The 115,343-nt window shown below is 54.0% G+C and carries 113 protein-coding genes and 1 riboswitch; of the genes, 43 read left to right on the forward strand and 70 right to left on the reverse strand.

What is annotated here, in order from left to right:
• Both JG725_RS06405 and JG725_RS06410 read right to left on the reverse strand, forming a co-directional pair.
• A partial coding sequence (locus JG725_RS06405) for a Gfo/Idh/MocA family protein (protein WP_199377253.1) occupies positions 1–808 on the reverse strand: 808 nt, incomplete at its 3' end.
• A 594-nt stretch (positions 809–1,402) separates the two neighbouring features.
• Positions 1,403–1,858 (reverse strand): Lrp/AsnC family transcriptional regulator, encoded by a 456-nt coding sequence (locus JG725_RS06410; RefSeq protein ID WP_172290006.1) that lies wholly within the window; start codon positions 1,856–1,858, stop codon positions 1,403–1,405.
• Between the two features lie 219 nt (positions 1,859–2,077).
• Here JG725_RS06410 and JG725_RS06415 point away from each other — a divergent pair, with 219 nt between their 5' ends.
• Together JG725_RS06415 and panB are read left to right on the forward strand one after the other, a co-directional pair.
• Complete coding sequence (locus JG725_RS06415) at positions 2,078–2,695, forward strand: LysE family translocator (protein WP_199377255.1); 618 nt, start codon at positions 2,078–2,080, stop codon at positions 2,693–2,695.
• 32 nt (positions 2,696–2,727) lie between these two features.
• Entirely contained in the window at positions 2,728–3,573 is an 846-nt protein-coding gene (gene panB / locus JG725_RS06420) for a 3-methyl-2-oxobutanoate hydroxymethyltransferase (RefSeq protein WP_172290004.1), read from the forward strand.
• A gap of 116 nt (positions 3,574–3,689) precedes the next feature.
• Here the strand turns inward: panB and iolE are convergent, their stop codons facing one another.
• From iolE to ssuD, 6 genes are all read right to left on the reverse strand, one after another.
• Entirely contained in the window at positions 3,690–4,580 is an 891-nt protein-coding gene (gene iolE, locus JG725_RS06425) for a myo-inosose-2 dehydratase (protein WP_199377257.1), read from the reverse strand.
• 344 nt (positions 4,581–4,924) lie between these two features.
• Entirely contained in the window at positions 4,925–6,154 is a 1,230-nt protein-coding gene (locus JG725_RS06430; protein WP_199377260.1) for an acyl-CoA dehydrogenase family protein, read from the reverse strand.
• On the reverse strand, positions 6,151–7,605 hold the full coding sequence (locus JG725_RS06435; RefSeq protein ID WP_199377263.1) for an MFS transporter: 1,455 nt from the start codon (positions 7,603–7,605) through the stop codon (positions 6,151–6,153). The genes JG725_RS06430 and JG725_RS06435 overlap by 4 nt, the downstream gene beginning before the upstream one ends.
• A 319-nt stretch (positions 7,606–7,924) precedes the next feature.
• Positions 7,925–9,343: an LLM class flavin-dependent oxidoreductase gene (locus JG725_RS06440; RefSeq protein WP_172290000.1), complete on the reverse strand. Its 1,419-nt coding sequence runs from the start codon at positions 9,341–9,343 to the stop codon at positions 7,925–7,927.
• Between the two features lie 71 nt (positions 9,344–9,414).
• A complete protein-coding gene (locus JG725_RS06445) occupies positions 9,415–10,827 on the reverse strand; it encodes an FAD/NAD(P)-binding protein (RefSeq protein ID WP_199377265.1) in 1,413 nt (470 codons plus the stop codon).
• 25 nt (positions 10,828–10,852) lie between these two features.
• On the reverse strand, positions 10,853–12,025 hold the full coding sequence (gene ssuD / locus JG725_RS06450; protein WP_172289998.1) for an FMNH2-dependent alkanesulfonate monooxygenase: 1,173 nt from the start codon (positions 12,023–12,025) through the stop codon (positions 10,853–10,855).
• Positions 12,026–12,299: 274 nt separating this feature from the next.
• Between ssuD and JG725_RS06455 the strand changes: the two genes are divergently transcribed.
• Both JG725_RS06455 and ssuE read left to right on the forward strand, forming a co-directional pair.
• Positions 12,300–14,237 (forward strand): sigma-54-dependent Fis family transcriptional regulator, encoded by a 1,938-nt coding sequence (locus tag JG725_RS06455; RefSeq protein WP_199377267.1) that lies wholly within the window; start codon positions 12,300–12,302, stop codon positions 14,235–14,237.
• A 239-nt stretch (positions 14,238–14,476) separates the two neighbouring features.
• A complete protein-coding gene (ssuE, locus tag JG725_RS06460) occupies positions 14,477–15,073 on the forward strand; it encodes an NADPH-dependent FMN reductase (RefSeq protein WP_199377269.1) in 597 nt (198 codons plus the stop codon).
• Between the two features lie 82 nt (positions 15,074–15,155).
• On the opposite strand, the gene JG725_RS06465 is transcribed toward ssuE, so the two are convergent.
• The 5 genes from JG725_RS06465 to JG725_RS06485 all read right to left on the reverse strand — a co-directional run bounded on the left by JG725_RS06465 (position 15,156) and on the right by JG725_RS06485 (position 21,266).
• Entirely contained in the window at positions 15,156–16,097 is a 942-nt protein-coding gene (locus tag JG725_RS06465) for a glycyl-radical enzyme activating protein (protein ID WP_199377271.1), read from the reverse strand.
• A gap of 71 nt (positions 16,098–16,168) precedes the next feature.
• On the reverse strand, positions 16,169–18,649 hold the full coding sequence (locus tag JG725_RS06470; protein WP_199377272.1) for a pyruvate formate lyase family protein: 2,481 nt from the start codon (positions 18,647–18,649) through the stop codon (positions 16,169–16,171).
• Between the two features lie 40 nt (positions 18,650–18,689).
• Positions 18,690–19,490, reverse strand: a complete 801-nt coding sequence (ssuB, locus tag JG725_RS06475; protein ID WP_172289993.1) for an aliphatic sulfonates ABC transporter ATP-binding protein — start codon at positions 19,488–19,490, stop codon at positions 18,690–18,692.
• 3 nt (positions 19,491–19,493) lie between these two features.
• Positions 19,494–20,279, reverse strand: coding sequence for an aliphatic sulfonate ABC transporter permease SsuC (gene ssuC, locus JG725_RS06480; protein ID WP_172289992.1), 786 nt, complete (start codon positions 20,277–20,279; stop codon positions 19,494–19,496).
• 48 nt (positions 20,280–20,327) lie between these two features.
• Complete coding sequence (locus JG725_RS06485) at positions 20,328–21,266, reverse strand: sulfonate ABC transporter substrate-binding protein (RefSeq protein WP_199377274.1); 939 nt, start codon at positions 21,264–21,266, stop codon at positions 20,328–20,330.
• Between the two features lie 934 nt (positions 21,267–22,200).
• Here JG725_RS06485 and JG725_RS06490 point away from each other — a divergent pair.
• From JG725_RS06490 to JG725_RS06500, 3 genes are read left to right on the forward strand one after another with little or no spacing between them, the layout of a single operon-like run.
• Positions 22,201–23,199, forward strand: a complete 999-nt coding sequence (locus JG725_RS06490) for an aliphatic sulfonate ABC transporter substrate-binding protein (RefSeq protein WP_172289990.1) — start codon at positions 22,201–22,203, stop codon at positions 23,197–23,199.
• Positions 23,196–24,620 (forward strand): aldehyde dehydrogenase family protein, encoded by a 1,425-nt coding sequence (locus JG725_RS06495; RefSeq protein WP_199377276.1) that lies wholly within the window; start codon positions 23,196–23,198, stop codon positions 24,618–24,620. Before JG725_RS06490 ends, JG725_RS06495 begins: the two co-directional genes overlap by 4 nt.
• Complete coding sequence (locus JG725_RS06500; protein WP_199377278.1) at positions 24,617–26,164, forward strand: class I adenylate-forming enzyme family protein; 1,548 nt, start codon at positions 24,617–24,619, stop codon at positions 26,162–26,164. Before JG725_RS06495 ends, JG725_RS06500 begins: the two co-directional genes overlap by 4 nt.
• Before the next feature lie 40 nt (positions 26,165–26,204).
• Here JG725_RS06500 and tauC read toward each other — a convergent pair whose 3' ends face one another.
• The 4 genes from tauC to JG725_RS06520 all read right to left on the reverse strand — a co-directional run bounded on the left by tauC (position 26,205) and on the right by JG725_RS06520 (position 29,479).
• Positions 26,205–27,038, reverse strand: a complete 834-nt coding sequence (gene tauC / locus JG725_RS06505) for a taurine ABC transporter permease TauC (RefSeq protein ID WP_199377280.1) — start codon at positions 27,036–27,038, stop codon at positions 26,205–26,207.
• 2 nt (positions 27,039–27,040) lie between these two features.
• Complete coding sequence (gene tauB, locus JG725_RS06510) at positions 27,041–27,838, reverse strand: taurine ABC transporter ATP-binding subunit (protein ID WP_172289986.1); 798 nt, start codon at positions 27,836–27,838, stop codon at positions 27,041–27,043.
• A 57-nt stretch (positions 27,839–27,895) separates the two neighbouring features.
• Positions 27,896–28,873: a taurine ABC transporter substrate-binding protein gene (gene tauA, locus JG725_RS06515; protein WP_199377282.1), complete on the reverse strand. Its 978-nt coding sequence runs from the start codon at positions 28,871–28,873 to the stop codon at positions 27,896–27,898.
• A gap of 270 nt (positions 28,874–29,143) precedes the next feature.
• On the reverse strand, positions 29,144–29,479 hold the full coding sequence (locus tag JG725_RS06520) for a hypothetical protein (RefSeq protein ID WP_199377283.1): 336 nt from the start codon (positions 29,477–29,479) through the stop codon (positions 29,144–29,146).
• A 222-nt stretch (positions 29,480–29,701) separates the two neighbouring features.
• Between JG725_RS06520 and JG725_RS06525 the strand changes: the two genes are divergently transcribed.
• The 10 genes from JG725_RS06525 to JG725_RS06570 all read left to right on the forward strand — a co-directional run bounded on the left by JG725_RS06525 (position 29,702) and on the right by JG725_RS06570 (position 40,803).
• Positions 29,702–30,268: a YfaZ family outer membrane protein gene (locus JG725_RS06525; RefSeq protein ID WP_199377285.1), complete on the forward strand. Its 567-nt coding sequence runs from the start codon at positions 29,702–29,704 to the stop codon at positions 30,266–30,268.
• Positions 30,269–30,343: 75 nt separating this feature from the next.
• Positions 30,344–30,697, forward strand: coding sequence for a multidrug efflux SMR transporter (locus tag JG725_RS06530; RefSeq protein WP_172289982.1), 354 nt, complete (start codon positions 30,344–30,346; stop codon positions 30,695–30,697).
• Positions 30,694–31,023, forward strand: a complete 330-nt coding sequence (locus JG725_RS06535; protein WP_172289981.1) for a multidrug efflux SMR transporter — start codon at positions 30,694–30,696, stop codon at positions 31,021–31,023. The genes JG725_RS06530 and JG725_RS06535 overlap by 4 nt, the downstream gene beginning before the upstream one ends.
• Positions 31,020–33,410: a choline trimethylamine-lyase gene (gene cutC / locus JG725_RS06540; protein WP_233356358.1), complete on the forward strand. Its 2,391-nt coding sequence runs from the start codon at positions 31,020–31,022 to the stop codon at positions 33,408–33,410. The genes JG725_RS06535 and cutC overlap by 4 nt, the downstream gene beginning before the upstream one ends.
• Entirely contained in the window at positions 33,373–34,221 is an 849-nt protein-coding gene (locus JG725_RS06545; protein ID WP_199377287.1) for a glycyl-radical enzyme activating protein, read from the forward strand. The genes cutC and JG725_RS06545 overlap by 38 nt, the downstream gene beginning before the upstream one ends.
• A 64-nt stretch (positions 34,222–34,285) precedes the next feature.
• Positions 34,286–35,176, forward strand: coding sequence for an efflux RND transporter periplasmic adaptor subunit (locus JG725_RS06550; RefSeq protein ID WP_199377289.1), 891 nt, complete (start codon positions 34,286–34,288; stop codon positions 35,174–35,176).
• Positions 35,177–35,186: 10 nt separating this feature from the next.
• The gene (locus JG725_RS06555; protein WP_199377291.1) at positions 35,187–38,333 is read left to right on the forward strand and encodes an efflux RND transporter permease subunit; all 3,147 of its coding nucleotides are present in this window, start codon (positions 35,187–35,189) and stop codon (positions 38,331–38,333) included.
• Positions 38,320–39,360 carry an AI-2E family transporter gene (locus tag JG725_RS06560; protein ID WP_172289977.1) on the forward strand — a complete coding sequence of 347 codons (1,041 nt, stop codon included), beginning with the start codon at positions 38,320–38,322 and terminating at the stop codon, positions 39,358–39,360. Before JG725_RS06555 ends, JG725_RS06560 begins: the two co-directional genes overlap by 14 nt.
• Before the next feature lie 121 nt (positions 39,361–39,481).
• Positions 39,482–40,309 carry a winged helix-turn-helix domain-containing protein gene (locus JG725_RS06565; protein WP_172289976.1) on the forward strand — a complete coding sequence of 276 codons (828 nt, stop codon included), beginning with the start codon at positions 39,482–39,484 and terminating at the stop codon, positions 40,307–40,309.
• 2 nt (positions 40,310–40,311) lie between these two features.
• The gene (locus JG725_RS06570; RefSeq protein ID WP_216660445.1) at positions 40,312–40,803 is read left to right on the forward strand and encodes a FidL-like protein; all 492 of its coding nucleotides are present in this window, start codon (positions 40,312–40,314) and stop codon (positions 40,801–40,803) included.
• A gap of 85 nt (positions 40,804–40,888) precedes the next feature.
• Here the strand turns inward: JG725_RS06570 and JG725_RS06575 are convergent, their stop codons facing one another.
• The 27 genes from JG725_RS06575 to JG725_RS06705 form a co-directional block, all read right to left on the reverse strand.
• A complete protein-coding gene (locus JG725_RS06575; protein WP_172289975.1) occupies positions 40,889–42,040 on the reverse strand; it encodes a Xaa-Pro peptidase family protein in 1,152 nt (383 codons plus the stop codon).
• Positions 42,041–42,070: 30 nt separating this feature from the next.
• Positions 42,071–42,850, reverse strand: a complete 780-nt coding sequence (locus tag JG725_RS06580) for an ABC transporter permease (RefSeq protein ID WP_172289974.1) — start codon at positions 42,848–42,850, stop codon at positions 42,071–42,073.
• On the reverse strand, positions 42,847–43,698 hold the full coding sequence (locus JG725_RS06585; protein ID WP_199377293.1) for an ABC transporter permease: 852 nt from the start codon (positions 43,696–43,698) through the stop codon (positions 42,847–42,849). The genes JG725_RS06580 and JG725_RS06585 overlap by 4 nt, the downstream gene beginning before the upstream one ends.
• Positions 43,695–44,816 (reverse strand): ABC transporter ATP-binding protein, encoded by a 1,122-nt coding sequence (locus JG725_RS06590; protein WP_172289972.1) that lies wholly within the window; start codon positions 44,814–44,816, stop codon positions 43,695–43,697. Before JG725_RS06590 ends, JG725_RS06585 begins: the two co-directional genes overlap by 4 nt.
• A complete protein-coding gene (locus tag JG725_RS06595; protein ID WP_172289971.1) occupies positions 44,816–45,949 on the reverse strand; it encodes an ABC transporter substrate-binding protein in 1,134 nt (377 codons plus the stop codon). The genes JG725_RS06590 and JG725_RS06595 overlap by 1 nt, the downstream gene beginning before the upstream one ends.
• A 72-nt stretch (positions 45,950–46,021) precedes the next feature.
• Positions 46,022–46,912 carry a MurR/RpiR family transcriptional regulator gene (locus JG725_RS06600; protein ID WP_172289970.1) on the reverse strand — a complete coding sequence of 297 codons (891 nt, stop codon included), beginning with the start codon at positions 46,910–46,912 and terminating at the stop codon, positions 46,022–46,024.
• Between the two features lie 386 nt (positions 46,913–47,298).
• Entirely contained in the window at positions 47,299–48,363 is a 1,065-nt protein-coding gene (cobT, locus tag JG725_RS06605; RefSeq protein WP_172290032.1) for a nicotinate-nucleotide--dimethylbenzimidazole phosphoribosyltransferase, read from the reverse strand.
• A gap of 16 nt (positions 48,364–48,379) precedes the next feature.
• Entirely contained in the window at positions 48,380–48,988 is a 609-nt protein-coding gene (locus tag JG725_RS06610; RefSeq protein ID WP_199377295.1) for an adenosylcobalamin/alpha-ribazole phosphatase, read from the reverse strand.
• Between the two features lie 48 nt (positions 48,989–49,036).
• The gene (cobS, locus tag JG725_RS06615) at positions 49,037–49,783 is read right to left on the reverse strand and encodes an adenosylcobinamide-GDP ribazoletransferase (protein WP_199377297.1); all 747 of its coding nucleotides are present in this window, start codon (positions 49,781–49,783) and stop codon (positions 49,037–49,039) included.
• Complete coding sequence (gene cobU / locus JG725_RS06620) at positions 49,780–50,325, reverse strand: bifunctional adenosylcobinamide kinase/adenosylcobinamide-phosphate guanylyltransferase (RefSeq protein ID WP_199377299.1); 546 nt, start codon at positions 50,323–50,325, stop codon at positions 49,780–49,782. Before cobU ends, cobS begins: the two co-directional genes overlap by 4 nt.
• Positions 50,326–50,327: 2 nt before the next feature.
• Positions 50,328–51,878, reverse strand: a complete 1,551-nt coding sequence (locus JG725_RS06625; RefSeq protein WP_199377300.1) for a cobyric acid synthase — start codon at positions 51,876–51,878, stop codon at positions 50,328–50,330.
• Positions 51,875–52,690 (reverse strand): ATP-binding cassette domain-containing protein, encoded by an 816-nt coding sequence (locus JG725_RS06630; RefSeq protein ID WP_199377302.1) that lies wholly within the window; start codon positions 52,688–52,690, stop codon positions 51,875–51,877. Before JG725_RS06630 ends, JG725_RS06625 begins: the two co-directional genes overlap by 4 nt.
• 13 nt (positions 52,691–52,703) lie before the next feature.
• Positions 52,704–53,381 (reverse strand): energy-coupling factor ABC transporter transmembrane protein, encoded by a 678-nt coding sequence (locus JG725_RS06635; protein WP_172289964.1) that lies wholly within the window; start codon positions 53,379–53,381, stop codon positions 52,704–52,706.
• The gene (locus JG725_RS06640; RefSeq protein WP_172289963.1) at positions 53,368–53,649 is read right to left on the reverse strand and encodes an energy-coupling factor ABC transporter substrate-binding protein; all 282 of its coding nucleotides are present in this window, start codon (positions 53,647–53,649) and stop codon (positions 53,368–53,370) included. The genes JG725_RS06635 and JG725_RS06640 overlap by 14 nt, the downstream gene beginning before the upstream one ends.
• Before the next feature lies 1 nt (position 53,650).
• The gene (gene cbiM / locus JG725_RS06645) at positions 53,651–54,382 is read right to left on the reverse strand and encodes a cobalt ECF transporter S component CbiM (protein ID WP_199377304.1); all 732 of its coding nucleotides are present in this window, start codon (positions 54,380–54,382) and stop codon (positions 53,651–53,653) included.
• 3 nt (positions 54,383–54,385) lie between these two features.
• Positions 54,386–55,099 (reverse strand): cobalt-factor II C(20)-methyltransferase, encoded by a 714-nt coding sequence (locus JG725_RS06650; RefSeq protein WP_199377306.1) that lies wholly within the window; start codon positions 55,097–55,099, stop codon positions 54,386–54,388.
• Entirely contained in the window at positions 55,099–55,893 is a 795-nt protein-coding gene (locus tag JG725_RS06655) for a sirohydrochlorin cobaltochelatase (protein ID WP_199377308.1), read from the reverse strand. Before JG725_RS06655 ends, JG725_RS06650 begins: the two co-directional genes overlap by 1 nt.
• A gap of 18 nt (positions 55,894–55,911) precedes the next feature.
• The gene (locus JG725_RS06660; protein WP_199377310.1) at positions 55,912–56,706 is read right to left on the reverse strand and encodes a cobalt-precorrin-6A reductase; all 795 of its coding nucleotides are present in this window, start codon (positions 56,704–56,706) and stop codon (positions 55,912–55,914) included.
• On the reverse strand, positions 56,703–57,428 hold the full coding sequence (locus JG725_RS06665; RefSeq protein ID WP_172289958.1) for a precorrin-3B C(17)-methyltransferase: 726 nt from the start codon (positions 57,426–57,428) through the stop codon (positions 56,703–56,705). Before JG725_RS06665 ends, JG725_RS06660 begins: the two co-directional genes overlap by 4 nt.
• Positions 57,428–58,483: a cobalt-precorrin 5A hydrolase gene (cbiG, locus tag JG725_RS06670; RefSeq protein ID WP_172289957.1), complete on the reverse strand. Its 1,056-nt coding sequence runs from the start codon at positions 58,481–58,483 to the stop codon at positions 57,428–57,430. The genes JG725_RS06665 and cbiG overlap by 1 nt, the downstream gene beginning before the upstream one ends.
• Complete coding sequence (locus JG725_RS06675) at positions 58,464–59,258, reverse strand: cobalt-precorrin-4 methyltransferase (protein WP_172289956.1); 795 nt, start codon at positions 59,256–59,258, stop codon at positions 58,464–58,466. Before JG725_RS06675 ends, cbiG begins: the two co-directional genes overlap by 20 nt.
• The gene (locus tag JG725_RS06680) at positions 59,251–59,820 is read right to left on the reverse strand and encodes a decarboxylating cobalt-precorrin-6B (C(15))-methyltransferase (RefSeq protein WP_172289955.1); all 570 of its coding nucleotides are present in this window, start codon (positions 59,818–59,820) and stop codon (positions 59,251–59,253) included. The genes JG725_RS06675 and JG725_RS06680 overlap by 8 nt, the downstream gene beginning before the upstream one ends.
• Entirely contained in the window at positions 59,810–60,412 is a 603-nt protein-coding gene (locus tag JG725_RS06685; RefSeq protein ID WP_172289954.1) for a cobalt-precorrin-7 (C(5))-methyltransferase, read from the reverse strand. Before JG725_RS06685 ends, JG725_RS06680 begins: the two co-directional genes overlap by 11 nt.
• Positions 60,409–61,545 carry a cobalt-precorrin-5B (C(1))-methyltransferase CbiD gene (gene cbiD, locus JG725_RS06690; RefSeq protein ID WP_172289953.1) on the reverse strand — a complete coding sequence of 379 codons (1,137 nt, stop codon included), beginning with the start codon at positions 61,543–61,545 and terminating at the stop codon, positions 60,409–60,411. The genes JG725_RS06685 and cbiD overlap by 4 nt, the downstream gene beginning before the upstream one ends.
• Entirely contained in the window at positions 61,542–62,183 is a 642-nt protein-coding gene (locus tag JG725_RS06695) for a cobalt-precorrin-8 methylmutase (protein ID WP_172289952.1), read from the reverse strand. The genes cbiD and JG725_RS06695 overlap by 4 nt, the downstream gene beginning before the upstream one ends.
• Positions 62,184–62,197: 14 nt before the next feature.
• Positions 62,198–63,163 carry an adenosylcobinamide-phosphate synthase CbiB gene (gene cbiB, locus JG725_RS06700; protein WP_172289951.1) on the reverse strand — a complete coding sequence of 322 codons (966 nt, stop codon included), beginning with the start codon at positions 63,161–63,163 and terminating at the stop codon, positions 62,198–62,200.
• Positions 63,160–64,581 carry a cobyrinate a,c-diamide synthase gene (locus JG725_RS06705; RefSeq protein WP_199377312.1) on the reverse strand — a complete coding sequence of 474 codons (1,422 nt, stop codon included), beginning with the start codon at positions 64,579–64,581 and terminating at the stop codon, positions 63,160–63,162. The genes cbiB and JG725_RS06705 overlap by 4 nt, the downstream gene beginning before the upstream one ends.
• 105 nt (positions 64,582–64,686) lie before the next feature.
• Positions 64,687–64,871: riboswitch (cobalamin riboswitch) on the reverse strand.
• Between the two features lie 351 nt (positions 64,872–65,222).
• On the opposite strand from JG725_RS06705, the gene JG725_RS06710 reads away from it, so the two are divergent.
• Positions 65,223–66,287 carry an NAD(P)-dependent alcohol dehydrogenase gene (locus JG725_RS06710; RefSeq protein WP_216660443.1) on the forward strand — a complete coding sequence of 355 codons (1,065 nt, stop codon included), beginning with the start codon at positions 65,223–65,225 and terminating at the stop codon, positions 66,285–66,287.
• 143 nt (positions 66,288–66,430) lie between these two features.
• Here JG725_RS06710 and pocR read toward each other — a convergent pair whose 3' ends face one another.
• Positions 66,431–67,327 carry a regulatory protein PocR gene (pocR, locus tag JG725_RS06715; protein ID WP_172289949.1) on the reverse strand — a complete coding sequence of 299 codons (897 nt, stop codon included), beginning with the start codon at positions 67,325–67,327 and terminating at the stop codon, positions 66,431–66,433.
• Between the two features lie 279 nt (positions 67,328–67,606).
• Positions 67,607–68,416: a propanediol diffusion facilitator PduF gene (gene pduF, locus JG725_RS06720; protein ID WP_172289948.1), complete on the reverse strand. Its 810-nt coding sequence runs from the start codon at positions 68,414–68,416 to the stop codon at positions 67,607–67,609.
• A gap of 592 nt (positions 68,417–69,008) precedes the next feature.
• Here pduF and pduA point away from each other — a divergent pair.
• The 23 genes from pduA to JG725_RS06835 are packed head-to-tail and all read left to right on the forward strand — an operon-like array spanning position 69,009 to position 87,819.
• Positions 69,009–69,293 carry a propanediol utilization microcompartment protein PduA gene (pduA, locus tag JG725_RS06725; protein WP_199377314.1) on the forward strand — a complete coding sequence of 95 codons (285 nt, stop codon included), beginning with the start codon at positions 69,009–69,011 and terminating at the stop codon, positions 69,291–69,293.
• Positions 69,290–70,090: a propanediol utilization microcompartment protein PduB gene (gene pduB, locus JG725_RS06730; RefSeq protein ID WP_172289946.1), complete on the forward strand. Its 801-nt coding sequence runs from the start codon at positions 69,290–69,292 to the stop codon at positions 70,088–70,090. The genes pduA and pduB overlap by 4 nt, the downstream gene beginning before the upstream one ends.
• 20 nt (positions 70,091–70,110) lie before the next feature.
• Positions 70,111–71,775, forward strand: a complete 1,665-nt coding sequence (gene pduC, locus JG725_RS06735) for a propanediol dehydratase large subunit PduC (protein WP_199377316.1) — start codon at positions 70,111–70,113, stop codon at positions 71,773–71,775.
• A 14-nt stretch (positions 71,776–71,789) separates the two neighbouring features.
• Positions 71,790–72,464 (forward strand): propanediol/glycerol family dehydratase medium subunit, encoded by a 675-nt coding sequence (locus JG725_RS06740; RefSeq protein WP_199377723.1) that lies wholly within the window; start codon positions 71,790–71,792, stop codon positions 72,462–72,464.
• A 14-nt stretch (positions 72,465–72,478) separates the two neighbouring features.
• Positions 72,479–73,006, forward strand: coding sequence for a propanediol dehydratase small subunit PduE (pduE, locus tag JG725_RS06745; RefSeq protein WP_172289944.1), 528 nt, complete (start codon positions 72,479–72,481; stop codon positions 73,004–73,006).
• Between the two features lie 34 nt (positions 73,007–73,040).
• Complete coding sequence (locus JG725_RS06750) at positions 73,041–74,864, forward strand: diol dehydratase reactivase subunit alpha (RefSeq protein ID WP_172289943.1); 1,824 nt, start codon at positions 73,041–73,043, stop codon at positions 74,862–74,864.
• Positions 74,864–75,205 (forward strand): glycerol dehydratase reactivase beta/small subunit family protein, encoded by a 342-nt coding sequence (locus JG725_RS06755; RefSeq protein ID WP_199377318.1) that lies wholly within the window; start codon positions 74,864–74,866, stop codon positions 75,203–75,205. Before JG725_RS06750 ends, JG725_RS06755 begins: the two co-directional genes overlap by 1 nt.
• Positions 75,206–75,252: 47 nt before the next feature.
• Positions 75,253–75,528 (forward strand): propanediol utilization microcompartment protein PduJ, encoded by a 276-nt coding sequence (pduJ, locus tag JG725_RS06760; RefSeq protein ID WP_172289941.1) that lies wholly within the window; start codon positions 75,253–75,255, stop codon positions 75,526–75,528.
• 37 nt (positions 75,529–75,565) lie between these two features.
• Positions 75,566–76,102: a BMC domain-containing protein gene (locus JG725_RS06765; RefSeq protein ID WP_199377320.1), complete on the forward strand. Its 537-nt coding sequence runs from the start codon at positions 75,566–75,568 to the stop codon at positions 76,100–76,102.
• A complete protein-coding gene (locus JG725_RS06770; protein ID WP_172289939.1) occupies positions 76,102–76,734 on the forward strand; it encodes a phosphate propanoyltransferase in 633 nt (210 codons plus the stop codon). The genes JG725_RS06765 and JG725_RS06770 overlap by 1 nt, the downstream gene beginning before the upstream one ends.
• Complete coding sequence (gene pduM, locus JG725_RS06775) at positions 76,731–77,228, forward strand: microcompartment protein PduM (RefSeq protein WP_172289938.1); 498 nt, start codon at positions 76,731–76,733, stop codon at positions 77,226–77,228. Before JG725_RS06770 ends, pduM begins: the two co-directional genes overlap by 4 nt.
• Before the next feature lie 3 nt (positions 77,229–77,231).
• Positions 77,232–77,507 (forward strand): EutN/CcmL family microcompartment protein, encoded by a 276-nt coding sequence (locus JG725_RS06780; protein ID WP_172289937.1) that lies wholly within the window; start codon positions 77,232–77,234, stop codon positions 77,505–77,507.
• Between the two features lie 32 nt (positions 77,508–77,539).
• Positions 77,540–78,544 (forward strand): cob(I)yrinic acid a,c-diamide adenosyltransferase, encoded by a 1,005-nt coding sequence (locus tag JG725_RS06785; protein WP_199377322.1) that lies wholly within the window; start codon positions 77,540–77,542, stop codon positions 78,542–78,544.
• A complete protein-coding gene (locus JG725_RS06790) occupies positions 78,544–79,938 on the forward strand; it encodes an aldehyde dehydrogenase family protein (protein ID WP_199377324.1) in 1,395 nt (464 codons plus the stop codon). The genes JG725_RS06785 and JG725_RS06790 overlap by 1 nt, the downstream gene beginning before the upstream one ends.
• A gap of 11 nt (positions 79,939–79,949) precedes the next feature.
• Positions 79,950–81,065 carry a 1-propanol dehydrogenase PduQ gene (locus JG725_RS06795; RefSeq protein WP_172289934.1) on the forward strand — a complete coding sequence of 372 codons (1,116 nt, stop codon included), beginning with the start codon at positions 79,950–79,952 and terminating at the stop codon, positions 81,063–81,065.
• Positions 81,066–81,099: 34 nt separating this feature from the next.
• Entirely contained in the window at positions 81,100–82,488 is a 1,389-nt protein-coding gene (locus tag JG725_RS06800; protein WP_199377326.1) for a 4Fe-4S dicluster domain-containing protein, read from the forward strand.
• 5 nt (positions 82,489–82,493) lie between these two features.
• Positions 82,494–83,051: a BMC domain-containing protein gene (locus JG725_RS06805; RefSeq protein ID WP_172289932.1), complete on the forward strand. Its 558-nt coding sequence runs from the start codon at positions 82,494–82,496 to the stop codon at positions 83,049–83,051.
• The gene (gene pduU / locus JG725_RS06810) at positions 83,051–83,401 is read left to right on the forward strand and encodes a propanediol utilization microcompartment protein PduU (RefSeq protein WP_199377328.1); all 351 of its coding nucleotides are present in this window, start codon (positions 83,051–83,053) and stop codon (positions 83,399–83,401) included. The genes JG725_RS06805 and pduU overlap by 1 nt, the downstream gene beginning before the upstream one ends.
• A 4-nt stretch (positions 83,402–83,405) precedes the next feature.
• Positions 83,406–83,858, forward strand: coding sequence for a EutP/PduV family microcompartment system protein (locus tag JG725_RS06815; RefSeq protein ID WP_199377724.1), 453 nt, complete (start codon positions 83,406–83,408; stop codon positions 83,856–83,858).
• Complete coding sequence (locus JG725_RS06820; protein ID WP_172289930.1) at positions 83,848–85,068, forward strand: acetate/propionate family kinase; 1,221 nt, start codon at positions 83,848–83,850, stop codon at positions 85,066–85,068. The genes JG725_RS06815 and JG725_RS06820 overlap by 11 nt, the downstream gene beginning before the upstream one ends.
• Positions 85,069–85,076: 8 nt before the next feature.
• Positions 85,077–85,859 carry a uroporphyrinogen-III C-methyltransferase gene (gene cobA / locus JG725_RS06825; RefSeq protein WP_199377725.1) on the forward strand — a complete coding sequence of 261 codons (783 nt, stop codon included), beginning with the start codon at positions 85,077–85,079 and terminating at the stop codon, positions 85,857–85,859.
• A 33-nt stretch (positions 85,860–85,892) separates the two neighbouring features.
• Complete coding sequence (gene cobD / locus JG725_RS06830; protein ID WP_199377330.1) at positions 85,893–86,966, forward strand: threonine-phosphate decarboxylase CobD; 1,074 nt, start codon at positions 85,893–85,895, stop codon at positions 86,964–86,966.
• Complete coding sequence (locus JG725_RS06835) at positions 86,959–87,819, forward strand: GHMP kinase (protein WP_199377332.1); 861 nt, start codon at positions 86,959–86,961, stop codon at positions 87,817–87,819. Before cobD ends, JG725_RS06835 begins: the two co-directional genes overlap by 8 nt.
• 70 nt (positions 87,820–87,889) lie before the next feature.
• On the opposite strand, the gene JG725_RS06840 is transcribed toward JG725_RS06835, so the two are convergent.
• The 3 genes from JG725_RS06840 to JG725_RS06850 form a co-directional block, all read right to left on the reverse strand.
• Positions 87,890–88,054: a hypothetical protein gene (locus JG725_RS06840; protein WP_199377334.1), complete on the reverse strand. Its 165-nt coding sequence runs from the start codon at positions 88,052–88,054 to the stop codon at positions 87,890–87,892.
• A 201-nt stretch (positions 88,055–88,255) separates the two neighbouring features.
• Complete coding sequence (gene gndA / locus JG725_RS06845; protein WP_199377335.1) at positions 88,256–89,662, reverse strand: NADP-dependent phosphogluconate dehydrogenase; 1,407 nt, start codon at positions 89,660–89,662, stop codon at positions 88,256–88,258.
• 234 nt (positions 89,663–89,896) lie between these two features.
• Entirely contained in the window at positions 89,897–91,348 is a 1,452-nt protein-coding gene (locus tag JG725_RS06850; RefSeq protein ID WP_199377337.1) for a M20 family metallo-hydrolase, read from the reverse strand.
• Between the two features lie 540 nt (positions 91,349–91,888).
• Between JG725_RS06850 and JG725_RS06855 the strand changes: the two genes are divergently transcribed.
• Positions 91,889–92,830, forward strand: a complete 942-nt coding sequence (locus tag JG725_RS06855) for an omptin family outer membrane protease (protein ID WP_199377340.1) — start codon at positions 91,889–91,891, stop codon at positions 92,828–92,830.
• 113 nt (positions 92,831–92,943) lie between these two features.
• On the forward strand, positions 92,944–93,309 hold the full coding sequence (locus JG725_RS06860) for a DUF4751 family protein (RefSeq protein WP_199377342.1): 366 nt from the start codon (positions 92,944–92,946) through the stop codon (positions 93,307–93,309).
• Positions 93,310–93,515: 206 nt separating this feature from the next.
• On the opposite strand, the gene JG725_RS06865 is transcribed toward JG725_RS06860, so the two are convergent.
• From JG725_RS06865 to wecA, 21 genes are all read right to left on the reverse strand, one after another.
• Positions 93,516–94,418 carry a sugar phosphate nucleotidyltransferase gene (locus tag JG725_RS06865; RefSeq protein ID WP_199377344.1) on the reverse strand — a complete coding sequence of 301 codons (903 nt, stop codon included), beginning with the start codon at positions 94,416–94,418 and terminating at the stop codon, positions 93,516–93,518.
• Between the two features lie 181 nt (positions 94,419–94,599).
• Positions 94,600–95,160 carry a DedA family protein gene (locus JG725_RS06870; RefSeq protein WP_199377346.1) on the reverse strand — a complete coding sequence of 187 codons (561 nt, stop codon included), beginning with the start codon at positions 95,158–95,160 and terminating at the stop codon, positions 94,600–94,602.
• An 85-nt stretch (positions 95,161–95,245) separates the two neighbouring features.
• Positions 95,246–96,367, reverse strand: coding sequence for a glycosyltransferase family 4 protein (locus tag JG725_RS06875; protein WP_199377347.1), 1,122 nt, complete (start codon positions 96,365–96,367; stop codon positions 95,246–95,248).
• A gap of 16 nt (positions 96,368–96,383) precedes the next feature.
• Entirely contained in the window at positions 96,384–97,283 is a 900-nt protein-coding gene (locus JG725_RS06880; protein ID WP_199377349.1) for a rhamnosyltransferase, read from the reverse strand.
• 15 nt (positions 97,284–97,298) lie between these two features.
• Positions 97,299–98,414 (reverse strand): hypothetical protein, encoded by a 1,116-nt coding sequence (locus JG725_RS06885; RefSeq protein WP_199377351.1) that lies wholly within the window; start codon positions 98,412–98,414, stop codon positions 97,299–97,301.
• Positions 98,415–98,453: 39 nt separating this feature from the next.
• Positions 98,454–99,437, reverse strand: coding sequence for a hypothetical protein (locus JG725_RS06890; RefSeq protein ID WP_199377353.1), 984 nt, complete (start codon positions 99,435–99,437; stop codon positions 98,454–98,456).
• Positions 99,434–100,564 carry an NAD(P)-dependent oxidoreductase gene (locus JG725_RS06895; RefSeq protein WP_172289913.1) on the reverse strand — a complete coding sequence of 377 codons (1,131 nt, stop codon included), beginning with the start codon at positions 100,562–100,564 and terminating at the stop codon, positions 99,434–99,436. Before JG725_RS06895 ends, JG725_RS06890 begins: the two co-directional genes overlap by 4 nt.
• A 2-nt stretch (positions 100,565–100,566) precedes the next feature.
• Positions 100,567–101,214: an acyltransferase gene (locus JG725_RS06900; RefSeq protein ID WP_172289912.1), complete on the reverse strand. Its 648-nt coding sequence runs from the start codon at positions 101,212–101,214 to the stop codon at positions 100,567–100,569.
• A gap of 13 nt (positions 101,215–101,227) precedes the next feature.
• Positions 101,228–102,487 (reverse strand): hypothetical protein, encoded by a 1,260-nt coding sequence (locus tag JG725_RS06905; protein ID WP_199377355.1) that lies wholly within the window; start codon positions 102,485–102,487, stop codon positions 101,228–101,230.
• Positions 102,488–102,517: 30 nt separating this feature from the next.
• Complete coding sequence (locus JG725_RS06910) at positions 102,518–103,744, reverse strand: oligosaccharide flippase family protein (RefSeq protein ID WP_199377357.1); 1,227 nt, start codon at positions 103,742–103,744, stop codon at positions 102,518–102,520.
• 89 nt (positions 103,745–103,833) lie between these two features.
• Positions 103,834–104,562 (reverse strand): 3-deoxy-manno-octulosonate cytidylyltransferase, encoded by a 729-nt coding sequence (locus JG725_RS06915; protein ID WP_199377359.1) that lies wholly within the window; start codon positions 104,560–104,562, stop codon positions 103,834–103,836.
• A gap of 3 nt (positions 104,563–104,565) precedes the next feature.
• Positions 104,566–105,219 (reverse strand): HAD family hydrolase, encoded by a 654-nt coding sequence (locus tag JG725_RS06920; protein ID WP_199377361.1) that lies wholly within the window; start codon positions 105,217–105,219, stop codon positions 104,566–104,568.
• Positions 105,203–106,819, reverse strand: a complete 1,617-nt coding sequence (locus JG725_RS06925) for an aldolase catalytic domain-containing protein (protein WP_199377363.1) — start codon at positions 106,817–106,819, stop codon at positions 105,203–105,205. The genes JG725_RS06920 and JG725_RS06925 overlap by 17 nt, the downstream gene beginning before the upstream one ends.
• Before the next feature lie 47 nt (positions 106,820–106,866).
• Positions 106,867–107,412: a dTDP-4-dehydrorhamnose 3,5-epimerase gene (rfbC, locus tag JG725_RS06930; RefSeq protein ID WP_172289906.1), complete on the reverse strand. Its 546-nt coding sequence runs from the start codon at positions 107,410–107,412 to the stop codon at positions 106,867–106,869.
• Between the two features lie 9 nt (positions 107,413–107,421).
• Positions 107,422–108,294: a dTDP-4-dehydrorhamnose reductase gene (rfbD, locus tag JG725_RS06935; RefSeq protein ID WP_199377365.1), complete on the reverse strand. Its 873-nt coding sequence runs from the start codon at positions 108,292–108,294 to the stop codon at positions 107,422–107,424.
• Positions 108,295–108,305: 11 nt separating this feature from the next.
• Positions 108,306–109,178: a glucose-1-phosphate thymidylyltransferase RfbA gene (gene rfbA, locus JG725_RS06940; RefSeq protein WP_172289905.1), complete on the reverse strand. Its 873-nt coding sequence runs from the start codon at positions 109,176–109,178 to the stop codon at positions 108,306–108,308.
• On the reverse strand, positions 109,178–110,248 hold the full coding sequence (gene rfbB / locus JG725_RS06945; protein WP_199377727.1) for a dTDP-glucose 4,6-dehydratase: 1,071 nt from the start codon (positions 110,246–110,248) through the stop codon (positions 109,178–109,180). The genes rfbA and rfbB overlap by 1 nt, the downstream gene beginning before the upstream one ends.
• A gap of 76 nt (positions 110,249–110,324) precedes the next feature.
• Positions 110,325–112,499 (reverse strand): tyrosine-protein kinase Wzc, encoded by a 2,175-nt coding sequence (gene wzc / locus JG725_RS06950; protein WP_199377367.1) that lies wholly within the window; start codon positions 112,497–112,499, stop codon positions 110,325–110,327.
• A gap of 21 nt (positions 112,500–112,520) precedes the next feature.
• Positions 112,521–112,955 carry a protein tyrosine phosphatase gene (locus JG725_RS06955; protein WP_199377369.1) on the reverse strand — a complete coding sequence of 145 codons (435 nt, stop codon included), beginning with the start codon at positions 112,953–112,955 and terminating at the stop codon, positions 112,521–112,523.
• Positions 112,956–112,963: 8 nt separating this feature from the next.
• Positions 112,964–114,100, reverse strand: coding sequence for a polysaccharide export protein (locus tag JG725_RS06960; protein WP_199377371.1), 1,137 nt, complete (start codon positions 114,098–114,100; stop codon positions 112,964–112,966).
• A 126-nt stretch (positions 114,101–114,226) separates the two neighbouring features.
• Positions 114,227–115,306 (reverse strand): UDP-N-acetylglucosamine--undecaprenyl-phosphate N-acetylglucosaminephosphotransferase, encoded by a 1,080-nt coding sequence (wecA, locus tag JG725_RS06965; protein ID WP_199377373.1) that lies wholly within the window; start codon positions 115,304–115,306, stop codon positions 114,227–114,229.
• Positions 115,307–115,343: the final 37 nt, after the last annotated feature.

A 115,343-nucleotide genomic window follows, 5' to 3' on the forward strand; every position in this document is an offset into this window, starting at 1 on the left:
TGGAGCCGGCGTTCACTGCCGATGCCCACATCCTGCCCACGGCGCCGCCGTGGTAGTGCATCAGAACCATCGCATTGTCTTCCAGCGGCGCTCGCGAGGGGATGAAGCTTTGGCGATCGCACAGCAGCTCCTTGATATGCAAGTCCGGCATCACCAGTTGAGAGATGTAATAGGTGTGAGTGGAAATATCGCCCAACACAAAGCTCGGCCCGGAGATCTTGGGGTCAACACGCCATTTCGCCGCATCGTTGCCCTTCTCCGCCGCCGCGTCGGAACTGAAGCCGTGCGTATATTGCAACTCCACCATTCTCACTTCGCCAATTTCGCCTTTGGCGATCATGGCGCGCATCTGCATCAGCAAAGGATGACCGGAAAAGCCGTAAGTAACGCCGACAATCAGCCCTTTCTCTTCAGCCAGCGCCTTAATTTCTCTAGCCTCTGCGGTGGTGAAAAACAGCGGTTTTTCGCAAATGACATGAATACCGGCATTCAACGCCGCGCGAGTGATTTCATAGTGCGTGCCGTTAGGCGTGGCAATGCTCACCACTTCCACGCCATCCTCGCGCTTCGCTTCCTCTTCCAGCAGTTGGCGGTAATTGTCATAACAGCGCTCCGCCGCTATACCCAGATTGACGCCGAAATCCCGTCCCCGCTCGGCGTCAATATCAAATGCGCTGGCGACCAGTTGATAAGCGGTGTTATCCCGCAGGGCGCCGCTGCGATGTTTATAGCCAACCTGACTTAGCCGGCCGCCGCCAATCATTGCCCAGCGTAACGGACGAGGTATTTTTCTTTCACCATTAATCATTTTCAGGCTCCTTAGAGGCTTTTGCACCCGGGTGCAAAAAATTTAGACAACAGACCGTGACAGAGTTATGAAGTAAAGTTGATTGATAACCACGCCTGCACTTTTGATAGAAGGCGGGATTGAAGTCAATCGTCAGGATGCAAAATTGACGTAGCTGATCACAAAATTTCAACAAAATGCACCCGATTGCAATCCGCCGCCGTCATACCGTGAAGAGATTAAATATTTTCGGAAATCAGCTCTGAAAAAACCGCAGACGCGGAAGGATCAATAAGAATAATTTAATGGGAAAAGCGTGACGCAAGTAATGATATAAGGCTGATGGCCGCCTCTCGGCAAAGCATTAAGGGTATCGAAATTTCAAGTGCAGGTTGAGATTAACTCACTGAAACACCAGACACTTTCTTTGATTTAAGCAAGCTTGTTTTTTACAAAAACATAACAACTCCCGCCAGCCGGAAAATTCGTTGCCAGACAATGTAAATCAAAAAATATTAAATATTATTAACCATACTCAAAGAAAGGTTTCTGAGCATCCGAACGCTTTATATTCGTCTGCCTATGGCCGTTAAACATTGCCTTCCCATCCCCGCTTCATGCCAGCGGAAGCAGGCGATTTTGCACAACGTCTTTCATCACCAGAGTGGAGGTGAGGCGCCTGACCCCGGGCAGAGTGGACAACTTATCGTCATAGCATTGCTGGAAAGCGGGCAAATCCCGGGTAATAACATGGAGGATATAGTCAGGATCGCCAAAAAGCCGCTGGCCCTGAATAACCTGCGGGATCTCCACGATAGCCGATTCGAAAGCGTCTACGGCGTGGCGATCGCCTTCTTTCAGGGTAACAAAAACAATGGCGGAAAAATTAAGCCCAAGGTTGCAGGGTTCGAGCTGAGCACGATATCCCCTGATAACGCCGGACTGCTCCAGCGCGCGCACCCGACGGTGACAGGGAGAGAGACTGAGTCCGACCCGCCCAGCGAGTTCAGTGACAGACAGACGCCCGTCCGACTGGAGTTCAGCAAGAATTCTTCGATCTATCTTATCCATATGGAAGATATTTCCTTTTATTACGCGAATAGCGCAAATAATTGGCAGCACATTCTAACAAGCTAAGGATATTCTTTCCATGCATTGAACAGCAGCGGACTCAGCCAAATCCGGGACGAAATGGCGTGAGTCCTGCCAGAACAGCAATCAAGGAGAAAAAATGACAATACCGGTGAATCAACCGTTCGCCAAGCCGGCCCGCGAGAGTGTGAAACCGTCATGACGTTCAGTATCATTGCGGCATTCTGGGCAGTATCCATTCTGTTTATCATTACCCCCGGAGTAGACTGGGCCTACATGATTTCGGCCGGCATGCGCGGGCGCGTCGTAATGCCTGCGGTGACCGGGCTGTTATTCGGTCATCTGACGGCCACCCTGATCGTCGCCGCCGGCGTGGGGGCAATCGTCGCCGACAACCCCATCGCCCTCACCGTGCTCACTTTCACCGGATCGGCCTATTTACTCTGGCTTGGCGTCAATATGCTTATCCATCCCCCTGTTCCCGGCGCGGGCCATATACAGGACTCCGGTTCATGGACGCGCTGGGCCGTCAAAGGCGCGTGCGTCAGCGGCCTGAACCCCAAAGTTTTCCTGCTATTCCTGGCTTTGTTGCCACAGTTCACCGATCCCGCCGCCGCTTGGTCGGTTCCGGCACAGATCATCGCGCTGGGGTTGATTCATGTCTTCAGTTGTGGCGTAGTCTACCTGTTTGTCGGCTTGTGTTCGCAGACCGTGTTACAGACACGTCCGCAGGCGGCACGGAGCGTCAGCAGGATTTCCGCTACTGCCATGATAATCATCGCCGTGCTCCTGATTGCCGAACAGGTTATCATCTAAGGAAAATCTCTTATATTTTTGAGGAAAACACGATGAGTGAACAATCTTCCCCGTATGGAAACGGCTCACCCTCCGGCATTACCGGGTCACGTGTACGTATCCCACACCTTCAGCAGATGAAGGCCCGGGGACAGAAATGGGCGATGCTCACCGCTTATGACATGTACACGGCGGCAATTTTTGAAAGCGCGGGGATCCCGGTGCTGTTGATCGGCGATTCCGCTTCCAACAATGTCTACGGAAATGACAGCTCGCTGCCGATAACGGTAGACGAGCTTATCCCGTTGGTGCGCGCCGTGAGCCGCTCTACCCGTAGGCCGCTGGTGATTGCCGACCTTCCTTTCGGCTCCTATCAGGCATCCCCGGAGCAGTGTTTTCACACCGCGGTGCGTTTCATGAAGGAAGGCGGCGCCCACGCCGTCAAACTCGAAGGCGGCATAGAAATGCTGCCGCAGGTCGAAAAACTTGCCCATTCCGGTATCCCCGTCATGGCGCATATCGGCTTTACCCCACAGGCGGAGCATCAACTTGGCGGCTACCGTATTCAGGGGAAAGGCGAAGATGCCCAGCGTCTTATCGATGCCGCCCGGGCCTTTGAAGCCGCCGGCGCTTTCGGCTTGCTCATCGAGATGGTGCCCGGCGACGTCGCCGCGGAGATCACCGCCGCCGTCTCCATCCCCACCGTGGGTATCGGCGCAGGCAATCAATGCGACGCTCAGGTGCTGGTCTGGCAAGACATGGCCGGTCTGCGAACCGGACGCCTGCCGCGCTTCGTTAAGCAATATGCCGACATGAACACCTTGCTCCATAAGGCGGCGCAAGAATATGCCGCCGATGTTGAAGCAGGAACCTTTCCCGGTCCCGAGCATACGTTCTAATCCGGGTATGGCGCTCAACCCGGATCAACCGGGGTGTAATAACCTGATAACCATGGCGTTATCGCCCTCCGCCCAGGCAGGACACCCGCAAAATGCGGGTGTCCGACCGAGAATCGTTAAATCAGTCCGGCCTGATAAGCCAGACGCTGCAAGTTGTTATAACCCAACGTGGCATAAGTCAGCGGATGTGCCACGGCGGGATCCTGCTCGGCTTCCACCACCAGCCATCCCTGATAATTGTGCGCTTTCAGGATGCTGAAAACCGACGGATAATCGACACAGCCGTCGTCCGGCACGGTAAATACGCCGCTGAGTACCGCATCCAGGAAGCTGGTTTTACGGCTTTTGACTTCCCGCAGCACCTCGGCGCGAATGTCTTTGCAGTGGACGTGATTAATGCGTCCTATCCAGCGTTCGGCAACCGCCGCCGGATCGGCGCCGGCAAAGGTCAGATGCCCGGTATCCAGCAGCAAACCGACTTCCGGCCCGGTATGCTCCATCAGGTTGTCCACATCCTGCGCACTTTCAATTACCGTTCCCATATGGTGATGATAGGCAATCCGAACACCCTGACGTTGCGTATAACGGGCAAACTCAGTGAGCTTCTCGCCGTATTCCCGCCAGCGTTCGGCAGGAAATTGCGGACGCAGATGCACGGGCTTTTCCCGGTCGCCATGCACGGCGCCGGTGACCTCGGCAAATACCATCACGTCGGCGCCCAGATCGCGCAGCAGGGTGAGATGATCCTGTACCGCGTCGATCTCCTCTTCCACCGAACGCGTGAGCAACTGTCCGGAATACCATCCCGATACCAGACGAAGATCGTGCGCTTGCAAAATCGGCCCTAACACGGCGGACTGACGGGGAAATTTATTTCCCAACTCAAAACCGGCGAATCCCGCCTGTTTACCTTCTTTCAGGCAGGTTTCCAACGATGTTTCGGCGCCAAGCGATGGCAGATCGTCATTCGTCCAGGTGAGCGGATTAATACCAAGTTGAACGGCCATACTCGTTTCCCTTAATCATATTTTTAACCGAGCGAACCCGCGCTCAGCACGCATAATGAAGTTCTGAAGCCAAAATAAATAAAACATTTATTTCAATTACAGAGAAAGTAGGAATGATATTTTTGCGTACCGGTTAACATTTTCATGACAAATACCGCTATTTTTGCAATCACAATCACATGTCGAATGCACGGCAAGATGGCGTAATACGGGAAACCGCCACAAAAAACTTCCGGGAGAAGTTTTTGACGTCGCGACAGCGACGACTGTAAGGAGACGGCCAGAGCTGGCACGCTTATGTTATAAACCCCGACGCCCCTGACTACAGGGACGCCGGGCGCGCGTTATTCCGCGCGCTGGCTGTTGCCAATCTGCCAGATGAAGGTGGGCGGCGTGCCGTTGATTTCCCAGGCACCGATATTTCGGATCTTATAAATAACCGGATTGTGCGAGGCCAGCGTGCGCGCGTTGCGCCAATGACGATCCAATGCCTTGCTCACCCGGGTATCCGATGCGCCCAGCGCATCAAACAGCGCGGTGGCCGCACGGGGAACCAGTTCGACGGCAATGGCCTGGGCCTTTGCCGCATCGACTTCGGCCGCGATATTCGCCTCCAGTTCCGCAGCGTCGTCACCGGAGAAATGCGCTTCATAGGCGCGCTGTAGCGACACGGTCGCGTCGAGCACCGTGGCTTCGACGGCATAGGACCAGGCGGCAATCTGCCCGACCACCTGTTGCACCTGTACGTCGTCTTTCACCCGATCGCCGTTCCCGTGGCTGTAGATTCGCGTGCGCTGCCGCACGCCCTGCGACGCATCCCGGGTGACGGCCCTGCCGATACCCGCCAGCGCCGCCAGCAGCACATGCTGGTAAAACGCCGTCTGGTAGCGAAAGCGATCGGAAAAATCATAGACATGTTGCGCCTCGACGTGCGCCTGATAAAAGCGGGTGGTGCCGCTGCCGGTTAGCCGCTGACCGAAACCATCCCAGTCGTCATCGCGCTGCACCCCCTCCTGCCGGGTGCTGACGATGGCGATCGCCGCACCGCCGTTGTCGGCGCGTTCGGCATAGACGTCAATCCAGTCGGCGAACAGCGCACCGGTACTGTAGAACTTCTCTCCGTTCAACAGCCAGCCGTCCTTCGTCGCGGTCACTTTGGTGTTGACCTTGCCCAGCGTAACCGCGCCGATTTCAGTCCAGCCGCTGCCCACCATCTCTCCAGCGACAAAACGCTGAAACCAGCGCTCGCGCTCGGGGCTATCCGGCGCGTTCAGCCGATCTTCGACGAAGGCCAGATGCGCGCGCCACGCCTGGGGCAGATTGGGATCGGCTTCCGCCAGTTCAATCAGCAGTTGGAATAACTGCGGCAGCGACGCCCCATGCCCGCCTTTCTCCTTCGGAAGCCGCACCGTGCCAAACCCCGACTCTTTCAGCCAACGGATCGGTTCATAGGGAAGCTGGCGAGTGCGCTCCCGCTCCAGGGCGCCGGCGGCAATGTCGGCAAAAATCGGGCGAAACCGCGCGGCCAGCCGCGCGTAGTCGGTTCCTGTTGCAATCAAAGGGGTTGCGCTCATGCTTCACTCCTTGCGTCGTTGTCGTCATCAATATCCTGTTTCGTCGGCTCATGGCGCACCGCCAACAGGAAAATAATCGGCAGAATGGCGCTGATGGAGACCAGCCAGAACATATCGGTGCCGAATCGCGCCTGTAGAATGGGCAACACAAACAGCGCCAGCGCACTGCCTACCCCCGACAGCGAACGGCTAAAGCCCACGCCGGTCGCACGAATGGAAGTCGGATAAGAGAGCGCCGGATAAATCATCAGTTGCGCCCCCGGGCCAAAACCTTCCGCAAACAGCCACAGCCCCAGCATGGCGATGGCAATGACGACGCCGAGGGTCGCCTGTGGCTGACCGATCAACGCCAGCGCAATCAGCGCGATAAACTGGAGGGCGAATCCGGCAATCGCCACGTGGCGCGACGGGTATTTCCACGCCAGACGCATGCCGAGCAGACCGCCGGTAAAGGCAAACAGCGCGTTTAGCCCCAACGAGGCGGAGATGGTTTCAAATACCCCGGCGCCCAGAAACTGCGCCAGAATGGAGGGCAGGAAGAACGCGATGGCGGTATATTCAAAAGAAATACACACATTCATCACCCCGGCCACAATGGTGCGCTCGCGATAGGGTTTCTGGAACAACACGCGGAAACTGGGCTGCGGCGGCCTGGGCCTCTCGACCTCGGGTCGCTCCTGCGGCGCTTCGTGCGCCTGAATACCGTACGAATCACGCAGGATACGCACCGCATTTTTCAAATCGCCCTGATTGGCGGCCCACAGCGGGGATTCATTCATGAATTTCCGCCGCACCGCAATAATCAACAGCGCGGGTACGGCGCCGAACAACAGCGACGCGCGCCACAGCCAATCCATATGCTCCGCCGGCAGCAGGAAGTAGAGGCCGAAGATAATCAGAAAACACATCGATGAGGCGGCGTACCACATCGGGCACCATGCGGCAAGACGGGAGGCTTTGTTGCCTTTGCCGCTAAATTTGGAAAACTCCGCCAGATAGGCCATCGCCACCGGCAGATCGATACCGACCCCGATGCCCATCAGGAAACGCGCGCCGATCAATACCCAGACATTCGGCGCCAGTCCCGCGGCGATCGCCGACACCACGAAGAACAGCATGTCCGCCATAAAAACCGAGTAACGCCCGTACTTATCGGTTAACCAGCCGCCGATCAAATTACCGATAATGGTGCCGATCATGATCGATGAGGTCACCAATCCGGTGACCACCGGCGTCAATGAAAACTCCCTGACCACGTCGTCAATACCGTATGAAAGCGTGGTCAGATCGTAGGCGTCCAGAAATATCCCGCCCAATGCCAAAAAGACGATCATTCGCGCATAGCTGTTATTATCGGTGCGGGTATTGATTAACCGCGCCACATCACCGGCCGAACGAACGGGCGCCGATAATGATGAGTTAAACTCATCATCGATATTTAATGTACTCATTATTCCCTCTTGATATACGTTATTTTATGCAGGTGACTCGCTATTTATAAGGTCAATTGAAATATCTAATCTCAAGTTGATTAATACGCAGTTCTGGCGTATTCGGCATTCATTAACGCCGGATATATTTATTCCCTGGATTAGGGAAATACTTTTCCGCTGGAACCTATTTCCTTTATTTAAATAACCTATTCCTATTTTTATTATGGAGGGAATAGTTTTCGATCGGATGCTAAGAAAATAAACGCCCGCGGTTCCGGCAGCGTAATACGCCCGCCATAAGCCCCGGTATGGCGTTTATCCTGATGGAAAAGAGAAATCATGGCAGTTGCTCTCCCACGCGTTCGCCCTCGGTCGCGCGCGTCGGCGCCCCCCGCCGATAACCGGCGCCCGGATGCGGCGCAGCCAGACGCGGCCCTTGTCCGAACAATTTTTCACGCAGGGTGCCTGGCGCGTAGTCGCGTTTGAACACGCCCCGGCGCTGCAACTCCGGGATCAGCAGGTCGACCACATCGGTAAAGGTTTCATGGGTGACCGCATACGCCAGATTGAAACCGTCAACGTCGGTTTCCTCCACCCATGATTGCAACTCGTCGGCCACCGTCGCCGCGCTGCCGACCAGCAGCGGCCCAAAACCGCCGATCCCCACCCAGTCGGCCAGTCCCTGCACCGTCCACTGCCGGTCGGGATCGGCGGTGGAGAAGGTTTCGACCGCCGATTGAATGGCGTTGGTATGCAGGTGCTTTAACACCTGATCCGGCCGGTATTGGCCGAAATCAATCCCGGTCCAGCCGGAAAGCAGCGCCAGCGCCCCTTCATAACTCACCCAGGACTTATATTCCCGCCATTTGTCCTGCGCATCTTTATCGGTTTCCCCGACGATAACGGTCTGTAGGTTGAAAATTTTAATCGCATACGGATCCCGACCGGCTTCGGCGGCGCGGCGGCGAATATCCGCCACCGTTTTCTTGAGCAACACGGTGGACGGCGACGCGACAAACACGCACTCCGCATGTTGCGCCGCGAACTGTTTGCCCCGGCTGGAAGCGCCGGCCTGATACAGCACCGGCGTGCGCTGCGGCGAAGGCTCGCACAAGTGAATACCGGGCACCTGAAAAAAATGGCCCTGATGGTTTATCGGATGAATTTTGCTCGGATCGCTGAAAATACGCCGCTGACGATCGCGCAGAACCGCGCCCTCTTCCCAACTGCCTTCCAGCAGTTTGTACACCACCTCAAGATACTCGTCGGCATAGTCGTAACGCGCATCGTGGTCGGTCTGAGTCTGCTGACCGATATTGCGGGCGCCGCTTTCCAGATAAGAGGTGACGATATTCCAGCCGACCCGCCCTTTGGTGAGGTGATCAAGCGTGGAAAGTCGGCGGGCAAACGGATACGGATGCTCAAAAGACAGCGAGGCGGTCAACCCAAAACCCAGATGCTCGGTGACCAACGCCATCGGGGTAATCAACGCCAGCGGATCGTTGACCGGTACTTGCGCCGCCTGCCGGATCGCCGCGTCGCCATTGCCGTTCAAGACATCGTAAATGCCCAGAACGTCGGCAATGAACAGGCCGTCAAACTTGCCCCGCTCCAGCAAACGGGCCAGATCGGTCCAGTATTCCAGATCCTTGTATTGCCATGCGCGGTCGCGAGGGTGCGCCCACAAGCCGGGCGACTGATGACCGACGCAGTTCATATCAAAGGCGTTAAGCCGAATTTCACGTTGTGATGACATAATTTTCTCCACGGTGTACCCAAACGGCGCGCCGGCCGGGTATTGTTAGCGGTTGACTCAGGCAGATGGATTCAGGATGAGGCGGGACATCGTTGCGCCGCGGCGGACGCGGCGGCAGCCAGTAGCCGCTGAGCGATGGCCTCGGCATGGTCGGCCACCTGCGGGAAACCGATCAACTCGCCAAAGCGCCCTCGCGCCGCGGGGCCGGCGACCAGCAAATGCGGATTCGCCCGCTCATGCTGGTTAATCGCCTGACTGTCCTCATTCACCAGCAACCCCAAACCGAGCGGATCGGCGCGCAGTTCGCCGCGTCGCGCCAGCGCCCGAAACAGCGGATTGCTGTCCAGCAGCGTTCCGTGAGCCGGGCCGGTGGTGACGATCAACTTATCGGCATACAGCATTTCCAGCGGCCCGCCGCGGGGCCGCAGCGTCAGGGCGATGACATTGTCGCTGTCGGCCGCCGCCTGTTGCAGGCGGGCTGCCAGCACGCGCAGCCTGCCGGCAGCCTGTTGTTGCGCCAATAACGCGCTGACCTGCGGCGCGATACGGTAGCGGTGCGCATCCCAGTAGGCGCGCAGGTGGCGTAAAAAACGCCGCTGCTCGACGAGCGGCCACTGTTGCCACAACTGCTGTCCGTGGGTGCGGATTTCATCCAGCACCTTCTGCCAGGGAAGCCGCTGCGCCGCGGCCCGGCGGATATCCTGCCGGATGCGCCGCAGCCAGCCGCGCGGGGTATTCGGCAGCGTCGGCGCTGCCGCCGGCGTCCAGTCGGGGAAGTCCTCGGTGATATTGGGCCGGGACAGCAGACCGTGACGGGAAAACGCCACGATGGAACCGCGGTGGCCGCGCGAGTGCAACGACGCCGCCATATCCGCCATGGTTAGCCCGGTGCCGATAATCGCCACCCGATCCGTCGCCGCGACGCCATCCAGCGCCCCGTTGCGCCAGGGAACGGCGATCAGGCCGGGGTGGTTCGCCAATTTCTGCGCCAGCGGGCGCGGCAGCGACGGCCGTGGATGACTGATGGCCAGCACGACCTCGTCGGCCTTAAGGCGCACGCCCTTTTCCGTGACGACGACGCCGTTGCGCCAATCAACGGCGCGGTCTTGCAGATGGCGCAGATTACCTGCTCTGCCGCTTGCCGCCTGGACGAATTTTTCCGCCATATAGCGGCCGAACGCGTTGCGCCGCGGATAGATCTTACCGTCATGCCAGCGCGCTTCGGGGTCGTCGCGCAACCCGCCGACGGCCTCGAACCAGTGTTCAAAACTGTCCTGTTCCGCAGGCGACAACGCCATTTTTTCCGCCGGCACATTAATACGGTGCGCCGCGTCGATGGTGGAATAGGCCACGCCCTGCCCCACCTGCGCGCGCGGCTCCACCACGGTTATCTCCAGCTCCGGCCGCGCGGCGCGGGCCAGATGGATCGCCACCGCCGCGCCGCTAAAGCCGCCGCCGATAATCACTACCTGCCGTTTAGACATACTCTGCTCCGTGACGCCGACGTACTCAGCTCGCGCTGACCTGTTTAACCGGCCGTTTATCTCCGCCGATGGTTTCGCCAAACGGCCCGGTATTCACCTGACGCGCCTGGCGTTCCGCCGCTTCCGATACCGGCAACAGCGGCATCACCAGTTCGGCGAAGCGATGGGCTTCTTCAAGGTGCGGATAGCCGGAAAAAATAAAGTTCTCAATCCCCAGCGCCTGATACTCGCGGATGCGCTCGGCAACCTGTTGCGGATCCCCCACCAGCGCGGTTCCGGCGCCGCCGCGCACCAGCCCTACGCCGGCCCACAGATTGGGGCCGATGCGCAAACTGTCGCGCGAGCCGCCGTGCAGGGCGCTCATACGCCGCTGCCCGGTGGAATCCATGCGCGCAAAGATTTTCTGAGCGCTGGCGATGGTGTCTTCATCAAGATGGGCGATCAGGCGATCGGCCGCCGCCCAGGCCTCGTCCTCGGTTTCCCGGACGATCACATGTAAACGAATGCCGTAACTCAGCGTCCGCCCTGCTTCCTGCGCCCGCCGGCGCACCAGCGCCAGTTTCTCCGCCACCTGCTCAAGCGGTTCTCCCCAGGTCAGGTAGCTGTCGATCTGGCTGGCCGCCACATCAATCGCTTCGGGCGAGGAGCCGCCGAAATAGAGCGGCGGACCGTTTTTCTGTACCGGCGGGAACAGCACTTCCGCCCCTTCGACATGGAGATGTTTTCCCTTGAAGTCGACCTTCTCTCCTTTGAGCAAACGTGAATAGACGGTGAGAAACTCTTGCGTCACCTCGTAGCGTTCGGCGTGGCTGAGAAAGATGCCGTCCCCGCGGTTTTCTACCGGATCGCCGCCGGTCACCACGTTGATCAACAGGCGACCTTCGGATAAGCGATCCAGCGTAGCGGCCATGCGCGCCGCCAGCGTCGGCGGTTGCAACCCCGGACGCACCGCCACCAGATAACGCAGACGACGCGTGATCGGCGCCAGCGCCGAGGCAATCAGCCATGAATCCTCGCAGCTTTTACCCGTCGGGATCAGTACGCCGTAGTAACCGAGATTGTCTGCGGCCAGCGCCACCTGTTGCAGATACTGAAGATCCACCGCACGGCCCCCTTCAGCGGTGCCGAGATAACGGCCGTCGCCGTGGGTGGGTAAAAACCAAAAAACGTTGATATTTTGTTTCACCGGTTGGCTCATTATGCATTTCCCATATAACGATATGTCTTATTTATAGATAGAAAATCACACTTTCGTTATAACGATGCGAGCACAATGCATGCCAAAACAAACACTGAATAAAAACGATAAAAATCAATTATTTATAAATTAAAGCCGCTTTAATTCCTGCTGCAAATGCAACAGCTGGCCAATAGCGTCTGCTGCATTTGCAGCTTCTCCCATCTCGCCCCCTCTCGCCCTTTGACAATCACTCAGATAGGATTTTCACACCGCTGTAACCACGGAGCTACTTATGCATAACCGACGCCCCTTCGCCTCAGATAAACCGGTATTGATCGATCCCGCCTCCATTGCTTTTCAGACTGTACTGGATCAACTGGCGCCCACCGACGCCACGGTGTTGATTGTCGGCGAAACCGGCACCGGTAAAGAAGTGGTTGCACGCTATCTGCATCACCATAGCCCGCGGCGTCAGCAACCCTTTCTGGCCGTCAACTGCGGCGCGCTGACGGAGAATCTGGCCGAAGCGGAACTGTTCGGCCATCAGAAAGGCGCTTTCACCGGTGCGACCGAAACCCACCAGGGGTGGTTTGAAGCGGCCGAGGGAGGAACCTTGTTGCTCGATGAGATCGGCGAACTAAGCCTGTCGCTACAGGTTAAACTGCTGCGGGTGTTGCAGGAGCGGGAGATCACCCGGGTCGGCTCGCGTAAGCCAATCAAGGTTAACGTGCGCGTCATTGCCGCCACCCACGTGGATCTGGCGCACGCCATCCGTGAAAAACGCTTTCGTGAAGATCTCTACTATCGTCTCAATGTCGCGGCCGTCGCCCTGCCGCCGCTGCGGCAACGCCAGGAAGATATTCCACTGCTGGCGGAACATTTCCTGTCGCTGTACGCCCGTCGTCTGGGGCGGCCACAGTTGCAGTTGACGCCGGAAGCCCACCAGATGCTGATGGATTACCCGTGGCCGGGAAATATTCGTGAGCTGGAAAATACGTTGCATAACGCCGTGCTGCTAAGCAAAGATCCGGTGATCCATCCTCAGCAACTGCGGCTCGGCGCATTAACCGAAACGCCATTCGCCCAGAATTCAGAGACGCTGGATCGCATTATCCGCCAGCATTTGCAGAACGATAGCGATCGGATATACCAGCGCGTTACCCAGTCGCTGGTGCGCAATGCGTTTGAAATCTGCCATCGCAACCAGATACAGACCGCGGCCATGCTGGGGATCAGCCGCAATAGCCTGCGTACCCAGTTGGCGCACCTGGGCCTGATAAAGCCGCGACAGAGCGCCGCGACGGCCATACGCTGGCATAAAGATTGTCCCGTCCCGCGTCACGACCGGGAATTGCGTATCGGCTATCAGAAGTTCGGTAATCTGGGGGTGCTGAAGGCGCGGCAAAGTCTGGAATCGCTCTTCGCCGGACAAGGCGTCAGCGTATCATGGAGCGAATTCCCGGCAGGTCCCCAACTGCTGCATGCGCTGCACAGCGACGAAATCGATTTCGGCACCACGGGAGAAGTTCCGCCGATTTTCGCCCAGGCCCAGGGCTGTCCGTTAGTGTATGTGGCCTACGAACCACCGGCGCCGCAGAGCGTGGCGTTGCTGGTGTTGCACGACAGTCCGATCGCCGGCGTCGCCGAACTGCGGGGCAAGCGTATCGCCGTGAACAAAGGTTCCAATGTACATTACCTGCTGCTTCAGCTACTTGATGAACACGGACTGAGCTTGCAGGATGTGCGCATTGTCTATGCGCCGCCGAAATACCCGCTGGCCCCCAGTGATTATCAGGCGGTGGACGCCTGGCTCTTGTGGGATCCGCTGCTTAGCGATGCCGAACGCAACGGCGATCTCCGGGTGCTTGCCGACGGCCGCCAGCGGGTGCAAAACCAGCAGTTCTATCTGGCTCGGCGCCGGTTTGCGGAACAGTCGGAGGATATCTTGCGGCAGTTGTTCGGCGCGCTACAGAAAACCGGCAATTTCATCGACCATCAGCGCGCCGAAGCCACGGCGCTGCTGTCGGCTGAGTTGGGCTTGCCCCGCGCAACGCTGGAACTTGCCCTTTCCCGCCGCCGCAACACCCCCGCCGCGATGAATAGCCATGTTATTCGCGAGCAGCAAATTATCGCCGACCGTTTCTTCGCCCTGGGATTGCTGCCTCGCGCCATTAATATCAGGGACGCCATTTGGCAAACCCATAAGCAGGCACAGCCCGTCATGACCTAAGGCTGAAAATAACCACAAGCGCAATAACCGTTGCCGGACGCGACGACGGATTGCTATTGCCGATTTTTAGCTATCCACAGCCATAAAACGTATTTCTTCCGTTGTCGTTCAGGTAATAGATTAGTTATCCAACTGTAAATCATTTGCAACGAGCAACAAGAGGCAATCCGCCCGCGCATTAATAGGCACATCGTTAAGTGATTTTTATATTAAGCAGGATGACATCTTTAGGAGAGACAATGAACGTTATTACCCTTGCCGGCAGTCCGCGTTTTCCATCCCGATCCACCGCGCTTCTCACCTATGCCCAACATTGGCTGGAAAAAAAAGGGATTAACGTTATTCCCTGGAATTTATTTAATTTTGATCCGCAAGATCTGTTATACGCCAAATTCGACAGTCCCGGCCTGAAGGTTTTTGTCGATCAGTTGACCGAGGCCGACGGGGTGATCATCAGTACTCCGGTCTATAAAGCCTCCTTTACCGGCGCGCTGAAAACCCTGCTCGATGTTTTGCCGGAGCGCGCATTTGAAAATAAAGTAATTCTACCGGTGGCGAGCGGCGGATCTTCCAACCATATGCTGGCATTGGATTATGCGCTTAAACCGGTACTTAATGCGCTGAAGGCCCAGGAAATCCTGCACGGCGTTTTCGCGCAGGACAGCCAGATAACCCACTACGATCACCGTCCGGAATTAAGTCCCTCCCTTGAATCACGCCTGACAGACGCGCTCAACGACTTTTCGCACGCGCTGGAACGACAGAATTATTTTAACGCCTTTTCCCGGCAACGAATCAGGCCCGGCGAACAACAACCGTCGGCAATGAGTCGGTAGCCGACCGCAAATTGTTCCTCCGCTGCAAGAAAACCGTTAAAGCTCTGTGACACGGGAGAGGGAAAATATGACTCAAAGACAGCTACCCGCCTGATACGCCATAACGTGTACCGCATCGCGCCTTTGCCTGGCGGATAATATCGTTCGTCAGTTGGGGCGGCAGTCGCTGCTCCGCCGGAAAATAGTCCCGGCCTAGCAGCCGGTATTTGTCGCGGCCTAAACGGTGGTAGGGCAGAATTTCATAGCTGACCTGCGCCAGCGGAAGAATGAAGTCGATAATCGGTTTAATGTCGTCCCAGGTGGCGTTAAACCCCGGAATCAGCGGTGTGCGAACATGAATGGGCAAGCCGGGGAACGCACGGCGTAAACGCAATAAATTGGTCAGAATGCGGCGATTGCCCCGTCGGGTAAACCGGCGGTGCCGTATGTCGCTCAGGCTTTTAACATCAAAGTAAACGGCATCGGCGTAGCCGGCGACCTCGCGCAGAACCGGCCAGTTGCCGTCGCCGCAGGTTTCCAGCAGCGTATTGATATTTCTTCTCTTTGCTTCCTGCAATAGCGCCAGCGCGAACGCCCCTTGCATCAAGGGTTCGCCACCGCTCAACGTCAACCCGCCGCCGGAGCGCCGATAAAAAATCGCGTCGGACTCCACGATATCCAGCACCTGCCCCACCGTCATCCGTTCGCCAAAATAATGCAAAGCCCGCGTCGGGCAACTGGCGATGCATTGCAGACAGTGAGCGCAGCGGCGGCGGTCAATACTTATCTCTCCCGACGGCGCATAACCCAGCGCCGCCGTCTGACATTGGGGGGCGCACAGCCCACAGATCGCGCCGCCCAGACATTTGCGGACATCAACGGCGATTTCCGGCTTGCCCATCTGGGATTCGGGGTTACTGCACCACGCGCAGCGCAGCGGGCAACCTTTCAAAAATACCACCGTGCGGATCCCCTCCCCGTCATGCAGAGAGTAACGCTGAGTATTAAATACCCAGCCCGTAGGCTGTTCGGCGCAAAACGACATGGCAGGTTTACCGTAACCGGAGGCTGTAACTAACCGTCAGCAGCGGAACATCCGTCAATGACGACATCCGTCTAAAACATTTCATGCCCGGTGCGGGCGATCAGGTCATCCTGTAAATCCGGCGACAAATCGGTGAAATAGGCGCTGTAACCGGCGATACGCACAATCAGCCCGCGGTAACGTTCGGGATCGGCCTTGGCCGCCAGCAACGTTTCGCGGTTAATGACGTTAAACTGCACGTGCCACAATTTCAGATCGCACCAGGCTCGGATCAAATCGCACAGTTTGCGCGTTCCCGTCTCCCCCGCGACAATCGACGGCGTGAATTTAATATTCAGCAATCGCGCCGCCCGTTCGCGGAACTGGTAGTTCTTGGTCTGATAATTCGACAGCAGCACCGCCGTCGGCCCTTTGCTATCGCATCCCTGAGAGGCCGATGAGCCATCCGACAGCGGCATCCAGGCCTTACGGCCGTTTGGCGTGGCATGCACCACTTTGCCGAACGGCACGTGGGAAGTGAAAGGCACCAGCCGAAGGTCCAGATGCACGCCCAGCGTTCGCGAATATTTACGGGTGAATTCCAGGCACACTTTATCCAACGCTTTGCCGATATCATCGGCATAGGGATCGTTGTTGCCGTATTTAGGCGCGTTCATCAGCAGGGCGCGCAGCACCTGATGATGTTCAAAATCGTTTTCCAACGCCGCCAGCAACTGAGACATTGAAACGCGCCGCTCTTCGTAGACCAGTTTTTTAATCGCCGCCAGCGAATCAATCACCGTGCCGTAGCCCATAAATTCGAAGTAGCCTAAATCAATCCCGCCGTCGATCGTCGGCTGATGAATATCTTTGCAGGCCGCCATGGCTAAGTCATGCAAGGCCGAGCCTAGCGGCCAGGCAAAATGCTTAGCCCGTAAATCGATGATGATCTTTTGCTGGATAAAGGCGTGGCGCAGAAAATTAATATGCTGCCGGATATAGGCCTGCCAAAAATCCTCCCATGTGGCGAAATTCAGCGGGTCGCCGGTTTCCAGACCGAGCCGTTCTGAACCGTAGCGTTTCATCCGCCCGTTATAGAGCGTCATTTCCAGCGCAGCCGGGAAATTGATATAGGCGCAGGGGCTGGTATAAGTATCGCGGTTCGGCATCCGGCATTCGGCGCAGCCGGAAACCGCATAGTCATAGGCCTGGGAAAATTCGGCCCCCTTGGATAGCAGCAAGGGAACGACTTCCTCATCATTAATCAATTTAGGAAAGCCGGTGCCCTCTTTAATCGTCTCCGCGATATCGTGAAGAAAACGCGCCGGCGTACGATTGTGAATACGGGCGGCCAGATCGGGATAATGCAAAGGAAACTCGCGTTTGGAGCGTAAAAACAGGTGCGACAACGCGTTGGTGGCATCCATACCGTCCGGCGTCTGCCCGCCGATGGTCACCGCCTCCCAGTGCGCATAGCCTTCGTTAAACGCGCCCCCGGTCGGTGAGATATATAAGTCGACGAACTGCGCCATGGATACCCACACGCAGGACAACCACTCCAGCGCCTGCTCGTCATTCAATACGCCCTGCTCGATATCCCGCTGATAATAAGGGAAAAGATACTGGTCCATCCGGCCATTGGAAATAATGGTGCCGGTTTTCTGCTCCAGGCGGGAAAAGAGCTGGGTAAACCACTGCGCCTGAAGGGCATCGCGAAAGTCCCGCGCCGGGTGTTCCGGCACCCGCTCGCAGCGCTCGGCAATCTCCAGCAGTTCCTGCCGCCGCCGGAGATTATTTTCTTTCTGCGCCAGTTCTCCGGCAAGCCGCGCATGACGCTTCGCCCACAGCACGATCGCATCGGCGGCGATGATAATCGCCTGTAAGAACGGCGCTTTTTCCACGCTATCAAGCGGATTAAACGGATCCAACTGCGCCAGCCGCTGCTCGGCGTCCTGACGGATACCTTTAAACCCCCGCTGCAATACCTTTTCATAGTCATGCACCCATTGAATGGATGAGCGGAAAGAGGAGGTTTCATTGACGATAAAGCGGGAAGTCTGCTGGTCTTTGGGATCATAGGTCAGGCGCAACGTCTCTTCCGGCAATGCCTGAGACAGGCTCTCATGATAGGTTTTACCTTGCCAGTATGGGGAAATCTCCTCACGGATAACCGCGCTGTCCTGCTCATCAATGGTAAACGGCGACGCCATCCGGGAAGGAAGCTGACTGATGGCGGCATCAAGAAAATCGCCATCCAGCTCGGGATAAAGAATGCCATAACGCCCCGGCTTACCGGCCCGGCCGACGATCAACTGTTCATCATCAATATAAACCGTGATGTTCTGCGCAATGTGATACATCGCCTTCGCCCAGCGCAGGATCAATAATTGTCCTTCCGTGGCGCGCATCGACGCGGTGAAATAGCGGGCGCGTTCCACGTCAATGCCGGGTTTCCCCCGCTGGATTTCGGTCAATATCTTATCTGTCCTGCGCTGTTGTCTGGCCTGTGGAGCCGCGCTGGATTGTAAAAGACGCGATTCCTGCGGACTCAGTACCGGTGCTTCCTGACTCATTACCCGTTCTCCGCTTTACGCGCGTTAGCCGGCCACGCGCTTATTCGTTAACCTGTTGGCGGTCGATCTCCGCGCTTTCCCCGGAATGCGCCTCACGCCGGTTAAAAATATGTTCCAGCACTTCCTGCTCCAGCGCCGCCAGACGAGGCAAACCCCGCTGCCTCGGCCGCGGTCGAGGCAGATCGATAGTCAAATCCAGACCGATGGTTCCCTGTTCGATCAGAATCACCCGATCGGCAATACCAACCGCCTCGCTGACATCGTGCGTCACCAGCAATACGGTAAAACCCAGATCCAGCCATAAACGCTCGATAAGCTGTTGCATTTCAATGCGGGTCAGCGCATCCAATGCGCCAAGCGGCTCATCAAGCAACAGCAGGCGCGGACGGTGGATCAGCGCCCGGGCTAACGCCACGCGCTGCTTTTGCCCGCCGGATAACGCCGCCGGCCAGTCGTTTTCCCGCCCGGCAAGCCCTACCGCGTCCAGCGCTTCCCGCGCTTCGGCTTTCCAGTCCCCCGTCAGGCCGATGCCCACATTTTCAATCACTTTCTTCCAGGGAAGCAGCCTGGCATCCTGAAACATTAGCCGAATATCCTGACGAAATTGATGCAGCGGCTGATTTCCCGACAGTAGTTGCCCACCGTTGGGCTTTTCCAGGCCGGCGAACAAACGCAGCAAGGTGCTTTTGCCGCAGCCGCTGCGTCCGACCACCGCGACAAACTGCCCGGCGGGGATCTGCAAATCCAGGCTATGCAATACCGAACGCTGATTAAAATGCTTATCAAGCCGCTGCGTGGCGAGCGAAATGCCCTGATTGACGGAATAGATACGGGCGCTCATGCCTCAACCTCCGGTTGATTGATAGGAAGGATGCCAACGCAGCCAGCTTCGCTCCAGCAGGCGGGCGGCGATATCCGCCAATTTGCCAAGCACGGCATACAGGATAATGGCCATCACCACGACATCGGTTTGCAGAAATTCACGGGCATTCATCGCCAGATAACCGATCCCGGCGCTGGCGGAAATGGTTTCCGCCACAATCAGCGTCAGCCACATCAGGCCAAGCGCAAAACGCACGCCGACCAAAATGGAAGACAACGCGCCGGGAAGAATAACCTGACGAAACAGCGCAAAGCCGGACAGCCCGTAATTACGCGCCATTTCCACCAGCCCGGCATCGACCTGGCGCACCCCGTGGTAAGTATTCAGATAGATAGGAAAGAAGGTGCCCAGCGCCACCAGGAAAATCTTGGCCGATTCATCAATCCCGAACCACAGAATAACCAGCGGGATCAGCGCCAGATGCGGAACGTTGCGCACCATCTGCACCGTGCTGTCGATCAGCAGCGCGCCGAAGCGCGATAGCCCGGTAATCAATCCCAGCAACAAACCGATGCTTCCGCCGATGCCGAAGCCCACCGCCGCCCGCCAGCTGCTGATCGCCAGGTGTTGCCATAATTCGCCGCTATAGGCCAGCGTCCAACCCGCCTTAAGCACCGCGCCCGGCGCCGGCAGTATGCGGGTGGACAACCAGCCGGCCGTCACCGCCCCTTGCCAGGCGATAATCAATAACGTCGGTATCAGCCAGGGGATCAGCCGCGTCAGCGTCTGTTTAACTATGATATTCATCGAATTCTTCTCCTGATAAAACGCGTTGACGGAGTAGTAAGTGATGGATTACTGAGGCTGAGCCCACACCGCCTGCTTGATATCCAGCTTTTGCGGAATCAGCTTCAGGTCGGTGAAGGTATCGGCGATACGCTGCTGGCCGGCTATCACCTCCGGCGAAATAAACTGCGCGTCATAGCCCTGCCGCTCGACGGCAACCAGGGCGATATCCTCAGGCAACCCCAGCAGCGGCGCGACCTGACGGGTAACCGCCTGCGGGTCCTGCGTGGCTTTCTTGCCGATGAGGCGGATTTCTTCGATCAGCGCGCTGATGACCTGCGGGTGTTTGGCGGCGAAGTCGCGGGTCGCCAGATAAAACTGATAATTATCGACGATGCCGCGGCCGTCCCGCAGCACTCGGGCATGGATCTGTTTTTCCGCGGCGGCGCTAAAAGGATCCCAGATAACCCAGGCATCGACGCTGCCATTTTCAAATGCCGCGCGGGCATCCGCCGGCGGTAAATACACCGGGGTAATGTCGCTGTATTTCAGTCCGGCTTCGTATAACGCCCGCACCAATAAATAGTGAACGTTAGAACCTTTATTTAACGCCACTTTCTTTCCTTTTAATTCCGCCACCGAACGCAGCACGGAATTTTCAGGCACCAGAATAGCTTCCGCCGCTGGAGAAGCCGGTTCGTTGGCGACATAAACCAGACTGGCCCCGGCCGCTTGGGCAAATACCGGCGGCGTTTCCCCGGTAAAGCCAAAATCGATGGAACCGACATTTAATCCTTCAAGCAATTGCGGGCCGCCGGGAAACTCCGTCCACTTCACCGTAACCCCTTGCGAACGCAATCGTTTTTCCAGCGCACCTTCGCCCTTCAGCAACACCAGCGTGGTGGCGGATTTCTGATAGCCAATGCGTAAAACGTCTTCTGACCAAGCGGCGGCGGAAAATGCCATAGAAATAATGAAAAGAAGACCATAACGGAGGAAGCCGATCATAAATGCACCGTAGAATAGAGACAATAATTGTGCATCCTAGCCCTATCAACCGGCAGTATGAAACATCAGTTATTGATAAGGATATCGATTATTTATCTAACGGGTTATTTAAGGGGAAATATATTTTCCACCCATCCATTAATATACGTTTTCTATTAACGCGGTTGATGACAACGTTTGACGTTGCTGTTAATTACCCCCTCCCAGCCTCCCCCTTGTCAGTTGTCTCTTAGTCACAATGATTTCCCGATAACGATATATATAAGTTCAGCGCTATTTCGTGCGCGAAAAGAAAGGCTTTTTCATGCCACGTCGTAGCACGCGCCCGACGCAGGGTGGTTCAAACGCCCCCCCCCCTCCGGACCCGGGCTTGTGGCTGAAATCACGCCGCTGACGCGGTACCTTCGGCGGACGCCCCCTTTTCCGAACCGCCAGTGACGCGTTCCCGACGCGGCACTGGCTTGAGCAGTATCCATGCTGCTCATTCGCGGGGTCGTTCACCTCAGCGTAATTTCTTACGCCGTGGGGCGAACGGTTTAAGCACTGAATATATATTTAATATCAGTATGTTAAATATAAAATATTAACAAGGGACTTTTGTGGGGATTCCTCAGCCCTCCCGGCTTCCCCTTGTCAGGGGGAGGAGCTAACATATTAAATTAAAATGCCGGGTTTCTCCCTGGGTGGGGTTATCAGCAACTTCGATTAAAAAGCTAAAATGTTAATACCAACGGTGATAAATATTTAAAAAATCGCACCATTACTTGCCATTTATTTTACTCCACGTCCGAGACGCATTTACTTTTCTTAAAATAGCATTAAGGCATATCCAATAGTGAAAAACCGGCAATAAAAAGACAACTATCGTCTTTGACAGTTTTTATTTTTTTATCAAGCATAGCTTTTGTTTTCTCTATTTTATGGGATGCCAACTATGCCGCTATTATTATATTGGGCTAATCGCCGACGATTAGTCGCCTTGCCGCTGTTTTTATTATTCATTTTCATATTATCGATATTCACGCTTCCCCCGGCTCAGGCTGAATCGACGCTGCGCATTGGCTACCAAAAATCGTCTACGCTGCTCACCATTCTGAAGTTGCAGGGCGCTCTGGAAAAAACGCTCAATGAACAAGGGGTAAAGGTTACCTGGCATGAGTTCTCCAGCGGATTGCCGTTACTGGAGGCGCTTAATTTGGGCAATGTGGATATTTCCGCCGACGTGGCGGATACCGTACCGGTGTTCGCACAGGCGGCCGGGGCAAAGCTGACCTACGTGGCGCTGGAAACCCCCTCCCCCGCGGCGCAGGCGATTCTGGTGCCGGATCATTCGCCGCTCAACAGCCTGGCGGAGTTGAAAGGCAAGCGCATTGCCGTCACCAAGGCGGCAGGCAGCCACTTCTTGCTGATCGCCGCGCTCGCCAAGGCCAATCTCTCTTTTAAAGATATTACGCCAGCCTACCTGACGCCGGCCGACGGCCGGGCGGCGTTGGAAAATGGCAACGTTGACGCCTGGGTAACCTGGGAACCCTTCGTCTCCAGCGCCATCGTTCAGCAAAAAGCCAGGGTGCTGGCCGATGGCGAAGGGCTGGCGAGCTATCAGCGCTATTATCTTGCCGCAACGAACTACGCCCGCCAACATCCTGAAATTCTGAATATTATTTTTCAACAACTGGAAAAAACCGGCCAGTGGGTGAAGGCGAATCCTGATCAGGCGGCGGCGTTGCTGGGGCCGCAGTGGGGCAATCTGGATAGCGATACGGTCAAGCTGGCTAACGCCAACCGCACCTATCAGGTACGGCCGGTCACGCCGCAAAGTTTGGGTGAACAACAACATATCGCCGATGCCTTTTTTAATGAAGGCCTGTTGCCCGAGCGTATCAACGCTCAGGAGGTCGCGATCTGGCATCCGACTACGGGGCAAAGCCAATGACGGCTGGCGGCGAGCGCAACCGGACGGCGCATCGCTCGACGGTAAGCAGGTTGGTTGAACAGGCTCGTCATGCTCAGCAAGGTATTGAACATTACCATCAACAACAAATCGATCGGGTGGTTGACGCGGCGGCCTGGGCGATTATTCACCCGGAGAATAACCGGGCGTTGGCGGCACAGGCCGTTGCGGATACCGGCCTGGGCGACATCGAAGATAAAGTGGCGAAGAATTACCGCAAAACCATCGGCCTGCTGCGCGATCTTCAGGGAAAACGCACCGTCGGGGTCATTAATGAAATTCCCGCTAAAGGCATTATTGAAATCGCACGGCCGGTGGGGGTTGTCGCGGCAGTCACGCCGTCCACCAACCCGGTCGCCACGGTGATCAATAACATCATCAACGCGATCAAATGCCGCAACGCCATTATTCTTGCGCCCTCCCCCGCCGCGGCAAAGGTGTGCGCCCGCATGCTGGAGTATATCCATCACGAACTGGATTTCGTGCAGGCTCCGCGCGAACTGGTACAGATGCTGCCTATCCCGGCGGATCGCGCCCAAACGGAAACGTTACTGCAACAGGCCGATCTGGTCATCGCCACCGGTTCGCCAAAAAATATTGCCGCCGCGGCGCAGAGCGGCACGCCGGCCTTTGGCGTCGGCGCCGGCAATGTCGCCAGCATCATCAGTGAAACCGCGGATATTGAGGCCGCCGCCGCCCGCATCGCCGCATCCAAAACCTTTGACAACGCCACCAGCTGTTCCGCGGAAAATAGCCTGATTATTCCCGCTTCCCGTTATCGGCAAACCATTGCGGCATTGCTGGATCAGGGCGGCGTGTTATTAACGCCGGCGGAAAAACGGCAGCTACAGCAGGCGCTCTGGCCGGAGGGGAAGTTGGCCCGCCACAGTATTGCCCGCCCCGTCAGCCGGCTAGCGGAAATTGCCGGATTGACGCGACAAACGTGTCATGAGGCGCGTTTTCTACTGGTGGAAGAGCAAGGGATCGGCCCGGCGTTCCCTTTCTCCGGCGAAAAACTCTCTCCGGTATTGACTCTGTACCAGGTAAAAGATTTTCACCATGCCTGTGAGACGGTACAGGCGATCTACCGCTGGCAAGGCGCCGGACACTCGGTCGGCCTGCATACCCGCGACAACAACGAGGCCTTGCAGGCCGGGCTGCTGCTGCCCGCCAGCCGGGTTATCGTCAATCAGGCGCACTGTTTCGCCACCGGCGGCAATTTCAACAACGGCCTGCCTTTTACCCTGACGCTCGGCTGCGGCACCTGGGGCAAGAATCATTTCTCGGACAATCTCAACTACCGTCATTTTTTTAATCTGGTCAGGATTTCATCGCCGATACCCGAAAACGTACCGGCGCTGGAAGACGTTCTGGGCGGCTATTTGCACAGGCGCTATCCATGAGCACGCAACCCGCTACGCTACAGGACATTTTATTGCGGCAGGCGGCTAAGCGCCCGGACGCGCCGTTTATCGTCGCCGGCGAATCGCCTGACGCCCTGAGTTTCTCTCAGCTATTACAGAGCACCACCGCCACGGCGGCATGGCTGCACGAGCAAGGCTGCCGGCCGGGAGATAACATCGCCTTTCTGTCGGAAGGCGGTTTTCATACCGTCAGACTGGCGCTCTCTTTGATGCTGGCCGGCTATGTGGCGGCGCCGCTTAACCTGCTGGCGACCGACGATGCGCTGGCGCGAATTATTCCCCACAGCGACGCGCGGATCATTTTCACCACGCGCCAGCTCACTCCCCGCTTGCAGGGCATACTGCAACGGCTTCCCGCGCAGGAAAGGCCGTTGATGATCACCCGCGAGCGCTGGCCTGCCGCCGAACAACCGTTATCCAGGCATTCCATCCCGCTCTACCGGCCGGCGCCGGCGCACCCCGCGTTACTGATGTACACCTCCGGCACCACCGGAAACCCGAAGGGCGTGTTGCTCAGCCATGCCAACCTGTTCGCCGCCGCGGGTGAAATCAGCCGCTGGCACCGGCTTGGCCCGCAGGATCGTTTGCTGAGCACCCTGCCGGTTTACCATATTAACGGCTGGGTTATCGGCGTACTGGTTCCGCTCTTTTCAGGCGGCAGTCTGGTCGCCATGCGGCGTTTCTCCGTTTCCGCATGGTGGAAAACGGTCGAGAACCATCGCTGCACCTGGCTGAATCTGGTGCCCACCATGATTGCGTTCTTATTAAATGCCGATACCGGCGGCGCACGGCGCTATCCTCGGATAAGGTTTGCCCGTTCAGCCTCCGCGCCGTTACCTCAGACACACCATGAACAGTTTGAGCAACGTTTCGGCATCCCGGTGATTGAGGGCATGGGAATGACGGAGTCCAGTTCGCTGGTTTTCTGTAATCCTCACGCACAACGGGTATTCGGCAGCGTCGGGCTACCCTGCGGCGTCGAGGCGGCGGTCATCAATAAGCAAGGGGAACGGCTGGCGGATAACCGCGTGGGGGAAATTATTCTGCACGGCGCCGGCGTCATGAATGGCTACTACAAAGATGCCGTTCAGACGGCCTCCGCCATCGATCGGGACGGATGGCTACACACCGGTGATTTAGGCTATCGCAATGATACCGGGTTCTATTTTGTTACCGGCAGGCTGAAGGAGCTGATTATAAAAGGCGGCGAGAATATCGCGCCACGAGAAATCGACGATGCGCTGGTCAGCTACCCGACGATTATGGAGGCCGCCGCTTTCGCCATTGCCGACGCCGACTACGGACAGGACATCGCCGCCGCCATCGTCCTTAAGGCCGGTTGCCGGCTGGATGAAGAGGCGCTGCGCGAATGGTGCGGGGAAAAACTGGGGAAATACAAAACGCCGCGTTATTTTTATCTGGTGACCAGCCTGCCTCGCGGCGCTTCCGGTAAAATTCAGCGCCTTAAGCTGGGTGAACAACTGATGGTTAATTCGGCGAATACGCTTAACGCCCAAACCTAGCCAGGCAACGCGCCGCGAGTGAATATCAACGGGATAACCGCTACGGCGTCCGTCCGTGCCAGGGAGTCAGCTTGCGTTGCAGGTAGCGCAGCCCGATTTCCATCACAAAAGCGATGCTCGCAATCACCAGGATCCCCAGAATCACCACCTCCGTCACCAAAAACTGTGAGGCGGCCTGTACCATAAATCCCAGCCCTTGCGTCGCCGCCACCAGTTCCGCGGCGACCAGCGTTGACCAGCCCACCCCCAGCCCGATTCGCACCCCGACCAGAATATCCGGCAGCGCGCCGGGGAAAATGACATAGCGGATAAGCTGTAACGGCGTCGCCCCCAGTGTCTGGGCCGCGAGGATCCTGGCTGGGTCCGCACTGCGCACGCCATCGGCGGTCGCAATCACGATAGGAGCGAGAATAGCCAGATAAATCAACAACACCTTGGAAAACTCGCCAATGCCGAACCAGATAACGATCAGCGGAAGATAAGCCAGCGGCGGGATGGGTCGATAGAACTCGATTAACGGATCAAACACCCCACGGGCAATCCGGCTACGGCCGATAGCGACGCCCAGCGGGATCGCCGTCAATAACGCCGCCAGTAGCGCCAACCCGATACGTTGCAGGCTGGCGGACAAATGATGCCACAGCGTGGCATCCATATATCCGACGGTAACCAACTGCCAAAACCGCCGTAATACCGCGCCAGGCGCAGGAAGAAATAACGGTTCTATGACATTGAAGCGGGTTGCCAGCCACCATGCCAGCAACAGCGCGCTGATGCTGATAGTGCTGACGGCAAAGAGCGGGAGCGGTTTGGTAACCGTTGGCCGTTTCCGGGGGGCATTTTGCTGTGTGGTCGGGTTCTCGACAGCGCTCATGGCTATGTATCCTCATCGCGGTTTGAAAACTGTTCGCGTTCGGCGAACACGCGGGAAAGAACATGTTCTCGCATATCAATAAACGACGGATCGGATTTTATGGCCCGCGCGCTTTCCCCATCCGCATAGCGTGAGCCAAATTCAAGCTTCAGATGCTCGATAATCCGTCCTGGATGGGGCGACATAACGATCAGATCGGTAGCGAGGAAGATGGCTTCTTCAATATCGTGCGTGATCAAAAAAACCGGCTTAACCGTTTTTTTCCACACCGTGAGCAACAGTTCCTGCATCTGTTCACGCGTGAACGCATCCAGCGCGCCAAAAGGCTCATCCAGCAGTAAAACCTGCGGATCGGCCGCCAGCGCTCTGGCAATACCGACACGCTGCCGCTGCCCGCCGGAAAGCTGCCACACCGCCCGGCGGTCATAGCCGCTCAATCCGACCTGCGCCAACAACCGCCGCGCCTTCTGTTCGCGCTCGACCGTCGGCACGCCGGCCAGTTCCAGCCCAAAGGCCACATTGCCCAGTACGTCCCGCCAGGGCAGTAATACATCGTGCTGAAACACGACGCCGCGATCCGGCCCCGGCCCGGCAACAGCCTCGCCGTCAAGCGAAATAGCCCCCGCAACGGGATGGAGAAATCCGGCTATCAAATTTAGCAACGTGGTTTTTCCGCTGCCCGACGGGCCCAAGGCCACCATCAATTGTCTGGCGGATAGCGTAAAAGAGATATTTTCCAATACCGCCTGTTCGCTATTGGTATAACGAGCGCTAACCCGTTCAAGTTTCAGTAATGTCATCGTATATACGCTGGCAAATCACGCCCGCGCCGGCAAGGCGCGCGGGCGCGTCAAACATCATTCGGGAACAAACCTGGCGGTAACATAGGGCGAGTAATCGGGTAAAACCGCATCAATGCGTCCCTGTTCCTTGAGAAACGCCGCCGTATCGCTAATCGCCTTCACGGTTGGCTCGGCAAGGGACTCCCGTTGCTCCTCCGCCAAAGGATAGGTATTTCCCTGCAACAAACCGGGGATATCTTCCGCTTTGGCGCCGGTGATTTTCACCAGCTTATCGATGTTGCTTTTATCCGCCAGCCAGGCTTGCGGATCCTGGCGGTAGCGGGTATAGGCATCCTGGGTGACGTTGGCAAACGCTTTTGCCGCCTGCGGATGCTTCTCGGCAAAATCCTTGCGTACCAGCCAGACATCAAACGTCGGCGCGCCGAGATTGGCCAAATCCCCGGAAGAGATCAAAACATCGCCGCTCAATTTCGCCACGCCAAGCGCCGGATCCCAGGTATAGGCGGCATCAATATCGCCACGTTGCCAGGCAGCGCTGATAGCCGGCGGATTCAGATTCAGGATCTGTACTTTTTTCGCATCGATATTCCAGTGCTTAAGCGCGGCCAGCAAACTGTAATGGCTGGTGGAAACAAAAGGCGTCGCGACCTTCTTGCCGATCAAATCTTCGGGCTTTTCGATACCGGCCCCGTTGCGCACCACCAGCGCTTCGCTGGCCCCCAGTTTGGAGGCGATCAACAATGTTTCAACCGGGACTTTCTGACTCACCGCGGCGGCATAGGGACTGGATCCCAAATAGGCTATCTGCACATCGCCGGAGGCCACCGCGGCGATCACTTCCGCACCGGCGTCAAATTTTCGCCAGTCTATTTTCAAACCGGTCGCTTTTTCATAAACGCCATCGGCCTGAGCCACCTGCGAAGGATCCGGGATCGTTTGGTACGCCACGGTAAGATCGGCGGCGCTCGCCATAAAGCTCAAACTGATTAACATCGTTGCGGCTAACACCGGCCGTAAAAACAGATATCTCATTGTCATCCCCTATATACTCGTCATACTTCAAGTTGCATATGCGTTGGCTTTCCCGCGACTCGAATTATTTAGCGTATTAAATAGAAATGTTACTTTCCTTTCTTTTATCAGCACAATATACGATGAAAGCAATGGATATAAACACGTTATCTATATAACTTATAAAACTAATATTTTCTAAAAAACGTCTATAAAATCGCACGATCCAAAACCGGAGATGTAACCTATCCAATAGATTTCGAGTTATAGAAAGGCGGCGACGCAGCGAACCTAATTTCCCGGCAGCGCGTTCAAGTCATAGTGAAATAAGCAAACGCATCGACATCGAAATTTATCGATAGTCTTTTCATGGTAATAATCTTTGAAATTCTCACCGTTCATCGGTTTATCAAAATACCATCCCTGCCCGGCCGAATTCGGACATTGCTCTCCGGGCGGTTCAACAAGCTCATCAAGATAGGACTGAAACTCGATCTCCAGGACGTCGTTAATATCAAGATTGATGCTCAGGTAAAAATTTCTATTCAGAACCAGAATATCCTTTAGCTCTTCCAACGCCATGCGCGTTATCTGTCGGGTGATTTGCCCGATAATTCCCAGCTTCATGCCACGCCTTTCACCTCGACCACGTCCGCGGCTTATCCTCTGGCGCAGAAAACAGGATGTAAGTATAAATATGAAATAATTATTGGAATAAAAAACTAAATATTGTGTTTTTTCATAATTAAATTGTGCCGAATCGTATCAGTGATGTTTCATATGCCTCAACGAAACCCATCCGCTTTAACGGTGGTTTCATCAATCCTCAGACTAAAAAGGTAAATGAAAATGCGTACATCAGTAAAAAACATCACGACGGTAATCGGCTTCTCACTGGCAGCAATGATGAGTATCCCGGCGGCGCAGGCAATTGAAGGCGGCGTTGATGTCGGTAAAAACTTTACCGACGTGAATATCGGAATGGGACAACACTCTTCCGGCCTGTATATCAACGGCGGCTGGGTTAAAAATAATGAAAACGGCCGTGAAGTGGCCGGGGCCGAAACCGGGATCAATCTTCCCGCCGGTCCGGCGCTGGTCAATCTCGGCATTCAGGCTAATTATATCAAAGGTTCCAACGGCAGCAGCGAAGGCGTGGTTTTCCCGGTCGGCGCCGGCGTGCAATTACCGGTTAGCGACTCGGTCGGGCTGTATGCCAGCGCTTATACCGCTCCCCGTCAGTTGAGCAACAGCACAAAAAATTATCTGGATGTGGATTCCGGTCTGAGCTGGAAGCCGGTGCAACCGCTGACGCTGAAAGCCGGTTATCGCTATATCGGTATGGACGGCAAAAACCAGCGCCCTAATGAACGTCTGGTGGAAGGCCCTTACGTTGGCGGCCAAGTGAGTTTCTAAATAAATTTCTATCCCTACCCAACCTTTGTTGTGCGCTCGTCAAGAGCGCACGTTTATTAACATCAGGACAGATCAATGAGTCGTGGTAAATGTTATTTCTGGCTTTTTATCGCGGTAATTACTGAAATATTTGCAACCACTATGCTGATTTTATCCGACGGTATTAGTCGGGCGATCCCATCGGTATTTGCAACCCTCGGTTATGCCGTTTCTTATTACACCCTGACGCTGGCGTTGAATCGAATTCCAATGGGTTTTGCCTACGCGATTTGGTCCGGTATCGGCATTCTGGCGACCAATATCCTCGGCACTATTTTATTCAATGAAACATTACAGAGCGGGGCACTGATTGGCATGTGGTTAATTATTATCGGCGTGCTGATTATTAATTTACTGTCAAATACCGAAACACAGGCGGAAAGAATATGACAATTTTGCTTATGGCGACGTTGTGGTTATTTATCGCGGTATTGCTGGAAGTCACCGGCACCAGCCTGCTATTAAAAACCCAGAATTTTCGTAAATTTATTCCGTCAGTGCTGGTGATCGGGTGCTATTTGGTCTGTTTCTACGCACTGGCTCAGGCAATGTCGCTTATTTCTCCCGGACTGGCTTATGCCTTGTGGTGCGGGCTGGGCATCATTTTGATTGCCTGTTCAGGATTTATTTTTTATCAGCAGAAACCGGATAGATTCGGCGTAATCGGTCTGTGTTTTATCGTCACCGGCTGTATAACCATGGGATTATTCAAATGATGAACAACCACAAAAATGAATTATCCGGACGCATCAACAGGCTGCGTAACCACTATTTGCAGGCCAAGCCCTTTATTTCCATTTCACGCGCCCGGGCGGTAACGGAAATTTATCAACGCCACCCCGGCATGCCCGCCATTTTGCTGCGTGCGCTGGCTTTTCGCCGCGCCTGCCAAATCGCGCCGTTGGTGATAGAAGAAGGCGAGTTGATTATCAGCCATCCCGCGGGCCGGGCGCGCGGCGGCGAAATTTCGCCGGAAATCGCCTGGCGCTGGGTGGCGGACGAACTGGACACCATGACCGAGCGCGCTCAGGATCCTTACTTTATCAGCGAAGCCGACAAGCAGGAGCTGCGTGAACGCATTTTCCCGTTCTGGCAAGGGCGTTCACTGGATGAGATGGCGGAAACCCAACTGCGTCAGGCCGGGTTGTGGGCCTGGAGCCATGATGAAAACATTTGCGATTTAACCATTAAAACCCAGAATGGCGGCGGCGATACCTGTCCGGGGTATGACAATATCCTGCTGACCCAGGGCATGGCCGGCATTCGGGAACAGGCGCGCCAGTCGCTGCTCGCCCTCTCTGGCGTCAGTGATGAAGAGATGGAAAAACAACATTTCCATCAGGCGGTGATCAACACCTGCGACGGCGTGATTGAATATGCGCACCGCTACGCCGCCTATGCACAACAGCTTGCCGAACGGCAGACTGAGCTGTCGCGCAAGGCGGAGCTGGAGCGGCTGGCGGAAATTTGCCTGCGCGTGCCGGAACATCCGCCGCGCAACTTCCATGAAGCGCTGCAATCCGTTTGGTTCGTTCAGTCCCTGTTTATTCTGGAGGAGAACCAAACCGGCATCTCTCTCGGGCGGGCCGATCAGTATCTATGGCCTTATCTGGAAGCCGATCTGTCGAACGGCACGCTGACGGAAGCGCAGGCAGAAGAGCTGATCTGCTGCTGGATGATCAAAATGTCGGAATGCATGTGGGTATGCAGCGCCGATACCGCCATGTACTTTGCCGGCTATCAGCCTTTTATTAATCTGGTGGTCGGCGGCCAGAAACGCGAAGGCGGCGATGCCACCAATCCGCTCTCTCTGCTGTTTATGGACTGTTCGCGCAAGCTGAAGTTGTATCAGCCGGGGCTGGCGGTGCGGATCCATAACCGTACGCCGCAGAATTTCATGCGCAAAGTGGTGGAGGTGATCCGCGCCGGCATGGGCTTTCCCGCCTGTCACTTTGATGACGCGCATATCCGTATGATGCTGCGCAAAGGTTTTGACTACGAAGACGCCCGCGATTACTGCCTGATGGGCTGCGTGGAGCCGCAAAAATCAGGCAAAATCTATCAGTGGACCTCCGTCGGCTACACAACGTTTACCGCCGCCATTGAGCTGGCGATAAACAACGGCAAGCGCGCCAATGGTAAACAGGCTGGCCCCGCCACCGGCGACATCAGCACTCTGACGGACTATGCCGCTTTCGAACAGGCGGTTAAAACCCAGTTAAGCCATATTATTCGTCAGGCGGCCAGAGCCACGCTGATCGTACAGAAACTGCACAAAAGCTATGCGCCCAAACCGCTGATCTCCTGCCTGATCGAGGGCTGCGTCGCCTCCGGGCGCGATGTGATGCACGGCGGCGCCGAAATCAATAACGGCCCGGGGCTGATCTGGACCGGTATGGCGGACTTCGCCAACTCGATGATGGTGATGCGCGAACTGGTCTATCGTCAGGGCAAAGTCACGGCGGCGGAAATGGCGCTGGCGCTGCGTCATAACTTCTGCGACCACGCGGAACTGCGGGAACAGTGCCTAAATGTCGCCAAATTCGGCAACGATATCGAGGAAGTCGACCTGATCGCCCGCGATCTGATCCGCTTTATGGAATATGAGCACCGTCAGTACCGTATGCTGTACGGCCCGTTCACTCACGGTACGCTGTCCATTTCCAACAACACCCCGTTCGGACTGATCACCGGCGCGCTGCCCAGCGGCCGTCTGGCGGGGCAACCGCTGGCCGACGGCATCAGCCCGTCCCAGCAGTCGGATGTCGCCGGGCCGACGGCCATTATCAATTCCATCAGCCGTATTAACGTCGAAGAGATGGAAATCGGCATGGTGCATAACTTCAAGCTGCTGTACGGCATGCTGGATACGCCGGAAGGCGAACAGGGGATCATCCATCTGCTGCGTAGCGCCAGCCTGCTGGGCAATGCGCAGATGCAGTTCAGCTATGTGGATAACGACACCCTATTGAAAGCGCAGCAAGATCCGGAGTCCTACCGCAACCTGATGATCCGGGTCGCCGGTTATAGCGCATTTTTTGTCGAACTTAGCCGGGAGGTACAGGATGAAATCATCAGCCGCACCCTGCTGCGCCACTTCTGATCTGCGGCACTGTCGCGGTCGGGTATTCAATATCCAGCGCTTTTCATTGCACGACGGGCCGGGCATCCGCACGGTAGTGTTTTTACAAGGCTGCCCGATGCAATGCGCCTGGTGCGCCAACCCGGAGGGGATTTCACCCCATAGCGAGATGCGGTTTGCCGGCGCTTCGGCGCCGCGCCGGGTCGGCGAGATTTACTCCGTCGAACAGGTTCGCCAAAAAGTCATGGCTGACGAAGTGCACTATCGGGTCTCCGGCGGCGGGGTCACGCTCAGCGGCGGGGAAATGGCGCTTCAGCCGGCGTTCGCCCGCGCGCTGCTGGCCACGCTCAGGGAAGAAGGTATTCATACCGCGGTGGAAACCTCCGGTTTTGCTCCGTGGTCAGCGCTGGAGCAAGCCTGTGAATACAGTCAATTAATCATGTATGACCTGAAGCTGGCGAATAACAGCATGCATCTGCATTACACCGGCGTCGGCAATCGGCCTATTTTGCGTAATCTGCAACGACTGCTGGCCGGGGATATTCCGGTGCGTATCCGAATTCCGGCGATCCCGCAGGTCAATGACGGGCCGGAACAGGCGGAGCAAATGATGGCGCTAATCCGTGCGCTCAGCCGCCACAGCCGCTGCTTTACCGGCATTGATTTGTTGCCTTACCACCGTTTCGGCGTGAATAAATATGCGCTATTGGGCAAACCTTATCGCTATGGCGAACTGCACCCCAATCCCGGCCCGGCCGACATCGCCGCATTGCAGCGCGCGGCGGAACGTCACGGTTTGAGCACAACGGCGCTGTCGCACTGTATCGCCTGAGCCGCAGACCGGGGCTGACGCTCTGGTTCGCCGCCGGCCTCCTATTTCGACCAGGTTGCACATTATGAAAGATATGTTTAATAACAGGATCTCGCGGGTAAGCCTGTTGCTGCTGAGTTTACTGCTATCCGGGCCGGCATTGGCAACGGACGGCCCCATGGCGGCTACGGTCAGCGTCGCCAACGCGCATCAGGAAGCGGCGCAAACTTATCTGGGGCGCGTTGAATCCCTGCGTTCCGCTGACATCGTCTCGCGGGTGGAAGGCATTATCGCCCGGCGTCATTTTCACGACGGCGACCGGGTTGAGGCCGGTCAACTGCTGTTTGAGATTGATCCGGCGCAGCAGCAGGCCGCAGTTGCCCGGGCCAAAGCCGCCGTCGCCAGCGCCAGAGCCGGCGCCAACCACGCCCGGCTGCATTTTGAACGCCTCGGTCGGCTTACGGTCAGTCGGGCAGTCAGCCAGGCGGATAAGGATACGGCCAAAGCCAATTGGGATATCGCCCAGGCGACGCTGGCGCAGGCGCAGGCCGAACTGACTACGCAGCAGATTTCGCTCGGCTATACCCGTATTAGCGCGCCTTTCAGCGGACGCATCAGCCATAGTCCCTATCACCAGGGAACGTTGGTCGGGCCGGCGACCGGCACGCTGGCGACGGTAACGCAGCTTGATCCGCTGCGGGTAGTTATCGCGGTCAACGAACCGGACTATCTGCGTAATCTGTCGAAAAACGATGCCGACGGCGCGCCGCGGCTTGACCGTCTGTCGCTTCGGTTACGACTGAGCGACGGCTCACCTTATCCCTATAGCGGTATCTTTGACGCCCTTGATAACCACATCGATCCGCTGACCGGCACCGTCGCGCTGCGCCTGCAAGTCCCCAATCCTCAGGAAAAGCTGCTGCCGGGCGGCGTGGTCAATGTCACGTTGCATACACCGGCGGCCGCCAGCCGCTAAGGAGGGAACCGTGTTACATTTTTTCATCAGAAGACCCAAGTTGGCGATGGTTATCGCGCTGATCACGGCGCTATGCGGATTGCTGGCGCTACGGCTTATTGCCATGGAACAATTTCCGGATATCACGCCGCCGGTGATCGGCGTCAGCGCCTTCTATCCGGGCGCCAGCGCCCGCGACGTCTCGCAGGCGGTAGCCGGCCCGATTGAACGACAGCTCAACGGCGTCAGCCATATGCTCTATATGGAGTCGAACAGCAGCAACAATGGGCGCTACCAGTTGAATATGACTTTTGCCAGTGGAACCGACCCGGACATGGCGATGGTTGAAGTGCAAAACCGACTCTCTCAGATCAGCGCCCAGCTACCGCCGGAAGTGAACAGTCAGGGCGTGACTGTCCGTAAACGCGCCACCAATATTCTCATGGGGATCAGCATCGTTTCACCCGCGAATACCTTTGATAATCTCTACCTGAGTCATTTTGCCCGTCAGCGCCTGATTGACGTACTGGCCCGCATTGACGGTATTGGCGAAGTAGACATGTTGGGCGCACGGGATTACAGCATGCGCATCTGGCTCGATCCGCAACGGATGGAGGCATTGCACATCAGTAGCGACGAATTGATCGCCGCGCTGAGACAGCAAAACGTACAGGCGGCGGCAGGCCAGCTAGGCGCCGCCCCGGCGCCCGTATCACAACAGCAAACGCTGACCCTGAGCGGACAAGGCCGGCTCGCCACCCCGGAAGCCTTCTCCCGGATTATCCTGCGCAGCAATGCTCAGGGCGGGATGGTGCGGCTGGGAGACATCGCTAAAATCGAACTGGGCGCGGAAAATTATCAGATTAATGCGGCCGTAAACAATACCCCCGGGGTACTGCTGATGATTTATCCGGCGCCGGGGGCCAATGCGCTGAGTCTGGTGAGGGCGATTAATCAGGAGATGGCGCGTCTGGCCGTCGATTTTCCCGACGACATCCAGTATCAGGTGAAATTCGACGCCAGCGACTCGGTTCGCGCCTCATTGCAGGAGATCCTGTTTTCGCTGGCGCTGACGCTGCTGATCGTACTGGCCGTAGTCTATCTGTTTATGCAGAGCCTGCGGGCCACCCTGATTGTGGCGCTGACCATTCCGGTCTCGCTGCTGGGTACGGTGGCCGTACTGTATTTGACCGGCTATAGCCTGAATATGCTCAGCCTGTTCGCCATGATTCTGGCGCTGAATATTGTGGTCGACGACGCCATCGTGGTGGTGGAAAACGTCGAACGGCTAATGAGCGAAACCGTAGGGAAAAGCGCGCTTCAGGCCACCAGGGAGGCGGTCGGCCAGATCGCCGGGCCGGTTATTACCACCACGCTGGTGCTGCTGGCGGTGTTTGTGCCGGTCGCGATGCTGCCCGGCATCACCGGCGAGCTGTACCGCCAGTTTGCCGTTACGCTGTCCACCGCCATGGTGCTTTCCAGCGCCAACGCCCTGACCTTGACCCCCGCGCTGTCGGCGCTGCTTTTACGTCCTCGCCCGTCGCCACCGGCAGGATTTTTTGCCGGATTCAACCGGCTGCTTGGCGCGACCCGGGAAGGTTACGTGAAAATGAGCAATGCCATCAACCGCTATGGCACGGTTACCCTGGTGGTTATTGCCGGCGCCGTGGCGATCACTTGGCTATGTTACCGTCAGCTTCCCACCACCTTTTTGCCGCAGGAAGATCAGGGCTATCTGTTTGTGAATGTGCAACTACCGGATGGCGCCTCGTTGGAACGCACCCAGAGCGTACTGGATCAGATGTATCAGCATCTTTCAACCAATCCGGCGGTTGAGGACGTGATCAAGGTCGCCGGTTTCAGCCTGATGGGCGGCGGCAACGCCGCCAATACCGGGTTTGCGATTATCATGCTGAAACCCTGGGAAGAACGCCCGAGCGTCGATCGGCTATTGCCGGAGATCCAGCAACAGCTTATGGCCGTGCCGTCGGCGATGTTGATGGTGGTCGCCCCTCCCCCCATCAGCGGTCTGGGAAATGCCGCCGGCTTTGATCTGCAACTTCAGGCTTTTGAAGGACAGTCGCCGCAGGAGCTGGCCCGCATCAGCCACGCCATCATTATGGCGGCCAATCAGCAGCCCGAATTACAGCGCGTGTTTACCACGTTCAGCGCCAGCGCGCCGGAATATACCTTGACCATCGATCGTGAACGCGCGGCGTTGTTGCAGGTGCCGGTAGACCGTCTGTTCGCCACGCTTCAGACCGCGTTTGGCGGCACGCTGGCCGGCGATTTTACCCACCATAACCGTTTGTTCAGGGTACAGGTGCAAAATGAGATGAGCTTCCGGCAACGCAGCGAACAAATCCACCGGATGTCGGTGCGCAGCGACAGCGGCGCGCTGGTGAATCTCAGCCAGTTGGTGTCGCTACAGCCGTCGCTCGGTTCGCCCTTTGTGACCCAATACAATCTATTTCCGTCGGTGGCGATCGCCGGCTCCGGGGCGCAAGGGGTACGCTCGGGACAGGCAATGCAGGTGATGGAACAGGTGCTGTCGGAACATTTACCGTCAGGGTATGGCTACAGCTGGAGTGGATTATCCCTACAGGAACAGCAGACCGGCGGACAGATTGTCTATCTCGTCCTGGCGGCGCTGGTGTTCGCCTATCTGTTTCTGGTGGCGCAATATGAAAGCTGGAGTATCCCGGCGGCGGTACTGCTCTCAGTGGTTTTTGCGTTGGCGGGCGCCGTAACCGGACTCAAACTGACCGGTCTGTCCAACGATATCTATGCGCAAATCGGCCTGATGCTGCTCATTGGTTTGGCCGCCAAAAATGCCATACTGATCGTTGAATTCTCCCTCAGCCTGCGGAGCCAGGGATACAGTCTGCAACAGGCCGCGCTTCAGGGAGCCAGGCAACGCTTCCGCGCCGTTATCATGACCGCCGTTTCATTTATTATTGGAGTGGTGCCGCTCATGTTGGCGGGCGGCGCCAGTGCGCTGAGCCGGCAGGTCATCGGCGTCACGCTGTTCGCGGGCATGCTTGCCGCCACGACCGTCGGCATACTGTTTATTCCGGCGTTATATCTGCATATTCAGACGCTGCGGGAACGCTTTCACCAACCGGCGGCTTCCGGGGAGCACACACCATCAGAAGGACATCGGCATGAACAACATTGATCGCTCGCGTGATACCGTACTAAGAGGCATGTTGCTGCTCGCTTGCCTGGTGATAGTCATGATCGGCATTCGCCTCGCCGCACCGATTATCGTGCTGCTGTTGCTGGCTTTGTTTCTGGCGATTGTCCTGGAACCACTGATCGTCATGATGTCGCGTCTGGGGCTGCCGCGCCTTGCCGCCATTGCGCTGCTAAGCGTGAGTCTGTTGATCGCTCTGCTGCTTTCGCTGGTAAAAATCATGGGGGCGCTGCCCGAACTGACGCAAATGATCGCCCAAATGCGCGGATTGCTGGCCGCTCATCTCATTACCGTGTTGGAACCGCTTACGCGGGCGGGGCTGTCGTTGACGCCAGATGAGGTGATGGCCTTAATCGATCCCAGCCAGCTCCTGAGAATGGCGACCCGGACCGTCGGCCGGATATCCGGGATCCTGTCAGCCGTGCTGGTGGTATTCCTGATGGTGATATTTATGCTGATAGAGGCGCCTGCGCTGGCCGCCAAAAGCCATCGTCTGTTGCGGCACTCTTCCGCCGGCATTGACGCCATTCGCCAGGGAATAGGCTATGTGACGCACTATCTGGTGTTAAAAACGCTGATTAGCCTGCTGAGCGGTCTGGCGGTCTGGGCCGCCCTGTTCCTGCTGAACGTGAAATTTTCTTTCATCTGGGGCGTGCTGGCGTTTCTGCTGAATTTCATTCCGGTGGTGGGTTCCGTGGTCGCCGCCGTCCCGCCCTTGATCCAGGCATTCCTGTTTAACGGCTTTGCAACCGGCGCATTGGTGCTGCTGGCGTTTCTGTTGATTAACCTGATCGTGGGATGCCTGCTGGATCCCTACCTGATCGGGCGTAAGCTCAATTTGTCCACCAGCACCGTGATCATATCGTTGCTGGTATGGGAAGGGTTGCTGGGAATGACCGGCGTGTTGCTGGCCGTGCCGCTGACCATGTCGGTCAAATTAACGCTGGAGCAAATCCGCGGCGGCAGAAAACTGGCTTTTCTGCTGGCGGCAAAAGCCCCCGGCGCCTGAACCGACCTATTCCGCCACGTGGCAATCCGCCAGCAGTGGCGGACGTAAACTATACTTTGCGGAAAGCTCCATTATATAATCACCGTTACTTGGCAGGCCGTCCCTTTCTACAGGTAACTTGATGATTTATATCATAGCGGAGGAGATCAGATTCAATCCCGATGATTGTACCCTGGTAAACCATCAAGACGATGATTTTATTAAACTTAGCATCCCCGCCTGCCGTTTGCTCGAACAGTTGCTGCTCTCCGGCGGAGAAACCCTGACCCGGGAATATCTGCTGACCGAGGTATGGGACAAATACGGCCTGCGCGGCACCAATAGCAATCTCAACCAATATATCAGCATCCTGCGCCGCGCTCTGGCCGGCTATGGCTGTGAAAATCTGATCGTCACCATTCCCAAAATTGGTTTTCGTCTGAACACCGATATCCCCATCCATCGCGATGACGCTGCGCCGCCTTTATCCCTGGAGCAACCGCTGCCCGTGGAGGAAACGCCACCCGTCGAACAGGCGCCGTCCGCAGTTCAGCCCCCCGAAACACCGGCGAATCCGGCACAAAATGGCAGCAACAACAAAAGAAAAACCTGGTTTCTGATTTTGTGCGTCGGCTTTAGTCTGCTGTTAGTGGGATTGCTGCTTCTCCAGTTCCGGGATCCCCTGGAAGAGCGGGAGATCGAGCCGGTGAATGATGTGTTGCAGGGAGATTGCAACGTCACCTATCTCAAAAACATGGATAGCAAAGATCGGGAAGCGATCGATAAACAGATCGTAAAAATTCTTGATGAGAATAAATTACAGTGCGGCAAAAACCGAAAAATCATTTTCGATAATTATACGTCCTATTCCACACAAAGTTATGGCCGCACCATGTTGTCATTTTGTCAACTGGGGATAAAAAATGACATTATCTCCTGCGATAATTTTTATTATTACGACTGGAGATAACGTTGAAAAAATTCAGCCGCCATACGGTCATCGCCATCGGTATTCTGTCGCTGCTGATTGTGCTATTTGCCGTGCTTTTTTCCAGTCAGCACACTATCTGGCCATTTAAGTGTTCGGCCTTTACCCGCTATAACCTGTCACAGGATGATAATCATCTGGAGTTTTATCTTGCACAGGATCTGCGCTTTCAGGACAAAAATTCAGGCTATTTTTTACTGAACGGCCGCGCTATCCATAATGAAAATATCACGGTTCTCAACCGTACACTCCATCTGGGACAAGGAGGGAAAATCGATAGCGATACCTTCCGATACCAGATCAACGACATTGTGGCCTCGCCAACGGATAACACCCCGGATGCGCTATTCAATCAGTTGCTCGCGGAATTAATCATCGATAATAGGACGCTGCAACTGGATGTGATTCCCATTCAGGACAAATCCTATCTGATTGGCGGCCCGATTTCTTACCTTTTCACCTGTACCACCTATTAAACGCCCGTTGCGTTGCGGCAACGGGAAACGATCTCAATCGGGAATAATGCCTCGTATGCGCGCTGCCGAGCATACGAGGCAAGCGTCAGCAAATACTGTCGGCGATAAATAACTGACGCGGCGCCCGGGTTAAACGGGCGTATCCCTGCCCGGTAATGGCAATGGTCTCGCTGAAAGCCAGCCCCTCGGCATAAATATACATATGAAATACCATGTCCGGTTTGAGACGCCACTCCGCGTTGGGTAAAAAGACGCGGCTGAAATCGCTGGTATGAGGCGTAGATTGCGAATAATACCCCAATGTATATCCGGTAATATTGACATAATCTTCCCGCAGGCCGGCCGCCAGCACGGCATCGCGGGCCAACGCGTCAATATCTTTCGCCAGCGCGCCTGGCCGCATGGCGGCAAACTGCGCGTCCTGAATCTTGATTAGCTGTTCCGCTATCTCCTGTTGTCGTTGCGATGCCCGTCCGACGATCGCCGGGCGCATCAATCGGGCGTGGTAGCCATGCAGAATTGGCAACAGCTCCATATGGACAATATCCCCCGTCGCCAGCGGCCGATCGTGCAGATTACCGTGCAAAAAACTGTTCCCGACGCCGCTGGTGATAATGCCGTAGCGGGAGGAATCCAACCCGTTTTGCATAAACACCTGATGGACGATAGCCGCCGCATCACGTTCGGTCTTGCCTACGCCCAGCCCGGAGACCGCGGCGGACAAAGCGATATCGCCCACCCGCGCGGCTGCGGAAATATAGTCAATCTCCCGTGGCGTTTTGCACTCCCGCAGCCGTTCCAGTACCCCGGAAAAATCGCGGAAAGGCTGGGTGGCAAGACGGCGTTGCAGGCGATTAAAACGGTTCAACGTCATACAGTAAGAATCAAAATCGACGCCGATTTTCAGTTGCTCCCAGCCACGCCGCACGATGGTGTCGACGACCACGTCGATAGGATCTTGCCAGTCGGCAAAAGTCACGGTATCCGTTATCCAACTGTTTTCCTGAAAAGTATGCTCATCCATCGCACGGAATACCATCACCGGTTCACCTTCTAGCGGTAATAAACAGGCGCGGTACATATTTTCGGAAATGCCGAATCCGGTCAGATAAAATAAAAATTCCGTTTGGTCGATCAATAATAGATCGACGTCTTTGGCGCGCATATGAGAACGCGTCTGTTCGACGCGCTGATGATATTCTTCTAATGAAAAAATCAAATTTTGATGACTATTCATTTTTATTCCTTCAAAAAACTCACAATATTGCTATCGTTTTCTTGTTATTAAGTTAGCGGTCAGCAACGTGACAATGGTAATCAGAACCAGCAATACGCTCACCGCCGCAATAGTCGGATCGAGCTGGAACTGTACGCTGTTCCATATGCGCACCGATAGCGTTTGCGCTTCATTGCCAGCCATAAACATCGCAATCAATAACTCATCAAAAGAGCTGAGAAACGCGAAAATCGCCGCCGATATCATGCCCGGGGCGGCGAGTGGAAAGGTAATACGCCGAAACACGGCAAAGCTGCCGGCGCCAAGGCTCATCGCCGCATACTCAAGCTGGCGGTCTATTCCCTGTAAAGTGGAGGAAATAATAATCGTCGCCACAGGTAATGAAATTATCGTATGACCAATAATAATCGCGCTGATGCTATTAAATATATCCACAGCGGAAAAGAAAAATAACAATGAGAGCGCCGATATAATATTAGGAACGATCATCGGCAGTAATACCAACACATAGATAATTTTCTTACCGGTAAAACGAAAGCGAACCAATGCCATCGCCATAAATAGGCTTAATATCATCGCCAGTAGCGTCGCCATCATAGCGATACGGAAACTCAGCCATAGCGAATCCAGCCAGCCCGTATCGGTCAGCACCTTTTCCATCCAGCGCAGGGAAAATCCGCCAGGCGGAAAAGTCAGATAGGCCGACTGACTAAACGCCAGCGGGAAAATAATCATGATGGGCAACGCCAGAAATAACAGCACCAGTATCGCCATAATCAGCGAAAACAGCCCCGGTTTGATGGTACTCATTGTTTTGCCTCGAACAAGCGATCTAACCCGATCAGCCGCTGATAAAGCCAGAATAGCAATAACGTACAGACCAGCAATACCGATGACAGCGCAGCGCCGAATCCCCAGTCGAAATAAGTTTCTATTTGGCTTTCAATCACCATCGAAATCATTGTCTGCTGCGGGCCGCCCATCAGCGCAGGCGTAATAAAGAACCCCAGAGACAAAATGAACACCAGCAACCCGCCGGCCGCCACGCCAGGCAAAGAGAGAGGAACGACGATCCGCCAAAAGGCCCGGCGACGGGAAGCCCCCAGGCTTTCCGCGGCGCTCAGCAATCCCAGGTCAATTCCGCGCATTACGCTGTATAGCGCCAGAATCATATAAGGCAGCAGAATATAGGTCATACCGATCAACACGCCCGTTGAGGAATACATCAGCTTAAGCGGTTCGCTGATTAACCCGGTGGTGATTAAAAGCTGGTTGATAATACCTTCGCTCCCCAATAACACCATCCAGGCATAAGTGCGTACCAGCACACTGGTGAAATAAGGAATAATCACCACAATCAGCAAGATATTCGCCGTACGGGGTTGCAGCCTTGCCAGAAACCAGGCCAAAGGATAACCTAGCAGCAAGGTGCTTAACGTCACTAACAGGGAAATACGCAGGGTGATCCACAGCACATTCAACCAAACAGGCTCATGGATAATCCGCAGGTAGTGCATCCAGGTAAAATCCGGGCTATAGACGCTGACGCTAAGCATTTTTATCAACGGATAAATAAAAAATATCAGCAGCGCCAGCAACGACGGCGCCAGCAGCAGCCAGGGCTTCCAATGCCGCCGGGCCGGTATCGGTGAACTCATGCGCCTTGTTCTCCGGCAATAAACCACAGGCTTTCCGGCCGCCAGCCGAGAGAAATCGTCATCCCGGGGGTTATCGCCCTTTCCAGATCGATATTCTGAGTCTGAACCAGCAGCGCCGTGCCATCATTAAGCCGCACGGTCACTTTCACCGTATGTCCCAGATACAACACTTCACTGACCACCGCGTTGACCGCCAGCCGCCCCGCCGCCGCCAGACGAATCTTCTCCGGGCGCAACACTGCGGATACACGCTGTCCGCCGGACAGATGCCTGACTCCCCGCCCGCGGACCCGTTCGCCGCTATCCAGCCTGACGTCATAGCCCGCGGCATCAACCCCATCGATATACCCGCCAATGAAATTGGACTGGCCGATAAATTCGGCGACCCAGCGGTTTTCCGGCCGCTCGTACAAAGATTGCGGGGTGTCGATTTGCGCAATCCGTCCATCCTGCATAACCGCCACCCGATCGGAAAGCGTGAGCGCTTCTTCCTGATCGTGGGTGACAAACAGAACCGTCGCTCCGCATGATGTATGCAGGCGTTTTAATTCCAGTTGCATATACTCGCGAAGTTTTTTATCCAGCGCCCCCAGCGGTTCGTCCATCAACAGCGCCTGAGGTTCGAAAATCAATGCTCTGGCCAGGGCGATCCGCTGTTGCTGCCCGCCGGATAACTCATCGGGCAGCCGCTGACTTTTATCGGACAACTGCACCATGTCCAGGGCATCGGCCACTTTCCGCCGGATGACTTTCCCCGACACGCCGCGCATTTCCAACGGAAATGCCAGGTTGCGGAACACCGAGAGATGCGGGAATAAGGCGTAATTCTGGAACACCACCCCCAGATCCCGTTTGGCGGGCGGTAAATCCGTCACATTCTTGCCGCCGATCAGGATCCGACCGGCGGTCGGCGCCGTAAACCCTCCGACCATCATCAGCGTGGTGGTTTTCCCCGACCCGCTGGCGCCCAGCAGCGTAACGAACTCCCCCGGTTCGACCTTCAGATTCAGATTATCCACCGCGGCCGTCTGACCAAAACGCCGGGTCAACCCTTCCAGACGAAGCTCCGCCCCCGCCTTCACCTGGCGGGAACGAAGTAACAAATTAGCGCCACTCATTAAGCCTGACCCAGGATCCACGGTTGCCAGACCTTGCCCACCTGTTCCAGATTTTCCGACCACCACTGCGCATCCTGCACAAAAGTATGTGAAAAATATGCCGGGTTCGAGGGCAGCTTCATCCGATCTTCCGGCCGCACAAAGTCGAAGGCTTTTTTATTCGTCGGGCCATAGGCGATATACTGGGTCAGCTTGGCCTGAACCTCCGGCTGCAAGGCGAAATCAATCAGCAACTGCGCATTTTCAGGGTTCGGCGCGCCTTTAACCACGCTCCAATATTGCACCTGCTGTTTAGCCTGATTCCACTCGATCGCCAGCGGCGCTCCCTGATCGATTAACGCCTGCGCCCTGCCGTTCCAGATAGCGCCGACTACCGCATCTTTGCGTTCCAGTAACTGCGCGGAAACCGCGCCGGTGTCCCACCATTTTGAAACATAAGGTTTGATTTTGCTTAAAGAGGCAAACGCGCGCTCGATATCGACAGGGTAGATCTGCGATTTATCCACACCGTCAGCCAACAACGCAAACTCCAAATCAATCCCGCCGGACCGCATATCCGCCAACGTTCGGGCGCCGGGAAACTGCCTGGCGTCCCAAAATTCCGCCCAGCTTTTAGGGTGCGATTCTGCGCTAAAAACATCGGTGTTGTAGGCGATAACGGTGGCGAACAAAAGGTTGCCGACCATATTCGGGTGGCGAAGTTCCGGCAGAATGTCATTCGGATCACAGAATTTCATTGCCGAGTAATTGATGGGAGCTAATATGCCGGCTTTATCCAGATTAAACTGAATAATATCGCCTAAATCCAGAACATCGATGCTTACCCGCCCAGCTTTTACCATTGCCAATATTTGCGAGGCTGTTGTCGTTATAACTTTGACATTAACGCCGGTTGCCGCCGTAAAAGGCTTATAAATAGCGGTATCCATTGCTTCCTGATAAGCGCCGCCTAATCCCCGGACAATCACTTCCTGATTTCCTTTGGCGAATGCCGCAGGAACTGAAAAAGCGCCAAGCGCCACGCCTGCGCTAATAATGGAGCTTTGTTTTATTAACCGGCGACGTACGGTATCAATACTTTCCACTGCTGATTCCTGACCGGTGGAAAGTCTGTCTTCATTTTTATTACTCATACTCATTGTCCTTTGATAACAGATAACGAAAACCACTCCATTCTGGTATAAATAATATATTAACAACAAATATTACTTTTTATTTAATCTTTTATTTATAAGTGTTTCCCTGGTGTTGTCATTTTTCCAATGACCAAGCAATTCCCAAACTTTATCCGACTCTTGTAGTTTTCCTCTTACATTTTCCGTATTTCGCACCACCATTTGTGACATTAGCCAATCAGCTATAATCAACGTTCCGATCTGTGACCACCAGGCTACCTGCGACGTACTGTGGGCGACATAAAGCGCCTCATTAGATTCGTTAGCTAATGGAGATGAAGGTCGATCGGTCACCGCGACGATATAGGCCCCACGAAGGCGAGCAAGATGCATCATTTCAATGGTATAAGGAATATAGCGTTCATACCCGATGCCGATAAAGACATCTTCCTCACTCACATGCCTTATACGGTCGGCGATGTCGCCCACGCCAATATTGAACACTTCCGCATTTTTCAGCACATTGAGCTGCATTGCCAGATAGACGGCCATGGCGTGGGTGGTGCCATGCGCCGTAACCCATATACGCCTGGCCGACACCAATTTATCGGCGATACGAACAATGGTTTCCGGTTGATTTAAGGCCGCGGTTTGCTCTATTAACAAACTGCCATTTGCAAATACCTGTTCTTTTAATTCAGTATCGCTTGATGACATCGGAGCCCATTGGAATACACCGCTTAAGCCCGTTTTTTCAATCAACGCCTCGCCCAGATCTTCACGCAGATGCGTATAACCACGGTAGCCTAATGCACGAGAAAACCGGATTATCGCCGCATCGCTCACATTTATCGCCCCCGCTAACTGCTTGGCCGTCATGAACGCCACTCGTTCCTTATTCCTTTCGATATAACGAGCAATAAGCTGCTGTGCCGGCGTCAGACTTGAAAAACGTTCACCGACCAGACTTGTGAAATTCATATACACCCCAATAATTTCGTGACTACAGTAAAATGCAAACATGTTGTGTTTGCAACAATAAAATTCATTTTTTTAAAACTGACATGCAAAAACAATGCAAATCAGACGGATATATTTAAATCAATTGCTACAGCAATAAGAAATAAACATATCAGACACATATATAGGCTGTTAATAGTTTCATTTACATGATAGCTATCATTCCATAAAAATATAAAATAGATAATATAGTTCATTATTATCTATTCCTCCTGTTAACAGGCGAAAACAAAGGCAGATTCTGTCAAAATGTAGATGAATCGCGAGGTGAGACGGAAAAAAGATCGCACTTTTTCCCGTCGATAGAGAGGTAAGTAATATACCGAGCTATCCGCCGCAGGTTTCAGTTATGCCGGCAGGACAATATGGCTGTCCGCCAACTGCCCCATATTATTGTGCATCGCACAGGCGGCATCGATCAGATGCATGGCGATGGCCGCGCCGCTGCCTTCGCCAAGCCGCATGCCCAATTGCAAATAAGGCTCCAGTTGTAAATGGCGCATAGCAATCATCGCGCCCTTTTCCGCCGAGAGATGGGAAGGGATCAGATAATCACGCGCCTGCGGCGCGATACGGCAGACGGCCAGCGCCGACGCATAGGAAAGAAAGCCGTCCAGCACCACGGGTAGCCCAGCGGCCGCGGCCCCCAGCATGACGCCGGCCATGCCCGCCAGATCGAAACCGCCGACTTTAGCCAGTACGTCCACGCCGTCATGGGCGTCGGGTTGGTTAAACGCGATGGCTTCACGCACCACGGCCACTTTATGATCTAACCGTTCGCTGGGGAAGTTGGCGCCGATACCGACGACCTGATGCGGGTCGCTATCGGTTAATACGCTGACCAGCGCGGCGGCGGGGGTGGTATTCGCCATCCCCAACTCACCGACGCCAAATACCCGGACTCCCTCAGACGCCTGCCGCATGGTCAGCCGCGCGCAGTCGAGCAGCAAACCTTCGGCCTGTTGGCGCGTCATGGCCGCTTCACGGCGAATGTTTCCGCTACCGCGCCGAACCTTCATGTTCAACACGCCGGGCAAGGGATCGCTGTCGATGCCGACATCGACAATTTTCACCTCGGTGCCGGCATTGGCGGCCAGTACGCAAACGCCGGTAATCCCTTTTACCATATTGGCGGCCTGAATCGCCGTCACCGCGCGCGGGGAAATCGCCACCCCCTCGTCATAGACGCCGTGATCGGCCGCCATCACGATAATCTGCTTGCGGGCGACCTGATGGCCGGCTAGACCGCGCATGCCGGCAAGCTGGATTGCCAGCGTTTCCAGTCGGCCAAGGCTGCCTGTCGGCTTCAACAAGCCGTCAATCCTGACGGCGGTATGCTGCATGGCGGCCTTATCAAGCGGAGCAATGGATTCCACCAGCGATGAGAGTGTTTGCGGTAAGTGTATTTGCATCATGTTGTTCTCGTTATTAAACGCTTAGCCAACGCGCCCGATGATTAAATGCCTTCAGCGTGACAAAGCCATCCTGAATATCCAGCACGCTGTAGGCGTCTTGATCGAAATGAAAATGCCACATCGCGGAGGGTGGCATCGCCAACAGCGTCGCCAGCAATAAACTCAACACCCCCTGATGCGCGACGATCAGTTGATTATGTTTAGTGTTCTGCGTCAGTAATGTCTGAGCGAAATTTTCCACTCGCGCCGCAAACGCAGGAAAGGCCTCTCCGCCTGTCGGGCTGGCCTGCTGCCAGTCCGCTACCCAGGCGGCCCAACCTTCGGCATCCTCATGCTGCAAGTCGCGGTGATGGCGCATTTCCCAGTCGCCAAAATGCATTTCATTCAGGCAGGGATCGGCAACTGCCGTTATTCCCCGGGCGGCCAGCACAATTTCCGCCGTCTGCTTCGCCCGCCATAACGCGCTGCTGACGGCGGACGAAAAGACAACATCGGCCAGCCAGCCGGCCGTCTGCCGAGCCTGCGCCACGCCGTTTTCCGTCAGACCGACATCGGTTGAACCACAAAAAACGCCGCTGAGATTGGCCTCAGTCTGTCCGTGCCTGACCAGAAACAACCGCATATTTTTCCCTTATCTTTCGTCTTATCTTCACCACCTGCCGCCAATGCTTCACAGCAGAGCCAGTAAAAACGCCAGTTCGCCGATTTCCGCCGCCGCGCCAAGCGTATCGCCGGTTTGCCCGCCCAAACGACGGCGCAGGTAAGCGCCCAGCAGCCAGATAAGCATCAGGGTGACGCCAAACGCCAACAGCGCCGGCCCCTGCCCCAGCAGCCCCGCCAGCAAAACGCCGCCGCACAGCGTCGCCAGCGTTTGCCGCCCGCTAACCCGGCCGATATACAGATTGCCCAGCCCGTTGCCCTCACGGGCATAGCGCTGACGATACATCAGCAGCACAATGGCCGTGCGGCCGGTCACCGAAGCCGCCGTCAGCATCGTCAGCATCGATGTGCCGCGCAACGCCAGCTCACTGACCACCAGCACTTTGGCGATCACAATAAAAATCAGCGCCAGCCCGCCATTGGTGCCAAGTCGGCTGTCGCGCATAATTTCCAGCATTTTTTCGCGCGTTCGGGCGGAAAACACGCCGTCACAGGTATCCGCCAACCCATCCAGATGAAAGGCGCCGGTAATCAGCGCCAGCGCCAACACATAGGCTAATGCCGCCAACGGCACGCCGCTCCACGGCGCAACCGCAACAAACACCGCGCCGGCAATTCCCCCCACGATCAGGCCGATAAACGGAAAGCCGATGATGCCCCGCACGTACTGCTGCATATCCAGCCCCTGCGTCCAGCGCGCCGGCACGGGAATACGGGTCATAAATTGCAACGTGGCGAGAAACAGACGCAGACTCATTTGATTTTTACCTCAATGCCCGACACCACCAGATAAACCGATTCCGCCGCCGCGGCCAGCCGCTGGTTAACGCGCCCGGCGATATCCCGGAAGTGCCGCGCCAGACGATTTTCCGGCACAATGCCCATGCCCAATTCGTTGGTGACCAGATAGATCGGCGCGGCGCTATATGAGCAGGCGGCGATCAATTCGTCGATCTGCTGCCCGATAGCGGCCTCAATCGCCGGGAAATCCATCTGTTCAGGCGATGTGTCCCCCGCCTGCTCGAATAGCACATTGGTTATCATGGTGGTGATGCATTCGAGGATCACCGCTTCATCCTCGGCCACCTGATGCGCGATCACCGCCCCCAGATCGCGATAGCCTTCCCAGGTGCGCCAGTGGGCCGGACGGCCCTGCTGATGCCGCCGCACCCGCTCGGCCATCTCATCGTCGGTCACCACCGACGTGGCGATATACAGCACCCGATCGCGGCATCGCGCCGCCAGTTTCTCCGCCAACGCGCTTTTACCGCTGCGCGCACCGCCAGTAATTAAAATCACCTTCAACTCCTGTTCTGGATACGCGACTTGTCGCCCTCGGATTGCAGACACCGATATATCGCCGCGATATCAATATGCTCGCGCATCGCCGCCGCCAGGATATCGAACTGCCGCTGTTTGTGAGCGGCATAATCAACCACCTCGCCGTCAAATGCGGCCAGACCTTTACGCTGGCGCAGCGAATCCAGCAAGGCGCGGGTAAACCCGCCGTTATCAAACAGACCGTGAATATAGCTGCCGATCACGCTGCCGTCCGCGTTAATCGCCCCGTCGTGTCGGGTAATCGGCTGACCGTTACTGTGCGTCAAGGTGATAAATGGCGCGGCCTGCCCGCCAAGACGCGATGTTCCCATGTGGATTTCATAACCGCTAATCGGCATCGCCGATCCGGTTATCGCCATGCCCGGCAGCGACGGCTGACAGCGTCCGCTGACGCGCGTGGTGGTTTTTTCCGCTGCGAACTCGGTTTCGATATCCAGCAACCCCAGCCCATCCATCTGCGCAAGCCCCGATTCCACGCCATCAATAATCCGTCTGCCCAGCATCTGATAGCCGCCGCAAATACCGATAATCGGCACACCGGCCTGATGCCTCGACCGCAACGCATCGCCCAGCCCGTTTTGTTGCAGCCACTGCAAATCACCCAGCGTATTTTTACTGCCGGGCAGGATAATCAAATCCGCCCCTGCCAGCGCCGACGGCCGCGTGACGTAGCGCAAGCGCACATCCGGCTGGCAAGCCAGGGCGTTGAAATCGGTAAAGTTGGCGATGTGCGGCAGCCGCACCACCGCAATATCCAGCGCTTTCGCCACCTCCCTATCGTATTTTCCGCTTTGCAGCGCCACGCCGTCTTCGTCTTCCAATTCGATATTCAACCACGGCATAACGCCAATCACCGGCACGCCGGTCAGCGCTTCGATCTGCGCCAGCCCCGGTTCGAGCAAGGCGACATCGCCGCGAAACTTATTGATGATCACGCCTTTCACCCGCGCTTTCTCTTCAGGACGCAATAGCGCCAACGTGCCATAGATGGCGGCAAATACGCCGCCACGATCGATATCCGCCACCAGCAGCACCGGCGCATCGGCCATTGCCGCCATGCCCATATTGACGATATCCCGATCGCGCAGGTTGATTTCCGCCGGACTGCCGGCCCCTTCCAGCACCATGACGTCATATTCGCCGGCCAGGCTGTGGTAGACCGCGTGAATTTGCTGCTGTAACCGCGGTTTATACTGATGATACTCAACGGCATCCATATTGCAGGCCACTTTGCCCATCAGCACCACCTGGGACTTACGATCGCTGGTCGGCTTAAGCAACACCGGATTCATACGCACATCCGGCTCGATCCCGGCGGCCTCCGCCTGAAATATCTGCGCCCGTCCCATCTCTTCGCCGTGCGGCGTAATACCGGAATTCAGCGCCATATTCTGCGATTTAAACGGCGCGCAGCGATAACCATCCTGCATAAAAATCCGGCACAGTCCGGCGACCAGAACGCTTTTACCCACGTCCGACGCCGTTCCCTGAATCATGATGGACAGACTCATGCGACTTCTCCTCTGCCCCGCTCACGCAGCAAGGCAAACAGCTGTTGTTCCGTTTTACACAGCGGCAAGCCCAGTTCACTGTGCAGCTTGATTAACCACGGCTGCGCCAGTCCCGCCTCATTTAGCTGCTCTCGGCGCAAAAAAACCTCGGCGGCGGCGCCTTCGCTAATCAGCCGCCCGTGAGACAGCACGTACAGGTAATCGCAAACCGTGTAGATTAAATCGATATCGTGGCTGGAGATGATGACCCGCTTTCCCTGGGCGACGATGCGCTCAATAATGGCAATCATCTGTTCACGACCGGACGGATCCAGCCCGGCGGTGGGTTCGTCCAGCAGCAGGTATTCCGCTTCCATCACCAGCGCCCCGGCAATGGCGACGCGCTTTTTCTGCCCGTGGCTGAGGTACTGAATCGGCTTATGCCGGAATCCCTGCGCGTCCACCAGCGTTAACGCCCGATCGACCCGCTGGGCGATGAGGGTTTCATCCATACCGAGATTGCGCAGACTGAAAGCAATGTCGCTGTCGATATCGGTATAAAAAATCTGTTGCTCCGGATCCTGAAACACCGTGGCAACCTGCTGGCGCAGCCGGCGTAGCCCGGCCTTGCCGTAATCAATAGGCTGCCCGTTCCAGCGCACCTCGCCCGTTTGCGGGCGTAAAAGGCCGGTCAGATTCATAAACAGCGTGGATTTACCGCAGCCGTTCGCCCCGATCACGCCCGTGACCGGGTGCCGGCTGAAATCCAGCGTCAGATCGCGCAGGATCGGCTCATCCTGATAGCGAAAACTCAATCGTCGGGTCGCTAACATGCTTGACCTCTTTTCACAGATGAAAATCTCCCTGATAGAGTTTGATATCCAACGATGTCACCATCTGCTGATAGCGGGTCATGACCCGCATAAACAGCATGCCAATCAGCATCGACAACGAACGATAGCTGTTACCCAGCGAGGTGTAGCCAAAACGCAGCGATTGAGCGCGCTGGATAGCCACCGCCTCATCAAGAAAAATAAAGATAAACCGCCAGGTCAGCAAAATTTGCTCGGTCAGCACTTGCGGCACGCGACAGCGTTGCAGTATCTGAATCAGCTGCGGAAATGGCGTATTCAGCACGAACCAAAAGGTGGCCGACAGCGCCGCCAGACTGCGCCAGAACGTCTGATTCGCCGCGCTCAGCCCCTGCGGATCCACGCCCAGCCAGAACCGCCCCAGCGGCAGACTCCACAATAGGGTTTCCGGCTGGCGGGACACCGATAGCACAATCGCGACCAGCCCCACCAGCAGAAAGCCCAGCGGCACCGCCAGCCATTTCAGATAGCGAACCGGGCCGACGCGCAGCAGCCAGCAGGTCAACACGGCGATAAACCCCAGCAGCAGCGCCTGATACAGCGGCGGGCAGCTCATCGCCAGCAGCAAAAACAGGCCGTAAAGCGCCAGTTTGCGCATGGGATCAACCTGCCGCCAGCGGCTTTGATAACTCAGCTTGTCAATGCCCAGCATGATCGCTGCGCTTGCCGCGGTAATAGCCCAGAATGTAAAAGATCACCGCCGCGCCTAACGATCCTTGCAGCGTAAACAGTAAGCTTTCAATTTCACCGCTGGCCGGTTCATACAGCGGCTGGAACCAGGGTTGATAGTCCGGCGCGGTTTGCGTAATCAACGTTTCCGCCTCACCGTCCGACCCTCCGTATTCGCCGCCGTGATCGATAAAAAACGGCAGCAGCACCAGCGCGATCACCATCGCCAGCAGAATAAGATTCTTTTTCATATTAGTGATTCCCCGCATGAATAAGCCGACGTTTGGTCAACTGATCGTAAATCATCACCGTCAGCAGCCCTTCCGCAACCGCGATCGGCACCTGCGTCAGGCAAAAGATCCCCATGAATTTCACCACCGACGCCATCATCCCCAGTTGCGGATCGGGGAAGGCGACGCCCAACTGAACCGACGTCACAAAGTAGGTCGCCAGATCCGCCAGCATGGCGCACAGGAATACCCCGACATCGCGGCGCACGCCGGCTTTACAGGCCAGTTTCCATACCAGATAGCCCACCAGCGGGCCGATCACCGCCATCGACATGCCGTTCGCGCCCAGCGTGGTCAAGCCGCCATGCGCCAACAACAGCGCCTGAAACAGCAACACGATCGCCCCCAGCACCGCCACTACTGCCGGCCCGAACAAAATCACCGCCAGACCGACGCCGGTGGGGTGCGAACAGCTTCCGGTCACCGAGGGGATTTTCAGGGCGGAAAGCACGAAAATGAACGCGCCGCACAGCGCCAGCAGGACTTTCTGATTGCTGTCTTCGCTGACAATCTGGCGCAAACGCACCAGCCCCATAAACAGGCAGGGCAGAAACAGAACCCACCAGGCCAGCGCCCACAGCGGCGGCAGGAAGCCCTCCATGATATGCATGGCGAAAGCCTCCTGCGGCGCCAACATCAGCAACAGCGCCATTGCCAGCCCGGATAACGAGAGTTTCTTTAATTGTCGTTCCATAGGTTATTCCTCTGCATCCCACTGTTTGTTAACAAGAATAGTTGAGAAGTAAGGCAATGGCTGATCGTCCGCCACTTGATCCAAACGCCGCCAGCACTGCTCACCGGGCAGCGAGGCGTCCGCCATCAGCAACGCGTGTCTGAACAACCCCAGCCGCGCCAGCAGCGCGCGCACTAGCGTAAAACGCCCGTACACTTTCATCAGCACCACGCTGTCATGGGTCAGCAGTGCCCGTTCCAGCTCGGCTTCCGGCGCGGTACAGGGCATCACGGCCAGCGACTGTTGCTCCATCGCCAGCGGTAAGGCGGAACGCGCCGCAATCGCCGCGAATGACGTCACGCCCGGCACGATTTCCAGCCACGGCTGCCGGCCGATACGCGCCAGCAGAAACACCCAGGTGCTGAACAGCATGGCGTCCCCCAGGGTGATAAAACCGACCTGTTTGCCGTCGGCGACATCGCTGGTCAACTGCTGCGCCATATCGTCCCAGACGGCTTCTTTCGCGTCATTCCCGGCGCTCATGGGAAAATGGCGGGTGCGGACTTCCGTCGCCGGCGACAGATATTCGCGCACGATGGATAACGCCAGGCTGTCGCCGCCTTTGCGACCGGCGGGCGCATAGAGCAGATCAAGCTTGCCGATAATTCGGGCGGCGCGCACGGTAATCAGATCGGCGGCTCCCGGCCCTACGCCCAGTGCATACAGTCTGCCGGTCATTACGCGGCCTCCTGTTCTTGTAGACGTAGCGCCGCCTCAAGATGTTGAGCAAACATTTGCCGGATAAGCGGATTTTCCCCCAGCCCCCGCAACCAGCTTTGGGTGTCGATCCCGGCGGCTTCGAGCCGCGATTTCCAGGAATCGGCTTCGTCAGAGGCCATATCGTTGATCGCATGATCGCCCGCCACCAGCATCAGCGGCATCAGGTGGACTTTCCGCACCCGCTGCTGTTGCAAACGCGCAATGATATGATCGATTTCAGGGTAACTTTCCACCGCGCCCACCAGGGCGGGGAAGTTCTGCGACGCCATCAGGTGATCGAGACAGGCATAGGCCGAAAAAGCGGGATGGCTGGCGCCATGCCCCATAAACACCACCCGTTCGTCGGCCGCCAGCGTCGGCATCTGCCCCCGTAACGCCGTCATTAACCGCGGGTAGTCATCAAAGCCGCTGAGCAGCGGCGCGCCCAGCGCCAGTCGCTGGAAACGGTTGCGAAACGCATGGACTTCACGAACCACTTTTTCGAATTCATCGCCGTTAATGACATGCAGCGACTGAACGGCCACATCCTGATACCCCGCCTCGGCCAGCCGGTTAAGCGCCTGGCCGGGATTGTCTATCTGCAAGCCGTCGCGGTTATGCAGCTTGCGGATAATCATTTCGGAGGTAAAAGCGCGAAACAGATCGCGATCGCCACAGGCGGCGGCCAGATGTTGCTCGCACGCATCAATATTCTTTTCTCGGGTTTGTGGGTAGCTAGTGCCAAAGCTGATAATCAGCAGCGCTTTTTTCATTTTATTCTCCTCGCGTTATTACTCTTGCCGCGCCTGCCAGCAGGCTAGCCGACGGACAAAATCCTCCAGTGACGCAATCCGTTCCTGCGCTTCCGTCACCCCTGACGCCGCCGGGCGGCAGACCACGATGCAGGGGATATTCAGCGCCAGACAGGGGGCGACCTTTTGCCGATAACCGCCTTCGGCGCCGGACTCTTTGGTGATCACCACGTCAGGCCGACAAAGTTCATACAGTGCCTGATTGAACGCGGCGCTGAATGGCCCGCACTGGGCAATAATCTGTTCAACGCCCAGCCCCAGCGCTTCGCATTGCGCCAGCACGGACGCCGTCGGCAATACGCGCGCCAGAAGATATTTTCCCGGCAGATTTTGCCGGTATGCCGCCAGATCTTTACTGCCGGTGGTCAGCAGCACGCGCGATCCCAGCGTGCGGGCCACGGCGCAGGCCGCCTCAAGGCTGTCCGCCTTATGCAGTAATGGATGATCGATGGCGTCAATGTCGCTCGGCCGCTGATAGCGGGTCAGCGGCAGCCGGAGACGACGGCAGGCGGCGCTCACGTTCTGGTGCAACGCCTCGGCATAGGGGTGAGCGGCATCGATCACCCAACGCACCTGCCGGGCGGCGAGATAATCCGCCATGCCGTCGGTATCCATGCGCCCGACCACCACCTCACCGGCGATGTCGCCGGCCAGTTGTTTTCCCGTCTCGGTGGCGACGGACAGACGGTAGCCTTCGCCCGCCGCATCCAGCGCCTGACAAATCAGCCGCGCATCGCTGGTGCCGCCAAACACATGGATCGCCGGGGCGCTCACAGTTCATAGCCTCGTGGCGTGATCATCAGGCCGTCGCGGCAATAGGTGGTCTTGTTGCCGACGATCACCAGACTGGTCATATCCACCGGAGTGAAATCCATATCGCCGAAGGTGGTGATCCATTTTTCCTGTTTCTTTCGCCCGGCGGCTTTTACCACGCCAACCGGCGTTTGCGGCGATGTCCACGGTTTCATTAGCTCAAACGCCCGCGCCAGATGCCCTTCGCGCCCGCGACTGCGCGGATTGTAGAAGCACACCACAAAATCGGCCTGCGCGGCGGCGGCGATACGTTTTTCAATCACCGGCCACGGCGTCAGCAGATCGCTCAGGCTGATATGACAGAAGTCATGCATCAGCGGCGCGCCTAATAGCGAAGCCGCCGCAATGCTGGCGGTGATCCCGGCCACCAGTCTGACTTCCAGATCCAACCGTTGCTGACCGACCAGCTCCAGCACCAGCCCGGCCATGCCGTAAATACCCGCGTCGCCGCTGCTGATCAGGGCGACGTTGCGGCCCGCCATCGCCAGATCGATCGCCGCCTGACAGCGTTCGATCTCTTTGCACATGCCGGTTTTGATCACCTGTTTATCACCGGTTAACGGCTTCACCAGATGGGTATAGGTTTTGTAGCCCACCACGATTTCCGCCTCGCGAATGGCGGCAATCGCCTCCTGCGTCATCATGGCTTCACTGCCCGGCCCAATGCCGATCACGGTTAACATTAATGCGATACTCCCAGGGTAATAGTGACCCCCTGCTGACGCAGGGTATGACCGATCAACCGGCCCTCGCTCATCAGCCAGGCCACCGGTTGCGAAACGCTGCCGACGCCCACCGTTTGGCGCACAAATTCAGAAGCGGGAAAACGTTGTTCGTGAGGGCTGAGCTCATCAACGCTAAACAGCTCGAACGGTACGCGCCAGCATTGCGCCAGCTGCTGTAAGGCCGGCTCGTCCTTTTTAATGGCCGCGCTGCCGATGGCCCGCAACGCCAGCGGGTCGAAATGGTTTTCCGCCAACTGCCGCGACAGCAGTTCCACCAGCGTTTGCAGCGACGTCGCCCGCCGGCAGCCGATGCCTGCCACCACGCGGCGCGGCACCAGCTTATACACCGGCAACGGCAATTCCGGCAGGCTATCGCGCAGGCTGACGCACACCAACGCATCCAGTTCCGGCAACGCGTCCAGACGGTCTACCGCCACAAAACCGCGCACGTCGCAGCGCTCACGTTCGCAGGTTAACGGCGCATCCCACCACAGGCCGACTTTCCGATCGCTGACCAGCATCTGGTTGATGACTTTTACCGCATGGCGGAAATCCTGCATCTCGGCGTCCAGCTGCGTCGCCAGCGTATCCAGCGCCGCCAGTTGATTCACGTCGGTGGCGGTGGTGATCACCGGATCGGCCCCCAGCAGCCCGGCCAGATAGCGCGTCAGCGCATTGGCGCCGCCGACGTGCCCGGACAGCAGACTGATAACGTGTTGCCCTTGCTCATCAATCACCACCACCGCCGGATCGGTCATTTTGTCGCTGACCAGCGGCGCGATACTCCGTACCGTCAGCCCCGTCGCGCCAATGACCACCAGCGCGGTGTACTGTTTGAACGCCGCGCGCAGGGTATCGCCGAAGCTGCCGTTGAAGGCGACGCACCCCGGCTCCAGCAGTTTTTCGCTGGTAAAGCAGGTCAGCGGTAAATGCGCCCGTAAACGCCGGGCGAGGCGAACGCCGCCGGGCGTCAGACAAAACAGCGCGATGGATTCAGGCTTGACGATATTCATGGCTAAACTCCGCGTCATAGAGTCGTGAATAGTGGTATTCCTCACCGAGAAAGGCGCCGACCAGAATCAGCGCCGTTTTACGGATCGCCGCCGTCCGCACCTGGTCGGCAATGTCCGCCAGCGTGCCGCGCACCGTGCGGCTTTCCGGCCAGGTGGCTTTGTAGACCACCGCGACGGGGGTCGATAGCGGATAGCCCCCCTCGACCAGTTGCCCGACCACGCCGTGAATGTCCTGCACCGACAGAAAGATCGCCATGGAGGTCTGATGCGCGGCAAAGGCGGCCAGCCGTTCGCGCGGCGGCATCGGCGTGCGCCCTTCGATACGGGTAATAATCAGGCTCTGCGCCACTTCCGGTACGGTGTATTCCACCCCAAGCTGCGCCGCCGCGCCCAAAAACGCGCTGACGCCGGGAACGGAAACAAAACCGATGCCGTGTTGCGCCAGCGCTTCCCCCTGTTCGCGAATCGAACCGTACAAAGAGAGATCGCCGGTTTGCAGCCGCACCACCCGTTTGCCTTCACGCACGCCGTTCACCATCAGCGCAATGATTTGATCCAGCGTCAGTCCGGCGCTGTCATGACGGGCGGCATGCGGCGGGCAATAGTCGAGTAATTCGATATTAATCAGCGATCCGGCGTAAATCACCACGTCAGCCTGTTGCAACAGGCGGTAGCCTTTCAGCGTAATTAACTCGCGGTCGCCGGGGCCGGCGCCCACGAACCAGACTTTGCGGGCCTCAACGTGTTTGCCGGATGTTTCAGCATGCTCAGACATGGTTGCTCTCCTTGCGGCAGGAAATAAGATAGGTGGGATTATTGGGTTTAAAGTAGTGCCCGTCGCCGAGCGGCGTCAGGGCTGAAACCTGTAATTGACTGCATTCCAGCGACATAACGCTCAGCGACTGCAAATGCGCCAGCGCGGTTTGCAGGTTATCCAGCAGGATAAAGGTCAGCGCCAATCGTCCGCCGGGGCGCAAATGCGCCAGCGCCCAGTCGATCAGCGCGGTCAGTCGCCCTCCGCTGCCGCCGATAAATACCGCGTCAGCCGTTATGTCGAGCGTCATCGGCGCTTCACCGCCGATGATTTCCACATTCCGGCAGCCAAACCGCCGACGGTTCTCTTCAATCAGCGCCAGCGCCGCCGGATTGCGCTCGATCGCCGTCACTTGTAGCCGCGGATAGCGCAATGCCGCCTCCAGCGCCACGCTGCCGGTTCCGGCGCCGACGTCAATCAGGCATTGCGCCTGCGACAGTTCCAGCCGTTCCAGCGCCAGCAATCGAACCGGCTCTTTGGTCATCGGCACCCGTTGGCCGCGTAAAAACTCGTCATCTCTCATTGAGGATCACCACCACGTTGATGTCATAGTGTTGCGCCACGTCATGCGGTTGCAGGCGGTGGATACGTTCATCCGGCAGGGAAAGGTTTTCGCCGACAATCAGCGTCCGGCTGAGCCGCCGTTGCACAACGGCGTCCGCAATCGCCCGTGGCCCGATGCGTGAATCCGTCACCATCGCCACTTTGTCATGCTGTAAAATCCAGTCGAAATCCGGCGCCCGTCCGTGGCAGCTGGTCAGGTAAATATCGTTCATATCCAGCGCGATACGGGCGCATAGATACTGTATGGCGCTGATGCCGGGAATAATCAGCAGCTCGTCCGGGGAGAAATGCACCGACAAACGCTTACCGATGCCGAACAGCAAGGGGTCGCCGGAGGCGAGCACCACCACCTGATGGGATTTTTGCTCATCAAGCCACTTCATCAGCCCGTCGATATCGGCATCCAGCCTGCGGGTCTGGCCGTTAAAATCGGGAAACATCGCCAGATGCCGCGCCCCGCCGACCAGAATATCGGCGGCGGCAATCGCCTGCCGCGCTTCCGACGTCAGATACGCCGCAGAACCGGGGCCGATGCCCACGACCACAATCATCGCAGCGCCTCCACAATGTCGGTCAGCGGCCGGTTGGTTCCCAGCACCTGATTATCAAAAGAGAACAGAATGGCGTCGATGCGCGGCGGTTCATTGGAGAAACGCAGCATCTCGTTTACCCGTTCACAAATACGCTGCGCAATACGGTCATACACCGCCTGCCAGCCGTGCTGCGCGATCAGCTCCATCGCGGCTTCGGTGGTATCGCAGTGGTTGACCGCCAGCAATAAATCCTGCGGCGCGCCCATTAGCGCCAGATGGGCAATCAGCGTCTCCATGCGTCCGTCGGCGATATGGCTGTGGGTATGGAAGATCCCGGCGGCCACCTTGACCAGCTTGCCGGGATGGCCGATCAGCGCCACATGGCGAAATTTCAGCCGTACCGTTTCCTGCAACATGTAACCGACAAAGTTGCTCATGGTAACCACCCATTGACTATCCAGCCCGAGCTGTTCACGGACAAAGCGCTCGCCGTGATTGCCCGGCACCAGGATCACCTTGTCCAACCCCGCCGCGCGCTTCATTTCCAGCTCCAGCGCCAGCGAGCGTTTCCAGCTCTCTTCCGACATCGGCGTCACAATGCCGGTGGTGCCGATAATGGAAATGCCGCCGAGAATGCCCAATCGGCCGTTATAGGTTTTTTTCGCCCTTTCCTCACCCTCCGGGGCAAAAATTTCTATTTCCGCGCCGCGTGTCGGGCCGATAACCTCGCGCACCGCCGCTTCAATGGTTTGCAACGGCGTGCGGTTAATCGCCGGACTGCCTACCGGCAAGCCGATGCCTTTGCGCGTTACGGTGCCGACGCCTTCGCCGCCGCGGATATGAATATCACCGTGTTCACACAGGGTGACGCGGGCAAAAATCAGCATGCCGTGGGTGGCGTCAACATCATCGCCGCCGTCCTTGCGAATGGCGGCCGTCGCCTGCTGTCCTTCAATCAGCGGCTGTTCCACATTGAGGTACAGCGTGACGCCTGACGGCGTGACGATGGAAACCTGATCGATCACCTGCTGGCGCAGTACCATCAACGCGGCGACCCGCGCCGCGGCGGTGGCGCAAGAGCCGGTGGTGTAGCCTTTGCGGTATTGCCTGCCGTTATGCCAGACGGTGTCCAACCCGGTATCGTTGTTCACAGCGTCTCCCGAATGCGATAAAGGATGGCGTTAACGATCGCCGCCGCGACATTGCTGCCGCCCTTGCGCCCCGCCGCGGCGATACAGGGCAGATCGCTGTGCATCAGCGCCGCCTTTGATTCCGCCGCGCCCACAAAACCGACCGGTACGCCGATCACCGCCAGCGGCGACGCCTGTTGCGACGAACGCTCCAGCAGGCGAAACAGCGCCGTCGGCGCGTTGCCGAACACGAAAAGCTTATCGCCCGCCTCTTCCAGCGCAATATCCACCGCCGCCATCGAGCGCGTCATATTTTCGGCGCGCGCCCGCGCCACCACGCGGGGATCGCTGATAAAACAGCGGCATTCGCAGCCAAGTTGCGCCAGCAGCGTTTTATTGATGCCGGACAGTGCCATGGTGGTATCGGTATAAAGGATGCAACCGTCCCGCAGTGCTTGCGTAATCCGCGTTAATACCGCGGGCGAAAACCACAGTACGTCCAACCAGTCGAAATCCGCCGTGGTATGGATCACCCGTTTGATGACCGCCTCCTGATCCGGATCGACAAAACGGTAGCCGGGGCGCTCGCGGGCGATGATATCGCTGATAATGGCAAAACTTTGCCGTTCAATTTGCTGGGGTTGCTGGAGATAATTCATCGGGTTTCCTTGTTTTATACGCCGAAGGCGGCCGACAGCAAAAGAGACGTCAGGGCGAACAACAGCAGCGCCAACAGTGAGGCCACCCTCATCAGATTGATGCTGCGCGGGATGTCGTTCAGCGTAATCTCCCGGCATTCGTCGCCAATCCACGGTTTTTCCACCCGTTCGCCAAAATAGTTGTTCGGCCCGCCGAGACGTACGCCAAGCGCCCCGGCCACCGTCGCTTCCGACCAGGCGCAGTTAGGGCTGGAATGCTGATAACGATCGCGCCAGCCGATGCGCAGCGCCTGCCGATAATCGGCGCGCAGCAGCCAGGCCGCCGCGCTCAGCAACAGCCAGCTCAACCGGGCGGGGATCAGATTCGCCAGATCGTCCATACGGGCGGAAACAAAACCAATGGCGCGATATTTGGCGTTTTTGTAGCCCACCATAGAATCCAGGGTATTTACGGCTTTATAGGCCATCGCCAGCGGCACGCCGCCAAGCAGCAGGAAAAACAGCGGCGCAATCACGCCGTCCACGCTATTCTCCGCCACCGTTTCGACCACCGCGCGGGTCATCTGCGGCTTTTCAAGCTGCGAGGTATCGCGCCCCACAATCCACGACAGTTGACGGCGGCTCTCTTCCAGCGAGCCATGTTGCAAGGCCTGATGCACCGCCATCGCGGCGTCACTTAAGCAACGGCCCGCCAGCAGGGTATAAATCATCCACACGGCGGCCAGCCAGCCCAGCCACGGATGAATCGCCGTCATCAGGGCAAGCACGCCCCAACTCAGCAGCCAGGTCAGGCCGACCACCGCCAGCCACAGTAGCGCGCCGCCCAGCCACAGCGCGCGTTCACTGACGCAACAGGCGCGGATTCGGGTTTGCAGCCATGAAATAAGATGGCCCATCCAGCGCACCGGATGCGGCCAGCGCGGCGGATCGCCCAACCAGCAGTCAAGCAGAAAGGCGGCAAACCAGGCGGAGAGGATCATGACGCCCTCCCGGCATGGGTAAACCAGCGCTCAAGCAGCCCCGGACGCTGGGCAAAATGGAGATGGAGATAGCTGGCGCAGGTTTGCTGAAGCTGGTATCCCCCCCGCCACTGTTTGATGACCGCGCCATCGCGCGATTTTGTACAGTCGAAACGGGGCGACAGCGAGGTGGCGAAATCGGAATAATGAAATTCATGGCCGCGCAGAATCTCGCCCCGCGCCGCCAACAGCGTGTCGGTCAAGGCCTGAGCCTGACAGTAGCCAAAGCGGGTCAGCCGTTTTCCCATCCGGCTTTCACCGGGCAGAATTCCGCTCATGCGATGCCGCCGGCCGCCGGCGTCCGTCAGCCCTTCCCCCAGATACATCAGTCCGCCGCATTCGGCGTACAGCGGGATATTGCGCCGATGCGCATGCCGTAACGCATCGTGCATCGCGGTATTGGCCGCGAGTTGCGCGGCATAAATTTCAGGGTAACCGCCGCCGAGAAAGATCATCTGACAGTCGGGAAGCCGGCGGTCATGGATCGGACTGAAGCGTTGCAGGCGCACCCCCGCCTGCTCCAGCAGATCGAGATTGTCCTGGTAATAGAAATTGAAGGCTTCATCGTCCGCCAGCGCCATCGTCAGACCTTCGCCCAGTTCAGGCGCGGATAAGGCGGGTAATTCGCCGTCGGGGGGCCGAACGCCGGCGCACAAGGTCAGCAGACGATCCAGATCGAGGGTTTCTTCAATCTGCATCGCCAGTTTCCGCCAGCGGCTATCATCATAGGCCTGTTCCCGCGCCGGGATCAGACCCAGGTGGCGGGAAGGCAGTTCGGTGTCGGTCATGACCGGTAAGCGGCCCAGCACCGGAATACCGCAATAGTGCTCAATGGCGCGACGCAGTAATTGATAGTGCTCCACCGAGTTGACGCGATTGACAATCACGCCGGCGATAGTCAACGCGGGGTCGAACTGGCGAAATCCCATCACGGTTGCCGCCGCCGACGTGGATACCGCCTTGCCGTCCACCAGCAACACCACCGGACAGCCGAGCTGTTTAGCCATGGCGGCGGTGCTGCAATAGTCAGGGTCCGTGCCGTAGCCGTCGTACAGCCCCATAGCCCCTTCGATCACCGCCACGTCGGCATGGCGCATACGCTGGTTATACAACCCGTTAAGCGTCGCCGCGGGAAGCATGAACGCATCCAGATTACGCGACGCCACGCCGCATACCGCGCTATGCCAGCCGCTATCCAGATAGTCAGGCCCCACCTTGAAGGGCTGCACAGACAGCCCGCGCCGCATCAACGCCCGCAAGATACCGAGCGTAACGGTGGTTTTGCCGCAGCCGCTGCCGGTGCCGGCGATAACAAACGCGGTTTTATTTCGCCTCTGGCCCGCTGGCGCGTTCTTCTGCTGTTCTTTTACACACGGCATAAAAAATCCCGACGTCATCGGTCGGGACAGGTAATGTCACAGGGTGCGCAAGAGCGGCGTTGCCGCTGCACGCATCGGATGACAACCCGCTTCCCGCCGAAGGAGTTGAATCTGTCATCATCAGGTCGGTCTTCTGGCTTAGCGTCATCCTTCCCCGAACCTTCCCAATCGCAGCGATCAGTGGCTTTTTACGGGGTCGTCGGCATCACAGCAGCGGGGGCTGCGGGGGAATTTCACCCCCTTCCCAGTTGTCATGCAGCATGACAACATACAGAATCGATCGTCGTTTTCCGCGTTCGATTCTAACCTGACAACATATGGTTATTATTTCTCTACATACCCTGAACCATTACAGCCAATATAATCTTTCCATTCACAAAAAAATGGCTGAGTTTATTTTCTTTAAGGGAATATCTTGCCGCTCGATAGCAAAATATTGTCCTTTCTCCCGGGCTAAAACGCGGCTTTGCTACCTGATTGCCGCAACGGGCAATAACAAAATATAGTCATTGCCAATGACTATACCGAACGGCGTTACCGTTTAGCCATAAATGGCTAAAGCGGAGAGAACCAATCTGCATCATACTGACTTCTGAAGTCGATCCTTTGATATCGTGCATAAAATGAAGAGGAAAATCACAATGCAAAACATACGCGGCTTTGCCGCTCTGGATTCAACCAGCCCATTGGTTCCGCACCAGTTTGTCCGCCGGGATCCGCGAGAAAACGATGTGGTGATCGATATCATCTATTGCGGCGTGTGCCATTCAGACATTCATATGGCGCGCAACGAGTGGCATATGAGCCAGTATCCGATTGTTCCGGGACATGAAATCATTGGGAAAGTCGTCAGCGTCGGTAAAGCGGTCGATCGCTTCAAAGCAGGGGACTGGGTCGGCGTAGGCTGTATGGTGGATTCCTGTCAACACTGCGATGCCTGCGATGAAGGGCTGGAGCAGTATTGCGAAGAAGGCGCCACGCTGACATACGGCAGCGTCGATCGCCACGACAATCTGCCGACCTTCGGCGGCTACTCCGAGCGGATTGTCGTTGCAGATAATTTTGTGCTCAGCGTGCCGGAAGCGCTGGACATGAAATCCGCCGCACCGCTGCTGTGTGCCGGCATCACCACCTACTCGCCGCTGAAGCACTGGAACGTCGGGCCGGGCGACAAAGTGGCCGTTGTCGGGCTGGGCGGTCTGGGTCATATGGGACTGAAGTTCGCCAAAGCGATGGGCGCGGACGTCACGCTATTTACCCGCTCTCCGGGAAAAGAGCAGGAAGCGCGGCGCTTAGGCGCCGATCGTGTGGTTATCTCCACCGATTCGGCACAAATGGACGCCGTCGCCAACCACTTCGACATTATTCTGGACACGGTGCCGATGCAGCACGACCTTAACCCTTACCTGGCGACGCTGAAGCGCGACGGCACGCTGATTCTGGTCGGGTTGATTGAGCCTATCGAACCCACCCTGCACAGCGGGCCGCTGGTGATGGGCCGTAAGTCGATTGCCGGTTCGCTGATCGGCGGCATCGAAGAAACCCAGGAAATGCTGGATTTCTGTGCCGAACATGGCATTAACTGCGACGTTGAGATGATCGCTATGCAGGATATCAACACGGCATACGATCGGATGCTAAAAAGCGACGTGCACTACCGGTTTGTCATTGATATTGCGTCATTAAAGGCAAGTTTTCAGGATTGATTGTCACACCAGCGCCGTTATATTCCGCTACGGGAGTAACGGTGTGAACCTCAATATGGCTTAATACGCTGATTTCTTTGTGAAAAATTCGGTCGTCATCCACGAAAACATCGGCGGAGGCACTTTACGTTTTCTAAACCCTCTTACTGCCGCTCGTGTTCCACGCTGGAACGGAACACCTGCGGCGTCATCTGATAAGTCTGACGGAATACCTTGCAGAAATAGCTGGTCTGGGAAAACCCCAGATTTTTGGCGATGCTGGCAATACTCCAGTCGCTGTGGCGCAACATTTCACGGGCGTTCGCCATACGCTGCCGGTTCACCCAGGCGTTAAATCCAATTCCTTGATATTTCTTGAAAAGCTTACTGAAATAGTAAGGGCTAAGATACACTCTGGCCGCCACATCCTCCAGCCGCAGTTCCTCTGATAAATGCGCATCAATATAGCGCAGCGCCTTTTTCATTTTGGCGTCATGCGGCTTCGGAGAACGGCTTTTACCCGGTTCGCCGGATTCGTCGCTGTCTCTGATAACCACAAAATTAAGGTGCTTCTTTAGACAATTTTCCACAATCAGCTTCAGCAGATCCGCAGAGGCGATAACCCGCGAGTAATCCATGATCGGCACATTATGGAACTCATCCACCAACACGGGATCCTTTTGCCAGCGATCGTCAACATTAATCACGTTAATCAACGACACGTCATTACGCAGACGCACCTGCCCGCAGAGCACGAAACCGACAAGATGCCCGGCGATCACCAGTGGAATAGAGAAGTCCGTTAGCCCGGCATGGCAACGGTAAATACAAGGCTCATTGGATTTTGACGCTTCAAAGCCACCACAGCGATCGCTCATACGGCAACGGTAATGATTAACCGGATCCTGACGCATTAACTGGCAGAAAGAGGTGAAGTTAAACAGATCGGAAATCTCCTCTCCGTGAATATTCACCACCACCACCGCCAGTCCGGTTGCCTGAGAGAAATCCTGGGCGATTTTATTTATGAGCTCTGAGTTAAGAGAACTGGCAGAAATCATGATAAAACCCCCTTGGTGTATTTTAAATTATTGTTAATAACAATAATCAGTATTTAACAAATTCGTATTACCACTCCCCGCATCAACGCTTTTGGTTTCTTCGCCCCAAATAAATAAATAACCTTAGCAGACTATATTTGCGATTGGTCACTATTTAACCTATTCATCAATCGCGATCACGAAATTTCCTCATCCTGCCTCTTTATCCCATTGCCGGAGGGCAATCAGTTTACCGACAGCGAAAAAAATAACGGTATGCCGCCAGAATGAGGAAACACATCATGGCTTTCCGTCCTCCACGACGCAGGTATTACAGGGTAGATTCTTGCCAATTAAATAGCGGTAACAGGCGGCGCCGAGACACGCGCCAATAATCGGCGCCACAATCGGAATAATGAAATACGGAATATCGCGCCCGCCCGTCATCGCCACATTCCCCCAGCCCGCCAGAAAAGAGAACAGTTTCGGCCCGAAATCACGGGCAGGATTCATGGCAAACCCGGTCAACGGCCCCATGGACGCGCCAATCACCGCCACCAGAATACCAATCAACAACGGCGCCAACGGCCCGCGGGGCACGCCGTTGCCATCATCGGTAATCGCCATGATGAGCCCCATCAGGATCGAGGTAATCACCACTTCCACCCCGGCCGCCTGCCATACGTTGATGGCCGTTGCCGGATAGGTACTGAAGATGCTGGCCAGTTGCAGGCTATCCACACTGCCGCGCACCATGCCGTGCGCCGTTTCAAACTCGATAAACAGATTATGATAAAGCGCATACGCCAGCGTGGCCCCGCCAAACGCGCCCGCAATCTGCGCCACGCTGTAAGGCAGCACTTTATGCCGGGGGAAACAGGCAAACAGCCAGAGCGCAATGGTTATCGCAGGATTCAGATGCGCGCCCGAAATTCCCGCCGTCAGGTACACCGCCAGTGAGATCCCCAGCCCCCACACGATGCAGATTTCCCATAGGCCTAAGCCCGCGCCCGCCACTTTCAGCGCGCAGAGACTGCCAATCCCGAAAAACAGAAATAATCCCGTGCCAAGAAATTCCGCAATACATTGAGCCTTCAGTGAATCATTCATAAACGTTACCCTGCCTTCGCTATTAATATGAAATACCGGCGTGCGATCGCGCTTTGTCTGCCTTACACGCGGGTTTCGGGCAATGCTGCGGCTACTATAGAGAGCGGGTGAAGCAAAGTGTTGGCGTAATCTGTCGGTAAACGGCAAAAAAATAGAGCGCCGATAACACTTTCTTGTCATCTCCCTGCCGCGCATTTTTGCGCAGGCCTTATTTTTCCTGATGAATAACGCCGGTTTGTTATTTAACGCAATATGAATTTATTGCTCTATTCTCTTTTCGTTATTGCTATCCATCTCGCAATTTTTATTTCCCCAATAATTTCAGCTTTATTAAAAAACGCGCGCAAATAGCATAAAACCACTCCATTGTCATGCTGATTTTAATAAAAATGGAAAGGGGAAAACGAATATTAACAATAGCGAAATTGCTTTAAATCGATTCAAAAACAAGCAGTTAATATAAATCCATGCCAATATTTTATTATCCCGTCGCCAACCATTCCCGCCAATAAACTCAACGCAGCCATTCTTTTTCATCGCTTATTTGTATAGTCATCGCATCGCTATCCTGACAATCACGTCGAGGTAATTTATGCAACAAGAAGCATTAGGCATGGTGGAAACAAAAGGGTTGACCGCCGCCATCGAAGCCGCCGACACCATGGTGAAATCCGCCAATGTGACGCTGTTTGGCTACGAGAAAATCGGCTCCGGTCTGGTCACCGTCATCGTTCGTGGTGATGTCGGTGCGGTAAAAGCGGCGGTGGACGCCGGGTCGTCCGCCGCCGCCGCCGTCGGCGAGGTGATCTCGACGCATGTGATCCCGCGCCCGCACGCCGATGTCGAAAAATTCTTACCAAAGGAAACTAGCCAATGAGCAGCAATGACCTGGTCGAACACATCATGGCCCAGGTGATGACAAAAATCGGCGCGTCTTCCCCATCCTCCACTCACACAACGCGAGATACGGCTATGGCTGAAAAAACCTGTGGTTTAACCGAGTTCGTCGGCACCGCGATTGGCGACACCGTTGGTCTGGTGATCGCCAACGTCGACAGCGCCCTGCTGGATGCCATGAAACTTGAAAAACGCTACCGCTCTATCGGCATTCTGGGCGCGCGCACCGGCGCAGGCCCGCACATCATGGCGGCGGATGAAGCGGTGAAAGCGACCAACACCGAAGTCGTCAGCATCGAACTGCCGCGCGATACCAAAGGCGGCGCCGGGCACGGCTCACTGATTGTTTTCGGCGGCAACGACGTCTCCGACGTAAAACGCGCCATCGAAGTCGCGCTGAAGGAACTGGATCGCACCTTTGGTGATGTTTACGCCAACGAAGCCGGACACATCGAGCTGCAATACAGCGCCCGCGCCAGCTATGCGCTGGAAAAAGCCTTTGGCGCGCCGATTGGCCGCTCCTGCGGGGTGATCGTCGGCGCGCCGGCGGCAGTGGGCGTGCTGATGGCGGATACGGCGGTGAAATCCGCCAATGTGGATGTGGTGGCTTACAGCACGCCGGCGCACGGCACCAGCTACAGCAATGAAGCCATCCTGGTCATTTCCGGCGACTCCGGCGCCGTGCGTCAGGCCGTGATTTCCGCCCGTGAAATCGGCAAAACGGTATTGGCGACGCTGGGTTCGGAACCGAAAAACGATCGCCCCTCCTATATCTGACGCCACAGCGAGGCAGTTTCATGAAATCGAAAAGATTTGAAGCATTGGCGAAACGCCCGGTCAATCAGGATGGTTTTGTCAAAGAGTGGATCGAAGAAGGCTTCATTGCCATGGAGAGTCCGAACGATCCCAAACCGTCGATCACGATTCAAAACGGCGTGGTAACCGAGTTGGACGGCAAACCCCAGTCCGATTTCGACCTGATCGACCACTTTATCGCCCGGTACGGCATCAATCTCGAGCGCGCGGAAGAGGTGCTGCGGATGGACTCCGTCAAGCTGGCGAACATGCTGTGCGATCCCAATGTCCCGCGCAGCGCCATCGTACCGCTGACCACGGCGATGACCCCGGCGAAAATCGTCGAGGTGGTGTCGCAGATGAACGTGGTGGAAATGATGATGGCCATGCAAAAAATGCGCGCCCGTCGCACGCCGTCCCAGCAGGCTCACGTCACCAATGTCAAAGACAACCCGGTGCAGATTGCCGCCGACGCCGCCGAAGGGGCGTTCCGGGGTTTTGACGAACAGGAAACCACCGTCGCCGTCGCCCGCTATGCGCCGTTCAACGCCATGGCGCTGATGGTGGGTTCACAGGTGGGCCGCCCCGGCGTGTTGACCCAGTGTTCGCTGGAGGAAGCCACCGAACTGAAACTCGGCATGCTCGGCCACACCTGCTATGCGGAAACCATCTCCGTTTACGGCACCGAACCGGTGTTCACGGATGGGGACGACACGCCCTGGTCGAAAGGTTTTCTCGCCTCGTCCTATGCCTCGCGCGGCCTGAAAATGCGCTTTACCTCCGGCTCCGGTTCCGAAGTGCAGATGGGGTATGCCGAAGGCAAATCCATGCTGTATCTCGAAGCCCGCTGTATCTACATCACCAAAGCGGCCGGGGTTCAGGGCCTGCAAAACGGCTCGGTCAGTTGCGTGGGGATCCCCTCGGCGGTGCCGTCAGGCATTCGCGCCATTCTGGCGGAAAACCTGATCTGTTCGGCGCTGGATCTGGAGTGCGCCTCCAGCAACGACCAGACCTTTACCCACTCGGACATGCGCCGCACCGCGCGTCTGCTGATGCAGTTTTTACCGGGCACCGATTTTATCTCCTCCGGTTATTCCGCCGTCCCCAACTACGACAACATGTTCGCCGGCTCCAATGAGGATGCGGAAGATTTCGACGACTACAACATCATGCAGCGCGACCTCAAAGTCGACGGCGGTTTGCGTCCGGTTCGCGAAGCCGATGTGGTCGCCATCCGCAATAAGGCCGCGCGCGCCCTACAGGCGGTGTTTGCCGGCATGGGGCTGCCGCCGATTAGCGATGAGGAAGTCACCGCCGCCACCTATGCCCACGGCTCCAAAGACATGCCGGAGCGCAATATCGTCGAAGACATCAAGTTCGCACAGGAGATCATCAGTAAAAACCGCACCGGGCTGGACGTGGTGAAAGCGCTGGCGCAAGGCGGCTTTGAAGATGTCGCCCAGGACATGCTGAATATTCAGAAAGCCAAGATTGCCGGCGACTACCTGCACACGTCGGCGATTATCGTCGGCGACAGTCAGGTGCTGTCCGCGGTGAACGACGTCAATGATTACGCCGGGCCGGCCACCGGTTACCGGCTGGAAGGCGCGCGTTGGGAAGAGATCAAAAACATTCCTAACGCGCTTGATCCCAACGAGCTGGGCTAAGGAGTTCCGTCATGGTGGAGATTAACGAAAAGCTATTACGCCAGATTATCGAAGGCGTACTACAGGAAATGCACGACGAGAACAAAACCGTCTCGTTTAAACAGCCGGGCGCGCCGGCAACAGACGCCGTGACATCGGCCGCGGGCGACGGCTTTCTGAGCGAGGTCGGCGAAGCGCGTTCCGGCACCAGCCAGGATGAAGTGATTATTGCCGTCGGGCCGGCATTCGGATTGTCGCAAACCGTCAATATCGTCGGTATTCCGCATAAAAACATTCTGCGCGAACTTATCGCCGGGGTTGAGGAAGAAGGGATCAAGGCGCGGGTGATCCGCTGCTTTAAATCCTCGGATGTGGCGTTTGTCGCCGTTGAAGGCAATCGACTCAGCGGCTCCGGGATTTCCATCGGCGTGCAATCCAAAGGGACAACCGTGATCCATCAACAGGGATTACCGCCCCTGTCCAATCTGGAACTATTCCCGCAGGCCCCGTTGCTGACGCTGGAAACCTATCGGCAGATCGGCAAGAACGCCGCGCGTTACGCCAAGCGGGAATCGCCCCAGCCGGTGCCGACCCTGAACGATCAGATGGCGCGGCCGAAATACCAGGCGAAATCCGCCATTCTGCACATTAAAGAAACCAAATACGTGGTGACCGGCAAGAATCCGCAGGAACTCCGGGTGGCGATTTAACAAAGGAAAACACAATGAATTCCGAAGCTATTGAATCCATGGTTCGCGATGTTCTCAGCAAGATGAACAGCCTACAAGGGCAGACGACGACACCCGCCGATACGGCCGCCGCAAGCACGACAGGCATCAAGGCGAAGGTCGCCGATTATCCGCTGGCGAACAAGCACCCTGACTGGGTGAAAACCGCAACCAATAAAACGCTGGAAGAGCTGACGCTGGCTAACGTGCTTAACGGCGGCGTGACCCCGCAGGATCTACGCATTACGCCGGAGATCCTGCGCATTCAGGCCGATATTGCCCGCGACGCCGGGCGCGATCGGCTGGCGATGAACTTTGAGCGCGCCGCCGAGCTCACCGCCGTTCCCGATGACAAAGTGCTGGATATTTATAACGCCCTGCGCCCCTACCGCTCCAGCAAAACGGAGCTGTACGCCATCGCGGACGATCTTGAACAGACCTACAAAGCCAAGGTCTGCGCCGCCTTCGTGCGGGAAGCGGCTGATTTGTATGTGCAGCGCAAAAAACTCAAAGGCGACGATTAGTTAACCCGACTTTTACCACCATCAGGAGCTGGTCATGCGTTACATCGCCGGAGTAGACATTGGCAACTCGTCAACAGAAGTGGCGCTGGCCGAGTGTCAGGCTGACGGGCAACTGCGCTTTGTCGCCAGTACGCTGACCGAAACCACCGGCATCAAAGGGACACAGCGCAACGTCTTTGGCATTCGGCAGGCGCTGGCGCAACTGGTGGAGAAAGCCGGGATCGCGCAGCGCGATATCAGCCTGATCCGCATCAATGAAGCCACGCCGGTGATTGGCGATGTGGCGATGGAAACAATTACCGAAACCATTATCACCGAATCCACCATGATCGGGCATAACCCGAAAACCCCCGGCGGGCTGGGGCTGGGCGTGGGACTGACGATTGGTATCGGCGATCTTATGACCCGCGATCCGGCGCAGCCTTATATTCTGGTGGTTCCGGCCGCCGTTGATTTCGCCGATGTCGCGGCGATTGTCAATGCCGCCAGCGGCGCGGGTTATCGGATTACCGCCATCATTATGCAACGTGACGATGGCGTGCTGGTCAGCAACCGTCTGCATACCCCGCTGCCGGTGGTGGACGAAGTGCTGCACATCGACCGCATTCCCCTCGGCATGTTGGCCGCCGTCGAAGTGGCCATGCCGGGCAAAGTGATTGAAACCCTTTCCAACCCCTACGGCATCGCCACGGTATTTTCCCTTAACGCCGAAGAAACCAAAAATATCGTGCCTATTGCCCGGGCCTTGATTGGCACGCGTTCGGCGGTGGTGGTGAAAACCCCGGCAGGCGATGTGAAAGCGCGTTCGATTCCGGCGGGACATTTGGAACTGTATGCCGATGGACGCACTCTGCGGGTTGACGTCGCCGCAGGCGGCGAGCCGATCATGAAAGCGGTCGACAGTTGCCGCAGGCTGGATAACGTGACGGGCGAAGCCGGCACCAATATCGGCGGCATGCTGGAACACGTGCGCCAGACGATGGCGGAACTGACCAATCGCCCGACCAAAGAGATCTTTATTCAGGATCTGCTGGCGGTGGATACCGCGGTGCCGGTAAACGTCACCGGCGGGCTGGCGGGGGAATTCTCCCTCGAACAGGCCGTGGGCATCGCCTCAATGGTGAAATCGGATCGTTTGCAAATGGCGCGCATCGCCAGTGAAATCGAAACGTCGCTGCACATTGCCGTACAAATTGGCGGCGCCGAGGCGGAAGCCGCCATTCTGGGCGCATTGACCACGCCGGGCACGCGACGTCCGCTGGCGATTCTCGATCTCGGCGCAGGTTCCACCGACGCCTCCATCATCAATACGGATGGCGACATTGTCGCCACCCATCTGGCGGGCGCGGGCGACATGGTCACCATGATTATCGCCTCGGAACTCGGTCTGGAAGATCGCTATCTGGCGGAGGATATCAAAAAGTACCCGCTGGCAAAGGTGGAGAGTCTGTTTCACCTGCGTCATGAAGACGGCAGCGTGCAGTTTTTCCCCCATCCGTTGCCCGCCGAGGTGTTCGCCCGGCTGGTGGTGGTGAAACCCGACACTCTGCTGCCGTTGCCGGGGGATTTTTCGCTGGAAAAAGTTCGCACTATCCGGCGCTCCGCCAAAGAACGGGTATTTGTCACCAACGCCTTGCGCGCGCTGCGTCAGGTCAGCCCGACGGGCAATATCCGCGATATTCCCTTTGTGGTGCTGGTCGGCGGCTCCTCGCTGGACTTTGAAATCCCGCAGTTAGTCACCGACGCCCTCGCGCACTACAAGCTGGTGGCGGGTCGCGGCAATATCCGCGCCATTGAAGGCCCGCGCAACGCGGTGGCGACCGGTTTGATTCTGGCTTACCAGAAGGAGCGCCATTGATGAATCTGCCGCCTGACGATAGACCCGCCATCCTTATCAGCGCCCATGCCACCAGCGCGCATATCTGGCGGCAGGTTCTGCTGGGCATTGAAGAAGAGAGTATTCCCTGGCGCTGGCAACAGGACGGCGACGGCGATCTCGCCCAACGGGCCTGGCAGGCCGCGGCCCGTTCGCCGCTGCTGGTCGGCCTGGCCTGCAACGGCCATGAAATGGTGGTGCATTACCGGAATTTACCGGCCGCTCAGCCGCTTTTCCGCCTGCGGGGGCAGCAGAATGAAGACGCGCTGCGCCGGCTGGGCAACAACGCCGCGCGGCTGGTTAAAGGGTTACCGTTTAAATGATCATTTTATTCAACCGGGGCGATAGCCCTAAACAGGAGAAGTAAAACATGAACAACGCATTAGGGCTGGTCGAAACAAAAGGTCTGGTGGGCGCCATTGAAGCCGCGGATGCCATGGTGAAGTCAGCCAACGTGCAGCTGATCGGTTACGAAAAAATTGGCTCCGGGCTGGTGACCGTTATGGTTCGCGGCGATGTCGGCGCGGTAAAAGCGGCGGTCGATGCCGGCGCGGCGGCGGCCGGCGCGGTGGGCGAAGTGAAATCCTGCCACGTTATTCCGCGTCCGCACAGCGAGGTTGAAGCGATTTTACCGGCATCGGCCTGATAGCTGAAAAATAGCGCAGCAGACACAGGAGCGCAGCGTGAAAACGTCACTGGGTTTACTTGAAGTTAGCGGTTTAGCGCTGGCGATCGGCGTGGCTGACGTGATGGCGAAAGCCGCCTCGGTCACGATCATCGGCATGGAAAGCACCAAAGGCTCCGGCTGGACGTTGGTTAAAATCGCCGGCGATGTGGCGTCGGTCAACGCCGCCATCGCCGGCGGCGCGGCATTGGCCCGTCAACATCATGGGCTGGTCGCCAGCGCGGTGCTGGCGCGGCCGGCCGACTCACTGAGGGTTCATTGGCAACCGACTCGGCCACCGGGCGTACCGGCCACCACGCCCCCGATCGACAACCCCGTGTCAGCGCCAGTCGCTGACATCCCGTTGTCAGACGCCGATACCGCCGCTGACGCGCCGCAATTCGCAGCGGAAACGGAGACAGAAAGCGCCATCGCGGCCGCCCCCTCCGTGCGGCCGACCGCGCGCTGCAATCTTTGTCTCGATCCAGCCTGCCCGCGGCAGAAAGGAGAGCGCCGTTTTTTATGTATTCATACCGGTAAACGAGGTAAAGCGTGATGGAAAAAGCATTACTGGAACCTGTCGTCAGCAAGATCCTCGACGAAATGCGTCTTCGTCCGATCCCGCTAGGGGTGTCCAACCGTCATCTGCATCTGTCCGGACAGGATTACCAGCGGCTGTTTCCCGATCGCCCGCTGACGGAGAAGAAAGCGCTGCGCCAACCCGGCCAATTCGCCGCCGAACAGACCGTTACGCTGGTCGGCCCCAAAAGCAGCCTGAAAAACGTCCGCATTCTGGGGCCGCTGCGCAGCCGCAGTCAGGTGGAAATTTCCCGTACCGACGCGCGCACGTTGGGCATCGCCGCCCCGCTGCGCATGTCGGGTAATCTGGACGGCACGCCGGGCATCCGGTTGGTCAGTCCCTATGCGGAACTGGAACTGCCGCAGGGGGTCATCGTCGCCCAGCGCCACATTCATATGTCGCCGCTGGATGCGCTGATCTATCGGGTGCGCCACGGCGACAGCGTACAGGTCGCCATTCAGAGCCGCGGACGCAGGCTGATATTGGATGATGTCGCCATCCGCGTATCCGAGCAAATGCGGCTGGAGCTGCACATTGATACCGATGAAGCCAACGCGGCCGGCGCAGACGACCCGGACGCCGTCGCCACGCTGGTATCAGGCGCATGAATCTCACCGCGCCCCAGATGGAAAGCGCGGTGAGCCGCATCGTCACGCGGCTTGCCGAGCGCGAGCGCCGGGTCTATGCCCTGCGTTTGCATCAGCTCAGCATGGGTATCGATCCGACGATATTCGTCAGGCATGCCACGCTGCATCTGGTGTTGCCTGATTTAGCGTTTCTGCGGCAGTTTGCCGCCGCGGATAACCGCCATTCGGCGGTGGCCGCGTTGCAGGAGGCGCTGTCGTGGGGGATGCGAATCCATATCAGCCTCCATCGGCAGTTGCTGGGCGCATTGCCGGTTAAAGCGCTGAGCCGGTTGCCGCTCAGCTTCAGCGACCATCAGGGACACGATGTCAGGCTATTCGGCGGCCCGCTGCTGAGCTATCGGGATATTGCCGCGCAGAAACCGGGCTGGCTGGTTGTTCAGCGCAAGACGCTGATAACGCCGTTGGTGCGGGACAGTCTGCTATCGCGTCACATTCAACTGTTAAGGCAGGAGTAAATCATGCAGCTAGCCAGAGTGGTGGGATCGGTGGTGTCAACCCAGAAGTCGCCTTCGCTTAGCGGCAGAAAATTGTTGCTGGTGCGGCGGGTGACGGGCGATGGATCGTTGCCGCCGGACGGCGTGGAGCCGGATGAAGTGGCTGTGGATTCGGTTGGCGCGGGAGAAGGCGAACTGGTGCTGTTGTCCTCCGGTTCCAGCGCCCGGCGGGTGTTTGCCGCCCCCAATGAGGCCATCGATCTGGCGATTGTCGGCATTGTGGATAATTTTTCGCGTTAATCGCTTTTCGCGTTAACAGGAGCGACCGTCTGATGAGTATTTATACCAAAACCGGCGACGCAGGCACCACGGCGTTATTTACCGGCCAGAGGGTGAAGAAAAGCCACCCACGGGTTGAAGCCTACGGCACGCTGGACGAGCTGAACGCCGCGCTCGGCCTGTGCGTGCGCGTAGTGGATAACCAGGAAAACGGCCGTTTGCTGGAGACGGTGCAATATCAGCTGTTCTATTTCAGCGCCGAATTGGCCAGTGAAAACGCGGAACCTCTCGCCGCCGGACGACGCTGGATCGAAGCCGGGGATATCGTGGCGCTGGAACAGGCCGTCGACCGCTGTATGTCGGTTGTACCGCCGGTCAACGGGTTTGTCTTGCCCGGCGCCTGCGAAGCCGGCGGCCGTCTTCATTTCGCCCGTACGCTGGCGCGCCGCGCCGAACGCAGGCTGGTGGAACTGGCGGAGCAGGCGCCGATCAGGCCGGTGCTGCTGCAATATCTGAACCGACTGTCGGATTGCCTGTACGCCCTGGCCCGCGATGAAGATCACCGCCATCGGCAAGCGAGGATGGTCGAAACGGTGCTCAGCCGCTATCTGGCCGCCGCCTCAGCCGCACAGCCCATCGCCTCCGCCGCGCTGGCCTTCGCCGAGATTCATCAACTCATCAAGACGGCGGTAGATGCCGCCATCAAGCTCCATGTCCCCGTGGCGATCGCACTGGCCGATCGCCACGGCAATTCAATTATGACCTATCGCATGCCGGATACCCTGCTGGTCAGCAGCGAGCTGGCGCCGAAAAAAGCCTGGACGGCGGTGGCGATGAAAACGCCCACCCATTTGCTGGGGCCCAGCATCCAGCCGGGCGCCGAGCTGTTTCAGCTTGAGTCCAGCACCGGCGGCAAGGTTGTCACCTTTGGCGGCGGTTATCCGCTGTGGCGAAACGGCCGACTGGTGGGCGGGCTTGGCATCAGCGGCGGCAGCGTCGAACAGGATCAACACATTGCAGAAGCGGCCATATCGGCTTTACACCTGGGGAATGAATAATGAACACCACTGAGCTTGAATCTCTCATTCGCACTATCCTCACCGAACAACTGATGCCGGATGCCGCGCCCGACCATGCCGCCTGCGCTATTTTCGCCGGCGTGGATGAAGCCATTAACGCGGCGCACGGCGCTTTCCTGCGTTATCAACAAAGCCCGCTGAAAACCCGCAGCACGATTATCAGCGCCCTGCGCGAACAGCTACAACCCCACCTGGCGACATTGTCCGAGGAAGGCGCGCGGGAAACCGGCATGGGTAATAAAGAAGATAAGCTACTGAAAAACAAGGCCGCGCTGGATAATACGCCCGGTATTGAAGATCTGACCACCACCGCCCTGACCGGGGATGGCGGCATGGTGCTGTTTGAGTTCTCGCCGTTTGGCGTCATTGGCTCCGTCGCGCCCAGCACCAACCCCACGGAAACCATAATCAATAACAGCATCAGCATGTTGGCGGCGGGCAACGCCGTCTATTTCAGCCCGCATCCCGGCGCTAAAAATGTGTCGCTGAAGCTGATTGCCCTGATTGAAGAGATCGTGTTCAACAGCTGCGGCATCCGCAATCTGGTGGTGACGGTCGGCGAACCCAGCGTTGAAGCCACTCAGCAGATGATGGCGAATGAGAAAATCGCCCTGCTGGCGATTACCGGCGGCCCCGCCATCGTTGCGATGGCGATGAAAAGCGGCAAAAAAACCATCGGCGCCGGCGCCGGCAATCCGCCCTGTCTGGTGGATGAAACCGCCGAACTGGTCAAAGCCGCGCAGGATATCGTTTCCGGCGCGTCTTTCGACTACAACCTGCCCTGTATTGCCGAGAAAAGCCTGATTGTGGTGGACAGCGTGGCCGATCGGCTGCTGCAACAGATGCAGGCTTTCGACGCGTTGCTGATTACCTCACCGCAGGATATCGACAGCCTGCGCCAGACCTGCCTATCGCCACAAGGGCATGCCAATAAACAACTGGTCGGCAAAAGTCCGGCGCAGTTGCTGCAAGCGGCAGGGTTGCCTTGTCCGGCCAAGCCCCCGCGGCTTTTGCTGGTGGAGGTAAAAGGCGACGATCCGCTGGTGACCAACGAACAGTTGATGCCCCTCCTGCCCGTGGTGCGGGTGAAAGATTTCGACGCGGCGCTGGAGTTGGCGTTACAGGTGGAGGGCGGGCTGCATCATACCGCGATCATGCATTCGCAGAATGTCTCCCGCCTGAATCTGGCCGCACGCCGGCTCCAGACCTCCATTTTCGTCAAGAACGGGCCTTCTTATGCCGGCATCGGCGTCGGCGGCGAAGGGTTTACCACCTTCACCATCGCCACCCCGACCGGCGAAGGCACCACCTCAGCCCGTACCTTTGCCCGACAACGCCGCTGCGTGCTGACAACCGGCTTTTCCATTCGTTGACTGGAGCGCGTATGAAACGCTTTTCCTTACAGACCCGAATTTATAGCGGCAACGGCAGCCTCAGCGTGTTGCAGCGCTTTCATCAGCGCAAAATCTGGATCGTCTGCGATGGTTTTCTGGCTACCTCGCCGCTGTTGACCAACCTTACCCAGACGTTGCCGGCGGATAACCAGATCGACCTGTTCAGCGACATCACCCCCGATCCGACCATTGCGACCGTGGTCAAGGGGATCGCGCAGATGCACGCGTTGCAGCCGGATGTGGTGATTGGGTTTGGCGGCGGATCGGCGTTGGACGCCGCCAAAGCTATCGTCTGGTTCAGCCGTCGGCAGGATATCGGGATTGACACCTGCATCGCCATTCCGACCACCAGCGGCACCGGCTCTGAAGTGACCAGCGCCTGCGTGATCGGCGACCCGGAAAAAGGCATCAAGTATCCGCTGTTCGACAACCAGATTTACCCCGACATCGCCATCCTCGATCCGTCGCTGGCGCTCTCCGTTCCCCCGGACATCACCGCCAATACCGGCATGGATGTGCTGACCCATGCGCTGGAGGCCTATGTCTCGCCGCACGCCAGCGACTTCACCGACGCGCTGGCGGAAAAAGCGTTGCAACTGGTGTTTCGCCACCTGCCGACGGCCTGTAGCAACGGGGATTGCGTGATTACCCGGGGGAAAATGCACAATGCCTCAACGCTGGCGGGCATGGCGTTCAGTCAGGCCGGACTGGGGCTGAACCATGCCATTGCCCACCAGCTTGGCGGACAGTTTCACATTGCGCACGGGCTGGCGAACGCCTTGCTGCTGGCGCCCGTCCTTCGCTTCAACGCGCAGGATGAACGCGCCCGCAAGCGCTACGCCCGGCTATCCCGGCTGTGTCGGTTCAGCCCCGCCAAAGGGGACGATCGCGGCGCGGTGAATCAGTTGATTCACCAGATTGAGCAGCTCAAACGCCAGTGCGGTTTACCGCGTCCGCTGGCGGCTCTTAAGGTGACGCAAAGCCAACTGCTGGCGCGCATTCCCGACATGATCCCCGCCGCTCAGGCGGACGTCACGCTGCGCACCAACCCGCGTGAAGCCAGCGCCGGGGATATCCGCCGGGTGATTGAAGCGTTATGCGATTAACGCACCGTATCGCTCGCGATAAGAGGAACAGAGGATGAGCGTGTTAACCCTGCCGAATGCGCCGATTTACGGTTCGCTGACCGACTGTGACGCGGAAACGATCCGCCAGCGGGTACGGCTGGCCGGCGTGGTGGGCGCGGGCGGCGCGGGATTTCCCACCGCCGTAAAGCTACAGGCGCGGGCAGATCTTTTTTTGGTCAACGCCGCCGAGTGCGAGCCGATGCTCAAGGTCGATCAGCAGTTGATGTCCCGGCAGGCGGCGCCGCTGATCCGCGGCATCTTATATGGCATGACGGCGACGGGCGCACAGCAGGGCATTATCGCGCTGAAAGCCAAATATCGCGGCGCCATCGACGCCCTGACGCCGCTGCTCCCCCCGCAGATCCGCCTTCATATTCTGCCGGATATTTATCCGGCGGGCGACGAAGTGATCACCATCTGGCTGGCGACGGGTCGGCGCGTTCCGCCCGCCGCCCTGCCCATCAGCATCGGCGTGGTGGTGAATAACGTACAGACCGTGCTCAACGTGGCGCGCGCCGTGGAAGAACAGCAGCCGGTGACGCATCGCACCTTGACGGTTAACGGTGCCGTGGCTACGCCGCTGACGCTGACCGTACCGCTCGGCGTCAGCTTCCGTGAGGTTCTGACGCTGGCCGGCGGCGCCACCATCGACAAGCCGGGGTTTATCAACGGCGGCCCGATGATGGGACACGCCCTGAGCGATCTCGATCTGCCGGTCACCAAAACCAGCGGCGGTCTGCTGGTTCTGCCGGCCGACCATTTGTTGCTGACCCGCCGCCTGCGCAGCGATCGGGATATTCTGGCGATTGCCCGCACCGTGTGCGAGCAGTGCCGCATGTGTACCGAGCTGTGCCCCCGTCATCTGGTGGGGCATGAACTGTCGCCGCATCTTTTGGTTCGCGCCGTTAACTACCAGCAGGTCGCGACCCCCGACGTCCTGCTGAGCGCGCTGACCTGCTCGGAATGCGGCCTGTGCGAAAGTTACGCCTGCCCGGTGGATATTTCGCCCATGCGCATTAACCGCCTGTTGAAACAGCAGTTGCAAACCCAGGGCGCACGCTATCAGGGCGAGCTTTATCCGGCCGATCCGATGGCGAACTATCGCATGGTGCCCATTTCGCGGCTGATTACCCGCCTCGACCTCGCCCAATGGTATCAGGACGCGCCGTTTGTTGAGATGAATTATCAGCCTGAACACGTGGTGCTGCCGTTACGCCAGCATATCGGCGCACCGGCAGAAGCGATGGTTGCCGTTGGCAGCACGGTTCGCACAGGGCAACCAATCGCCGCCATCCCGGACAACGCGCTAGGCGCCCCGGTTCACGCCAGCATTAATGGGATGGTCGCCGAAGTGAGCGCCTCCGCCATCGTTATTACCGCCCATCGCGCCGCCAGAGGATAAGAGGTATGTCACACGCTATTGGAGTTGTGGAATTAAGCAGTATCGCCAAAGGCATGGAGGTGGCCGACCTGATGATGAAAAGCGCCCGCGTCGATTTGCTGGTGTGCAAAACCCTCTGCCCCGGTAAATATCTGTTGATGATTGGCGGAGACGTGGGCGCCGTAAGTCAGGCGGTACGACACGGCGAGCAGCAAAGCGGCAGCTTATTGGTCGACAGCCTGATCCTGCCCAATATCCACGCGTCGGTCCTGCCGGCGCTCAGCGGCCTTAATCCGGTGGCGAACAGGCAGTCCGCCGGCATCGTCGAAACCTGGAGCGCGGCGGCCTGCATCGCCGCCGCCGACCGCGCCGTGAAAGCCGCCAACGTAACGCTGGTACGAGTACATATGGCCTACGGTATCGGCGGTAAATGCTATCTGGTGCTCACCGGCGATATCGCCGATGTCAGCACCGCCGTCGAGGTCGCCGGCCAGAGCGCGGGGGAAAAAGGATTGCTGGTTTACCGCAGCGTGATCCCCCGTCCGCACGATGCCCTGTGGCGCCAACTGGTACAGGAGGCATGATGGAAACCACTCACCCAACCGAGCGGGTTATTCAGGAATATGTGCCCGGCAAACAGATCACGCTGGCGCACCTGATCGCCAACCCCAACAAGGCGCTATACAAAAAACTGGGGCTGAGTGATAGCAGTACCGCGATTGGTATCTTGACCATCACCCCCAGCGAAGCCTCAATCATCGCCAGCGATATCGCCACCAAGTCCGGCGCGGTGGAAATCGGTTTCATCGATCGGTTTACCGGCGCCGTGGTGATCACCGGCGATGTGTCCGCGGTGGAATATGCCCTTAAACAGGTGACCCACACGCTGGGGGATGTGATGCAATTCACCGCCTGTTCGCTGACCCGGACCTGACATGATGCGACGAATCATGCTGATCGGCCCCAGCCAGTGCGGCAAAACGTCGTTGATTCAGCGTCTGCACGGCGAAACGCCGCGCTACCAAAAAACACAGGCCATCGACTGGCGGGACGGCGCCATCGATACCCCCGGCGAATATCTGGAGAACCGTTGTCTCTACAGCGCGTTGCTGGCCAGCGCCGGTGAAGCCGAGGTGATCGGGCTGGTGCAAAACGCCGATGCCGGCCAGAGCTGGTTCGCCCCCTTGTTCGCCTGCGTATTTAACCAGCCCGTCATCGGCATCATCAGCAAGGCCGATACCGTCAGCGATCCGGCGCGGCTGGCGTGGGCGGCGGACAGCCTGCGTCAGGCGGGCGCCCACACGCTATTCACCACCTCCGCCCAGACCGGCCTTGGGATGGCGGAACTCATGGCTTATTTAGACACCGCGGGAGAGTCGTATGTCCGGTAAAATAATGGCGATTAACGCCGGCAGTTCTTCATTGAAATTTCAGCTGTTCGTCTTGCCTGCCGAACAGGTGCTTTGTCAGGGGCTGGTGGAGCGCATCGGTTTGCAGGATGCCGTCTTTACCCTGCGCGCCGGCGATAAGACGTGGAGCGAGACCCGCCCGATCGCCACCCACTATGACGCCGCGACCCTGCTGCTGGACGCGCTGCTGGCGCACGGCATTCTTGCCTCTCTGGACGAGATTGACGGCGTCGGTCACCGGGTGGCGCACGGCGGCGAATATTTCCGTGATTCCATCGCTATAACCCCGGATGTTCTGACCAAAATCGACGAACTGGCCGCGCTGGCGCCGCTGCATAATCCCGTCAACGCCGTCGGCATCCGGGTGTTTCAGCGAGCTTTACCGCACGCACCGGCGGTCGCCGTCTTCGATACGGCGTTCCACCAGACGCTGGAACCCGCTTCCTACCTTTACCCTTTGCCCTGGCGTTACTATGCCGAACTGGGCGTGCGCCGCTATGGCTTTCATGGCACCAGCCATAAATACGTCGGCGCGCTGTGCGCCGAACGGCTGGGGAAACCGCTTGCGACGCTGCGTCTGATCTCCTGTCATCTTGGCAACGGCTCCAGCATCTGCGCCATCCGAAACGGCGAATCCATCAACACATCAATGGGATTTACCCCGCAGGCCGGGGTGATGATGGGAACACGCAGCGGCGACGTCGATCCCTCCATTCTGCCGTTTATCCAGTTGAAAGAGGGAAAAAGCGCAGAGGAAATCAACCAGTTGATCAACAACCAATCCGGTCTGCTCGGCGTCTCCGGCGTCTCACATGATTACCGCGATGTCGAACAGGCGGCGCAGGCTGGCAACCCGCGAGCGCAGCAGGCGTTGCAGCTGTTTGCCGAGCGCATCCGGGCGGTTATCGGCAGCTATATCCTCCAGCTCGGCGGCCTTGACGCGCTGATTTTTACCGGCGGCATCGGTGAAAACGCCCAAAATGCCCGGCGGCAAATCTGTCATAACCTGGGTTTTCTCGGCATCGCGCTGTGCGAAGAGAAAAACCGCCGCAATGCGCCGTTCATCCAGCAGGACGCCTCCCCGGTGGCCATTGCGGTGGTGAATACCAATGAAGAATTGATGATCGCCCGCGATGTGGCGCGTATTGCCGCAGCGGCGGCCATGCCGCGTTTCCCTGGTCAGTTACAGTGAGAACGATGATGAATAACGGAAAAGTTTGGCTGGTTGGCGCCGGACCCGGTGACGCCACATTAATCACGGTAAAAGGTTTGCACTGCATACGTCATGCGGACGTGCTGGTGTACGATCGGCTGGTGAGTTCCGATCTGTTGGTGGAAGCCCCTGCCGATTGTGAAATGATCAACGTGGGTAAAATGCCCGACCATCACCCCGTGCCCCAGCCGCAAATCAACCAGACGCTGGTCGAGTGCGCGCAGCGGGGGCTGAACGTGGTTAGGCTGAAAGGCGGCGATCCTTACGTCTTCGGGCGCGGCGGCGAAGAAGCGGAAGCGCTGGCGCTGTCGGGCATCGCGTTTGAAGTTGTGCCCGGCATTACCTCCGCCATCGGTGGACTGGCCTATGCGGGGATCCCGGTGACGCACCGGGACTTCTCGTCCGGCTTCCACGTCATTACCGGCCACCTGCGTCAGGGCAACCAACCGCAGGACTGGGCCGCGCTGGCCAAACTCGACGGAACGCTGGTGATCCTGATGGGCATGGCGCAGCTGTCCGCTATTTGTCAGCAGTTGATTGCCGGCGGTAAATCGCCGGCGACGCCCGCAGCAGTGGTGATGTATGCCAGTCGCCAGCAGCAGCGTACCGTCAGCGGCATGCTGGCGACGCTGGCCGACGAGGCGACCGCGGCCGGACTCTCTTCACCGGCGTTAATCGTGATTGGCGATGTGGTCAGGCTACAATCCGTGTTGTCCTTTACGCCGGAGCCTCTGACATTGGCCGCGGTTTCCTCGCTTATGCTATGCTGACCCCATTGAAATCAGGGAGATAATCAGGACATCATGAGCGAACATGGCGGCAATGTGCTGGAAATGGCGGCGAAAATCGGCGTGAACGCCGATGACATTATCGACTTCAGCGCCAACATCAATCCGTTGGGTATGCCCGCGTCGCTAAAAACGGCTATCGTCAGCCAGCTTGGGCGGGCAGAACGTTATCCCGATGTGGAGTACCGCGAGCTTCATGCCGCCCTGGCCCGTGCGCACGGCTGTTCAGCGGATAATCTTATCGCCGGCAACGGCGCCACCGAACTGATTTATGCCGTGGCGCAATACCTCCAGCCACGGCGGGCGCTGCTGTTAACGCCGGGGTTTGCCGAATATCGCCGCGCCCTGCTGCGCGTCGGCTGCCAGATCGATGACTATAGGATGTCGGCAGAGGACGGTTTTCAGCCCGATGCCCGACTGTTGACCGCGCTGGACAACACTCGCTACGACTGTCTGTTTATCGCCACCCCCAATAATCCTACTGGGCTGATGCCCGACAGCGTGCTGTTGCAGGCCATTGTTGAGCGCTGTCGCCAGCGCCATACGGCGCTGATCGTCGATGAGGCTTTTATCGATTTTTTACCCGATGCGCCGGGGCTGATTCCCCAGCTATCCGCCTTTCCACAGCTTTATATCCTGAGATCGCTAACCAAGTTTTTCGCCATCCCCGGTCTGCGCCTCGGCTATTTGGTCAGCGCCGATCGGGCGGCTATCCGGGCCATGAAGCAGTCGCGGGAACCCTGGACGATTAACGCGTTCGCGGCGCTGGCCGGTGAAATCATGCTGGACGATCGGGCTTATATCGACGCCACTCACCGCTGGCTTTATCAGGCACGGCGCTGGTTTTATCAGGCGCTGGCCGCCATGCCGGAATTACAGGTCTGGCAGCCGACAGCCAACTATATTTTCCTGCGCTGCCTACGCCCGCAAACCGATCTCCAGCAAGCGTTGCTGGAACAACGCATTCTTATCCGCGCCTGCGCCAATTACCCCGGCCTCACCGCCAACCATTACCGGGTCGCCATCAAAAGCGAGGCGGATAACCAGCGGTTAGTTGCCGCGCTGCATCAGGTATTCGGTCATGGCTGACGCCCGCTGTCCCGCCTCCTGCGGCGAACTGCTTCAGGGATGGATTCTGGGCGGTGAGAAGCTGATCTCCTGCCCGGTGGACTGGTTCAGCGAGGTCTCGGTGACGGATGGGCAACCCGGCGTAACCGAACGTCCGCAGATGCGGCGGATGCTGGAAACCGTGGTCGCGCACTTCGGGCTGCCGCCGGATACCGCTTATGGCCTGCACATTGACTTCACCTCCACCATCCCGGTCGCCAAAGGGATGGCCAGCAGCACCGCGGATATTGCCGCCACCGCGCAGGCTACCGCCCGCCATCTTGGCGCAACGCTGGATGAAGCCGCGCTTGCCGCACTCTGTGTTCAACTGGAACCCACCGACAGCACCCTGTTTCGTCAACTCACGCTGTTTGATCATCAAACCGCCGGTACAACGATTTCCTGCGACTGGCAGCCAACGATGGATATTTTACTGCTGGAAAGTCCGCAAACCCTGAACACAGCGGATTACCATCGCCTCGACCGTCGGCAGGCATTACTGGACAACGCCGATGCGCTGGAACGCGCCTGGCGCTTGTTCCGCGCGGCGGCGAAAACCGGGGATCCCGTCAAGCTGGGAGAAGCCTGCACCCTCAGCGCCCGCGCCAGTCAGCGTATGCTGATCAAGCCGGCCTTTATTGATCTGCTCGACCTGGTTGAAAGCAGCGGCATTTATGGTTTGAACGTGGCGCACAGCGGCAGCGTGGTAGGGCTATTGCTGGATCGTCATCATCATGATGTGGAAAAACTAAGCCGACAGCTATATCAAAAAGGAATATTGCGGCATTACCCTAATCAGTATCTGCTGCCGATGATCGCCGGTGGCGTGCGGTAAAAATATGCTAATAATCGAAACAGGCAGGGAAACCTGCCTGTGAAAAGATAAATGTCATTGCGGATGGAAATTAACGCGGGCCCGGCTGGCCGCCATGCATTCCCTGGAAGCCACCGTGTGGGCCGCCGCCGCCACCACCGCCGCCACCATGACCGCCGCCCGGAGGCGGAAACAGACAACCGCTTAATGCGGTAACTAATGTAATCACCCCGATGATTTTAAAAATACGACTCATGTTTACCTCTGTATTAATGGGACTTCACAGGCGAAGCATAGAGGGGAGCGAATCGGCAAACAATGCGGAATCTTCCTGAAAAGATCCTTATAAATCATTGGTTACACTCGCTTACTTATTCTTTGCACGAAAAAACCATAAAAAAACGCCAGCGGGTTTGAATCGCTGGCGTTCTTTGCTCAGAGGCTTATACGTAACAACTTATTCCAACCATTCGGTATGGAATACCCCTTCTTTGTCGGTACGTTTATAAGTGTGCGCGCCGAAGTAATCGCGCTGCGCCTGAATCAGGTTAGCGGGTAATACCGCGGAACGGTAGCTATCGTAATAAGCGATAGCGGCAGAGAAGGTCGGCGTCGGGATACCATGCTGAACGGCATACGCCACCACATCGCGCAGCGCCTGCTGGTACTCGTCGGCAACCTGCTTGAAATACGGCGCCAGCAGCAGGTTGGCGATATCCGCTTGCTGTGCGTAGGCATCGGTGATGGTTTGCAGGAACTGGGCGCGAATAATGCAACCCGCACGGAAAATTTTGGCGATCTCACCGTAGTTAAGATCCCAGTTGTTTTCTTCAGATGCCGCTTTCAACTGAGAGAAGCCCTGCGCATAAGAGACAATTTTCCCCAGATACAGCGCCCGGCGAACTTTCTCAACGAATTCCGCTTTATCGCCATCGAACGGTTTAGCCTTCGGCCCGCTCAGCACTTTGGAGGCGGCGACGCGTTGCGCTTTCAGCGATGACAGGTAACGGGCAAACACGGATTCAGTGATCAACGACAGCGGTTCGCCCAGATCCAGCGAACTTTGGCTGGTCCACTTACCGGTGCCTTTGTTCGCCGCTTCATCCAGAATCACATCCACCAGGTATTTACCGTCTTCATCTTTCTTGGTGAAGATGTCGGCGGTAATTTCGATCAGATAGCTGCTCAGTTCGCCTTTATTCCACTCGGAGAAAGTGGCGGCCAGCTCTTCATTACCCAGACTCAGGGCCTGCTTCAACAGCGCATAGGCCTCGGCAATCAGTTGCATATCGCCGTATTCAATACCGTTGTGCACCATTTTTACATAGTGACCGGCGCCATCGGCGCCGATATAGGCGACACAGGCTTCACCTTCGGCGCGAGCGGCGATTTTTTCCAGAATCGGCGCAACCAGCTCATACGCTTCTTTCTGACCGCCAGGCATGATGGAAGGCCCTTTCAGCGCGCCCTCTTCACCACCGGAAACGCCGGTGCCGATGAAATTGAACCCTTGCGCGGACAGCTCGCGATTACGACGGATCGTGTCTTTATAATAGGTGTTGCCACCGTCAATCAGGATATCGCCCTTATCCAGGTACGGCTTCAGAGACTCAATGGTTTTATCGGTCGCTTCTCCAGCTTTAACCATCAGGAGAATCCGACGCGGTTTTTCCAGGGAGCCGACGAACTCTTCAACGGTATAACAAGGCACCAATTGTTTACCCGGATTTTCTGCAATCACTTCGTCAGTTTTGTCTGAAGAACGGTTAAAAATGGAAACGCTATAGCCACGGCTTTCGATATTCAGCGCCAGATTGCGCCCCATCACCGCCATACCAACAACGCCAATTTGCTGTTTGGACATTAAAGCAACTCCTGTCTGAAGGATAACCTGCCTGCTACGGCTTATACCCGCAGGCAATAAAAGCAGGCCCACATGGTAACTCAGCTTAGCGCAGGTGAATAGTGATTGGTTTGATAGCCGCCCCTGGCGATCTTACCCTCTATACTATGGAGGCCCTTCCACACATTTTAGACACCGATCCCTCCCCGCGCGGGCAGGAGCCTGCGGGAATCACGGAAAATGCCGACCGCCTCACTATTTCAGAATAAACAATCGTTGCAGTTCGCGCCGGTTGCGGGCGCCCGTTTTACGGTACAAATTCTTCAGATGCGTACGCACGGTGTTCACACTCAAATTAAGCTGTTCACCAATTTGCTCGTTATTTATGCCAACCCCCACCAGGGTGGCGACGGCCTGCTCGGCAGGCGTGATCTTTCTGGCGCCGTCGTTCACCCGCTCCCGGCAGACAACGGGCTGATCTTTCAGCAACGGAGCATAGAGCATGCGGGCAAATACGCGCGTCTGGGCCAGTTGAGCTTTCATGCTGATACTTTCGTTAGTCTGATTTTTAGCGGATTGCTGAATCCCCCATACCGCCACAGGCAACCCCAACGAGCGGATAACGGAAACCATGGTCACGCCGCCAACGCCCACCAGACGAGGCGTCACATTAAGCTCTTTCACTATGGCGTCGGAAAGCGTGCGGATCACCGGGGCATTAATGGAGGTGACGGGAGCGTCCGGGGTAATTTCCACATATTCGAAGGCAAAAGAAACCTTCTCTCTTTTCTCGATAAACACCGCCAACTGTTGCAATTCCTGCATCACCTGTTCAAGCTCGCAATTCGGCATCAGACGAATATCCAGATAAAAAATAAAATTCGCCGGGACGTGATTTAATCCGGTGCAGTTTGTTTCCGCATGCGTTGGCGTGATGGTGGAGGTGGGAGGAATAAAAAAAGGATCCGGACAGGCGTAGCGCTTGCGAATATGCTTCAGGCGAGAAATAAACAAGGCCGCCGCTTCAAAACAGTTTGGCCCCTCGCTAAAACCGGCATGATATTCTCTTCCTCGCGCATCAATACGCACCCAGGCATTACGTTTTTCCCCAATCTCGATAATACTGCCGGTTTCGTTGCCATAATCCGGCACCACAATCAGATCCTGCGGGCGAAACAGATTAGGGCTTTTATTCAGAATATGGCCGATACCTTTGGTGTAGTCGGTAAGACCGGCGCTGGTGAATATTACGCCCACTCCCATCGGGGAAGAGATATTTAATTGTTTTATTGTTTCCAGCAGTAATAAAGCGGAGACAATGCCCTGATTATTATCTTCTACCCCCCGGCCATATAGCCTGTCCCCGTCAACCCGCAGCGTAAAAGGATCGCTGACCCAATTTTCCAGCGGACCGCTGGCCGCGACATCCATATGGGTCACAATCCATAGCGTTTGTTTACAACTGGGCGGTAAATAGTGCGCCACCAGATTAGGCCGCAGCTTTTTATGTGCCCGGATATCCAGCGAGTCCATGCGCTGTACCCGGCACAGGCCATTATGATACAGCCAGCTTTCTATCCACCGCGCTTTAACTTCCTCACCCTCACCACCATGCTCCGGATTAATCGCCGGGCGGCAGACCAGTTCACGATGGAGTTCAATCACCCTGCCTTCTTTTTCATCCAAAGCCTGTAACAACTTATGCATAAGAGCGACCATCGCTGAATGAGGAAATGTTTCTACTATATCAATTACCTGTGCAGAGGAATGTTTACCGTGATCAAGTCACAGTGTAAATATAAAATTAGTCTCACCCCCCGCCAGCCGGCTATTTTTATCACCAGGGGGGTGAGGGTCTCATGCGGAGATCATACTTTATCGATAAAACAACAGGTTATGTAAACCCAATGGGGTGAACATCCTCACTTATCAGCATTATCTTTTTGCTTCGCACCTACACGTTGTTTGCTGCCGCTCCCTGTCTGGCCGCGTATTCTCTTCAGATAAAAATAAATGTATTACATCTAGGGGGGTGAATATTAAATCAGACAAAAGGCGATAGGAATATTATTCTATTTTGTTAATCTGAAAATATTACAGTAGGCAGCACGCCAAAAAATCAGGGAGGATAATATTTTCCTTCCCATAGCTATATTATTTTATCCTTTTATTTCCCGGATATAGATCATCCGGATTTTATTACACGGTTGTCACATTAAATAACTACACTGGCACAGGAATAAAAAAATGAAAAAAACACTCGCCATTATCAGCCTGACTGGCGGACTGATGGTTAGCGCATATGCCGCCGCGGATACGAATGAAAAGAACCGGCGCTTTTATCAGGATAAATTAACCGGGGGTATTGCACTGGGTTTTTTATCCGGAGAGTCTCAGGAATCGGTTTATCATCCAGATAACGGCGGGAAAAAAGCCAGTGAACTGGACTGGAAAATCAACAGCGCGGCTATTCTGAAAGCCGACCTGAATTACGATATTCTGCCCCGCCTTAGCGCAGGCCTGCGCGGCTGGACCACGCTTTCCTCTGGCGACGGCACCATGGACAATTATGACTGGATTGACGACAGTCAATCAGGCTGGTCGGACTGGAGCCATCACGCCAAAACCGATTTAAATTATGCCAATGAAATTGATGTGAATATCATTGGCTGGCTGGTCAAAGCCCCTGATTACAAAGTCGGCGCGACTTTCGGCTACCAGAGAACCGCCTTTAGCTGGTCGGCGTACGGCGGCGAGTTCAACTACGATAACGGCCAGGATATTTTCACCTACCCCAACGGCTACAAGATAATCGGCTACCAGCAAAAATACAGCATGCCTTATATCGGACTAATTGGTTTATGGCGCTTTCAGGATTTCGAACTTGGCGGCCTGATAAAATTCAGCGATTGGGTCGAAGGGAAAAGCAATGATGAACACTATGCCAGGGACTTGACCATACGTACTCAGGGAAATAATGCCCGCTACCTCTCCGCTACCGTTAGCGCCGGTTATTATATTTATCCAAAAACAAAAATTTATGCGGAAGCCTCCTACAATCGTTATGAGGAAGCCAGAGGCGGTATGGAATGGCGAGAAGAAGGAGAAACTGAGTATCTCGATGGTGACTGGAACGGGATGGATAATAAATATTACACATTATCTTTAGGCGTGAAATATATATTCTAGCCGCTATTAGCAGTGTTAATAAATCAAACAATAGATTTCGAGTTGCAGTAAAGCGGCGACTGGGAAAGTCGCCGAAAACGTGGATCATTCACATATCATGTGGGGTAATTGCAATGGGAAAATATACCAAGCCTGTTTTCGTGAACCAGCTTTTATCGGACAGAACGGTAAAAACGGCAAGTAAATTTATAGCCTATAAATCCTGGAACGATACCAATCTGTGGTTTGCAGAAGTCGTCGACAATGGAAATGCTTTTTTCCACTGGCATCAGGGGAAGAAAGCCGAAGGCCATAAGGACACCATAATCAATTATATTACCGCCGACGGCACGCAATGGCAGGCCACGATTAAAGATTATGTCTTCTTTCACTCCCCCAATGGAGATATTGCCAAAGGTCATTCAGATAGCAACATCGCTTATATCAGTGGCGATAACAAAGCTTATGAAGGTAGTTTTGCCGAATGGTTTGATGAATAGAAACCATGATTAAATGCAGATAAGCGATATAAAGGAGACGCCAGACGGCGTCTCCTTTAATCGTTGCGATGAGTAGAGGTGAGCATGGCTAAAGCGGCATCGGATGGCAATCCCTATGCAGGAGAGATTCTCGCCTGCACAGGGGGAATGCGGAAATAACAATGGCGGAAGGGTCTACGCGACAAACGCTATGCGGAGAGCGCGGATCAGGCCTGCTTTGCTAACAGTGCCTTAATGCTTTCTTTGAATTCCGCCCCGAAATCCGGGTTGCGCAAACCATAGGTGATAAACGCCTGCGCATAACCTAGCTTACGACCGCAGTTAAAGTTTTTACCCGCCATCTGTACCGCATCAACCTGCTGAGTGGGGATTAGCTCGGCAATAACGTCGGTAAGCTGAATGCGCCCCCAGGCGCCGGGTACGGCTTTCGCCAACAGCGGCCAGGCATCCGCGGTCAATACATAGCGGCCGACCGCCGAAAGGTCCGAACCCGCCGCAGAAGGCGCTTCCGGCTTCTCGATCATCGAGGTAATGGCTGAAGCATCACCCGCATTGACCAGCGGCTTTTCACATTCAACCACGGAATACTCCGGCAGGGCTTCATAAGGGCGGTGTTTTACCAATACCTGGCTGCGCCCCGTCTGTTCAAAACGCGAAATCAGCAACGCCAGATTGTCTTTGGTCTGATCGGCGGTATTCTCATCCAGCACCACGTCCGGCAACACCACCACAAACGGGGAGTCGCCAATAATGGGTTTCGCACAGGCAATCGCATGGCCCAAGCCCAGCGTTTCACCCTGCCGCACGTTCATGATGGTCACGCCTTTCGGGCAGATGGCCTGAACTTCCGCCAGCAGTTGCCGCTTGGCCCGCTCCTCCAACAGGGACTCAAGCTCAAACGAGGTATCAAAGTGGTTTTCAATCGCGTTTTTAGAGGCATGGGTAACCAGCACAATATCCTTGATACCCGCATTGGCACACTCGTTAACGATTTTTTCAATTACCGGACGATCGACCAACGGCAACATTTCTTTCGGGATCGCTTTGGTCACCGGCAACAGATTCATCCCTAAACCAGCAACAGGGATAACGGCTTTCAATGGTGTCATGAATGGATTCTCTTCATCGGGTTATTTTCACTTGGTAACACAGTAACTGCTGTGTCACGCATGACATTAAGATTACACCTAATCTTGCGCAAAGCGATCGCAGGGATGGATTTTTTCCGCGACATCGGACAATTCTGGTGCCGGCGTCTACCGCCGCCCAAAGGGAGATGAGTCGCCTTTATCAAACGGCACGGTGGCGCCACCAGTAGCGCAGCAACAGGATGACGGCAATGACCAGCACCACAAACAGTAAGGCGGAGAGTTTTTTATCGAAGACGCTAATAAAGTTTTCAATCGCCTGGCCGCCAAAATAACCGAGCATAACGAATAGAGAAGCCCAGAGTATGGCGCCGAGGATATTGAGCGGTACAAAGCGCGAAGGCGGCAGATGACTGGCGCCGATCAGCGCCGGACCGATGATGCGAAAACCATACATAAAGCGCACGCCGATAACGAACAGCATCGGATGACGGGCAATCAGCCCCTGGGCGCGGGCGATGCGTTTTTGCTGACCCTGCAAACGCGAGATAACCCGATCGCCGTAGCGGCGGCCGGAAAAATAGAGTAATTGATCGCCCAATGTGCCGCCAACCGCCACCACCGTAATTACCCACGGCCAGTGCAGCAATCCGTTATGCGCCGCAATGCCGCCCAGCAGAGTAATGGTTTCCCCTTCCGCCAGACAGCCGATAAACAGCGCCCAGTAACCGAATTGAGAAATGTAATGGGGCAGATCGGACATAGTTATGCCTTGTGTTTTTGTACAACAAACAATCAGAATCCGGAAAATATCAGGGGGACAAATAAATCCCTATACAAATCTGAGCTTACTTACTTTTACGACTATATAAAGCTTCATATTTCGCTATCATGTCATCTAGCTTAAACGCTGACATGACCTTACGCCTCGCATTCAGTCCATGTTTTACTCGCAAAGCATCATCGGTTACATAAATGCCGATCTTTTCTGCCAGAGCCTGATAATCTTTTGCATCGACCAGAAAACCCGATTCATCATCGGTAATTACCTCTGGAACTCCTTCAACATTAGTAGCAATACTGGGAACACCAAATACAGCAGCCTCTCCCAACACTAAACCAAATGCTTCATAAATAGATGGCAAGCAAAAAACATCTATATGGGAGTAAAAGTTTTCTTTGTCAAATATCCAATCTCTAAAGTTAACCACATCCATGAGATTATTTTCTTCAACAAAACGCATACATTGAGCACTTAACTCCCCCTCTCCAGCCATTGTCAAAGTAACATCCTGTCGAGTAAATAAATTAGTTTCTAAACCAAACTTCAAGGCTTGCAAAAGCGTTAGCGGATCTTTTTGTGGATCAAGCCTACCCATGAAACCAATACGTAATTTATCTTTTCGCAATGTACTGACGGAAATTAAATCAACCGTCGCTGGCCTAAGCGTAACGGCATTATGAATACACAACTTGTTTCTTACAAACGGATAATATTTTAGATAGTGCCGATTCACACTAACGAGCACGTCCGAAAAGAAGCTGAAAAAGAACTCAACCAAATAATAAAATATTCTCTTATGCTTTTTTTCAAATTTATGATAGGCGATTCCATGTACGGAGTGGATAACATAGCGACAGCCGGCTAATTTTGCTGCAAATCTCGCGACAATTCCTGGCTTAGTAGAGTTTGTATGTACAATATCGAACTTATATTCTCTGAAAATTTTAAATAGTTCACAGAAAGCCTTTACATCCAAATAGCCGATTTCACGCTTTAAAGATGGCACAAAAATTATTTTTACATCCTGGCTCTCAAATTTTCTAATAAACTCATCACTGGGATTATAACCACCGCCAAAAATAATGTATTTATCATAGATGTCTGGCAAGTTAGACAAAATATCAAGACTAACCTGTTGAACTCCCGACAGCTTGGGAATCACCTGTACATGTACAATCTTTTTCATATATATCACTTAAAAATCATTTTCTTTCCAATGGCCCGAACTTGCCTTTCAAACCATCTCGAAGCCCCCAAAACCCATATTTTATATATTCTTTCTTTTGGCCAGAACTGATTATCGAAACAACAAAACGAAGAAGGTTAAACACAGCCTCTCTCAATTTATATCCTATAGGCACGTAATTAAGTCTCATAAGATAAAAGCTGTTTCTAATAAGATAATATCTCCTTAGAGGACTATGCACAGAAACATTTCTTCCCATAATTGACATTCTTCTGTCACCGATGCTGTGGGCCATTTTTGCATCTGGTACAATAAAAACCTTATAACCCAAGTTCTTAGCGCGCAATGACCATTCTATATCAATATAATCGATAAACAGTTCATCTTTCATTTTTCCGACTTTGTCAATTACCTTCATGCTAATAAGGCAACCAGACGCAATAATGAACGTAGCTTCGGTTATATTTTTTGTGGGTATTTTTTTTATAAACGGTCCAATATATACCGTTGCCGGATAAGGCTCATGAGAAACCGCATCAAAAAAAGCCGGACCAACTGCCGCAACTTTTTGTCCCTGGGAAATTAACAAATCCTCAGCCGTTAGAAGCGATTTTATAAAATCATCCTCAATTAAGCTATCTTGATCAAACAGAATAATATGTGTCGCCTCATGCTGATAAGCGTAATCAATACCCAGATTTTGAGCTGCCGATAATCCAATGTTTAATGGTGACAAAATCAGTTCCGCACTATCAAGATTTTTTTTTACAAGCTCTGATAATGCAGTTGAGTTTGAAGAGGCATTATCAATAATGATAATTTTATCAACTTGTTTTTTTATAGAATGCAATGATTCCTGTAATTCAGTTAAAACAGGATTATAAGTGACTAAGATAGCTACAACAGTATAAGTCATATATTATAAACGCCATTATTTTGGATATGATATAGTTCTATTTTTTGTTGCTAGGAAACAACCAGCAAAAACGGAAAAAGAGAAAGACAGTAAAACGGGGTTAGAATATGAGGCGATATAAAAACCATATAGGGCATAAACTTCTGGAAACTTATTTTTCTTAACCAATGTCATCAATAGAAAGAAAAAAGCAAAAGAATATACAAAATAGCCTAAAAGTCCATACTTCCTGATTAGTTCCAACTGACTTATTTCAATATTATCAGTGAATTTCTCAAACCCAATTGAATAGACTTCAGAACCTGGACCCATGCCAATAATTAAATTTTCTATACTCATAGAATTAAATATGGAAATAAGATGGCCTTGTCTTATATGAAATCCACTTCCATCCATGACATAATCCATACCGACCTGTAGATAAAGAATTAAACAAATGACTATAAAAATAAAGCTCTGAAGAATAAAAATTCTTGCAATATATTTCCTAATAAATAAAAGAGCCCCAGTAGCACCTAATAATATAAACGCAAAGGATGTTGAAAATCCAAACCTTGATAAACAAAGTAACAAAATAAAACAAAAGAAATATGCAGATTTCTTATAATCTTTAAAATATGAATATATCGTTATCAAAACCAGCACAAGTGTTGCTTGAAAATAAACCTGAGGATAACCATCTGGTCTTATATAAAACCAACCAGGGAACTCATAAGCTTCAATTAAAGTTACCGAACCCTCACCATAAAAATATAATGATAGAAACGTAAATATAATAACAGCAGAAAAAGCCCAGCCGGTACCAACGACACCAGATATGAGATCTTCAGATTTAAAACCTGTAAAAAAGAGATAAAAAATAGGCACTGATATTACAGGAAGTATCCAAATATAAGCGGCACTGAGCGTTATTCCATTTAATGCTGACGAAAGAAACCCTAACACTGAAAAAATAAGAAGAAGGAATATGGCAAGGAAGAAATTTAGATCGATTTTACCTGCTTTTTTTCGGAAAAAGTTATAACCTGCCCCCAGGATGGCTAAACCAAGAGCCAGCATCCTTATCCCAAGCGGGCCACCAGAATCAATAATAAAAGAAAAAAGAACGAAAACAACTAGAAAGATGGCCATTACCCTATCCCAAAAAATCAGTCAAACACCCTGAAAAAATCAACAATCGGCACCATTAAAAAAAACATCATCCAACCATTTATCCAAAGAGTATCTGGATTTAATATTTTCCATTACAGGAACATAAGGAGTACTTAGAAAAGAAAAATCAATATTCGGTAAATCCATATCTATTATTTTGATATTCTCATCGTTAAAAAAGTCATAATTAACAATATCTTTCCCAGTGGTAATGAGTTTCTTATCAAAACCTAAAGACTCTATTGATCTCATGGTTAACCCCGTCTGATCTGGGTGAGGAAGATCCAATACACCTCGTGACTGGTTATTAATATCAACAACTTCTTCATAAGACAATTGTTTTATATAGACATTTTTTGCCTGTCCTTTAAACCAAAGCTTGAGCCAGGTAACCAGATTGGTTGTCAGATAGACGTACATTGATAGCCCTTGTTCATCAATCATCTTTTGTACTTTTCTCACACAGGGTAAGCGTGAAGAATGTAACAAACCGATAAACACGAGATCATACTTCGGCAGTACTTGTGCACTTTCATTAGCCTGTCGATAAAACAAAGGCCGAAAATTAATCGAAGGATAGTGAAACGCGTCCTGTCGATCAAAAGACAATACTCGATTAAACCATGCCAATCTATCAAACACTACAGGGAATCTTTCCAATGAATCCCATTCATAAAGAATAAATTCACTGTCTGGAAGGGCTTCTCTTAATTCTCCGATAAATTCACTACTGCAATCCACTGCTTTTATGAAAAATACCTGATCGTAGGTGTTCTTTTTAGCAAGGGAGATAATACGTTTCTCATGCTTTTTTTGCAGGTATTTTTTTAGTAACGACACTCGAGAAAGAAGCCCTCCCCAGGGCCTTTCCCGTAGCAATGCAGGGCGATCGGTACATGACATGACTTCTCCCCCTCTTGCAGTAATTCTATTTACGATCACCGTTTCATAATCGTAAAAACCGATACCAATAAACAGTATTTTACGTCCTGTAAAACTCATTTATACAACCCTTTCTCTTTCATTTCCTGGATACTGGTTTCATAGCTATCCACCTGGGTTTCTTGTGTCATTACCCAATCGACAAATTTCCTGATACCTTGTTCAAAGCTCACCGATGGCGTAAAATCCAGCACCGCTTTGATTTTATTAAGATCGGCAATATTATGCCGGATATCGCCCACGCGAAAATTACCAGTTGTTTTTACTGCCGCAGTCGAGCCATAGGCCTGAACCAGGGTATTTGCAACATGCGTAACGCTGGTTGATACACCGGCGCCAACATTAAAAACGTGCCCCGCTGCAACTGGATTTTCAATGCCGGCAATCGTGGCATTCACCACGTCATCAATATAAACAAAATCACGGCTTTCCTTTCCGTCTTCGAAAATGAAGATATCGTTACCATTACGAATTCGGGTCGAGAAAATAGAAAGTATCCCGGTATAAGGATTTGATAGCGATTGTCCCGGACCGTAAACATTTTGATAGCGGAAAGCGACGGCAGGAATATTCAGCGCCTTGCCCGCGGCCAAAACAAGCTGCTCTTGAGTTTGTTTTGTAATGCCATAGATTGAAGAAGGATGAATTTTGCTATCTTCGTGCGTAGTCAGCATTTCAACATTACGCGCGCATACCGGGCATTTCACTTCAAAATCGCCCTTCTCCATATCATCGGCATGCCGAGACTCCGGATAAACCTCACCGCACTCATCACAAGCATAACGGCCTTCACCGTAGATTGCTCGCGAAGATGCAACAACGATTTTTGAAACCTCATGCGGTTCATTCGCGAGCAGATCCAAAAAGATCCCGGTGCCTCCGACGTTAACATCGGTATATTGCTGAATCTGGTACATAGATTGACCTGTACCGGTTTCCGCTGCCAGATGAACCACGCAATTTTGACCTTTCAGAGCTTTCTGCCAGTCATCTTTTGAACGCACATCGCCATGAATAAAGGTAACTTTATCTTTAATACTTTCATACAGCGGTGAATGATCGCCATGAATCTGGGGGGATAAATTATCTAAAACTGTGACGTTCCATCCTTTTTTAATCAGCGCAAGCGCCAGGTTAGAACCGATAAAACCCGCTCCCCCGGAAATAAGAACATTATGATTTGACATATTTACTCCTTGTTTTTTTCAACAGATAACCATGACTGGGTTACCGGATCATATTTTTTAATTATTCTTGCTGGTATCCCAGCGATAACACATCCTGAAGGGAAATGTCCTTTAACAACCGAATTAGCGCCGACAATACAGTGATCGCCCAATGTTGTTCCAGCCAGAATACGTGCCCCTGCCCCGAGGAAGCAACGTGAACCAATACTGATAGGATTGTGTATTAAGGGTTGTTCTAATACATTAACATCAATATCTCTATATTCATGTTCCGTGTCATTAATCATCACGTCGATTGAGATCGTAACATCATCGCCGATATTCAGATTTCCTGCCGCAATAATGTGACATCGCTGCTGAATACTCACCCTATCTCCAAATGTTATCTCAGGGGAAAAGACCTTATCGCCATATTGGCTGATACCTTCTATTCGAGCGTGATGCCATATTAAAACATTACTTCCAGATGAAACATATTCCGGAGTCCAAAATATAGGTTTAAAAACAATGAGATGACTACCACACGATTTCATTCTGGGGCGATAGAAGAGATAGGTATAATATTTTCGAGACAAAAGATAAAAAAACTGTAATTTTCTTGAAAAAGGCATATTACTGAAATTTTTTATCTTTCTAAATATCTTATTCACTAGTGAGCTCAATTTAATGTTTATTATTTAAAGTATTGGTTATCGATATTTTATAATTATTAATATTATAACCAGTAATATATTTCAGCCTTGACTCAACCTCAACCCAGAAATCTTCAGTGCAGATTTCAGACTTTACTTTACTAATTTTAGTCATCAATGATAATTCATCATCGAAACCATCATCCATGACGTTAATACTATCATCAGCATCTTCATCAATATATCGTAAGCTTGCACAGTTATTCATATAGCTATCATAATAGGCCGTACTGTTGTACGAAATCGTCATGTGATACTTATCTGATTCCAGCAAAGACTTTATCGTGCCTGAAGCACATAAAGAAAATCCATATTTTTCAAAGATCTCATTATAATCATTGATCTGCAAAGACGGGTGCATCTTTACATCAATTTTAATTTCCGGATCCTGCAACTTCAGCGATGATAACAGTTTTAACATTTTCATGTTATTAGCGTGAAAGGTGTATCTAGACAATAGAACTAAAATACAGGGCTTGCCTTGTAATGTTCTTTTACCCAATTTTTTAGTCTCATTAGGATAACCGGCAACTAACATTTGCTCACGTGGTACACCATAACGAGAAAATTCGTTTTTTGTATATTCCCCCCAGCATAACAGCCGATCAGAAATAATATTTTCGTATGCAATCATATCTATATTTTTATTATCACAAATAAAATACAAGCCATGTTGTAGGGTGTAAGTGCGGATATTCTTATTTTTAAAAAAGGTATCTAAAACCCCTTCATCCATATGTGAACTACAAAAAGCGATATAAGCTTCTGGCATATCCACTCTTTTTTTTTCTAATGTATCGATGTAGTTCATTAAATAGGAGAAGAAAGATGAAATAAGTATTTTATCCTTAAAAGAAATCCCATCAACTCTCGAGAAAACAAATCGTATTGCTTTGATGATGTTAATTAAATTGACCTTTATCCTTTTTTTATTGTGATTAAGATCAATAAGGGGGCCTGGAACCTGTTCACGAACATAATTTAACAGTGAATAATAATCATCACGGCCATACCCCCCCATAGAATACAAAAAGAAAGGTTTTTCCTGCCCTACAGGTAGTTCAACATCTCGCGAGGAAAAAAATCGGGTTATATCCCAATAATTAAATACCTTTTTACCATAAATAATAGATGCCAACTCCACAGAAATAATTTTATGTAAGGGATACCCTCTGTAATTAAAAGATAGTTTCCCTTTACATTCTTTATATTTTAAGAAAAAGTCTTCCACCAGAATACCTCTATTAGGAATAGCCAAATACTATTTGTTTTTTTTGAGGAGATAAAAAGATTTATACGCGCGCAGTAAGAAAACAGTCACTTCGGCAAGTAACGTTAATAACGCGATGTATAGCGCCATAACGTGTCCTGTAACATAGAGTACGGCTAAGCCTATAGAGTAAAAAGAAGCACCAATCATAAGAGTTTGATTAGCGACTCGATGAAATCCCAGACTGCCTAAAAGAGGAAATCCCAAAAATGACGAAGGCACGATAAACAAACAGGCAATCATAAATATTTTCACCAGAATAACTGCCGTTTCAAATCCTTCGCCAACGTACCAATAAATAACATCATCCACCCATCCCCAAAGTAAGGCACAAGCGATAAATGCAACAACCATAAGCGCACTACAAGTCATTAATAAAAAACGGACATCTTTTCTAAAAACCATAAAAGGATAAAAGGCCTGTGTTACCGCAGCAATAGCCATTTGTCCGAGTTTATAAAACTGATCCGCCACAGCATAAACGGCAGCTTCACTGGTTCCTGCAACACGTGAAACAATAAAGACCGACGCCTGCGTGTACATCGCCACCATGACTCGCGGCGCATAAAATCCCATCGCATTTTTCAACAAAAACGTCATATCCGCATAATGACACAAGGTAAATCCGTATCCCCGCCATTTGCTATATATAAGTGAAAAAATCATACAGACGATGGAAGAGAGGCCTAGCGTATAAGTAACCAGGTAAAACTCGGCAGAGCTGTGAACGAAGAAATAGATAACAGCAAGCATAACCAGTTTACTGAGCACGGTAGCAAAAGTAATAATTTTAAGGGCTTCGATACCTTGAAATAGCCAGTTCGGCTGTAACGATGTCGCCACCAGGAAAAGCCAGAAAGGTACGGCATAACTGAAAAAGTGGTGTGGGGGTGCCAACAGCACAAAAATAGCAAGGCTCAATAGCAATATCGGTATTTTTATTAAAAAGGAGGCTGATAACAATTTTCCTACATATTTAGGGTCTTCACGATGTTCCGAGACTTCCTTTATTAAATATAGAGCCATCCCTAAATCAACAATCACGAAAGCAAAGCTGGAGAGTGAGACACCTGACACATACAATCCATATTCATCTTTGCTTAATCTATTGATTAACAACGGCGTTAATATAACGCCGACAACAATTGAGCTGGCTTGAGTAATAATAGTTGCCAGAATATTAAAAAAAAGGTTTAGCTTTGGATGAATTGGTTTCATGAATGGTCTTTTAATTATATATTTTCAGATAATTTTAAAAAAATGGGCTTATTTTTAACCAAAAAGCCCATTTAAAAATAATCAATGAATTAGTCAACGTTCATAATTTTTAATACTTTTTCAACATCCTCAGGCGTATCGATTGCCAGACTATTGCCATGGAGGCTAACCATATTGACGTCATATCCCAGTTCCAGAAAACGCAATATCTCGATATCTTCCTCATTTTCAAAGGGGGTTTTTTCTTCACATGAAGAAAAATCCTGCAACGCCTTGATCGGAAAACCATAAATACAAATCTGCTTCCAGGATTTGTTAAATACACCAGTCTTACTGGAAGGAATCGCGGCACGGCTCATGTACATCAAGCGTCCATCAGGACGGAAAACAACCTTCGGGATGGTTTTACTTTCATATTCGGAAGGATCCGTAATTGGAGCCATGCCATTAACAATGGAATCCGGCTTACGCAAGCATTCGTCAATGATGGTTTTAATATCGTCTGGATTAATGATAGGTTCATCGCCCTGAACGTTGACGACAAAATCCAGATTGCCGATTTTCTGACACGCTTCATGGACACGATCCGTTCCCGTCTTGCATTCACGAGACGTCATAATAACATTTGGAGTAAATGTTAAACAAAAATCCAGAATTTTTTCATCATCGGTCGCGATGTACACCCTACCGGCTTCAACAGCCAGGCAGCAACGCTGCCAGACGCGTTTTATCATCGGCACACCATTCAACTCGATAAGTGGCTTACCAGGTAAACGGGTCGATTGATATCTTGCTGGTATCACTATGGCATAATTCATATATCACCTAATTATTTCTAAATGAGTAAAGTCCTTTATCTCATGACCGGTAAAACTTGCCGATGATCTCACTAAATTTGCTGCCGTAGATAACCCCGAAACAAACATAAAATCAATTTTATTTTCCTTAGCCGCAGTTAAATCCCCTAATGCATCACCAAACATAATGCCGTTTCGATAACCTCGTTCAAGAATTTTTTTTATATTATTAGCTTTCGACTCTGGAGAACCAAATATTCCTGAAAAATAGCTATCCAGGCTCCTCGCAGAAAATACATCCCGCAGTTCCTGTTCATCGGAACCGCTGGCCACATACTTATCTTCTTTAATAGCCGTTATAAATTCAATAAATCCTGTATTGAGTTTTGCTTCTTTATAGAGTTTTTTACAAAAATCCGCATAACGGTAAAGAATATTATCGTACTGCTGCTGATATTGTTCCTTTGAGCATAATAAAATATTTTTTAGAAAATGCTCAATATGAAGGTAACGGGAGCGACCGAAATTTTGAGAAAAATAATCGATACACTCATTGACCCGATGCACTGGGTAAGAACCCAGTGCTTTTTTCATCGCATCCAGTTTTAGCTGGTTTGAATCAAGGATAACGCCGTCACAATCAAAGATATATACATCATGATCAGACGAGAGGCGCATAAATCGAACCTTTTTTAAGCGGATAGGACGTAGGCGTTAATGAGATGATCTCTTTCTTCTCTTGATACTCATTAATCCTAATGATCAGATCCACCATTTCCTGTTGCCTGTCATCACCTTTTTCATAGCCATCAAATCCCACCAGCCTTATGGATGATGAATTTGCGGCTAACGCTGCGGAAATCGCGTAACCGATGGTCAACTCAGAGGGGATTATGCAATAACTTTTTTCTACTGCATATTTTTCGGCCTCTACTCTGAGACCATAGTCAAAAATTTCCGTTTTCGGACTCAGGTAGGACAATTCGTCATTATTAAAACGATGCTTGGGAAGAATTAACGGCTTCGTCAGACTGCTATACTTGTTTTTATCTGCCAAAAACTTGGTGTTATGAGAAATAATATAATAACTGACGTACTCTGCCGGGATATTCTTATTCACATTGATGGATAGCACAATTGGCTGATGCTCGACAATATAATCGATAATGCCGTTCTTATAGCGCAACACACTGTCGCCGCTACCAATAATCAGTACCTCACGATTGGCGAACCGCCCGCTCAAATCATCGCCGCCTGCAACAGTATCGCTATCTTGATCGTTAAGTTTTAAAGCCTGTTCTAATACCTTACCGCTGTAGGAGGAGGCCTGCGCCTTACTGAGGTAATCTATTGCGCCGACAATTTCATCAGGCCCATAGCGCTCATTGGATAACAGGTTCTGCACATACGTTGGATGCACATTGTTCTGCGCTCCGATGAAATAGAGAAAATTACTTCCCCAACCATATGCCTTCTGCATCTTGTCAAAATGCCTGACCACCAGATCGTAAACGGGAGCCGGGTTATAAGGCGATCCGGACTTACTCAATACGGTTAGCAGGTTTTCAGTCTGCGCGTTACCTGCCCCACGCCCCATACCTGTTACAGTAACATCCAGCCAGGTAACGCCATCTTCGTAGGCCATTAACGTGTTATCAAGGGCTTTGGCCATGTTATTGTGCGTATGAATACCTAGCTCGCCTTCCCAGTGAATTCTCAGCGCCTGAATAATTCGCTGAACCTCTTTGGTATCCATATTGCCTAAAGAGTCAGCAAAATAAAGCACATCAAGACAGTTCCATGCTACAGCCTGCCGGGCTTTCTCAGAAATAACTTCACTGGGCTTGCCGCCAGATTGCATCAGATTGAATCCGACTTTATAGCCTTTTTGCTTCAATGCCTTGGCGATTGCTCCCGATTGCTCAACTTCATGAAAGTGGGCGGCAATACGCACTAAACTGATTTTACTTTCAGTCTTATCGACAAATAATTTATTAATCGCCTCTTCTACCGGCATATTTGCAGAAAGAACCGTTTTAGCATCAATCATGACACCATAAACCGGCCCCTCTGGCAGAACCAGACGGTTGACCAAACTTTCTGTCGTGTAAGCAAAAGGCCCTAAAAAACCATTTTGAGGAAAGTTACGCAATCCCAGTTCGACATAATCAATCTTAGCTGCGGCAACCGCTGCCAAATATGCATTGACGACCTCAAAATCGAAATCCCAATTGTTGTAGTAGCCACCGTCACGTAGAGTACAGTCCAGAATTTTCATTCCCATTACCTCTTTTAAGAATAAGTTTGTAATTCGATAAGTCCGCCTTAAAACACATCTGCTTCAGACAGTCTTTTCGCATTCTTGTCCTTCTCTGAAAGTAACGGCTGTATATCCAGCGGCCACTCGATACCAATACTTTCATCATTCCATAAAACGCCGCGGTCACTTATCGGCGCATAGTAATTGGTCGTTTTATAAAGAAACTCTGCTGTTTCGCTCAATGTCAGGAACCCATGAGCAAAACCGGCCGGGATCCAGAACTGTCGTTTATTTTCTGCGGAAAGATGGACCCCTACCCACTGCCCAAAAGTGGGAGAAGACTTTCTTATATCGACCGCAACATCGAACACCTCGCCAACAACACATCTAACCAGTTTATCCTGTGCGTGCGGGGCCAATTGATAATGCAAGCCGCGTAATACGCCTTTGGATGATTTTGAATGGTTGTCCTGAACAAAGTTTATAGAATATCCAATGGCTTCTTCGAAATTTTTCTGGTTGAAACTTTCATAAAAAAAACCGCGATCGTCGCCAAAAACAGTAGGTTCGATAATTTTTACAGCAGGAATTTTAGTATCGATTATTTTCATGGTTATCACTTATTTATACAGTTGAATATTCTCAAGTGCTTTTTTCCAGTCGCTGGGATGAATATCAAAGAATTGATTTATTTTACAGCAGTTCAATTTTGAAAAGTGCGGTCGCTTTGCAGGCGTGGGATACTGTTCTGTTTTTAGCGCATTGAGTTCGGGCTTTCTTTCCAATATGTTTTTTTCTACCGCGATATCGAATATTTTCTCAGCAAATTCAAACCAGCTGACATAAGGTACGCCGCTGAAATGATATATACCCCAGTGGGTTGTTTTTTGAGCGTGGATTTTTTTTGCAATTATAATTAAGGCGTCGGCGATATCGCCAGCGTAAGTCGGGCCGCCAAACTGATCGGCGACAATACCGAGTGAATCACGATCCTTACCCAGACGAAGCATGGTTTTTACAAAATTATGACCATCCTCGCCAAAGACCCAGGCCGTTCTCAGAATAATATGTCGCTCACAGGCCTGCGCGACGGCAACCTCGCCGGCATGTTTACTTTTACCGTAAACGCTTTGCGGATCGATAGGATCCGATTCAACGTAAGGCTCGTCGCTGTCACCATTGAAAACATAATCGGTTGATATATGTAATATTGCCGCTCCGTTTTCCTCCGCGGCCTCAGCCAGAAATTGCGGCCCGTCTCGATTGATTTTATAAGATAAATCTATTTCCTGTTCTGCTTTATCAACTGCGGTATGGGCGGCAGCATTAATAATTACGTCCGGCTTAAATGTAGCGACGGACTGAAATACCGCTTTACGATCGGTAATATCCAGAACGTCCCGATCGACTGCAAGCAATTCCGTACAGCCTTGCAAACGCTCAACCAGACGGCTTCCTACTTGTCCATGAGCACCCGTAATCAATATTCTCATCATCATTTATCTCAAACAGTTGGTTTAAGCAGCGATATTAAATAACGGCCATAGTCATTTTTCAGCATAGGCTCGGCTAAAACGGCAAGCTCATTATCATTCAGCCAGCCGTTGCGCCAGGCGATTTCTTCCAGACAAGCAACTTTCAGCCCTTGAACATGCTCAATGGTTTCGACAAAAGAGGATGCCTCATGCAAACTTTCATGAGTCCCTGAATCCAGCCAGGCAAATCCGCGCCCCAGCAATTCGACATTAAGGCTACCATCATCCAGATACATTTGATTGACCGCGGTAATCTCTAATTCACCTCGACTTGACGGTTTAACAGCCTTCGCAAAATCAATAACTTGATTATCGTAGAAATAAAGTCCCGTTACAGCCCAGCTTGATTTCGGTTTTAGCGGCTTCTCTTCAATTGAAAGAACTTTATTATCTGCGTCGAATTCAACCACGCCAAAACGTTCAGGGTCTTTTACACGATAACCAAATACTGTCGCGCCGCACTCCCTGCTTGCTGCCTGAGCCAGCGTTCGCGAGAATGACTGTCCGTAGAAAATATTATCACCCAGCACCAGACAACAGTTATCATTGCCGATAAATGATTCTCCGATAATAAAGGCTTGCGCCAAACCATCAGGACTCGGTTGAATAGCATATTCAATATTAATACCGTATTTGCTGCCATCGCCTAATAAGCGATGAAATGCCGTACTATCCTCTGGTGTCGTAATAATTAACACATCACGGATACCTGCCAGCATAAGCGTTGACAAGGGATAATAAATCATCGGCTTATCATAAACCGGTAATAATTGCTTTGATACACCGAGCGTGATCGGATAAAGGCGCGTTCCAGAACCACCCGCTAAAATAATACCTTTCATTATTTCTCTCCCGTACCCAAACGTTCCCGGCTATACGATCCGTCTAGAACCCGGCTCCACCATTCTTTATTATTCAAATACCACTCAACCGTTTTCTTTATTCCTGAATCAAAAGTCTCCTGAGGCCGCCAGTCTAGCTCATTGGCTATTTTACTTGCATCGATTGCATAGCGCGCATCATGCCCAGGACGATCCTTGACGTAAGTAATTAAATCCTTATAAGCACCGACATTCGCTGGCTTATTTGGCGCTAACTCTTCAAGTAGGGAACATATTTTCTCAACCACCTCAATATTAGCTTTTTCATTATGTCCGCCAATATTGTAGGTCTCGCCGATAACTCCGGTAGTCACTACGGTATAAAGCGCTCTTGCATGATCTTCAACATACAACCAGTCACGAATTTGTTTACCATCGCCATAAACCGGTAACGTTTTGCCTTCCAGCGCATTCAGAATAATCAGCGGGATCAGTTTTTCCGGAAAATGGAAGGGGCCATAGTTATTCGAGCAATTAGTAATCAGTGTTGGTAATCCATACGTTCGATACCATGCACGCACCAGATGGTCGCTTGAAGCCTTTGATGCGGAATAGGGGCTACTTGGTGAATAAGGCGTCAACTCAGTAAATAAATCGTCCTTACCATGCAGATCCCCGTAGACCTCATCGGTTGATATATGATGAAAACGAAATTGTGCTTTTTTCTCGTCGGAGAGCTGATTCCAATATTGCCGCGCAGATTCCAATAATGTATACGTGCCTACAATATTGGTTTCGATAAACGCGGACGGCCCATCGATTGAACGATCAACATGACTCTCAGCCGCCAGATGCATCACAGCATCCGGCTGATATTGTATAAAAACACGATCTAATTCTGTACGATTACAAATATCGATTTTTTCAAAAATATACCGTTCGGAATCACTAACTTTATTAACTGATTCTAAATTTCCAGCATAAGTTAATTTATCGATATTGATAACTGAGTCGTTAGTATTTTTAATAATATGGCGAACGACTGCCGAACCAATAAATCCGGCACCACCAGTAATTAATATTTTCACTATTAGCCCTTTGTGTTAAAAGAACAAGAATAGTACCTTGCCGATATATGACCAGCAAGGTAATTAAAGAGATAAGCAATTATTTATCAGATTTATAATCGTATGTATAATAATGATAATTACCATAACCATAGTAACTGGCTGCGCGTTTTACAATTGCGTTCAGAATCACACCTTTAATCTCTGCACCATTTTGCTCAAAGCGACGAATACTCACCTCAATCTCTTTTAATGTATTCAGCTCAAAGCGAGCAACTAATAGTGAGGTTCCGGCATGACGGCTAATAATAGCAGCATCAGTTACCGCTAATATAGGCGGTGTATCAAGTAACACAATATTGTAGTTCTCTCCAGCCCATTTTATAAATTCAGGGAAACGGCTATGCATCAGCAACTCAGAAGGATTAGGCGGAATTTGTCCTCTTGGGATAAAATCCATATTTTCTACCGCCGTTTTTCGAACTGTTTTTTCTGTAATTACTTGCCCAGATAAAATATTGGATAAACCGTTACCACCATCAGTTCCCATTAATTCATGAGCATACCCTTTACGCATATCACAGTCGACAATCAAAACTTTCTGTCCTGATTGCGCAATAACCGCCCCCAGGTTGGCACTAACGAAGGTTTTACCAATCGCCGGACTGGCGCCGGAAATCATCAATACATTGTTTTTCGCTTCCATCATTGCGAAATGCAAGCTGGTGCGTAAGCTACGGATAGCTTCAATAGCCAAATCCGTTGGATTACCGACAGCTAGCAACTCATTCGAACGGGCGTTAATTTTCTTGTTCTTATTACGAACAAATAGCTCTCTGTCTTTTTTCTGCTGCCATTCGGAAAGCGGAACGCTGGCGTAAACGTTAATACCTAGCTCTTCCAGTTGTTCCGGGCTTTCAATTCCTTTATGCAACATTGTTCTAACGGCAACAAACGAGATAGAGACAATACCACCAAGAATAATACTCAACAGCACCAACAATGTTTTTCTTGGTTTAACTGGTTTAGGCTGTGTAACAGATGTATCTATAATTCTTACGTACCCAACAGTGCTTGCTTTATTTATACTAAGTTCCTGTTGTTTATTAAGAAGTTGCATATAAACTTCTTGCCCAGCCTCTACATCTCGTGTTAACCGCAATATTTCCTGTTGGGTTTTTGGCATTCCGCTTACGCGCTTGTTTAACTTATCGCGCTCTTGCTCAAGCGTAACTCGTTTTTCCATCAAGGCCCGATAAGCCGGGTGCTCTTTGGTATACAGCTTGGAGATTTCAGCCTCTTTAAAGGTCAGTTCATTTAGCTGTGATTCGACAGCCACCATAGTATCTAATACGGCTTTGGCCTCTAACGATAAATCAACAGACTCATTTTGCTGACGAAAACCATTTAGCTTATTTTCAGCTTCGGTCAATGAAGCCCGAACACTTGGCAATTGCTCTTCTAAAAACTCCAAGCTCTTTCCAGCTTCTTCAGACTTTCTTTCAACATTTTGTTTGAAATAATTCTGGCTGATGCTATTCAGAATTTTATTAGTCGTTGCAGGGTCTTCACCTTCCAAACTTAACTGTAAAACCCCCGTACTCTTACCTTTATCTTCTACGGCAAAACTACCTAAAAGGTTATTAATAGCAGCCAGTTCACTCTGTTTTTTAATTATAAAAACAGTACCTTCTGATGCATTAATATCGCTAACAAGAAGCGTAATGCCGTTATTATTCTCAATACGCCCTACTACGCCAGAGAATTTAACGCCACCACTCGTATTTACTTCATAATTCTTTGAATCTAATACTTTTAATTCGATATTTTCATCTTGCCAAGCACTAGGGACGTCTAACCTGGAAACAGCTATTTTCCCAGGTTCAATCTCAAATATTCTGGCAAGACCTTTCCCAATAATAGGAAAATACTTTTGTTGAACGACTGTATCCAGTGATAAATCTCTTATAGTTTGTCCAATTACCATACGAGATTTAATCAGCTCTATTTCTGCGGCAGATTGAGGCTTAGCCTCAGGAAGCATGTTTGAAAGATCATTAAGTAAGGAGTTACCAGAACTCTGTTCTACCTGTATAAGCGCATCTGCTTTATAAATTGGCGTAGCTAAAGAGACATAAAAGATACCAACAATAGCAAATACCGCTGTTACTCCGATTATCAGCCATTTATTATCCAGCAATGTTCCCAATAAACGCCCTAAATCAATCTCATCCGAATTCGTTTCAGATGCTTTTACTGAAATTTTCTCTGCCATGGGTTTCCCTGACTTGTTAACTTAACGGCTTAATGCTTGCACCCATTTCTGGGCAGATTGCTCAAGTTGTGAATAGACGAATTCAAACGCTTCGCGGCTTTTACGATAAGGGTCGGCAATTTCCTGTTGATTCAGCCAGTGGCCGAATAGCATGGTTTTACCGCGAACCTCTGGCGCAATTCGGCAAACAGCATCGATATGGCCTTTTTCCATCACCAAAATCAGATCGTACTGACGGCATAAAGCAGAAGTCAGTTGCTGAGCGCAATGCCCTTCAAGCGAAAGACCATGTTGGCTTGCCACATCTGTTGCAGTCGCCTCTGCCGGTTTGCCTACCAACGCCCCCAATCCAGCTGATGCAATCTGTTTCGCGGGTAACGCCTGTTTTAACAACCGCTCCCCGGTGGGGGAGCGGCAGATATTGCCCACACAGACCACTAAAATAGACTCAAACATTGTTATCTCTATGGCCAGCTACGGATACGCAAAGTACCTTCGGTCAGTTCATTAAAGCCAGAAATAGTCGGGACAATCTGACTGATTACACGATTCCAACGCACCAGCGGCGCTGTAGTGACATAAACAATGTCATACGGTTGTAGCTGGAATTCAGTCCCCATCACCAGGGCGGTAGCGTCTGCTGTATTTAACTGATAAATATTCGCCAGTTTTTTACCCTCGGTGCCGCGTAAGGAGCGGATCACAAATACCCCGGTTGCATCAGCAACGGACTGCGATATCCCCTCGGCATTACCCAACGCTTCGGTCAGCGTCATACCGCTGCGATCCATTTTCAGCGTACTCTGCTTACTGACTTCGCCCATCACAAAGACTTTCAGATCGTCGTTGCGGGGAATATAGAGGATATCGCCGGGATACAGCAGACGGTTTTGCGACAGGTCGCCATTTTGCATCAGCGCCTGGAGGGAGATACGTTGCTCTTTGCCATTATGGGTCAGGATAATATTACGCCAGTCGGCATTCTCCGTTAACCCGCCGGCTTTATTAATGGCGTCCAGCACCGTCAACGGCACGTTGGTAATGGCCTGCTGGCCTGAGGTAGTCACTTCTCCGGTCACATAGGCTTTTTGCGAGCGGAATGCGGCAATACTGACGTCAACCTGAGGGGATTCGATATACGTCGCCAGGCGGCCCATAATCTCGTCACGCACCTCAGTCACTGTCTTACCGGCTACTCTTACCTTGCCGATATAGGGGTAGAAAATCGTGCCGTCGGAGTGTACCCAGTTGCCGGTATCGGCAGCTGCTCGGTATGTCCCTGCCGGGGTGGTTAACTCAGGGTGATCCCACACCGTCACCATGATCACATCACCAATACCGATACGGTATTCATAGCGCTGTAACTCTTGATCCAGCTGTGGATTGGTCTGCGCCACCAGTGGCTTGAGGCGCATTTTATCCACTAAAGAAGGCGTTAGCGGATAAACATTGACCAATTTATTAATATCAAAATCAGCATCCTGCTGCTTTACAACCTCTTTCCCACTGGTGGAAAGGTGCGTGCCGGGAATAATGGTGCAACCACTCAGCAGCACTGCGGATACCATCAGCGGTATCAATTTTAACCTGTGCTTTATCATCCTGTGTATGCCATCGCTTTTAATTGAAATTTGCGCAAGTCCCTACAAAACAGCCAATTATTATAGAGAAGATTTATTCAAATAAAACCCGCCGTCAGACATATAAAAGGCGAGTAATTCACCATCTTAACGATGTTGCTCTGAACGACGTGTTACCGCACTCTGACCGTGGTTGATACGCCGTACCCAAGTCAGTACCCGCCATATACGTGTAATTGACCAGAAATAACCGACAAACGCCACCAGAAATGCGCTTAACATCATAAACTCAGTTGCGCCATTGCGCTCGCCAATGACACCGATTGCGGCAAATAAAAGTGCGGCGGCAACGATAACGACCAGAGCCTGCCGCGGCGTTAACCCGCCGCGCATCAAGATATGATGCAAATGTTCACGGTCTGGTTTGAACGGGCTATCACCTTTGCGAATACGGCGCACCATAATGGTGACCATATCCATCAAAGGGATGGCGATAAGCCATAATGCCGTAACCGGCCGCATTACCGCATCTTCGCCCTGAGTCGCCAGTATCAATAGCCAGATTACCGTAAAACCAATCAGCGTGCTGCCCGCATCTCCCATAAATACCTTAAATTTCGCGCCCAATGGAATGCCCAGATTAAGCAGAATATAAGGCAGCGTGGCTGCCAGCAAGCATACGCTCCAGCGCGCCAATTCGTGATGTTCGCCGAGATAAAATACCACCGCCAGCGCACCGAACGTCACGCAGGAAAGCGCTCCCAGCAGGCCATCGATCCCATCCACCATATTAAAGGCATTAATGGCTCCCCATACGGCAAACAGCGTCACACCATAGCCTATAACGCCTAAAAATAACTCGTAACCAAAAAGAATGTTTCCCAGCGAGACAAGATACAACCCGGCATACATCATCACGCCGGCGACCAGCGCCTGTAAGCCGATACGAGGAAGCACCGGCAGGTCAAAACGATCGTCCAGTACGCCAATGATCAACAGCGCGCTGGCGCAGACCATATAAAGGGAAAAATCAGGTAGCCATTCAGAATGAAGCACATACAACACCCACAGCGCCAGATAAATTGAAACCCCGCCGACCAGCGGAATATGCCCGTGGTGTTTTTTACGTACATTGGGTTTGTCCACCAACCCTACTTTTACCGCCACTTTTCTCGCCAAGAACAGCGCAACGAATGCGCTGATAAGAATAACCGTGAATTCTTGCATTTTTGCACCATCATCAACCGTTATGAATATGTAGCAT

Source organism: Brenneria sp. L3-3C-1, from assembly GCF_016456245.1.
Lineage (GTDB): Bacteria > Pseudomonadota > Gammaproteobacteria > Enterobacterales > Enterobacteriaceae > Brenneria.

Excerpts from the sequence above, each read along its gene's own strand:
- JG725_RS06410 (WP_172290006.1), bottom strand. The coding sequence starts at position 1,858 with ATGGATAAGATAGATCGAAGAATTCTTGCTGAACTCCAGTCGGACGGG.
- JG725_RS06415 (WP_199377255.1), top strand. The coding sequence starts at position 2,078 with ATGACGTTCAGTATCATTGCGGCATTCTGGGCAGTATCCATTCTGTTT.
- panB (WP_172290004.1), top strand. The coding sequence starts at position 2,728 with ATGAGTGAACAATCTTCCCCGTATGGAAACGGCTCACCCTCCGGCATT.
- iolE (WP_199377257.1), bottom strand. The coding sequence starts at position 4,580 with ATGGCCGTTCAACTTGGTATTAATCCGCTCACCTGGACGAATGACGAT.
- JG725_RS06430 (WP_199377260.1), bottom strand. The coding sequence starts at position 6,154 with ATGAGCGCAACCCCTTTGATTGCAACAGGAACCGACTACGCGCGGCTG.
- JG725_RS06435 (WP_199377263.1), bottom strand. The coding sequence starts at position 7,605 with ATGAGTACATTAAATATCGATGATGAGTTTAACTCATCATTATCGGCG.
- JG725_RS06440 (WP_172290000.1), bottom strand. The coding sequence starts at position 9,343 with ATGTCATCACAACGTGAAATTCGGCTTAACGCCTTTGATATGAACTGC.
- JG725_RS06445 (WP_199377265.1), bottom strand. The coding sequence starts at position 10,827 with ATGTCTAAACGGCAGGTAGTGATTATCGGCGGCGGCTTTAGCGGCGCG.
- ssuD (WP_172289998.1), bottom strand. The coding sequence starts at position 12,025 with ATGAGCCAACCGGTGAAACAAAATATCAACGTTTTTTGGTTTTTACCC.
- JG725_RS06455 (WP_199377267.1), top strand. The coding sequence starts at position 12,300 with ATGCATAACCGACGCCCCTTCGCCTCAGATAAACCGGTATTGATCGAT.
- ssuE (WP_199377269.1), top strand. The coding sequence starts at position 14,477 with ATGAACGTTATTACCCTTGCCGGCAGTCCGCGTTTTCCATCCCGATCC.
- JG725_RS06465 (WP_199377271.1), bottom strand. The coding sequence starts at position 16,097 with ATGTCGTTTTGCGCCGAACAGCCTACGGGCTGGGTATTTAATACTCAG.
- JG725_RS06470 (WP_199377272.1), bottom strand. The coding sequence starts at position 18,649 with ATGAGTCAGGAAGCACCGGTACTGAGTCCGCAGGAATCGCGTCTTTTA.
- ssuB (WP_172289993.1), bottom strand. The coding sequence starts at position 19,490 with ATGAGCGCCCGTATCTATTCCGTCAATCAGGGCATTTCGCTCGCCACG.
- ssuC (WP_172289992.1), bottom strand. The coding sequence starts at position 20,279 with ATGAATATCATAGTTAAACAGACGCTGACGCGGCTGATCCCCTGGCTG.
- JG725_RS06485 (WP_199377274.1), bottom strand. The coding sequence starts at position 21,266 with ATGATCGGCTTCCTCCGTTATGGTCTTCTTTTCATTATTTCTATGGCA.
- JG725_RS06490 (WP_172289990.1), top strand. The coding sequence starts at position 22,201 with ATGCCGCTATTATTATATTGGGCTAATCGCCGACGATTAGTCGCCTTG.
- JG725_RS06495 (WP_199377276.1), top strand. The coding sequence starts at position 23,196 with ATGACGGCTGGCGGCGAGCGCAACCGGACGGCGCATCGCTCGACGGTA.
- JG725_RS06500 (WP_199377278.1), top strand. The coding sequence starts at position 24,617 with ATGAGCACGCAACCCGCTACGCTACAGGACATTTTATTGCGGCAGGCG.
- tauC (WP_199377280.1), bottom strand. The coding sequence starts at position 27,038 with ATGAGCGCTGTCGAGAACCCGACCACACAGCAAAATGCCCCCCGGAAA.
- tauB (WP_172289986.1), bottom strand. The coding sequence starts at position 27,838 with ATGACATTACTGAAACTTGAACGGGTTAGCGCTCGTTATACCAATAGC.
- tauA (WP_199377282.1), bottom strand. The coding sequence starts at position 28,873 with ATGAGATATCTGTTTTTACGGCCGGTGTTAGCCGCAACGATGTTAATC.
- JG725_RS06520 (WP_199377283.1), bottom strand. The coding sequence starts at position 29,479 with ATGAAGCTGGGAATTATCGGGCAAATCACCCGACAGATAACGCGCATG.
- JG725_RS06525 (WP_199377285.1), top strand. The coding sequence starts at position 29,702 with ATGCGTACATCAGTAAAAAACATCACGACGGTAATCGGCTTCTCACTG.
- JG725_RS06530 (WP_172289982.1), top strand. The coding sequence starts at position 30,344 with ATGAGTCGTGGTAAATGTTATTTCTGGCTTTTTATCGCGGTAATTACT.
- JG725_RS06535 (WP_172289981.1), top strand. The coding sequence starts at position 30,694 with ATGACAATTTTGCTTATGGCGACGTTGTGGTTATTTATCGCGGTATTG.
- cutC (WP_233356358.1), top strand. The coding sequence starts at position 31,020 with ATGATGAACAACCACAAAAATGAATTATCCGGACGCATCAACAGGCTG.
- JG725_RS06545 (WP_199377287.1), top strand. The coding sequence starts at position 33,373 with ATGAAATCATCAGCCGCACCCTGCTGCGCCACTTCTGATCTGCGGCAC.
- JG725_RS06550 (WP_199377289.1), top strand. The coding sequence starts at position 34,286 with ATGAAAGATATGTTTAATAACAGGATCTCGCGGGTAAGCCTGTTGCTG.
- JG725_RS06560 (WP_172289977.1), top strand. The coding sequence starts at position 38,320 with ATGAACAACATTGATCGCTCGCGTGATACCGTACTAAGAGGCATGTTG.
- JG725_RS06565 (WP_172289976.1), top strand. The coding sequence starts at position 39,482 with ATGATTTATATCATAGCGGAGGAGATCAGATTCAATCCCGATGATTGT.
- JG725_RS06575 (WP_172289975.1), bottom strand. The coding sequence starts at position 42,040 with ATGAATAGTCATCAAAATTTGATTTTTTCATTAGAAGAATATCATCAG.
- JG725_RS06580 (WP_172289974.1), bottom strand. The coding sequence starts at position 42,850 with ATGAGTACCATCAAACCGGGGCTGTTTTCGCTGATTATGGCGATACTG.
- JG725_RS06585 (WP_199377293.1), bottom strand. The coding sequence starts at position 43,698 with ATGAGTTCACCGATACCGGCCCGGCGGCATTGGAAGCCCTGGCTGCTG.
- JG725_RS06590 (WP_172289972.1), bottom strand. The coding sequence starts at position 44,816 with ATGAGTGGCGCTAATTTGTTACTTCGTTCCCGCCAGGTGAAGGCGGGG.
- JG725_RS06595 (WP_172289971.1), bottom strand. The coding sequence starts at position 45,949 with ATGAGTAATAAAAATGAAGACAGACTTTCCACCGGTCAGGAATCAGCA.
- JG725_RS06600 (WP_172289970.1), bottom strand. The coding sequence starts at position 46,912 with ATGAATTTCACAAGTCTGGTCGGTGAACGTTTTTCAAGTCTGACGCCG.
- cobT (WP_172290032.1), bottom strand. The coding sequence starts at position 48,363 with ATGCAAATACACTTACCGCAAACACTCTCATCGCTGGTGGAATCCATT.
- JG725_RS06610 (WP_199377295.1), bottom strand. The coding sequence starts at position 48,988 with ATGCGGTTGTTTCTGGTCAGGCACGGACAGACTGAGGCCAATCTCAGC.
- cobS (WP_199377297.1), bottom strand. The coding sequence starts at position 49,783 with ATGAGTCTGCGTCTGTTTCTCGCCACGTTGCAATTTATGACCCGTATT.
- JG725_RS06625 (WP_199377300.1), bottom strand. The coding sequence starts at position 51,878 with ATGAGTCTGTCCATCATGATTCAGGGAACGGCGTCGGACGTGGGTAAA.
- JG725_RS06630 (WP_199377302.1), bottom strand. The coding sequence starts at position 52,690 with ATGTTAGCGACCCGACGATTGAGTTTTCGCTATCAGGATGAGCCGATC.
- JG725_RS06635 (WP_172289964.1), bottom strand. The coding sequence starts at position 53,381 with ATGCTGGGCATTGACAAGCTGAGTTATCAAAGCCGCTGGCGGCAGGTT.
- JG725_RS06640 (WP_172289963.1), bottom strand. The coding sequence starts at position 53,649 with ATGAAAAAGAATCTTATTCTGCTGGCGATGGTGATCGCGCTGGTGCTG.
- cbiM (WP_199377304.1), bottom strand. The coding sequence starts at position 54,382 with ATGGAACGACAATTAAAGAAACTCTCGTTATCCGGGCTGGCAATGGCG.
- JG725_RS06650 (WP_199377306.1), bottom strand. The coding sequence starts at position 55,099 with ATGACCGGCAGACTGTATGCACTGGGCGTAGGGCCGGGAGCCGCCGAT.
- JG725_RS06655 (WP_199377308.1), bottom strand. The coding sequence starts at position 55,893 with ATGAAAAAAGCGCTGCTGATTATCAGCTTTGGCACTAGCTACCCACAA.
- JG725_RS06665 (WP_172289958.1), bottom strand. The coding sequence starts at position 57,428 with ATGTTAACCGTGATCGGCATTGGGCCGGGCAGTGAAGCCATGATGACG.
- cbiG (WP_172289957.1), bottom strand. The coding sequence starts at position 58,483 with ATGAATATCGTCAAGCCTGAATCCATCGCGCTGTTTTGTCTGACGCCC.
- JG725_RS06675 (WP_172289956.1), bottom strand. The coding sequence starts at position 59,258 with ATGTCTGAGCATGCTGAAACATCCGGCAAACACGTTGAGGCCCGCAAA.
- JG725_RS06680 (WP_172289955.1), bottom strand. The coding sequence starts at position 59,820 with ATGAGAGATGACGAGTTTTTACGCGGCCAACGGGTGCCGATGACCAAA.
- JG725_RS06685 (WP_172289954.1), bottom strand. The coding sequence starts at position 60,412 with ATGATTGTGGTCGTGGGCATCGGCCCCGGTTCTGCGGCGTATCTGACG.
- JG725_RS06695 (WP_172289952.1), bottom strand. The coding sequence starts at position 62,183 with ATGAATTATCTCCAGCAACCCCAGCAAATTGAACGGCAAAGTTTTGCC.
- cbiB (WP_172289951.1), bottom strand. The coding sequence starts at position 63,163 with ATGATCCTCTCCGCCTGGTTTGCCGCCTTTCTGCTTGACTGCTGGTTG.
- JG725_RS06705 (WP_199377312.1), bottom strand. The coding sequence starts at position 64,581 with ATGCCGTGTGTAAAAGAACAGCAGAAGAACGCGCCAGCGGGCCAGAGG.
- JG725_RS06710 (WP_216660443.1), top strand. The coding sequence starts at position 65,223 with ATGCAAAACATACGCGGCTTTGCCGCTCTGGATTCAACCAGCCCATTG.
- pocR (WP_172289949.1), bottom strand. The coding sequence starts at position 67,327 with ATGATTTCTGCCAGTTCTCTTAACTCAGAGCTCATAAATAAAATCGCC.
- pduF (WP_172289948.1), bottom strand. The coding sequence starts at position 68,416 with ATGAATGATTCACTGAAGGCTCAATGTATTGCGGAATTTCTTGGCACG.
- pduA (WP_199377314.1), top strand. The coding sequence starts at position 69,009 with ATGCAACAAGAAGCATTAGGCATGGTGGAAACAAAAGGGTTGACCGCC.
- pduB (WP_172289946.1), top strand. The coding sequence starts at position 69,290 with ATGAGCAGCAATGACCTGGTCGAACACATCATGGCCCAGGTGATGACA.
- pduC (WP_199377316.1), top strand. The coding sequence starts at position 70,111 with ATGAAATCGAAAAGATTTGAAGCATTGGCGAAACGCCCGGTCAATCAG.
- pduE (WP_172289944.1), top strand. The coding sequence starts at position 72,479 with ATGAATTCCGAAGCTATTGAATCCATGGTTCGCGATGTTCTCAGCAAG.
- JG725_RS06750 (WP_172289943.1), top strand. The coding sequence starts at position 73,041 with ATGCGTTACATCGCCGGAGTAGACATTGGCAACTCGTCAACAGAAGTG.
- JG725_RS06755 (WP_199377318.1), top strand. The coding sequence starts at position 74,864 with ATGAATCTGCCGCCTGACGATAGACCCGCCATCCTTATCAGCGCCCAT.
- pduJ (WP_172289941.1), top strand. The coding sequence starts at position 75,253 with ATGAACAACGCATTAGGGCTGGTCGAAACAAAAGGTCTGGTGGGCGCC.
- JG725_RS06770 (WP_172289939.1), top strand. The coding sequence starts at position 76,102 with ATGGAAAAAGCATTACTGGAACCTGTCGTCAGCAAGATCCTCGACGAA.
- pduM (WP_172289938.1), top strand. The coding sequence starts at position 76,731 with ATGAATCTCACCGCGCCCCAGATGGAAAGCGCGGTGAGCCGCATCGTC.
- JG725_RS06780 (WP_172289937.1), top strand. The coding sequence starts at position 77,232 with ATGCAGCTAGCCAGAGTGGTGGGATCGGTGGTGTCAACCCAGAAGTCG.
- JG725_RS06785 (WP_199377322.1), top strand. The coding sequence starts at position 77,540 with ATGAGTATTTATACCAAAACCGGCGACGCAGGCACCACGGCGTTATTT.
- JG725_RS06790 (WP_199377324.1), top strand. The coding sequence starts at position 78,544 with ATGAACACCACTGAGCTTGAATCTCTCATTCGCACTATCCTCACCGAA.
- JG725_RS06795 (WP_172289934.1), top strand. The coding sequence starts at position 79,950 with ATGAAACGCTTTTCCTTACAGACCCGAATTTATAGCGGCAACGGCAGC.
- JG725_RS06800 (WP_199377326.1), top strand. The coding sequence starts at position 81,100 with ATGAGCGTGTTAACCCTGCCGAATGCGCCGATTTACGGTTCGCTGACC.
- JG725_RS06805 (WP_172289932.1), top strand. The coding sequence starts at position 82,494 with ATGTCACACGCTATTGGAGTTGTGGAATTAAGCAGTATCGCCAAAGGC.
- pduU (WP_199377328.1), top strand. The coding sequence starts at position 83,051 with ATGGAAACCACTCACCCAACCGAGCGGGTTATTCAGGAATATGTGCCC.
- JG725_RS06815 (WP_199377724.1), top strand. The coding sequence starts at position 83,406 with ATGCGACGAATCATGCTGATCGGCCCCAGCCAGTGCGGCAAAACGTCG.
- JG725_RS06820 (WP_172289930.1), top strand. The coding sequence starts at position 83,848 with ATGTCCGGTAAAATAATGGCGATTAACGCCGGCAGTTCTTCATTGAAA.
- cobA (WP_199377725.1), top strand. The coding sequence starts at position 85,077 with ATGAATAACGGAAAAGTTTGGCTGGTTGGCGCCGGACCCGGTGACGCC.
- cobD (WP_199377330.1), top strand. The coding sequence starts at position 85,893 with ATGAGCGAACATGGCGGCAATGTGCTGGAAATGGCGGCGAAAATCGGC.
- JG725_RS06835 (WP_199377332.1), top strand. The coding sequence starts at position 86,959 with ATGGCTGACGCCCGCTGTCCCGCCTCCTGCGGCGAACTGCTTCAGGGA.
- JG725_RS06840 (WP_199377334.1), bottom strand. The coding sequence starts at position 88,054 with ATGAGTCGTATTTTTAAAATCATCGGGGTGATTACATTAGTTACCGCA.
- gndA (WP_199377335.1), bottom strand. The coding sequence starts at position 89,662 with ATGTCCAAACAGCAAATTGGCGTTGTTGGTATGGCGGTGATGGGGCGC.
- JG725_RS06850 (WP_199377337.1), bottom strand. The coding sequence starts at position 91,348 with ATGCATAAGTTGTTACAGGCTTTGGATGAAAAAGAAGGCAGGGTGATT.
- JG725_RS06855 (WP_199377340.1), top strand. The coding sequence starts at position 91,889 with ATGAAAAAAACACTCGCCATTATCAGCCTGACTGGCGGACTGATGGTT.
- JG725_RS06860 (WP_199377342.1), top strand. The coding sequence starts at position 92,944 with ATGGGAAAATATACCAAGCCTGTTTTCGTGAACCAGCTTTTATCGGAC.
- JG725_RS06865 (WP_199377344.1), bottom strand. The coding sequence starts at position 94,418 with ATGACACCATTGAAAGCCGTTATCCCTGTTGCTGGTTTAGGGATGAAT.
- JG725_RS06870 (WP_199377346.1), bottom strand. The coding sequence starts at position 95,160 with ATGTCCGATCTGCCCCATTACATTTCTCAATTCGGTTACTGGGCGCTG.
- JG725_RS06875 (WP_199377347.1), bottom strand. The coding sequence starts at position 96,367 with ATGAAAAAGATTGTACATGTACAGGTGATTCCCAAGCTGTCGGGAGTT.
- JG725_RS06880 (WP_199377349.1), bottom strand. The coding sequence starts at position 97,283 with ATGACTTATACTGTTGTAGCTATCTTAGTCACTTATAATCCTGTTTTA.
- JG725_RS06885 (WP_199377351.1), bottom strand. The coding sequence starts at position 98,414 with ATGGCCATCTTTCTAGTTGTTTTCGTTCTTTTTTCTTTTATTATTGAT.
- JG725_RS06890 (WP_199377353.1), bottom strand. The coding sequence starts at position 99,437 with ATGAGTTTTACAGGACGTAAAATACTGTTTATTGGTATCGGTTTTTAC.
- JG725_RS06895 (WP_172289913.1), bottom strand. The coding sequence starts at position 100,564 with ATGTCAAATCATAATGTTCTTATTTCCGGGGGAGCGGGTTTTATCGGT.
- JG725_RS06910 (WP_199377357.1), bottom strand. The coding sequence starts at position 103,744 with ATGAAACCAATTCATCCAAAGCTAAACCTTTTTTTTAATATTCTGGCA.
- JG725_RS06915 (WP_199377359.1), bottom strand. The coding sequence starts at position 104,562 with ATGAATTATGCCATAGTGATACCAGCAAGATATCAATCGACCCGTTTA.
- JG725_RS06920 (WP_199377361.1), bottom strand. The coding sequence starts at position 105,219 with ATGCGCCTCTCGTCTGATCATGATGTATATATCTTTGATTGTGACGGC.
- JG725_RS06925 (WP_199377363.1), bottom strand. The coding sequence starts at position 106,819 with ATGAAAATTCTGGACTGTACTCTACGTGACGGTGGCTACTACAACAAT.
- rfbC (WP_172289906.1), bottom strand. The coding sequence starts at position 107,412 with ATGAAAATAATCGATACTAAAATTCCTGCTGTAAAAATTATCGAACCT.
- rfbD (WP_199377365.1), bottom strand. The coding sequence starts at position 108,294 with ATGAGAATATTGATTACGGGTGCTCATGGACAAGTAGGAAGCCGTCTG.
- rfbA (WP_172289905.1), bottom strand. The coding sequence starts at position 109,178 with ATGAAAGGTATTATTTTAGCGGGTGGTTCTGGAACGCGCCTTTATCCG.
- wzc (WP_199377367.1), bottom strand. The coding sequence starts at position 112,499 with ATGGCAGAGAAAATTTCAGTAAAAGCATCTGAAACGAATTCGGATGAG.
- JG725_RS06955 (WP_199377369.1), bottom strand. The coding sequence starts at position 112,955 with ATGTTTGAGTCTATTTTAGTGGTCTGTGTGGGCAATATCTGCCGCTCC.
- JG725_RS06960 (WP_199377371.1), bottom strand. The coding sequence starts at position 114,100 with ATGATAAAGCACAGGTTAAAATTGATACCGCTGATGGTATCCGCAGTG.
- wecA (WP_199377373.1), bottom strand. The coding sequence starts at position 115,306 with ATGCAAGAATTCACGGTTATTCTTATCAGCGCATTCGTTGCGCTGTTC.